This is a genomic window from Acidovorax sp. 94 (genome assembly GCF_003634645.1).
In the GTDB taxonomy this organism is placed as follows: Bacteria; Pseudomonadota; Gammaproteobacteria; order Burkholderiales; family Burkholderiaceae_C; genus Acidovorax; species Acidovorax facilis.
Map to the genome: position 1 here is coordinate 4078862 of NZ_RBJA01000001.1, position 111309 is coordinate 4190170.

Below are 111309 nucleotides of genomic sequence, written 5' to 3' on the forward strand. Positions count from 1 at the left end.
CGCCTGCCGCCAAGAACTGAAACCGAACATGTCCCATTTTCAAGGAGCCTCTGGCATGAGAACCCGTTTTGCCCTTGCCGCCGCCGCACCCGCCGTTGCGTGCGCGGTCCTCGCGATGACCCTGGCCACCGCTGCCCGCGCCCAGCTGCACGACCCGGCCACCCCGCTGGCCGTGGCGTCCAAGGTCGCCCTGCGTGGCGAAGCCAACAGCATCGCCGTGCGCGAGATGCGCATCGTGCGCAAGAACGACATCCTGGTGGTGCAGGCCGACATGGCCAACATGGGCCGCACCGACCGTACCGTGTTCTACCGCTTCAAGTGGCTGGACAACGTGGGCAACCAGGTGGGCGATGGCGAGTCCTGGAAGCAGATGAGCGTGCTGGGCCTGGGCCAGCAGACCGTCAAGAGCGTGGCGCCCACCAGCGCTGCCGTGGACCTGCGCCTGGAAATGAATGTGGAGCCGCGCTGATCGCGCCGCGCCAATCCCTGTTTGAGTGAGGAGTAAACCAACATGAACACCAAGAACCGCATCCAGCGCAGCGCGCTGGTCCTGGCCTTTGCGGCCAGCACCCTGGCCCTGTCGGCCTGCCAGAACCTGTCGTCGCCCACCGTGCGTTTTGACCGCCAGGTCAACTACGGCGATGCCAAGGCCGTCGAGCTGGTGACCAACGAATTCGGCTCCACCGACCTGCAGATGATTGCCGAGAAGATGACCGGCGGTTTGCTCGAAACCGGTATCTTCCAGGGCCGCCCCACGGTGACGATCTCCACCGTGAAGAACAAGACCAGCGAATACATCGACACCACCAACGTGATGAACTCGATCCAGACCTCGCTGGTCAAGTCGGGCAAGGTGCGTTTCGTGCGCTCCATCAACGAGATGCAGGCCGGTGTGGACGAGCTGCAGCGCCAGAACCAGAGCGGCCTGTACAAGCAAGGCACCACCGCCAAGGTCGGCCAGATGACGGCCGCCAAGTACAGCATGGAAGGCGAGCTGACCAGCATCGTCAAGCAGAACAACAACACCAAGGACGTGTACTACAAGTTCACGCTCAAGCTGTTTGATGTGCAGGAAGGCACGATCGAGTGGCAGGACGAAAAGGAAATCCGAAAGACGAGTAAGAGGTAACCCCCTGAGCGGCTGCGCCGCTTCCCCCTTTCTCTCGCGCTGCGCGCGGGAAGGGGGACGCCGCCAGCGCGGCGGGGCGGCCCTAGCGCGGCGGCCGCTGGCCTGGGCCGCGCCAGTTTCGAAGGATGTGAGCGCTAAGGCCACATCGCTCGATGGATTCATGAATTCCCGTTAGCTCACAAGGAGCACACCATGCAACGCAGAACCACTTTGCACACGGCCCTGGCCGTGATCGCCGCCACCACCCTGGCCTGGGGCACTGCCGCCCAGGCGCAGCAGCCGGGCGCGGCGCCCAAGATCGCCGTGACCGACCTGGCCTACGCCCAGCGTGTGTCCGAATACTTTGTGGCCGGTACCTACCAGCGCAGCAGCCAGATGAGCGCAGGCGGCAGCCACAGCGGTGGCTACAGCCACGGCCCCTATGGCGGTGGCGGCTCGCACTCGGGCAGCCACTCGATGCAGGCGTCCGAGCAGGCCAGCGGCACCTACGTGGCCGGGCGCTACAGCTACATCGAGCAGCGCGAGCTGGGCGGCTACACCAACGACATCAAGGGCGCCATCCTGCAGGGCACGTACTTCCGCCTGATCCAGGGCAAGGGCTTTGACGCAGGCAAGCCCCAGCCGAGCAAGGCCGAGCAGGTGCTCAACCAGGTGCAGGGCGGCAAGATGGCCACGCCGCAGGTTCAGCCCCAGGTCAACGACGTGATCAGCCGCATCAAGAAGGGCGAGTTCAACGGCGCCGACTACGTGCTGTTCGGCGTGGTCTCCAGCATCGACTTCACCGACGCGCTCTCGCCCCTGCAAGGCACCACCAGCGCCACGCGCCAGTACGGCCTGCAGCTTCTGGCCGACTTCTCGCTCATCAACACCAAGACCTACGAGATCAAGGCCGCGTTCTCTGCCCAGGGCGAAGGCAACGACACCAAGATTTTGTCGATCCGTGGCGACATCGCCCCCCCCAACCGCGCCAAGGTGATGCGCGAAACCTCGCTGTCGCTGGCGCAGGACGTGTACCAGCAGCTCGCCATGCAGCTGGGCTACACCGACGCCAACCTGTCGCGCGGCGTGCGCCCGCCCGTGGTCTACCAACAGGGCGGCCAGCCCATGCCCATGCCGCAGCCCCAGCAGCCTGAGCAGGTCATCATCTTGAAGTAGCAGGGGTGGCAACCCCGTGAGGCGCTGCCACTGGGTGCCGACCGCCGGGGGCTGCAGCCCCTTGCTCGGCATCTCGCGCTGGGCGGCCACCCGTAGCAGGTGCAGCGCCCGGGGTGGTCGCAGTCATGCCAGACTGTGGCCTGTGCTCAACGTAAAACACCTTTCTGCTTCTACTGCACCTTTGCGGCCCCTGGCCAGCCCGGTGCTGGCGTTTTTCGTCGCCACGGCCATTGCCGTGGTGCTCGGTGGCTGCGCCTCGCCCCCGCCGTTCTATGCGGCGGCAGCGTCTGAATCGCTGGTGAATGTGTACGGGCCAGAGGCTTCCACAGAGACGCCCGCGGCGCCTGCACAGGCCAATGCACAGGAGGCTCCTGCAGCCACCCAGACGCCACCCCCTGCGGAGCGCTTTGTACTGCGGCCCTTGCCAGGCGCTGATGGCGCTACGCTCCTGGCCCTTACGCGCAGCGAGCGCACCGCCTCGCTGCGCTACCGCGTGATCGTCATCCCCGGCTCCGGCTGCGCGGGCATGGGGCCGATTGCCGACCGCTACTTTGCCGGCCTGCTCCATGCCCAGGTGCTGGTGTTGCACAAGCCCGGCGTGGACCCGCAGGCGCGCACGGCGCCCGCAGACTGCGCACGCGATTTCGTGCAGCAAGACCGCCTCTCCAGCTGGCTGGCCCACGCCCGCGCGGCGTTGGTGGCAGATGCGCAGCAACGCGCGCGCGAAGGCGCACCCGCGCTGCCGCAACTGCTGGTGGGCATCTCCGAAGGCGCCGAACTGCTGCCCGCCCTGGCACCCGAGGTTCCGCAACTCGCGGGCCTGGTGGTGCTGGCGTCCAGTGGCCTTGATCCGCAGGAGGCGGGAGCCCTGCAAGCCCAGCGCCTGGGGGCGCAAGCCGACTGGGAGGAACTGGGCCGCATGGTGGCTGGACGCCGCCCCGACAGCGCCGTAGCGCAGGGCCGCAGCGTGGGCTACTGGCGCGACCTGTGGAACTGGTCATTGACCCTGCCGCTGGTGCGAAGCCCCTGGCCGTTGCTGCAGGTGTGGGGTGGCGACGATGCGCTGGTGCCCCTTGCGGCCTACGAGCGTTTTGCAGAGCTGGCCTCCTTGCGCACCGTGCCCTATTGCGCGCGCCGCCTGGACGGCGCCAACCACGGCTTGCAGCGCGGTGCGGGGCCGCTCACAGACGGCGTGCAGCTGGTCTGGGCCTGGATCGAGCAATGGGCACGCAACCCGGCCTCAGGGCTGTGCGCGCCGTTGCTGGACCGGCCCCTGATGCTGTTGCCATCAGTGGGCGTTCCCTGAGCCAGGATCGCACCGCAGCCAGCTCCGCTGCTGCCGATGCGGTAAAAAAAAGGACCCTCAGCCCGACGGTGGCCCTTGCGGCCCGGGAGGGACGGGATTGGCAAGGGCCTGCGCCTGCAGCCAGGCACAGAACACATCCAGCCGGGGCAGGGGGCCGCTGGTGCGGCGGCGCACCACGTAGTCATAGCCGGAGGCCACAAAACCCAGCGGGGCCACCAGCCGCCCCGCCAACACGTCGTCCATCACCAGATGCCAGGGGGCGACGGCAATGCCCAGCCCGCGCACGGCGGCCTCCAGCGTGAAGTAGTAGTGCTCGAACTCGGGCCCTGCCTGCATAGGCGCGGGTAGCGGCACGGTAGCGCCCGCCGCAGCCCCCCACATGGCCCAGGCGTTGCGCCGCGTGCGGGTGTGCAGGCGCAAGGGAGCGAGGGCCGGGTCGGCCAGATCGGCGGACTGGTGCAGCGCCACTCGTTGCGCCAGTTCGGGGCTCAACACCGGGCCCAGGTGTTCGGGGAACAACCGTTGTTCCTTGCTGGTATCCCACGCCCCGGTGGCCTCTTCGGCAGTGATGGCCAGGTCGCCGTGCATGCGGCCCGCACCGGTGCCTGCGTCGGTGGTGCGCAGGCGCACCTCGATGCCCGGGTGCTGCGCCTGGAAGTCGAACAACCGGGGGATCAGCCACTTCACGGTGAAGGTGCTGAAGCAGGCCACGTCCAGCGGCCCCCGGCTGGGGTCGCTGACCTCACGCACCGCATCGGCGATGTGGGCAAAGGCGGTGGTCAGCACCGGCTGCAGCACATGCGCTGCCGGGGTGAGGGTAGGGCGGGCCTTGGTGCCGTCAAACAGGGCCACGCCCAGGTGCTGCTCCAGCTGGCGCACCTGGCGGCTGATGGCGCCGGGCGTGACTGCCAACTCGTCCGCGGCCGCCGTCATGCGGCCCAGCCGGGCGGCGGCCTCGAACGCGCGCAGGGCACTCAGTGGGGGCAGGCGGTGGCTCATCTATGTGATTTTAGAGCACATAAATTCAGCCAAATCATCGCTTTTCAATCAAGAAATTGATAGCAAAAATAGATGGAATTTCAAGCGATAGCTGCTTGAAATGCTTGCAAATTGGCAAGCGCTGGTTTGAATGTCTTTATTTGATTTGAATGAACATAGGAAAACCCATGCCCTTTATCCGCACCAACGTCCCGCACGACACCCCAGCCGCTATGCGCAATGCCATCGTTCAAGGCATCCACCAAGCGCTGGTAGACGCCATCGGCATGCCGCCGGACGAGCTGTTCAACCTGGTGGCCGGCTACGCCCCCGGCGAATTCGCCTGCAGCCCCACCTTCAACGGCGTGGCGCGCTCCGACCGCGTGGTGGTGATCGAGATCACGCTGCGGCGCGGGCGCAGCGATGCGATGAAGCGCGCCCTCTATGCCGCCATTGCGCGCAACCTGCAGACCATGGCGGGCGTGGCCCCGGCCGACGTGTTCATCTTCATGCACGAAAACGACTATTCCGACTGGTCCGTGGGCCACGGGCGGTTTGCGATGGACCTGGTGCAAAACAACGCGGCAGCCTGAACCGTGGCACCCGCTACCGGGGCCGGAACATCCTGAACAACTGCTCCGGCCCCACCGTGAAGTAATCGGCCGGGCCCCCGCCGCGCAGGATGTGGCCTGCGTTCGCCGTGTCGTACACCCCGTCCTTGAGCAGCGCCTTGTCGATGTGCACGGCCACCACCTCGCCCAGCACCAGCCAGGTGTCCACCGGGACGCCGTCCACGCCCTGCAGCTGCAGGATCTGCGTGCTGCGGCATTCAAAGGTGACCGGACTTTCGGCCACGCGCGGCGGTGCGACCAAAGTGGAGGGCAGGGGGGTGAGGCCCGTCAGCGCGAACTCGCTGACCTCGGGCGGCACAGCGGCGCAGCTTTGGTTCATCACCTCGGCCAAATCGCGCGTGGCCAGGTTCCACACGAATTCGCCCGTCTCCTGCACGTTGCGCACCGTGTCTTTGAAGCCGATGCTGGCAAAGCCCACGATGGGCGGCACGTAGTTGAAGGCGTTGAAAAAGCTGTAGGGCGCCAGGTTGGTGGCGCCCTGCGCGTTCTGCGTGGAGATCCAGCCAATGGGGCGCGGCCCCACGATGGCATTGAACGGGTCGTGCGGCAGGCCGTGGCCCAGGCGGGGCTCGTAGCTGTGGATGTCATCGCGGCGGGGTGGGGCGGTGGTCATGGGGGTGCGGCGCGGGGGATGTGCCGCCACCTTAGCGGTACCGGGCGGGCGCTGCAGGCAGCTAGGCATCAGATTGCTATTATTTTTGCAGCATTTTACCCAGGACTGTTAAGCGCTGGACCCCAATTTTTCTCAAATTTCACGAGACAGCGCACCAGGCGGTCGTGGGGTGTGTGGCATTGACACCCATGGCATTCTTCTTTGGCATCTTACGCAATGCTGCGCCCCGGTTGATGCTGGCCCATCAACTTGCGCACCATAGCGTTGGCGCCGTTCCCTCCGAAAACGAACGCCAGGACGAGATGAAAAAGTTACATTTCTTTCCTGGTGGCACACCCGCGCTGCGACACCACCTGTCGGGGCGTGTGTCTACATTCGTCCAGTCGCAACCAACCCGCCACCGTCTATGAACACCTGTGCACCCCGCCAGGCCAGCGCCAAAGCAGAAAAGCTGGCGCAACGTTTGTCCCACATCTTGGCGCAGTTGCATCAGGGGGGCGCTATCGACAAGCATCGGCTGGCACAAGATTTTCAGGTGAATGTGCGAACCATCGAGCGCGACCTTGGCGAACGCCTATACGGAATTGCCGAGCGCACCGTCGAAGGACGGTGGCAATTGGCTCTGGCTGCACGCGCTACGATCCCGGCGCGCTATCTTGGCGCTTATGCTCGGCTTGTAGGCACCGAGTACTTGTTCCCTGACAGCAGCGTGCGCTATCTGCTGGAGCAATTGGAGGCGCAGCAGCCAGCCCAGCACGCTTTGCGGGTCCAGTCCATGCCGAATGAAGATCTGCAGGGGCATGGGCCGCAGTTTGCCCAGCTGCAAAGGGCCATTGAGCAGCAGTACGAATGTTGTTTTACCTACAAGGACAAACATTGTCACGTCCAGCCATATCGGCTGATTCACAAGAACGGTGTGTGGTATGTGGCCGCAGTGGAAGGGCTGCAGCTCAAGAACTTCAGCGTGGCGCTGATTCAGTCACTGCAACCGTACGAGGCCCGCCATTTCACCCCTGACCCGCAGCACCACGACTACATCAATCGCAAGGACGATGTGTGGTTCACCGCCAGCACCACCGAGGTGCTGCTGCGCGTTGATTCTGAGATAGCGCACTACTTTGTGCGCCGCGCCATCCTCCCTGAGCAGCAGCATAGGAAGGATGAGGATGGTTCATTGCTCCTCACTACCCATGTCAGTCATCTGAGCCAGCTATTCCCTGTGGTGCGCTACTGGTTGCCGCATGCTCGCATTCTGCAGCCTTTGGCGTGGCACCAGACCCTGGTGCAGGGCTTGGAGCAAGCGCTGGCGAGATGGGATCCGGGCTCGCAAAGAGCGCTAAAAACAGCGCCCCTGTGATTTTCCGTCTGTTGCCACGCTCGCTCGACAGCATTCAGAGCCGTGGTTCAGAACTGTTTTTATGCGGAGGAACGCAATGCGTGCCCTGTCGAAATCCAAGCTGATCGCCTTCAGGCAATGCCCCAAACGCCTCTGGCTGGAAGTCCACCAACCTGATGCGCGGGAAGACTCCCGCACCACACAAGCCGTTTTCCAGACAGGCCATGAGGTCGGAGCCGTGGCGCAGCAAATTTATGACCCGGCGGGTGACGGCGCAACCATCGATTTGCAGGCCGAGGGCGTGGCTGGGGCGGTGGGGAGCACCCGCATGCTTCTCCAGACTCGCAAGCCACTGTTTGAAGCAGGTTTTGCGGCTGCAGGTGGACTCGCGTTCGCCGACGTGATGCTGCCGATCACTGTGTGCGAAACGCCTGCCTGGAAGATAGTGGAGGTCAAATCATCGACGTCTGTCAAAGCCTACCAGGAAGAAGACGCAGCCATTCAAAGCTATATCGCTCGGGCTGCTGGCGTTGATGTTCGCAGTGTGTCCATCGCGCACATCGACGCGGCGTGGATTTACCCGGGTGGTGGCAACTACAAGGGTCTGCTCGTCGAGAAAGACGTGACCGAAGCCGCCTTAGCGCGCGGCGCGGAAGTGGCGGCGTGGATTGCCTGCGCGCAGCAAGTGGCCGCGCAGGCCGTGCCTCCATATGTGCAGACGGGGGCACAGTGCGAAACCCCCTTTCCCTGCGGGTTTCAGAAGCATTGCCGAAAGAACGAGCCCTCAGCGGAATTTCCCATCGCCTGGCTTCCGCGCATCTCGTCCAAAGCGCTCAAGGATTTTCTGATTCAAAGCGGTGTGCAAGACATGAGGGATGTCCCCGATGCATTGCTGACGTCTCTACAACGCCGTGTGCGTGATGCAACCCTTTTGGGGCAAGCGTACTTTGATGCGGAAGGGGCCAAGAAAGACTTGCTCAAATACCCATTGCCTGCGTACTTCCTGGATTTCGAAACTATCCAGTTCGGTGTACCTCGGTGGGCAGGGACCCGGCCATTTCAGATGCTGCCTTTTCAGTTCAGCCTGCACAGGATGGATGCGCAGGGGCAACTGAGTCATCAGGATTTTCTAGACCTTTCCGGCAATGATCCTTCAGAGGCGTTTGCTGTGCAGCTGGCCCGCGCCTGCGCAGAGCCGATCCCCGTCTTCGTCTATCACGCTGGATTCGAGGGCAGCCGTTTGAAGGAACTCGCCCAGCGCTTTCCTGCTGTCTGTGTCCAAATGGAGGAGATTCGCGGCCGACTGGTGGATTTGCTGTCGATCGCACGGGCACGGTATTACGACCCACGCCAGCACGGAAGCTGGAGCATCAAGAAAGTGCTGCCCACCATCACACCCGACCTGGGATATGACGCACTGCCTGGTGCCCAGGACGGAGGCATGGCAATGGCGGCCTACCTCGAAGCCACTGCTCCGGCCACATCGCCACAGCGCAAGGCCTTGATTCGGGATGAGCTCTTGGCCTATTGCGCGCTGGACACCCGGGCGATGGTGGAGATCTGGAGAAAAATTTCGCAAAACCTTTTGATACCCCAACCCACAGGCAATACCCAAGGAGAAAAAGACATGTTGATGCAATCCCCGGCGCACTCCGAAACCGCAAGCGGTACCCCCTTCTTCACGGCCCTTATGCAGCACCTGATGCAAGGCACGATGATTCCAAAGGTGCAGGTGGAGCGCTCCATCGGCCCGATCATCGGGTTCTTCCTGGCCGATGTTTTCGCGACTAAGCTAGACACTAAAGTAGTGATGCTGTGCCCGGAGTTTCCTATCCAGAAAGCTGGCAACAATCAGTCCACCAATATCGACTGGCTGATGCTCAACCGTGCAACGCAAGAACTGCTGTTGGTGGAGCTGAAGACCACGGACACTACCTTCCGCCCAGAGCAGGCCGCGATCTACCGAGAGCTCCAGAGCAAGATTGCCCGCGAGGGGTCGGCGGCATTCCTTCTGGATGATCTGGACGCCATCGGAGCCGCCTCCCAGGAGCGGGGCAAATACCAAAACGTTCGCAACCTGCTGGCACAAGGGTTTGGTGCCGCTGACGGCAATGAACTGCGCGAGGCGCTGGGCCACTGCAAGTGCGCCAGGGTCATCTATCTGGCCCCGCAGGTGAGCAAGCCCGTGGATTGGCCGACCAGCGAAGAAGGTTGGACGTGGATGTCGTTCGCGGACCTGCCGGAGTCGCTCGATGCGCGCGGCTATGCCGACCAGTGGCCCGCCGTGCGAAGCAGCCTGCTGTCGCTGGATGCGCTCACGCGCCGGTTGCGCAATGGCGATGCGCCCTCGGCCTCCGGGGCCAGGAACTACCGGGACATGCTCGATTTCGATGCGCTCTTGGCTCGGTGCCGCACGGAGGGTGGCTCTTGGGTTGTGGGTCTGAAGAACTGGCGCTCAGTGCTCCCGTCCATGACCCTTGAACAACTGCGCGCTAAGGCCTACAAGTGTGATCTTGCAGAAGGTGGCGTGGGCAATAAACTTGGTAGCAACTGGATTGCGGGTGACCAGTTCCTGGCGCACGTCGAGAAGTTGCGCAACGGCGGATAACTCAGCTCCGTTGGAGCAAAGCCTGTGTAGGTTCCTGTTTGATGCGAAGGTTGATTTGGAGGCTATCCACATTGATGACGTGCATGCAAATTCCCAAAGAGGCATTGATCGTTGGCCGCTGGTACGTAGGGCGGGGGCGCAATGCAAATATCGGGATGTGGACTGGTGAGGACTTTCTTGTCCTCGCAGAAAGTGGTCGGAAAGTCGGCCCAGGCTCCCGCGACTGGGTACGGGATTGGGGCGTAAAAAGGGAACTCTATTTTCAGTCCGATGGTGGGTGTTTTCAGCCGTTCAAGATGGTGGACATGGGCACCGTCTGCGTGGAGCTGGGGGAGAGGGACTACGCTTTGGAGATGTCGTTTGACTGCTCGCCCGAAAGCCGCCCGGATGGTACGAAGGCGTAGTGGATGTGCGGCACTTTGTGTGCCGCTGCGCCAATCTGAATACATATATTGACTGCCTGACCCCATCACTGAAACTGAACAGGCCGCCACTCGCAGCACCATCCCGCTGTGCCTCAGTCCAGCTTGGTATCGCTGGGTCAAGCGTGTGCCACACCTTGAGCCACAGCGATATCGATTTGGGAAGCCTACCGGCTACCGACAGTTTCCCATCGAGATACCGGCTGCATCTTATTTCTGGAACAGCACCAGCTGAGCCTCTGTCGGGGCCATGCCGCCCCTTTCGGCGTTCATCGTCACTTCGTAGCGTGTGCCGGGTAGCGGTATTTGCGATGTGAAGCTGAACGAGAAGTCACCGTTGCCATCTGCCTGCACACGCTGCGACAGCAATTCCTGGTTCAGGCCAAACGCACCGACGAGCGTGCCGACCGCATTCACCTTGACATCCACCACCGCGCCAGGCACGGTGCGGCCGCGCACGACCACGGCGCCTCTGTCCACTGTGGCATGGTTGGCGTGGCTGGTCACCTGCAGCTGCACCGTGGTGGGCGCGGCGTTCACTTGCGAAGCGATGTTGAAGGTCCAGTTCTGGCGCATGCCGTTGCCCACCAGGTCCCGGGCGGTCACTTCGACCGGATACCGGCCGGTGGGCAGGTCAGCGCGGTAGGTGAAAAACTGCGGCGTGACCTGCGAGGCGGACGTGACATCGCGACCCGCGATAACGATGCGAACGCTCTTGGGGTCTACACCCACACCACCGACGTCATCAAACGTGCCGGACACCGAAGTGGCCGCACTGCGCGGGACTGTTTCCCCGTCGCGCGGCGACACGTGGCGAATCACCGGCGGCTTGGCATCGGCGATCAAAGGCTGGGTCAGGGTTGACGAAACCGTGCGGTCCCCGACACGCAAGGTGGCGACCGTGGGCCGCGATGGCGCCAAGTTGTCCATGCGGCGGATGGTGTACGCGCCCTCATACACGCCGGGCGATACCTCGCGCATCGGCACGTTGTCGATGACACCGGGAATGTCGAAATCCGCCCGGCCTCCGGGCGCGCCGTTCAGCGTAAAGCGCAATTCGGCGCCGGGCTCCATCTTGTCAATGGGGGCTACCGAGAAACGGTCGATCTTCAGTCCCGGTGGCGGTGCGGCCACACCGTTCCGGTCACCAATGTTGGCCGGAAGCGAGTAATTGCTGGTGATGGTGCGGTTGCGCACCTTCAGCGTGGCGCGCACAGAGCTGCCTTCGTTGAGCCGGTCCTGGCGGCGGACTGTGTAGCTGCCCGTGTATACGCCCCGTTCGGTTTCCTGCAGCACGATGGCGCGGGGCACGCCAGCCACACGGAGCTGAACCGTGCCCCGCGGTGTGCCTTCTACCGTGAACTGCAGGTCGGCGCCGGCCCGCAGACCGTCGTCTGTCGCTACCTGCAGTGATCGCAATTCAGGGGCGGCGGGCTGCGCCATGACCGTACCTGGAACGACCATCAGTGCGCTGGCGATGGGAAGAAGCAGGAAAAGGGCTGCCACATGGTGGCGAATCTGTTTTGTCATGGGGTTCAAACCTGGTGCTAGGGATGAACTCACTGTGGGCGCAACACATGTTTCCAAACGTAGGCGGGCAGCGACAAGTTCGAAGGACAAGACGCCGTTGGCGCGTCAGGAGCGCGCCGTTTTGAGCCCTTTCACGCGCGTAGGCCGGTGGTGCAGCCTTGCACAGCCTCTATTGCTCAGGCGCCGGGTGTTGCTGCCCCAGAAACCGCCCCGGTGGCTGCCCCACCGACTTGCGCACCATCGCGCTGAACGCGCTGGGGCTGTAGCCCAGCTCAGCGGCGATCTGGCCCATGGGCATGCGCCCGGCAGCCAGCGACACGGCCTTGGCCAGGATGACCTGCTGGCGCCACTGGGTGAAGGTGCTGCCCAGTTCGGAGCGGAACAGCCGTGCCACGGTGCGCGGGCTGGCGCCGGTGTCCTGCGCCCAGTCGGCCAGTGTTTCATGGCGCGTGGGGTCGGCCAGCACGGCCTCGCACAGGTGGCGCAGGCGCTTGTCCTGGGGCAGGTCCACGCCCAGCTTCACGGCGGCGGCGCGGGCCAGTTCATCGCGGATGAGGGCGCTCAGGTGCTGCTCGCGCAGCCGCTGGGCGGGCGTGAGAGCGGGGCCGCCGTCGGGCGTGGTGGGCATCTCGCGCACCAGCGAGCGCAGCAGGTCGGACACCTCCAGCACGCGGCACTGGCGCCAGGCGGCCGAATCGTCTTCGCCGCGATGACTGGGGCCGGCGCCATCGCCGCCGAGGGCGCCCGGGCCGCACCGGCCGCGCGGCTGGTGGAAGTACAGCGTGCGCAGGTCGGCGTCTTCCACCATGGTCACGGCATGTTCCACGCCGGGTGGAATCCAGAGCGCGCGCGACGGCGGAACGATGTAGGTGCCGTGGTTCACCGTGAGCCGGATCACGCCCGTGGTGGAGATCGCCACCTGCGCCCAGGGGTGGCTGTGGGGCATCACCTGGGTGTCGGCGGCCAGCCAGCGCAGCTTGGCGCGCACCGGGCGGGCGGGGGTGGGCACAAACAGCTCGGGCGTGAGCGAGCCCACGTACGACATCCCGCGCCCCGCTCCGCGCGAGCTTCCGGCTTTTGGACGGGGTACGACCTGGGCGGCAAAGTGCTCAACCACCGGCTCGGGGGGTGTTCGGGGTGCGGCGGCGGGGTTTGGCATGTTTGCGACAAAAGTTGGCCGCCTATCGTAAACCTGCCGAAGCCTGCCTGCCTAAGATCAAGCCCATGACCGCTTCATCCTCTGGCGCCACCGCCAACCCCGTGCCCTTGCGGCAGGACGCCCGCACCATCGGCCTCGTCGGCCTGGCCCATGGCAGCTCGCACTTCTTCCACATGCTGCTGCCGCCGCTGTTCCCGTGGCTGATCGGCGAGTTTGGCTTCAGCTATTCCGAGCTCGGCCTGCTGGTGTCGGTGTTTTTTGTGATCTCGGGCGTGGGCCAGGCGCTGTCGGGCTTCATCGTGGACCGCGTGGGCGCGCGGCCGGTGATGTTTTTTGCGTTGTCGAGTTTTGCGGCGGCGGGCCTGGCGGCGGGCACGGCGCAGGGCTACTGGGGCCTGTTGCTGGCGGCCGCGCTGGCCGGGCTGGGCAATGCGCCGTTCCACCCGGTGGACTTCACCATCCTCAATAAGCGCGTGTCGCCCCAGCGCCTGGGGCATGGCTTTTCGGTGCACGGCATCAGCGGTAACCTGGGCTGGGCCACGGCGCCGGTGTTCATGGCGGGCATTGCCACGGCCACGGGCTCGTGGCGCACGGCCTGCCTGTGCGGGGGCCTGTTCGCCCTGGTGGTGCTGGCCATCATGGTCTGGAACCGCGATGCGCTCGACGACCGCCAGGGCGCCTGGGCGCACCAGGCCAAGGGCGGGGCAGGGGCTGCCAAGCCCGAGCACCCCATGGCCTTCCTCAAGCTGCCCTCGGTGTGGCTGTGTTTCTCGTTCTTCTTCTGGAGCACCTGCGCCCTGAGCGCCATCCAGAGCTTTGCCAGCCCGGCGCTGCAGTCCATGTATGGCCTGCCGCTGAGTATCACGGCCATGGTGGTTACCGGCTACATGCTGTGTGGCGCGGTGGGCATGTTGATCGGCGGCTTCCTGGTGGGGCGTGTGCAGCGGCTGGAGAAGATCATCTCGGTGTGCCTGCTCGGCTCGGCCGCGCTGCTGGTGGTGGTGGGCCTGGGGCTCCTGCCCGCCATGGCTGCCGTGGTGGTGGCTTCGGTGGCTGGCCTTGGCACAGGCCTGGCCGGCCCTTCGCGCGACATGCTGATCAAGCGCGCTGCGCCCCCGGGCGCCACGGGCCGTGTGTACGGTACCGTGTATTCGGGTCTGGACCTGGGCTTTTGCCTGGCCGCCCCGGTGTTTGGCGCCATGCTGGACCACGGCATGACCTCAGGCATCTTCTACGGCTCGGCCTTTACGCTGGCGCTGAGTGTGGTGTCAGCGGCGCTGGTGGGGGTGGGGGTTGCGGCACGGGCTGCCAGGCCCCTGGCGACGGCGGTCTGAAGGACGCCGGACGTTTGACGGGCACGCCCGCCGGGTTGGCCTGTCTCCTGCATACTCGGACCATGCCATTTCCCCTTGAAGAACGCCGCGCCTTGCTCAACGTGAAGGGCGTGGGGCCGACCGTCGTCGCCCGGCTTGAACAGATGGGCTTTGAATCGCTGGCGCATCTGGGCAAGGCCAATGCCCTGGACATTGTTTCCACGGCCTCGGCCATGGTGGGCTCCACCTGCTGGAAGAACAGCCCCCAGGCCCGCGCAGCGATCCAGGCGGCCATTGCACTGGCCCAGTCGCGGCCTGCTGCTTGACCTTTCAGCTGCAAGCCTGGGTGGGGTGTGTTGCAATGCGGCCCGGCGATGGGGCATCAAGTGGCCCCTGCTGCTGCCTCACACCATTTCCAGGACACCCCATGACCCACCCCATCTACAACGCCAGCATCCCCGTCTTTCGCCAGATGCTGGGCTCCCTGAAAGACGTGCTGGCCAAGACCGAGGCCCATGCCACGGCGCGCAAGATCGAGCCGGATGCCCTGCTGCAGGCCCGGCTGTTCCCCGACATGTTCCCCATGGCGCGCCAGGTGCTGATTGCCTGCGACTTTGCCAAGGGCGTGGCGGCGCGCCTGGCCGGGGTGGAGGTGCCGTCCTTCCCCGACGCCGAGCGTCCCGGTTTTGCCGACCTGAATGAACGCATCGACACCGTGCTCACGTTTGTCGAAGGCCTGCCAGAGGCTGCGTTTGCCGATGCCGCCACACGCCAGATCACCATCCAGCCCGGCACCCCGCGCGAAAAACAGTTCGTCGGCGAGCATTACCTGCTGCACTACGGTCTGCCTCAGTTCTTCTTCCACGTGAACGCGACCTATGCCATTGCGCGGCACAACGGCGTGGAGCTGGGCAAACGCGACTACATGGGCAAGTACTGATCAGTGCCTGTGCGCAGACGGTCACCTCGGTGGCCGCTACTGCGCATAGTTCAGCGGCAGCGCCGTGGTGAACTTGATTTCTTCCATCGCAAAGCTCGAACTCACGTCTGACAGCGCCACGGCCTGCGTGAGCCGCTTGTAGACCGAATCGTAGGCGCGGATGTCGGGCACCACCACGCGCAACAGGTAGTCCACATCCCCGCTCATGCGGTAGAACTCGACGATCTCAGGGATGCCCATCACGGCATCCCGCAGGGTGTCAAACCATTGCTGGTGGTGCTGGTTGGTCTTCACGGCCACGAACACCGTCACACCCACATTCACCTTGCGCGGGTCCACCAGGGCGACATGGCGGGTGATGTAGCCCTTCTCGCGCAACCACTGAATGCGCCGCCAGCAGGGCGTGTTGGACAGGTGCACGGCCTCGGCCAGCTCGGCCAGTGGCGTCTCGGCGTTGTGTTGCAGCATCGCCAGCAGCTGGCGGTCAATGGAATCCAGATTCTGTTTCAAGGGATATGTGAGAAATCGTTTCCCTTATTGGGCGTTAATCAGGGCATAAAAGCAAAGTTTTTTCAGGGCTGTCGTTACATACTGTCAAGGCATCGTTGGCACGGAATCTGCGTCAAGTCCCCGTAATTTCGCACCGTGCATCCACCCGGTGCGTGGTGCGCTGTCTCCCCATGGCACGCCGTTCCTGGCCCCTCCCGTCGCCCTTTTTTCAAGGATCTCATCCATGTCGCTTTCTGTTTTTCGACGCAACCCCTACGCCCTGGGACTGAGCATTGCCGCATTGGCCGTGCTGGCCGCCTGTGGCGGCAGTGACGGCCCCACCACCCCGGTGGCCACGCCTGAGCCCGCCGAGCAGTACGTGCCGCCCGAGCCGCCCTCGGGCTACACGCCCAAAACCATCAGCTATGCCAACAAGGACATGGTGGCGGCGGCCAACCCGCTGGCGGTAAAGGCAGGTGTCGACATCCTGGCCAAGGGCGGCACGGCCACAGATGCCGCCATTGCGGTGCAGATGGTGCTGAACTTAGTGGAACCGCAGTCGTCGGGCATTGGTGGCGGCGCCTTCATGCTGCACTACGACAAGGGCGCCAACAAGCTGCTGGCCTACGACGGCCGCGAGACCGCGCCCAAGGCCGCCACGCCCAACCTCTTCATCGGCGCCGATGGCAAGCCGCTGGCGTTTCTGGCGGCGGTGGACGGCGGCCTGTCGGTGGGCACGCCGGGCGTGCTGCGCATGCTCGAAGCCGCGCACAAGGCCCACGGCAAGCTGCCCTGGAAGGACCTGTTCGAGCCCGCCATCAAGCTCAGCGAAGACGGCTTTGCGATCTCGCAGCGCATGAGTGTGTCCATTGCCGGATCGGCCGCGCGCATCAAGGCCCAGGGCGAGCCCGGATCCAGCTATTTCCTCAACGCCGACGGCACGGCAAAGGCGGCTGGCACGCTGCTCAAGAACCCTGAATTTGCAGCCACGCTCAAGGCCATTGCAGCGGGCGGTGCCGATGCGTTCTACAAGGGGGACATCGCCAAGGACATCGTGGCCAAGGTGGTCAGCCATCCCACCAACCCCGGCAAGCTCGCGCTCGATGACCTGAGCGATTACACCCACAAGGTGCGCGAGCCCGTGTGCGGCGTCTACCGTGTGCAGTACCGCGTGTGTGGCATGCCCGCGCCCAGCTCGGGCGGCATCGCGGTGCTGCAGACGCTGGGCCTGCTGCAGGGCTTTGACCTGGCGGCCATGAAGCCCAACACGCTCGACTCCGTGCACGTGGTGTCCGAGGCCTACCGCCTGGCCTATGCCGACCGCGCGCTGTATGTGGCCGACCCTGACTTCGTCAACGTGCCCCAGGCCGGCCTGATCAATGCCGACTACCTCAAGGAGCGCGCCAAGCTCATCAGCCTGCAAAAGAGCATGGGCGTGCCGGTGGCTGGCATCCCGCCTGGTGTCACGGGCGCCACGGGCAAGGACAGCTCACTGGCCCTGCCATCGACCACGCACATGTCCATCATCGACAACGCAGGCAACGCGGTGTCCATGACCACCACCATCGAGAACGGCTTCGGCAGCCTGCAGATGGTGCGCGGCTTCTTGCTGAACAACCAGCTCACCGACTTCTCGTTCACGGCCACCGACGCGGCAGGCAACCCCATTGCCAACAGCGTGCAGGCTGGTAAGCGCCCCCGCAGTTCCATGGCACCCACCATCATCTTCAACGCCGCCACGGGCGACCTCGAAGGTGTGGTCGGCTCGCCAGGAGGCAGTGCCATCATCCAGTACACCGCCAAGACCATCCTGGGCATGACGGACTGGGGTCTGAACGTCCAGCAGGCCATCAACCTGCCGAACTTCGGTGCGCAGACCAACGCCACCACGTCCATCGAAAAGGGCTCGCTCATCGACACCGCTGCCATCCGCGACGGACTCAAGGCGCGTGGCCACACCGTGGCGCAGACCGACTCCTTCACCAGCGGCCTGCATGGAGCGGTGTTCAACGGTGTGCGGTCCAACGGCAATGCGGGCCTGCTGTCGCGCAACCCAGGTGCGGGCACCTATGCCGGCGGCGCCGATCCCCGCCGGGAGGGGATTGCGCTGGGCAACAACTGAGCTACGCAATGTGATCGGTGGCGGCTCCAGAGCAGGGGCTGCGCTGATACTGATGAAGGCTGCCGGGTGGACTACCGGGCAGCCTTTTTTTGTGGGTGCTCCGTGGTGACCGCCGGGTGCTTTTCGCCCGCCAGCGTCTGGAGCAAGCGGGTGAAGGTCGCTGTCGGGCCCACGTTGTCCTCGGCGCGATAGACCAGCGTCAGGGGCACATTCAGCCGCCCGCCATCCACCAACGGCCGGTAGGCAATGGCGTGGCGGTGCACGCCCTGCATCGATGAAGGCACCACGGAAATGCCCGTGCCCGCAGCCACCAGGTTGAGGTTGGTCAGCATGCGCGCCACCTCGGCCACCACGCGGGGGCGCACGCCCTGCTCGGCACACAGCGCAAGTAGGTTGGCATACAGGCCGGGCGCGCCCGGGCGGCGCACCAGGATCATGGGCTCGCCCTCCAGGTCGGCAATCTGGATGGGCAGCGGCTTGCCGCGCCGCTGGCGTTGTGCCAGCGGGTGGTCGATGGGCAGGGCCACCATGGCGGGCTCGTGCTGCAGCGTATCGAACACCAGGCCCGCAGGCCTCGCCACGGGTACGCGCAGCAGGCCGCAGTGCAGGCGGCCATCGGCCACGGCCTCGGTGATCTCGGCGGCGTTGTTCTCGCCAATCTCCAGCACCAGGCCGGGGTGGCGGGCGCGGCACTCCCGCAAGGCAAACGGGGTGAATTCATGGGCGGCGGCCGAGCTGGTGAAGGCAATCACGAGCCGGCCGGTCTTGCCCTCGGCCAGCAGCTGCATGCGGCTTTGCAGTGCGTCGAAGTCATGCACCAGGCGGGCGGCATCGGCCTGCAGTGTCTGCCCCGCCTCGGTCAGCGTGACGCCCTTGGCGTGACGCTTGAACAGCACCAGGCCCACCGTGTTTTCCAGGGCCTTGATTTGTTGGCTCAGAGGCGGCTGGGCCATGCCCAGCAGCTCGGCCGCACGGGTCATGTGCCCGGCTTCGGCCACGGCGAGAAAGTAGCGCAACTGGCGGATGTCCATGTCAGAGGTCGGGTGCAGATGGCAGGATGTTCATATGCAAATCGTATCGCCTAGGGCATTTTTGCCTATTTGACGTATTGAAAGCCGGTTTCTACGATGCAGCGGCATCCGGTTTGAAACGGCCCATAAGAATCCTCAAGGAGACACATCCACCATGACTGCCCCGCAACCCCATTTGCCTCTGCCCCGCCTGGCCCTGCTGGGCCTGGCGTGCCTTGCGGTGGCCGCCTGTGCGCCCATGGCACCCAGCAGTGCACCAGCGGCCAGCGCGGTCTCTGCCAAGGCCGAGGCCGCCCCCGTGGCTGTGGCCTGCCCCAAGGATCTGGCACCCATCGCCCGCTGCCTGTCGGGCCAGGATTCGGCGGGTGCGTATTACCTGATCGCCATGCCGCAGCAATGGAACGGCCGCCTTGTGCTGCATGCCCACGGGGGCCCCGCGCTGGGTGCGCCCAGGATGGAGCGGTCGGTCGAAGACCTCACGCGCTGGTCCATCATGGTCCGTGCGGGCTACGCCTGGGCGGGCAGCACCTTCCGCCAGGGCGGCGTGGAGGTGCGCGCAGCGGCCGAGGACACCGAGCGCCTGCGGCAGATCTTTGTGCAGCACGTAGCGCAGCCGCAGCGCACGGTGCTGCACGGCCAGTCCTGGGGCGCCAGCGTGGCAGCCAAGGGGGCTGAGATGTTCCAGACCACCGCCAATGGCAAGCGCCCTTACGACGCCGTGCTGCTCACCAGCGGCGTGCTGGCAGGCGGCACGCGGTCCTACGACTTCCGCACCGACCTGCGCGTGGTCTACCAGTACCTGTGCAACAACCACCCCCGGCCCACCGAGGTGCAGTATCCGCTGAACATCGGCCTGCCTGCCGATGCGGCGATGACCCAGGCGGACCTGGCCGCACGCGTGAACGAATGCCTGGCGCTGAACAAGCCGGTGGCCGAGCGCACGCCCGAGCAGCAGCGAAAAGTCAAAACCATCGTGGATGTGATCCGCATCCCGGCCAGCTCCATCCAGGGCCACATGAACTGGGCCACCTTCCACTTCCGCGACGTGGTGCAGCACCGCACGGGCGGCGCCAGTCCGTTTGGCAACCAGGGGGTGTTGTACCGGGGCTCGCCCGACGATGCCGCCCTGAACGCGGCCGTGCTGCGCTACCGCGCCGACCCTGCGGCCGTGGCCCGCTTCGCGCAGGACACGGACCTGACCGGCCGCATTCCCGTGCCTGTGCTCACCGTGAAAGGCGTGGACGACCCCACCGCCTTCGTCGAGCTGGATGCAGCCTTCAAGGCCACCATGGCGCAGGGCGGCAGCGCGGCGCGCCTGGTGCAGACCTTCACCCAGCACAACACCCACAGCTACCTGAGCGACTCGACCTACCCCACGCTTTTGGCGGCGCTGCTGCGCTGGGTGGACACGGGCGACAAGCCCACGCCCGAGGGCATTGCGCGGCAGTGCGCAGGCATGGAGCCCCCATTTGGCAAGGGCTGCGCCTTCCTGCCCGGCTATGTGCCTGCGCCGCTGGTCAGCCGGGTGGCAGAGCGCGAGCGGCCGTAAACCAGCCGCCAGCGCAAAAAACAAAGGCCCCGCTGGAACAGAGGGGCCTTGTGTCAAGGTGCTACAAAATTCATAGCTGATTGCGCTTTCTAGATAAGCGCCAGGTGCCAATATCTCCAAAAAAACACAGTCAGAGCACCTGTCTTCTCACACCGGGTGCAGCCCCGGCCGGGGCCGCCCCGCCGCCTCTGCTTACTTGACGGAGGCAAGCGCCTTGTTCAGCGTGGCGCTCGGGCGCATCACGGCGTCCAGCTTGGCCACGTCGGGCAGGTAGTAGCCGCCGATGTCGGCAGGTGCGCCCTGCACGGCCGCCAGCTCGGCCACGATGGTCTGCTCGTTGTCGGTCAACTGCTTGGCCAGGGGCGCAAACTTGGCGGCCAGCTCGGCGTCTTCGGTCTGTGCGGCCAGTTCCTGCGCCCAGTACAGCGCCAGGTAGAACTGGCTGCCGCGGTTGTCCAGCTGGCCCGTCTTGGGGCTGGGGTTCTTGTTGTTGTCCAGCAGCTTGCCCGTGGCAGCGTCCAGCGTCTGGGCCAGCACCTTGGCCTTGCCGTTGCCGGTCTTCAGGCCCAGGTCTTCCAGTGACACGGCCAGCGCCAGGAACTCACCCAGCGAATCCCAGCGCAGGTGGTTTTCTTCCACCAGCTGCTGCACGTGCTTGGGGGCCGAGCCGCCCGCGCCCGTTTCGTACATGCCGCCACCGGCCATCAGCGGAACGATGGACAGCATCTTGGCCGAGGTGCCCAGTTCCATGATGGGGAACAGGTCGGTCAGGTAGTCGCGCAGGATGTTGCCGGTGGCGCTGATGGTGTCCAGGCCACGGATCACGCGCTCCAGCGTGTAGCGCATCGCACGCACCTGGCTCATGATCTGGATATCGAGGCCGACGGTGTTGTGCTCGTGCAGGTACATCTTCACCTTGGTGATGAGTTCCTTTTCGTGCGGGCGGTACGAGTCGAGCCAGAACACCACGGGCATGCCGGAGTTGCGGGCGCGGTTGACGGCCAGCTTCACCCAGTCGCGGATCGCGGCGTCCTTGACCTGGCACATGCGCCAGATGTCGCCAGCTTCCACGTTCTGGCTCAGCAGCACTTCGCCCGTGGCCAGGTCGGTGATGTTGGCCACGCCGTCTTCAGCGATCTCGAAGGTCTTGTCGTGGCTGCCGTATTCCTCGGCCTGCTGGGCCATCAGGCCCACGTTGGGCACGGTGCCCATGGTCTTGGGGTCGAACGCGCCGTGCCACTTGCAGAAGTTGATGATCTCCTGGTAGATGCGGGCGAAGGTCGATTCGGGCATCACGGCCTTCACGTCCTTCAGGCGGCCGTTGGCGTCCCACATCTTGCCGCCGTTGCGGATCATCGCGGGCATGGAGGCGTCCACGATGATGTCGTTGGGCGAGTGGAAGTTGGTGATGCCCTTGGCCGAATCCACCATGGCCAGCTCGGGGCGGTGCTCGTGGCAGGCATGCAGGTCGCGCTTGATCTCGTCGCGCTGGCTTTGTGGCAGCGTCTCGATCTTGGTGTACAGATCGACCATGCCGTTGTTCACGTTCACGCCGAGTTCTTCAAAGGTCTTGGCGTGTTTCTCGAACGCATCCTTGTAGAAGATCTTCACGCAGTGGCCGAACACGATGGGGTGCGACACCTTCATCATCGTGGCCTTCACGTGCAGCGAGAACATCACGCCGGTCTTGCGCGCGTCTTCGATTTCCTTTTCGTAGAACTCCAGCAGCGCCTTCTTGCTCATGAACATGCTGTCGATCACTTCGCGGTCGAGCAGGCTGACCTTGGGCTTGAGGATGATGGCCTTGCCGCTCTTGGTGATCAGCTCCATCTTCACGTCACGGGCGCGGTCCAGCGTCATGGACTTTTCGCCGTGGTAGAAGTCGCCAGCGTGCATGTGCGACACGTGCGAACGCGAGGCCTGACTCCACTCGGCCATGCTGTGCGGGTTCTTGCGTGCGTATTCCTTCACGGCCTTGGGCGCGCGGCGGTCAGAGTTGCCTTCGCGCAGCACGGGGTTCACGGCCGAGCCGATGCACTTGCCGTAGCGGGCCTTGATCTCTTTTTCCTTGTCGTCCTTGGGCTGGTCCGGGTAGTCGGGCAGGGCGTAGCCCTTGGCCTGCAGCTCGGCGATGGCGGCCTTGAGCTGCGAGACGGACGCACTGATGTTGGGCAGCTTGATGATGTTGGCGTCGGGCTGCAGCGTTTTCTTGCCCAGCTCGGCCAGGGTGTTGGGAGCGCGCTGGTCTTCCTTCAAAAACTCGGGAAACTCGCCCAGCACGCGGGCGGCCACGGAGATGTCGCTCTCCGTCACATTGATGCCTGCGGGCGCCGCGAACGTGCGGACGATGGGCAGGAAGGAGGCCGTGGCCAGACGGGGTGCTTCGTCGGTCAGGGTGTAGATGATGGTCGGTTGCTGGGTCGTCATGGCTTGTCTCACGAAACAGAGTAGGTAGGTGCCCCCGGCTGCGTCGCAGCGGGGCCAAACGCGGATGCTCTCTGATTCTCCTTGCTCGGGGCTGTCACAGCCCGCTGTTTTTGCAATCGAATCTCACAATGCAAAATTATCATAAGCCCAGGGCACTTTTTTTCACCAAATAGGTGGTAATCACCCTGCGGCGCTCTGCAGTTTGACCGCGTTGGCGGCAGCGCGCCACCCCCTGTACACCCTACGAAAGGCCCCCTGGAACAGCCACCACGCGGCCAGGCAGGACGGCAAACTGCGCCCAGTGCGCGGGCAGGGCTTCGGGCGCCGTGCCGGTGAAAGCCCCGAAGGCGGGCAGGATCAACTGTCCATCGCCCCACCCAAAGCACGGCGCCCGCAGCGCATCCCGCGCCGGGCCGCGCAGCCGCAGCGTGGGGTGCAGGTGCCCGGCAATCACCGTGTGGCCCGCAACGGCCTGCGGGTGGTGGCAGCCCAGCACCGGCACATCGGCGCGAGGCAACCAGGGCTCGTTGACCAGCGCCAGAGCCAGCGTGGCCGGTGGGTCGCCCGCATGCAGGTCGTGGTTGCCGCGCACCAGGGTCATCGCCACACGGGCATGGCGCTGGCGCCAGGGCAGCAACTGCTGCCACAGCGAATCGGCCGCGCCGCTGCGTGCGTGCAGAAAGTCGCCCAGAAACACCAGGTGGTCGGCGCCGGTGGCAGCGAGCACCGCATCCAGCCGCGCCAGGTTGTCGGCCGTGGTGCCATGCGGCACCGGCTGGCCCGCGCGGCGGAAGGTGGCTGCCTTGCCGAAATGCACATCCGCCACCAGCACCATGCGGGCAGCGGGCCACCACAGGGCGCGCTGGGGCAGCAGCTGCAGCGCGGTGCCGCAGGGCAGGGTGATGGCGTGCGCACCGATGGTGGGCGTGGGGATAGCCAGCGAGGTCATGGAGCTCAGAATCCGTGGCGTCTGCGGGCGCGACGAGGGCTGTCCCCGGCCGGGTCGCGGCGCGTGCGCCGTGCCGAGGTCGCGGAGCCTTCAGGGAGGTCCCACGCCATGTCCGTGGATTGCACCGGGTGCTGCGCCAGGTGGGTGCCCGTGGTGGCGTCGGCCGCCTGCTCCAGCGCCTGCACCATGCGCGCCAGCCGGTCGGTCAGGGTCTCGGTGCTCAGGCGCTCGCGAAAGCGCTCCACCATCAGCGGCAGGGCAAACGGGGTGGGGCGCGTGAGGGCATGGATGGACAGGGTCTGCGCCTGCATGCCGCGCAGCGTGCGGGCCAGTCGCTCCATGTCCAGCTCGTTCGCTAGCAGCTCGGCACGGGCCTGGGCCAGCAGCAGGTTGTCGGGGTCGTACTGGGCAAACACGTCGTAATAGAGCGACGACGAGGCCTGCAGCTGGCGGCTGCTGCGCTCCTCGCCGGGGTGGCTCTGGAAGATCAGGCCCGCAATGCGCGCGATCTCGCGAAAGCGCCTGCGCGCCATTTCGGTGGCGTTCAGGCTGGCCAGCACTTCATCTTCGAGCCCGCTACAGATGGTGGTGTGCGTGCCTTCGCCGATCAGGCGCGGCAGTAGCGCGGGCCAGTCCACGGGCTTGGCCGACAGCAGTTCCAGCCCGTAGTCATTGACCGCGATGGAGAAGGTGTTGGGCACATGCTGCGACGCGCGCCAGCCCAGCAGCCCGGCCAGGCCCAGGTGCACCAGGCGGCCTGCCAGTGGGTACAGGTACAGGTGCCAGCCCTCGCGCGTGTGCAGGGTCTCGGCCACCAGGCGACTGGGTGTGGGCAGGGCCGACCAGGCCTGCTGCAGCTCCAGCAGTGGCTGGGCGCAGCACATCTCGGGCGTGGTGAACTTGCCGCGCTCGGCCTGCGCCAGCTGTTCCAGCATCGCATCGGCCAGCGTGTTCGACAGCGGCATGCGTCCTCCGCTCCAGCGCGGTAGCGCAGCGCTGCCCTTGGGGGCGATGCGCACATAGGCCGTCATCTGCTGAGTGCGCACCAGCTCCAGCAGGCGGCCCGCGAACATGAACACATCGCCCTTGCGCAACCGGGCGATGAAGCTCTCTTCCACCGACCCCAGGCGCCCGCCGCTCACAAACTGCACCTGCATGCTGGCATCACTCACGATGGTGCCGATGTTGCTGCGGTGGCGGCGCGCCAGGCGCGCATCGGGCACGCGCCACACACCTTCGTCGTCGGGCACCACGCGGTGAAAATCCGGGTAGGTGGCCAGCGATGCGCCGCCCTGGCGCACGAACTGCAGCGCCCACTGCCAGTCGTTGTCGGCCAATGCAGCATAGGCCGGTGCGCGCCGCACTTCGGCCAGCAGCGCATCGGGCACAAAGCCGCCGCCGAGCGCCACGGTGACCAGGTGCTGCACCAGCACGTCAAGCGGCGCACGCGGCGTGTGCCGGTCTTCAATGCGGCCCTGCGCCAGTGCGTGGCGCGCAGCGGCTGCCTCCACCAGCTCCAGGCTGTGCGTGGGCACCAGCGTGATGCTGGAGCTGCGCCCCGGCGCATGGCCTGAGCGGCCTGCACGCTGCACCAGCCGCGCCACGCCCTTGGCCGAACCGATCTGCAGCACCTGCTCCACCGGCAAAAAGTCCACGCCCAGGTCCAGGCTCGATGTGCACACCACGGCCTTGAGCTGCCCGGCCTTCAGGCCTCGCTCCACCCAGTCGCGCACCTCATGCCCCAGCGACCCATGGTGCAGTGCGATGGTGCCGGCCCAGTCGGGCCGTGCCTCCAGCAGCGCCTGGTACCAGCGCTCCGCCTGAGACCGGGTGTTGGTGAACACCAAGGTGGACGCCGCCGCTTCGATCGACTGCACCACCTGCGGCAGCAGGCTCAGCCCCATGTGGCCCGCCCACGCAAAGCGGTCGGCCCGCGCGGGCAGCATCACCTGCACCTCCAGCCGCTTGTCGATGCGGCCCTGCACCAGCACGGCGGGCGGTGGATGTGGCGCTTCCGCCGTTCTGGGCAAGGGCTGGGGCAGCAAGGTGTGCAGGGCCTCCTCCAGGTTGCCCAGCGTGGCCGACATGCCCCACACCTGCAGCGCCGGGTTCCAGCCCGACAGGCGCGCCAGCGCCAGCTGCACCTGCACGCCGCGTTTGTTGCCCACCAGCTCGTGCCACTCGTCCACCACCACCAGCCGCACGCTGGCCAGGCGCTCACGCGCATCGGCGCGCGCCAGCAGCAGCGACACGCTTTCGGGCGTCGTTACCAGCAGCGTGGGCAGGCGGCGGTCTTGCGCAGCGCGTTCGCCGCTGGCGGTGTCGCCGGTGCGCAGGCCGCTGGTCCAGGTGGGGGCCAGTTCGGGCAGCGGTGCCTGCAGGGCGCGCAGCGAATCGGCAGCGAGTGCACGCATGGGCGTGATCCACAGCACGGTGAGCGGTGGTGCCGCAGCGCGGCGCGTGCGCAGCGCGGTGCGGGCGTTGGGGGCTTCTTCGGGCGCTGGTGCTGCATCGGCCCGCGCCAGATGCTGCAGCGCGCCCAGCCACACCGCATAGGTCTTGCCCGCGCCCGTGGTGGCGTGCAGCAGGCCCGAGCGGTCCTCGCCCATCGCGCGCCACACGTCTTGCTGGAAGCCGAAGGGCTGCCACCCGCGCGCCGCCATCCAGGCGGCTGCGGCACTCGGTGCCACCGGGGGCAGGGGCTTGCGCGGGCGGCGTGTCGTGCTCATATGGCCGCGTCCTGCCCCGGCAGCAGTGCCATCAGCGTTTGCAAGGTATCGGCCTCGGCCACGGGTTTGTCTTGCCGCCAGCGCAGCATGCGCGGAAAGCGCACCGCAATGCCGCTCTTGTGGCGCGGGCTGCGCGCAATGCCTTCGAAGCCCAGCTCAAACACCAGCGTCGCGTCCACGCTGCGCACGGGCCCAAAGCTCTCGCGCGTGGTCTTGCGGATGATGGCGTCCACCTGCGCAATCTCGGCATCCGTCAGGCCCGAATAGGCCTTGGCAAAAGGCACCAGTTGCCGGTCCGGGTCGTCCTGCGGCCCGGTCCATACGGCAAAGGTGTAGTCGGTGTAGAGGCTTGCGCGGCGGCCGTGGCCGCGCTGGGCGTAGATGAGCACCGCGTCCACGCTCATGGGGTCGATCTTCCACTTCCACCACACGCCCACATCCTTGGTGCGGCCCACGCCATAGTGGGCGCTGCGGTGCTTGAGCATGAAACCCTCGGTGCCCATGCTGCGCGCGGCCTCGCGCTGGCGTGCCAGGTCTTGCCAGTCGGCGCCATGCAGCAACTCGCTCAGGCGCAGGGCCGGGTGCGGTGCGGGTGCGATGGTGGTGTCATCACGCTGTTGCAGCGTGGCCTCCAGCAGCGTACGGCGGGCCTGCTGCGGCTCTTGGCGCAGGTCCTGCCCGGCGTGTTCGAGCAGGTCGTAGGCCACCAGCACCACGGGCAGCTCGCGCAGCAGCTTGGGGGTCAGCGTCTTGCGGCCCAGGCGTTTTTGCAGGTCGGCAAAGGGGCGGGGCTGGGGCTCATCGGGCAGCCACACCAAGATCTCGCCATCGATCGCCGAGCCATTGGGCAGCTGCGCCATCGCAGCCTCGGCCAGTTCAGGGAAGCGGTCGGTCACCAGCTCCTCCCCGCGCGACCAGATCCACACCGCGCCGCCCCGGCACACGATCTGCGCGCGGATGCCGTCCCACTTCCATTCCACCAGCCAGTCGTCGGGCGTGCCCAGCAGTGCGGGCATCTCAGCCACGGGCTGGTTGAACGGGTGGGCCAGGAAGAACGGGTAGGGCTGGCCCGCATCGGCAGCATCCTGAGCACTTTCATCGTCGTCCACCGGCGCGATCAGCGCCTGGTAGTCGCTGGCCTGCGGCTGCCGGCCGATCTGCGTGTAGCCCATCAGCCGGTGGGCGATGCGTTTGGGGTCCAGCGCGCTCACCGTGGCCAGCGCTTGCGTCACCTGCAGGCGCGACACTCCTACGCGGAAGTTGCCGGTGATGAGCTTGAAGTACACAAAGCGCTGCTCGGGCGCCAGCATGTCCCATTGCGTGCGCAGACGGGTATCGGCGTCACCCTGCGGCAGGGCGCGCAGGGGCAGCAGCTGGGCCATCCATTCGGCCAGTGTCAGTTCGGTGGGCTGGGTGGGCAGCGGCAGCAGCAGCGCCAGCGTTTCGGCCAGGTCGCCCACGGCCTGGTAGCTTTCTTCAAACAGCCACTCGGGCAGGCCCGCAGCCTCCTGCGCCAGCGTTTTCAGGCGCTTGGTGGGCACCATCTGGCGGGGTTTGCCGCCTGCGAGAAAGTACGTGGCCCAGGCTGCATCGGCGGGCGGTGCCACGCGCAGGTAAGCCACCAGTGCCGCGAGTTTGGCCGACTGCGCGGTGGTGGCGTCGAGCGCCTGGAAAAGCTGGGCAAAGGCCTTCATGCGGCTGCCTCAGGTGTGGGTGTGCTGCCTGGCACCTCAAGCGCCGCCCCTGCATCGTCCTCGTTGTCATCGGCGCCGTATTCGGTGGCGAACACCTGGGCGTCCAGCCCCTGCTCGCGCAGCCAGCGCACCATCACGGCCGTGCTGCCGTGCGTCACGATGACGCGCTCCGCGCCCGTGGCGCCAATGGCTTTTTGCAAGCTGGGCCAGTCGGCGTGGTCGCTCATCACAAAGCCCCGGTCCACGCCCCGGCGTCGGCGTGCGCCGCGCACCAGCATCCAGCCGCTGGCAAACGCGTCGGAAAACTCCCCAAAGCGCTTGAGCCAGGGGGTGCCGGCGGCCGAGGGCGGCGCCAGCACCAGCGCGCGTTTCAGGTCGGCCTTGGTGAGGCCAGGGTCCGTCACGCGCAGCGTGGGCGGCAGGTCCACGCCCGCCGCGCGATACACGGCGTTGAGCGGCTCCACCGCCCCATGCACCACGATGGGCCCGATGCTGGCGTCCACCCCATGCAGCAGCCGCTGCGCTTTGCCGAAGGCGTAGGCGTACAGCACGCTGGCCTTGCCCGCCGCAGCATTGGCAGCCCACCAGGCATTGATGTCGGCAAACAGCGCGGGCTGCGACGGCCAGCGGTAGATGGGCAGGCCAAAGGTGGATTCGGTGATGAAGGTGTGACAGCGCACCGGCTCGAAGGGCGCGCAGGTGCCGTCTTCTTCGAGCTTGTAGTCGCCCGAGGCCACCCACACCTGGCCGCTTTGTTCGACGCGCACCTGGGCCGAGCCCAGCACATGCCCCGCAGGGTGCAGCGACACGCGCACGCCATGGTGGTCGATGACCTCGCCATAGGCCAGCGTCTGCAGGTCGATGTTCGCACCCAGCCGATTGCGCAGCGTGCCTTCGCTGTCCGTGTGCGCCAGGTAGTGCGCCGAGCCCATGCGTGCGTGGTCTGAATGGGCATGCGTGATCACGGCCCGCTCCACCGGCCGCCAGGGGTCGATGTAGAAATTGCCCTGCGGGCAATACAGGCCTTCGGAGCGGTGGACGATCAGGTCGCTTGCGTGCATGGTCAGGACATCGTAGGCGGCGGGCCAAAGCCGGGGCGCGGGCTGGGGATTGCGTGACGACGCTTCATGACTAAAATTTGAATAAAAATGGCTGCTAGCGCTTATATGATGAGTGCTGGCAGCTATAAATATGTGAGCAATTGCGCTGGGCGTGATTCATTCCGTCAGCGCTGTCAACGCCTCGTCCCATCATCTTGTGCAGCTTCTCCCTGTCTGCAGGCCAACACCGCTTTTGTATGCGCACCGAAATCGCCCGCCCGTCAGACGCCGTTGCCATTGCTGCCGTGTTGCGCGAGGCCGCGCAGTGGTTGGTCGATCAAAAAATTCCGCTCTGGCTCGTGTCTGATTTCACAGATGACAGCGTGCAGCGTGCAGCGTGCAGCGTGATGTGGATGGCGGGTTGTATGTGGTCGCCAAAGCGAGCGAAGCGGTAGTGGGTGTGGTGCGCTTCCAGCGCGAAGACCCAGTCTTCTGGCCGGACGCTGAACCGGGCACCTCCGCGTTCTTGCACAAGCTGGCCGTGCGGCGTGCTTGGGCGGGGCAGGGGGTATCTACGGCACTGCTGGCATTTGGGTGCCAGCACGCACGCAGCCTGGGCCTGCGCTATCTGCGGCTGGACTGCGTGGCCGACCGGCAACCGCTGCGAAGGCTGTATGAGGGCTTTGGTTTTACCCTGAACGACTGTGTGCGCAAAGGCAGCAGAGAGTTTGCGCGGTACCAGATCGTGCTGTAGCCGCGCTGTGACCATCTTCAGGAAGGAACGATTCATGCGCCGTGTTTGTGTGTTCCGCCGGTTCGTCATGGCGTTGTTGGTGGCCGTCGCCATGGCCCCCTTCCTGACCACTGCCCAGGTGGCTGGCAATGCCGCCCCGCGAACCAACGCCTTCAACGACCCGTTCGTGCAGGTCACCAGCGCTCTCCCGCACTGCCCCGTGCCCGAAGGCCCGCTCTACACCGAGGCCGAGGTGCGCGAGCTGGCGCATGTGCGATCGCAACACGGCGGCAGCTGCCACCGCGTGGGGCGCTGCCGCCTGCCCAACTCGTACCTGTACGACGCCGAGATCATTCCGCGCGTGCAGCGCTACATCCAGCAGGATGGCCGTTTTGACGACACCAGCGTGTGGGTGCTGGGCGAGCGGCGGCTGGTGACACTGATGGGTTGTGTGCGGTCGCAGGCGCAGGCCGAGGCGCTGGAGAAAGCCGTGTGGCTGGTGGACGACGTGATGGGGGTGATCAACCTGCTGCAGGTGGGCGTTGAGCGCGATGGCGTGCGCTACCCGGTGCGGTCAGTGCCGTAGCCGGTGCACCGGCCTGCCGCGGCCCTTTTATCCCAGCCGCACCCGGCGCGCAATCGGTCCCGACACGGGGCTTGCATCGCCGGTGCCACACATGGCGCGTGGGGGCTTGGGCTGGCCTGTTTCCTGCTGCATATTGCCGTTTCTCCTATTTCATCAAGGAAATTTCGCCATGCAATTCAAGCGTTCCCTGCTTGCGGCCGCTACCCTGGCCCTGGCAACCGTTGCTCCCACCGCGTCGGCAAAACCGTTCAAGTGGGCAGGCTCCAGCGACATCCAGACCATGGACATCCATTCGCAAAACAGCGCCCTGGGCAATGGCATCCATGCGGCTGTGTATGAGTCGCTGGTGATGTTCAACAGCCGCACGCTCAAGGTCGAGCCGCTGCTGGCCACCTCGTGGCAGCAGGTCAGCCCCACGCAGCTGCGCGTGAAGCTGCGACAGGGGGTGAAGTTCAGCGACGGCTCGGCCATGACGGCCGATGACGTGGTTTATTCGCTGCAGCGCGCGATGAGCAAGACCTCCACGTACTCCATCTACACCCAGGGCATGGACCGCATCGCCAAGGTAGACGGCGAGACCATTGACATCTTCCTGAAGAACCCCAACCCGGTGATCCTGAACCAGCTCACCGAGCTGCGTGTGATGAGCAAGGCCTGGGCCGAGAAGAACAACTCGGTCGAGCCCAAGGACATCAAGGCCAAGGACGAAACCTATTCGCACCGCAATGCCATGGGCACCGGCCCCTTCGTGCTCAAGGAATGGGTGCCCGACCAGAAGATCGTGTTCGCGGCCAACCCCCACTGGTGGAATTCAGGCAAGGCCGAGGGCAACGTCACGGAGATCACCTACACCCCCATCAAGTCTGAAGCCACGCGCATCGCCGCGCTGCTGTCGGGCGAGGTGGACATGGTGCGCGACACCAGCATTCAGGATCTCGCACGCATCAAGGCCAACCCCGCCCTCAAGGTCATGGAGATGGTGGAGAACCGCACCGTGTACCTCGCCATGGACCAGTTCCGCGAAGAGCTGGTGGGCAGCAACATCAAGGGCAAGAACCCACTCAAGGACCTGCGCGTGCGCAAGGCGCTCTACCAGGCCATCGACAGCGCCACGCTGCAGCGCGTGACCATGCGCGGCATGTCCAAGCCCACCGGGGCCATCGTGCCGCCCCAGGTCAACGGCTGGACCGAAGGCGTGGACAAGCGCCTGCCCTATGACGCCGCCGCCGCCAAGGCCCTGCTGGCCGAGGCCGGCTACAAGGACGGTTTCGAGGTGGACTTCGCCTGCAGCAACAACGCCATCATCCAGGATGAGGAGCTGTGCCAGGCCATCACCTCCATGTGGTCGCGCATCGGCGTCAAGGCCAAGCTGCGCACGATGCCCGCCGTGAGCTACTACCCCATGGCCCAGCGCCACGAGGCCAGCATCGCGCTGCTGAGCTGGGGCGTGCCCACGTTTGACGCGCTGTACACGCTGCAGTCGCTCACGCGCACCAAGACCATGGGCGCCGACGGCAACTACAACCTGGGCCGCTACAGCAACGAACGCATGGACTACATCGTCGACCGCGTGAAGACCGAGACCGACCTGCCCGTGCGCAACCGCTTGCTCACCGAGGCGCTGCAGCTGCAGAACGACACCATCGCCCACATTCCCCTGCACAACCAGATGCTGGCCTGGGCGATGAAGAAAAACGTGGAGCTGGTGCAGCGGCCGGACAACCGGATCGACTGGCGGCTGATCAAGGTGAATTGACGGGCAGGGACACGAAAGGCCCTCCAGCCACGGACGGCCTTCGTGGCACCTTCAAGCCGGCAGATTCAGCCGCAGCACGCTGTTCTCGCTGCCCACGTAGAGGCTGTTGGCGTCCGGGCCGGGGCTGATGAACTTCACCAGGTTCAGGCTCGCGGGCAGCGCACCCAGGCGCACGCCGACCGGTGTGGGCTGGTTTTGCCCTGCCAGCAATTCCAGGCCTTTGGCCACGGTAAAGCGGTAGACGCCGCATGCGCTGGACAGGAAGACCTCGCCAGGGCGGCTGGGCAGCACGCACAACTGCAGGTAGTGCAGAGAGAACGCATGGGTGACATTTGCAGATGGCAGCGTAAAGGACTGGCGTGTGCCGCCTTCCAGCCGCACCAGCTCAGGTACGTAACGCACCAGCTTGCCTTCTGCGGTGGCCACGGTGCGGTTGCACAACACCCACGAGACAGGTGAGCTGCCGCCTTCGAACGCGAGATCCGTCACGTCCATGTACCACGGGCGCTGCTCCAGCGGTGGGTAGTTGGCGGCGGAATGAACCAGCTGCGGATCGCCAGCGACCACCTGAACCTGCCCGGTGGCGCTGATGGTGCCGATCACGGAGACGCCCGAGGCCGGAGGTAGTTCGGCAATGCCGGAGAGCGGCACCACCCGCGTCGCAAACCACAGCAGGCCCGTGGTGTCGGTGCGAAGAACCTGCGGGCCGGACGTCGGTAGGGGAGAGCGTGGTACGGGTGGGAAGTGATGGAAATAGGTACTCTGGACCCAGGGTTCCCAGGCATTGCTGGCGCCGCCTTTGGGCGAACGCAGAACCGTGTCGGTAGCGGGGTCGTAGGTCAGAAAGTAGCCGTATGCTTCTGCCAGGTGTCGGTAGGCTGGTGGGCGTTTGAGCAATAGCGAGGCCACTTGCCCGGTAGGGCTTACGGTACGGATGGGCGCGGGCGCACCGTACCCGGTTGCTTCGGCCGTGACCAGATACAAGAGCCCCGAGGTATCCGTACACGCATCAACACCGCTTTCGAAGTCGAAACGGGCTGAATCGCCAGTGCCGTCGCTATGCCCACGGTGGTCCTCCAGGCCCACCCACAGCTCAGGTACGGATTTGAGGAACTTGACAAGGTCCAGGCGGTAGAGCGCATCACCGTATGCACTGTTCACGCTCGAAACGCTGACGATCAGGTTGCCGTTGAGGGGGTGGGCTATGGCTGTTTTCACGCGCCCTGGCAATTGCCATTCCAGTTGGCGTGTTCCGTCCAGCGCGTAATGTGCCGCTGTGCCGGACGTAGCGTTCACCCCCCAGTACCTGTTGCTGTCATTCTTGACCGGAGCAACGGGCGTGACATTGGCTGGCCAGCTGTGGGGCAGGATGTTCCATGTGTATTCCCCCGAGGGCGACCTGGCAAGTTCCGCCCATTCCACGAAGTTGCTCGGTGATTCGGTCGTGAACCGCCGAATGGCCCCGGCGTGGGAGACGACCAAAAGGCTGTTTCGGGGCGTGGATAGTAGTGAGGTAACAGTTCCATCGGGGGCCAGGGTACGCAGGGTGTCCATCCCGTTCGGATCAGATACCACCCTGTCCAGGAAGTACACCAGGCCATCACCCGCGAGCACGGGACTTCCGAAAGAAGCGATCCGGGCGGCCGAGCCCTTGCCGTCCTGCGGCACGGTGGCGCCGAATCCACCGGCCAGGGGCACTGGTGTTCCGTCTTGCAGGAACGAGACCACGTATCCGCTGTCACCAGAGCGGAACTGCGCAACGAGGTAGCGGTCCTGCGCGTCAAAGACCCCTGAGCTAGCCGCAAGTGCGAGGGGAAAGTACGACAGGGTGCCCTGCGCGGACACCCGCCCCACCATATTTCCTGCGTCAGGTTCGTTGCCGGAATACCCAGTGAACCAAAGTTCCCCCTGGCTATTGAACGAATGCCCTGCTGCCGTTACTGGCAAGCGGGCGTCGGTGGAGGTTCCCGCCATTGATCCCGCCCCACCCAACGCGCCCGCCACAAGGCTGAGTGAAGCAGGGCCTGGCGCCGGAGGGGGCGGTGCAGGGGGTGGGGCGGGTACTTCGCTGCCCCCGCCACCGCCGCAGGCGGTAAGCCCGGAAGCAGTCATCCACAAGGCAAAGTGACGTCGTGTGAGAGCGGAAGCGGCTGTCTCGTCAGGTGGGTTCATGAAGAATCTCCGAAGTGTGAACAGGGGGTGCGGTCAGTCAGCGGCGGATGCGCGCGCATGCCGTCTCAACCGGGAAGACCCAATCGCAGTACGCTGTTTTCGCTGCCTACGTACAGGCTGTTGGCATCGGGGCCGGGGCTGATGAACTTCACCACGTTCAGGCTGGTGGGCAGGGCGCCCAGGCGCACGCCAGCTGGCGTGGGTTGGTTCTGCCCAGCCAGCAACTCCAGGCCCTTGGCTACCGTCCATCGGTACACGCCGCATGCGCTGCACAGGAAGACCTCCCCCGGGCGGCCGGATACAACGCACAGCTGGTTGTAGTGCATGGAGGCGTAGTCGGTCTCGTTCGCGGAGGGCAGGGCGAAGGACTGGCGCGTGGCACCTTCGAGGCGCACCAGCTCTGGTGCATAGCCCAAGAGTTTCCTGTCGGTGCTCAAGATGGCCCGGTTGCACAGCACCCAGGAGATTGGGGAGCTTCCTCCTTCGAACGCCATATCTGTCACATCCATGTACCAGGGGCGCTGATCCAGCGGGGGATAGTTGGCGGCAGTATGGACGAGCTGTGGATCGCCTACCACCACCTGCACTTGCCCCGTGGCGGATATCGTGCCGATCAGGGAAGTTCCTGAACCGGGAGGTAGCCAATCCAGGGTGATGGGCAGCGTCCGTGTCGCAAACCATAGCAGGCCTGTGGTGTCGGCGCGCAGAGCGCACATGCCTGAGAACCCCGGGTTTGCGCCAAAGTATTCGCTCCTTACCCATGGCTCCCAGGCAGTGCTCCCCGCCTTGGGTGCGCGCAGCAGGGTTTGGTTTTCCTTGTCGTAGGCCAAGAGGTAGCCGTACGCGCTGGACAGCAGCTGGTATCCCCATGGGTATGTGACAGGCATCGAAGTCACCTGGCCTGCCGGTGTGACGGTACGCAGCGGCGTAGGGACCGACTGCGGCGGCGTACCGGGCAGTGGGATCTGAGCCCCCACTGCCACATACAGCGGGCCCGATGCTTCCGAGGTGGCGCGAGCACCGCGTTCAAAATCAAACCGTGCTGCATCGCCCTGGCCGTCCGTGTGCCCGCGCTGATCGGCCAGGCCGACCCAGGGCTGCGGCACAGCGGTCGGAGTTTTCACCCTGTCCAGCACCAAGAGTACGCCGGGGCTCTCGAGGGAGGATTGGTCCAGAGGGCCCCGCCACGCATGCGCCACCAAGTGTCCGGTGAGGGGGTTGGACACCGCCGCATCCACCCGCCCTGGCAGCTGCCAGACGTCCGTACGCTTGCCATCCAGCGCGTAGTGGGCCATCGTGTTGAACGCAGCGTCAAAGCCCCAGTACATGTCGATGCTGCCTTTGACGGGCGCGAAGGGTTCGGCGTGGGCCACACTTCGCCAGTTGTTCGGCAGGACTTCCCAGAAGTATTGCCCTGACGAGGCCCTCGCCAGTTCCGCCCATTGCACGCGGTTGTTCTGAAAATCATCGGTAAACCTGCGCACTGCCCCAGTGGGGGAGGCGATCAAGCGGCTGTTATTGGGCACCGGCAGCAAGGAAACCACGGTTCCATCGGGGGCCAAAGTTCGCAGCGTGTAGTTGGTGGCGCCAGCATCGCGGTCCAGAAAGTACACCAGCCCATCGCCCGCCAGCAGCGGGTTCCCGAACCAGAGGATCTGCGCCGCAGGGCCTTTGCCATCCTGCATGGTGGTGGCGTTGGGTTGGCCTGCCAGCGTCACAAGCGTTTCATTGTCGAAGAACGAAACCACAGTGCTGGAATCGCCCACCGCAGCATGGGCGATCACGTACCGGTCTTGCGCATCAAAGACCCCGAGATTCACGGGCACCTGTTGGTTGAACGCAAAGTACGACAGCGTACCTTCCGGGGTGATCCTTCCGACTTTTTGTTCACGGCCGTACCTGCCAACGAACCAAAGATCGCCCTTGCTGTTGAAGGCATGCCCCGCCATCACTGGGGGCAAACGTGCATCGGTCAACGCGCCAGACAGAAAACCTGAGCCGCCCAATGCGCCCGCCATCAAACTGAGCGAGGCTGGTCCCGGCGCGGGTCCGGGCGGTGGGGCTGGCGCGGGGGCGCCCTCTCCCCCGCCACCGCCGCAGGCCGACAAACCAGAGGCCGTCATCCACAGGGCAAAGTGGCGGCGAGTGAGGGCAGAGGACACCTTCTCGGTCGAAGTGCGCATGGACAGTCTTGTGAAAGTTGAGAAATGACTGCTTATAAAACACCCCGGTTGCAAATGTGGAGGTTGTTACCAGGAGTTGCAGTGACGCGCGTGCCAGCTGTGAGCGCCGAGCACTGCGGGCACGCAGAGTGCGCGGGCGTTAGCGCGCGGGCTGCAGCATGATGATCGCCATGCCCGCCAGCGCCACCAGTACGCCCGCCGCATCCCAGGCGGTGGGCCGAATGCCATCGACTATCCACAGCCAGGCCAGCGCCGCGCCGATATAGACCCCGCCATAGGCCGCATACACGCGACCCGCGCCTGCGGTGTCATGCAGAGTGAGCAGCCACGCGAACAGGGCGAGGCTCAGCGCTGCAGGGAGCAGCAGCCACATCGGCTTGCCCTGTTTGAGCCACAGCCAGGGCAGGTAGCAACCCACGATTTCAGCCAGGGCGGTGGCGATGAAGAGCAGCAAGGTCTTCATCATTGTTCGGGGCCGCGAAGGGCGGTGGATGGTGGTGCCTCTGGGCTGGTTGCCAGCCACTGGCGCAGCGCCAGTTCGCCCTTGGCGGTGAAGTGCACGACGCGCGAGCCCTGCGCCCGGTGCGCCCATCCGCCGTCGAACAGGCGCTGCAGCAGCGCAGCGCCCAGCGCGCCGCCCAGGTGGTGGCGGCGCTCGCTCCAGTCCAGGCAAGGGCGGCACAGCATGCGCCGCTGTTGCGCCAGTGCCGTGGTGTCAATGCCCACCTGTGCAAACCACTGCGCGCCTGCGGGCGTCACCGCTGCACCCTGGGGCGTGGCGTGCAGCAGCCCCTGGCGCACCAGGGCTTCGTAGAACTGCACGCCCACTTCGCCGGCCAGGTGGTCGTAGCACATGCGCGCGCGGCGCAACGCGGGCTCCCGGGGGCTTGCGCGCAGGCGCACGGCACCGGCGCGGAAGGCCACGTTCATGAGCGATTCCAGCAGGTGCGCCACATCGCGATCAGCCAGCCGGTAGTAGCGGTGGCGGCCCTGGTGCTCGACGGTCAGCAGGCCCGCATCGAGCAGCTTGGCCAGGTGGGCACTGATGGTCTGCTTGGTCACGCCTGCCACCGCCGCCAGTTCGGTGGCCGTGAGTGCGCGGTCGGCCATCAGGGCCGTGAGGACTTCGGCGCGCGCGCTGTCGCCAATGAGCGCGGCAATGCGCGCGATGTGGGGGCCATCTTTCATGGTTCGATCTTGGGCGAACCATCGAAGGACGTCAACCGCCTATCGTGAAGCCCTGTCCACCAACGACTTCTGAACACCATGATCACCTGCTTTATCCGCTACGACATCGACCCCTTCCAGCGCGAGCTGTTTGCCGAATACGCGCGCCGCTGGGGCCAGATCATCCCGCGCTGCGGGGGCCACCTGATCGGCTATTTTCTGCCGCACGAGGGCAGCAACTACGAGGCCTGGGGGCTCATCGGCTTTGAGTCGCTGGCTGCCTACGAGGCCTACCGCGCCCGCCTGCGCTCCGACCCCGAAGGCCGTGCCAACTTCGCCATGGCGCAGGAAAAGCGGTTCATCCTGCGCGAGGAGCGCACGTTCACGCAGGGCGTGGAAGGCACGCTGGACCTGCCCGCACACCCACTGGAGATCAGCGCATGATGGCCGTCATTTTCGAGGTACAGCCCGCTCCGGGCCAGCAGGACGCTTATCTGGGCGCTGCCGCTGCGTTGCGGCCTTTGCTGGAGCAGATCGACGGGTTTATCTCCATCGAACGGTTCGAGAGCCTCAGTGCTCCCGGCAAACTGCTGTCGCTTTCGTTCTGGCGTGACGAGGAAGCGGTGGCGCAATGGCGCCAGATGGAAGCCCACCGCGCTACGCAGAAAGCAGGCCGCGAGCGGATCTTCGACAACTACCGCCTGCGCGTCGCCGCCGTGGTGCGCGACTACGGCATGCACGACCGCAATCAGGCTCCCGCAGATTCACGATCAGTGCACACCTGACGGGAGCCTGCGCTCCCGGCTACGACGGCCGTGCTGCCGGGCAAGCCTCGCCATGGCCGCGTTTCGAACTGTGGTGGTCTGCACCAGCGCAGGAGAAAGGGGGTTGCCACCCAGATTTGCTGCCGGGTCAGCGCCCACCGGCGGCGGATGCGGAGACGGGAGAGATCCGCAGGAGGGGCAGGCCTTCAGCAAGGTGACACAGCGCCGCTCACGCTGCCCTGGCACAGGTGCAGGCTGACCCGCGCCCGGTTCAATAGCAGATCGCACAGCCACGCGTACACCAGCGCGATGTATGCCAGTTGCGCCCAGCCCACGTAGCTGCCGAACACGACGGTGTGCAGCCAGTTCTGGCCCCAAAGGTAGATGGCGCTGCTTGCCAGCGTGGCCAGAAGGAGGGTGGCGGTGGCCGGCACCAGCGATACCCCACCGGCGCCGTGGGGTCGCCGCCATGCGGCCAGGCCCAGCAGGGCGAATGCCAGGGCATTGGCGCCGCTGAAGATGCGCAATTCGCGCAACAGCTTTTCGGCCGTGTCCATGTAGGCGCTGCGGATCAGCGCATCGAGCTGGGCCTGCATCTGCTGCGCGGTGCCAATCTGCAGTTCCAGCCGTTGTTGCCGCCGTTTGCGGCACTCGCACGCCGGAATCCCCATCTCGGCCGCAATGGCCGCGACCCGGGCGGGCAGGCCCGCAGACAGCGCCTTGCGAGCGGCGTCGATCTCCTGTTCCTTGCCGCGCAAGAAGACCCGCGCCTGGGCGCTCAGAAAGCGTTCGTCCAGGGCCCGGAGCTTTTCGCCCGTCTTGTGCTCGATCTGCTGGCGGATCAGCTCGCGCGCACCGTGTTCAATCCAGGTAGGTTGCAGCAGCGATACCAGCAGCAACCCGCCGAAGGCGGCGCTGCCCAGCAGGGACAGCAGGAGTACGAAAGAGCGAAACAAGGTGGAGATCTCCGATGTTCGGTGCAGCTTAGCTCTGCGCAGACCGCACGTCGGCACATCCACTTTCGAGTACCAGCCGGCCCAGTGCGGGCTCCGTGAGCCGGTAGCTCAGCCGTTCGGCCACGCGCTCGGCACCCAGGCTTTCGTAGAACAGGATCCCCCGGGCGTTTGAAGCCTTCACAGGCCAGTCGATGCGGCGGCAGCCGTGTTCCATGGCATATCGGGCGAGCCCGTGCATGAGCGCCCGGCCCGCGCCCTGGCTTCTTGCGGCCGAACTTACATACAACTCTTTGAGCTGGCAGTGTCTGCGCTGGTCCTCTGCAAATTCGACCAACGAATACACCAGCGAGAAGGCCGCCAGGCCCACCACAACGCCATCGCTGCGCGAAGCCACCAGCAAACGCTGGGCGGAGCCGGGCGCCAAGAGGTTCTGGCGAAGATGCTCCATCACCACCTGCCGAGGGGGTGTGGCGCCTTGGTTGTAGAAGGCGTGCAGTTCGCACAGCAGGTCGACCAGTGATGCATGCTGGTGTTCGGCGACCAGCTCAATACGAAAGCGGTGTTTTGTGGGATGGGGGGCCTGCATATGGTTTTCTCACCAGGAAGCGTCTGCAACAGGACGAGCCGCGCATTCTGGCCCCTCCTGCGTGTCCAATGGCCATCGCATCACAGTCGGTACACGCCCTGCGGCGTGCTTCGCGCAGGGGATAGTTGGTCAGGACTTCCGTGGGCCATGCCGACCGTGGGCGTGCGTTGTGTGTACCGGCTGCCTAGGCTTTCACCGCAATCACTTCCATACAGACGCGGTACCGCTGGCTGATGCCATAGCGCACGGGCTTGAAGCCACATTCGGCCAGCAATGCATACAGGCGGTCGCGGTCGAAGTTGTGATAGTGCTCGATTTCACCCCAGTACGGGTTCGCATTGCCGGCATCCAGTGCCTTCCAGACCATGGAGCCCGAGTTGGGCATGGAGATCAGCAGCACGCCCCCCGGTTGCAACAGTCGGTGGGCGGCATGCAGGCCTACCTTGGGATACGGCATGTGCTCCAGCACATCTGCCATGCTGATCACACTGGCGGGGCGAGACAGCTCGAACCCTTTGACATCCTGGCAATGGGCTGCCACGCCCCATCGGCGCAACTCTTCCACCGATTGCGGACGCAGGTCCAGGCCCACAGGCTCGAAGCCGTACTCGTGCGCCGTGAACAGAAGCGATGCATTGCCAAACCCCACGTCCAGCCACGTGCCGCCGGTCTGGTAGGGCAGCACTTTCTCAATCATCTGCGCAGACACATAACGCTGCCGCTCCAGGTCATAGCCCACCACCTGGGATTCGTTGGTGCCACGGAAAACGATATTCAGCGCTGCTTCGGTGTAGTAGCCGCTGCGAAAAACATGCTGGCACGCCGCGCATTGGCTCCAATGCATGGTGCGAGAGAGTTCTTGGCTGTAGCGAGGGTGGTGGGAACAGTCCGCACTGCGCAGCGGACGAAAGGCTTTGCTCTCGCACAACGGGCATGCCTGGTAGTCGATCAACTCATTGGCCAGGACTGCGGGGGTGTTTGCTGGAGGCCTGTAAGTCACCGGCGCAGCTGGGAAGGAGTACTTGATCATTGCCTCATTCTAGGAGCCTGTGATCTGCGCATGAGGAGCGCCCTGGCGTCACGCCGAATTGCAAACGCCGCAAGCGCAAAGAGCACGGCCCACGAGACGGAAGCTCCGGTCAGTACGTGCAGGAGGTAGGCCGGGGCCCCGCCCTCGGGCACGAGCCAGTACACCACCGCAGTGGGAGTGATGTGCACAAGGAGTTCAGCCGTTTGGATGCCGGGCCACAGGCAGGCGGTCGAAGCCCATCCAGGCGGCAGGACCCCCCAGTGCCAACGCGCCGACAGCCGCCGAGAAACCAATACCGACCAGCACAGCGGCGCGCAAGCCCTTCATGCGGCCAACCAACGCTGCACGGTTCCAGCGTGCCGCTTCCAGCAGCCGATGGAAGCGGGGCGGAGCGCTGGGACAGATCGAGCGGCGTGAAAGCGAGCCGAGCACCACAAATGCTATAAAAACAATAGCTTTTCGCGCTTGTCAGACAAGCGCCAGGTGCCAAAAAAACCTCCAATCCGAGCCGCGCCAGTCAGCGAGCCCGTTCACGCGGCGGCCTACTCACAGCGCAAAAATTTTCCCCGGATTCAGGATGTTCTTCGGGTCCAGCGCCCGCTTGATGGCGCGCATCATGTCCACCGCGCCCGTGCCGGTCTCGTCCAGCAAAAAGCCCATCTTGTGGATGCCCACGCCATGCTCACCGGTGCAGGTGCCGCCCATGCTGAGGGCGCGGGCCACCAGCGTGTGGTTCATGGCTTCGGCCTTGGTGCGTTCTTCGGCGCTGTTGGGGTCGATGAGGTAGCCGAAATGGAAGTTGCCGTCGCCCACGTGGCCGACGAGGAAGTAGGGGATGCCGCTGGCTTCGACTTCGTCCACGGATTCGAGCAGGCAGTCGGCCAGGCGGCTGATGGGCACGCAGGTGTCGGTGCTGATGGCGCGGCAGCCGGGGCGGCTTTGCACGGCGGCAAAGTAGGCGTTGTGCCGGGCCGTCCACAGGCGGGTGCGCTCTTCGGGTGTGCTGGCCCATTCAAAGGCCTGGCCGCCGAATTCGCTGGCGATGTCTTGCACCATCTCGGCCTGTTCCTTCACGCTGGCGGGCGAGCCGTGGAACTCCATGAGCAGCATGGGTTCTTCGCGCAGATTGAGCTTGCTGTGCGCGTTCACCATGCGCACGGTGTGGTGGTCGATCAGTTCCACGCGGGCGATGGGCACACCCAGCTGGATGGTCTGGATGGTGGTGCGCACGGCGGCCTCGATGCTCGGGAACGAGCAGATGGCCGCGCTCACGGCCTCGGGCAGGGGGTACAGGCGCACGGTGATCTGCGTCATGATGCCCAGCGTGCCTTCGCTGCCCACCAGTAGGCGCGTGAGGTCGTAGCCCGCGCTGCTCTTTTTGGCGCGCGTGCCGGTGTGGATGACCTCGCCGCTGGCGGTCACTACCTCCAGCGCCAGCACGTTCTCGCGCATGGTGCCGTAGCGCACGGCGTTGGTGCCGCTGGCGCGGGTGGCGGCCATGCCGCCAATGCTGGCGTCGGCGCCGGGGTCGATGGGGAAAAACAGGCCGGTGTCCTTGATCGCATCGTTCAGTGCTTTGCGCGTGATGCCGGGCTGCACGGTCACCGTGAGGTCTTCGGCATTGATGCTCAGCACCTGGTTCATGCGGCTCACGTCGATGCTGATGCCGCCCTGCACGGCCAGCAGGTGGCCTTCAAGCGACGAGCCCGCGCCGTAAGGGATGACGGGCACTTCGTACTGGCTGGCCAGCTTCACCGCGTCGGCCACATCCTGCGTGCTTTCGGCAAACACCACGGCGCTGGGCGGCGGGGCCTGCAGCGAGCCCTCGTCGCGCCCGTGCTGCTCGCGCACGGCCTGGGCCAGCGAGCATTGCGCGGCAAAGCGGGCCTGCAGCGCATCGATGAGGGCCTGGGGCACGTCGCGCAGCTTGATTTCGGGCAGCAGGTGTGCGGCAGCGGTGGGGGCGTTCATGGTGTGTGTCTCCGGTGGGTGCGGTCAGTGAGAAGCATTCTAGGTTCGGCCCCGTGCAAGGGCTCTGGGTGATCCAACTTGGGCCTGTGCAGGGATGCGGGTATTCACGGGCTTGCTGGTCCACGGCAGCATAAATACATTACGTTCGAAATGTATATTGTCAAAACGCCATGACCCACCGTGTTTCCCCCAAGGCCGGGGTGCGCCGCACCCATGCCGAGCGCAGCGCCGCCACGCGCCAGCACCTGATCGCCACGGCCATCGATGTGATCCAGCACCGCAGCCTGGAGGAGATGTCTATCCACGAGCTGGCCAAGTCGGCGGGCATGACCTCGGGTGCGGTGCAGCACCACTTCGAGTCGAAGGCGGTGCTGATGATGAATGTGCTGAGCGAGCTGATCGAGTCCACCGTGCGCTCGGGCGAACTCTGGCCCAGCCCCGCGCTGCCCGCGCGCGAACGGGCCGCGAAGTTTGTGCAGGCGGTGTGGAGTCTGGTCTATGCGCAGCCGCGCTTCATCGTGGCCTGGAACATCTACCTGGGCTGCCGCAACCAGCCCGAGGTGCTGGGCCACATCGCCGAGCTGCGCCAGAGTGTGCAGGCGCGCATGCACGAAGGCTTCTTCACGGCCTTCCCCGAGCTGGCGGCAGAACCCGACCGCGATGGCCTGTTGGGCCTGGTGCTGTCGTCGTTGCGCGGGCTGGGGATGCTGCAACTGTTTGCGCCAGCACAGCCATCAGCGCCCGATGCCGTCCAGCAGGCGCAGCTGGCCTGCCTGGCCGACTGGATCGCCACCCGGTGCGAGGCCGCAGCAGCCTCTGCGGCCACGCCCGCGAAGGTGCGCACGCGCCGTCGCTGACCCGTCTTTGCCTGCACGCCGCGCCGATCAGGCATCCCTCGCTTAAAAAATCACCAGGAGACACACCATGACTTCGGCTTCCACGCGCGCTCCGCGCCTCCTCGCGCTCGCCGCACTCGCTTGCCTGGCCGGTGGCGCCCTGGCGCAGCAGCCGGGTGGCTATCCGACCAAGCCCATCCAGCTCATCGCTCAGCAGCCGCCCGGCAGTGGCTCGGACGCGATGACGCGCGTGTGGGCCGACTGCGCTGCGCGCGAGCTGGGCCAGCCCGTGGTGGTGCAGAACAAGCCCGGGGCCAATGGCATCCTGGCCATCAACTACCTCAAGTCCCAGCCGGCCGACGGCTACAGCCTGCTGAGCATCGGCATGTCGCAGATGACGATCACGCCCTATGTCTACAAGCAGCCGCCGTATGACCCGCAACACGACTTTGACGGTGTGGCCGTGCTGGGCACATCGCCCCTGGTGCTGGCCGTTCCGCCCGGCATGGGCATCGCCAGCCTGGCTGACCTGCAGAAGCTGGCGCGGTCCACGCCCGGCGGCATCAACTTTGGCTCACCGGGCAAAGGCAGCCCTGCGCACCTGCTCACCTCGGCGCTGGTGGACAAGCTGGGCGTGCCCGGCACCCATGTGCCCTTTGTGGGTGAGGGCGCGGGCCTGACTGCGCTCATGGGCCAGCAGATCCACGCGATGACGTTGGTGATTGGCACGGCGGCGGCGCAGGTCAAGGCGGGCAAGCTGGTGCCGCTGGCGCTGTTCGGTGCCCAGCGCTCGGCGCTGCTGCCCGATGTGCCCACCATCGCTGAGGCCCTGCCCGCCGCCAGCGACTTGGCGCGGCCTGCGTGGATTGCGGTGGTGGCCAAGGCAGGCACCTCGCCCGAGCTGCTGAACCGGCTCAATGCCGTCACCGAAAGATGCCGTGGTGGTGATGCGCAGTACAAGTCCCGCCTGGAAGCCATGAACGTCACACTGACCACTTCCACACCCGGCGATGCCCGCACCTGGGCGGCCCGCGATGCGGCAGTGTGGCGCCCGCTGATCGACAAGCTGGGCCTGGCCACGGAATGAGTGCGAGCACAGCGGCGCCGCTGGTCACGTTGTCCCATGGCGGGCAGCTGCGCGGCCTGTGGGAGCAGGGTGTGCGTGTGTTCCGGGGTGTGCCATATGCGCAGGCGCCGAGCGGCACTTTGCGCTTTGCGACGCCGGTGCCAGCGCTACCGTGGCCTGGCGTGCGCGATGCCACCGAGTTTGCGCCGATGGCACCGCAGCTGCCCCGCACGGCGCGTGCGGATGCGCCGATACTGGGGGGCGAGGACTGCCTGGCCGTGAACGTATGGGCCCCGCCTGCCGAGCCCGGCGCCCGCCTGCCCGTGATGGTGTGGGTGCATGGCGGCGGGTTCTTTCGCGGGGCGGCCAGCGAGCCGCTGTACGACGGCGCTTCATTTGCCCGGCAGGGCTTGGTGTTTGTGTCGCTGCAGTACCGCTTGGGCATCGACGGTTTCCTGCATTTCGAGGACGAGGCTGGTTCGCGGGGCGGCGCAGCGCCCGCCAATCGCGGCCTGCTGGACTTGTTGGCCGCGCTGCAGTGGGTGCGCGAGCACATCTCCGCCTGGGGCGGCGACCCGGCGCAGGTCACGGTGTTCGGCCAGTCGGCCGGTGCGGGCGCACTGGCCTGTGTGCTGGGCATGCCCGCATCGCGCGGGCTCTTGCAGCGCGCCATCTTGCAGAGCCCGAGCGTGGCCTGCCAGACGCTGCAAGAGGCCGCAGCTGCACGCCGCGCTGTGGCTGCACTGGTGGGGGTGGCGCCCTCTCTGGCTGCGCTGGGTGCGGCAGCCCGGCCTGCCGTGCTGCACGCGGTGCACCGCCTCGCGGCAGACCCGGCCCTGCGGCAGCAGCACGGCCTGGGCATCCGCAACTTCTTTCCCCTGCGGCCCGTGGTGGACGGGCAGGTGCTTGTTGCGTCGCCGCTGCAGGCGCTGGCGCAGCAGTGGGCAGCGCACCCGCCAGACTTGCAGGTGCTGGTGGGTTGCAATGCCGAGGAGATGCGCCTGTACCACGTGCCGGGCGGCGCGATGGACCGCGTGACCGAGGCGCAGGTGCTGGCTTTTGCGCAGGAGGTGGGTTTGGGCGCGGATGCGGTGCAGGCCCTGCGCGCCACATTGCCGCCCACACACCCAACGCCCGGCGAGCTGCTGTGTGCCCTGCAGTCCGACTTTTACTACCGCGTGCCCGCCCAGCGCATTGCAGCGCTGGCCAGCCGCTGGGCCCGCAGTGCCCATGCCTACGAATTCGCCTGGCCTTCGCCGCAGTGGCGGGGGCGCCTGGGGGCGGCGCATGGGGTAGAGCTGCCGTTTGTTTTCGGCAACCTCCACACCACCACGGGGCAGGAACTGACAGGGCCCAGGCCACCCACCGCGCTGGCTGCGACCATGCACCAGGGCTGGGTGGCGTTTGCACAAAGGGGCGACCCCGGATGGGCGCCGTACGCGGGCGTGCAACCGCTGGTTCAGCGGTTCGGTGTGGCATCGCCTGCGTATGCGCCCCATCCGGAGCCTGTGCGGCTCTCGCTGTGGGACGGTCTTCTCTGACAAAGTAGCCGCCGAGGTAGCTGCAGAGGTAGATGCCGGAGCGGTGGCTCGCTACACTGGTCCGGCGTCTTGTTGACTACTTCAAACAGAGGGGGTTGCCATGGCTTCAGCCAATGTGGGGGATTGCCTGTCGGGTGCCTGGGGCATCTTCAAGAACAACGCCATCACCCATGTGGTGTGCACCTTGCTGGTGATGGTGGTGGCCAGCATCAGCGCGGGCCTGCTGGCCGGGCCCATGGTGGTGGGCTACATGCGCATGATCGAGCGCGAGGCGCGCGGTGAGGCGGTGCAGATCGGCGACATCTTCCGGGGCTTTGACGACTTTGTGCCCGCGTTTGTGGCCGGGCTCATCAGCTCGCTGGTGGTGTCGCTGGGCTTCATGCTGTGTTTCATCCCCGGTCTGCTGGTCATGGCGCTGCCCCCGGTGGCGCTGTTCCTCGTGGCGCGCGGCGAGCGCGATGGTGTGGCCGCCTTCAACCAGGCCTGGAGCATCGTGACGAAGAACCTGGGCTCGGCGTTTTTCTGTTCGCTGGTGCTGGGCATCGTGGGTTCGCTGGGCTTTTTGCTCTGCGGGGTGGGCGCGCTGCTGACGCTGCCGCTGTCCACCATCGGCTCTTACTACATGGCGCGCCAGCTGGTGGGCGATGAACCGGTGGCACTCCCTCCCCTCTGACCCCGGGCCTGTGGTGGTGCCGGTGACCAGATCGCCCGCCTGGCAGCCGCTGGACGGGAACGCTCGGCGGCTGCGGCTGGCGTTCGGCCTGGGCTGGCCGCTGGCCATGGCCGCCACGCCCTGGTGGCTGGGGCAGGGCGGGCTGGGCCTGGGCTGCGGGTTTCGCGCGCTGACGGGCATGCCCTGCCCGCTGTGTGGCGGCACACATGCGTGTGCGGCGCTGGTGCAGGGCGATTGGGCGGCCGCCTGGGCCGCCAACCCGGGCGCGGTGCTGTTGCTGGCGTGGCTGGTGCTGCTGGCGGGCCAGGCGGTGGTGGAAGGCACGCTGGGCCACCGCCGCACGGTGCGCTGGCCGTGGTGGCATCCGGCAGTGCCGGTGGCTGTGGGCGGCGGATTGCTGCTGCCCTGGCTGCTGCGCCTTGCGGGGCTGGCGTAGCTGGGTGCCCAGCCTTCTTTCTCGTTCTTCTCTCTCTCCCTATTCCCTTCCAACTTTTCGGGCACGCGCGTGCACCGCTTGTGATGTGCGCGCACCACTTGCATGCAAAGTGGCGTGTCCGTGGTGCCAGGGAACCGCCCGGTGCACAGCATCCGTGCGCCAGACTGGTGCTTTCGGCTTGTATACCAGTTGGCACGGAATCTGCGTAACCGCAGGCAATGACCACCGCCACCGAGATCAGCAACCGCATCATCGAAGCCGTGATGGCGCAGAAACTCGCGCCCGGCTCCCGCCTGGGCGAGCAGCAACTGGCCATGCTGTTCGACTGCAGCCGCACCATCGTGCGCGAGGCGCTCACGCGGCTGGCCACGCGGGGCATCGTCACCGTGAGCGCCCGGCGCGGCTGGTACGTGATCGAGCCTTCGCAAGACGAAGCGCGCGAGGCCTTCGAGGCGCGCCGCGTGATCGAACTGGGCTTGCTGCACCAGCTCAAGGTGGTGGACAAAGCCGCGTTGCGCCAGCTCAAAAGCCATCTGCAGCGCGAAAAGGCCGCGCTGGCGGGCACCGATGTGGGCATGCGCAGCTTTCTGCTGGGCGACTTCCATGTGTGCCTGGCCGAGTGCCTGGGCAACAGCCTGCTGGCCGACACGCTGCGCGACTTCACGGCGCGCACCACGCTCATCGCCATGCTCTACCAGTCGTCGCACGATGCGGCGCAGAGCTGCGCCGACCACGTGCGCATCGTCGAGGCGCTGGAGGCAGGCGACATTGCCCGCGCCGAAGCGCTGATGTCCGAGCACATCGGCACGGTGCAGTCGGCCCTGCGCCTGCAGGCCAGCAGCGACCCGCTGGCCGGGCTGCGCGATGCGCTGGCACCGGTGAGCAAGAGCCCCGCACAAGCCACCCCACCGGCTCGCGCGCGCAAGCCCCGCGCCACCCCCAAGAGTTCCACCCCCCCAGCGTCTGACCCAGACGCGCCTGCCGACGCATCCACCTACCTAGGAGCCCTGCTATGACCACCGTCCGCACCGTCACCTCGTCCACCCGCCGCCTGACCCTGGGCGTGCTTACCGCCACCGGCCTCGCAGCTGCCCTGATGGCGCCTGCCGCCTACGCGCAGAACGCGCTGGACAACATCCTCAAGGCCAAGGAAATCAAGATCGCCATCCCCACCGACTACCCGCCCTACGGCTTTGTCGGCACGGACCTCAAGCCCCAGGGCCTGGATGTCGAGATGGCCAATTACATCGCCACCAAGCTGGGCGTGAAGGTCGAGCTGATCCCCGTGACCAGCGCCAACCGTATCCCCTACCTGCAGACGCAGAAGGCCGACCTCGTCATCTCCACGCTGGGCAAGAACCCCGAGCGCGAAAAGGTGGTCGACTTCACTGCGGCCTATGCGCCGTTCTTCCAGGCCGTGTTTGCCAGCAAGAGCCTGAACATCAAGAGTTTTGCCGACCTCACGGGCAAGAGCGTGGCCGTGACGCGTGGCGCCATGGAAGACCAGGAACTGGCCAAGGTCGCCCCCCCCGGCGTGGACGTGAAACGCTTTGAAGACCACGCGGCCAGCATCTCGGCTTTCGTGTCGGGCCAGACGCAGGCGATTGCCACCAGCGCCTCCACGGCGGGCACCATCATGGTCAAGAACCCCAATCTGCAGACCGAATACAAGCTGCTGCTGAAAGACAGCCCCAACTTCATCGGCGTGGCCAAGGGCGAGGACAAGCTGCGCCTGCGTGTGAACGAAATCATTGCCGAGGCGCGCAAATCCGGCGACATCGACAAGATGTCCAGCAAGTGGCTGGGCCGCCCTGCGGGCGATCTGCCCCTGTAATCGCTGTTGTCGCCCCTGCTGAAAGAACCGAACAGGACCGTGGCGTGACAAGCGCCACAGGGCATTCGCACCATGCTGATTGCGCTTGACTTTTCTGCCGTGCTGTCCTCGTGGCCGTTGCTGGTGCGCGGCGTGCTCTGGACCATTGGCCTGACCATCGTGGGCACCGTGCTGGGCCTGCTGCTGGGCACCGCCTGTGCCTGGGCACGCGCCCGCAACCTCGGGCCGCGTGCACTGCCACTGCGCTGGGCGGTGGCCAGCTATGTGGAGCTAGTGCGCAACACGCCTTTCATCGTGCAGCTGTTCTTCCTGTTCTTCGGGCTGCCCGCGCTGGGGCTCAAGCTCTCGCCCGAGTTTGCATCGGTGCTGGCCATGGTGATCAACCTGGGCGCGTATTCCGCCGAAATCATCCGCGCAGGCATCGAGGCCACGCCACGCGGCCAGATCGAAGCCGCGCACAGTCTGGCGCTGACGCCGGGCCAGACCTTCCGGCGCGTGGTGCTGCCGCCCGCGCTGCAAAAGGTGTGGCCCGCCATGGTCAGCCAGATCATCATCGTGATGCTGGGATCGGCCGTGTGCGGGCAGATCTCCACACCCGAGCTGAGCTACGCCGCCAACCTCATCTCCAGCAACACCTTCCGCGCTTTCGAGGCCTTCATCCTGGCCACTGCCGTGTACCTGGTGCTGTCCATGCTCACCCGCCGCCTGCTGATGTGGGCGGGTGCACGTTTCCTGGTCGGGAGGTAAGCCGCCATGGTCGAGTTCTCTCTGTGGGACATCCTGCGCAACCTGCTGCTGGCAGCGCGCTGGACGGTATCCCTGTCTCTCATCGCCTTCATCGGTGGTGGCCTGGTAGGCCTGGTGCTGCTGGTGCTGCGCCTGTCCAAGGTGCGTGGCGTGGAACGGGCAGTGGGCGCCTATGTGCAGGTGTTCCAGGGCACGCCGCTGCTCATGCAGCTGTTCCTGGCGTACTTCGGCATTGCGCTGTTTGGCATCAAGACATCGCCCTGGACGGCCGCTGCGGTGGCCCTCACGCTCTACACCAGTGCCTACCTCACCGAGATCTGGCGAGGCTGCGTGGCCTCCATCCCCAAGGGGCAGTGGGAGGCGGCGCAAAGCCTGGCACTCAACTTTGTCGAGCAGCTGCGCCATGTGGTGCTGCCGCAGGCGCTGCGCATTGCGGTGCCGCCCACGGTGGGTTTTCTGGTGCAGGTGATCAAGGGTACGGCGCTGGCTTCGGTGATTGGTTTTGTCGAGCTGACTAAGGCGGGCAGCATGATCTCCAACGCCACCTACCAGCCCTTCCTCGTCTACGCCTGTGTCGCCCTGCTGTATTTTGTTTTGTGCTTTCCGGTAAGCCTGGTGGCGCAATCGCTTGAAAGGAAACTCCATGGCAACCGCCGCTGAAGCCACCACGGCTACCCCCACTCCCGCCCACGACGGCATCGTGGTGGGCGAGCCACCCATCGTGGACATCACCGCCTTGCGCAAGTCCTATGGCACGAACGAAGTGCTCAAAGGCATCGACCTCAAAGTGCAAAAGGGCGAGGTGATTGCCATCATCGGAAAAAGTGGCTCGGGCAAGAGCACGCTGCTGCGCTGCGTGAACGGGCTGGAGGTTTTTCAGGAAGGCGCTCTGAGCGTCAACGGCAAGAAGCTCATGCACGACAGCCCCACTGCGATGCGGGAGTTGCGCCAGCAGGTGGGCATGATCTTTCAGAGCTTCAACTTGTTCCCGCACCTGAGCGTGGGCCGCAACATCATGCTGGCCCCCACGCTGGTGAAGGCGCGTGATGCCAAGACGGCAGAAGCGCAGGCGCGCAAGCTGCTCGAACGTGTGGGTCTGGCCGAAAAGTTTGACGCCATGCCCGATCAGCTCTCGGGCGGGCAGCAGCAGCGCGTGGCCATTGCGCGCGCGCTGGCCATGGAGCCGCAGGTGCTGCTGTGCGACGAGATCACCTCGGCGCTGGATCCAGAGCTGGTGGGCGAGGTGCTGCGCGTGGTGGAGTCGCTGGCACTTGAAGGCATGACACTGATGATGGTCACACACGAGATGGCGTTTGCCCGCAAGGTGAGTGACCGCGTGATCTTCATGCACCAGGGCCGTGTGCATGAAACAGGTGCGCCCGCCGAGCTGTTTGGCAACCCGCAGACGCCGGAGCTGCAGCAGTTCCTGTCGTCGCTGCACGACTGACCCAAAACAAAGCCCGCCTGCGGTCTGGAGAGTTCCAGTGCAGGCGGGTCCGCAGGCCCCAATGGCCCGCTACATCCCAGAGGCCACCCGGAGGCTGGTACCGTGCCAGGTCCAGGCGCCTTACAAAAAAATCAGGACAGAAGGCCCTTCTCGAATTCTGAGGGTGACAGTGCGCCGCTCTGGTCCTTGTCCAGTTCCTTGAAGCGCTGGCTGATGGCCGGCAGCTGGGTCGCTTCCTTCTCGGTCAGCTGGCCGTCCTTGTCGAGGTCTGCGCGGTTGAATGCCGTGGTGGCCGCCCTGGACGGGTTGCCGGTGCCGGGGCCATACGAATATTTGGAGTCCGCCTGGGGTGCCGTTTTACTGGCTGGGGCGGGCTGGGGGGATGCCGAAGTGGTCTGTGCTTGCAATGCGCCCGCGCCGCCCAGGGAGATGGCGGCGAAAAGCATCACGCTGCGCGTGTCGAACGAATAGGTGCGTCGTTGCAGTGCTTTCATGGAAGCTAAGCTCCTTCGAAGTTGAACAGGGTTGCATTGCACCGCAGCACGGTGGTGAAGGCCAGCACTCTTGCCTGCTGTTGCCCAGGTCAACATTTCCCAGCGTGGTGTAACCCGGCAGTACCGGCACATGTAGTTTTTGCGGGTGGATGTAGCCAGAAGTAGCTCGCAGGTTGCCTGCAGCCCTGGCATCGGTGAGAGAGGCTTGGGGCGGCATGCCCACGGTGGCGCTTGTGCGCAGGATGACCGGCAGGCCCGTGTACGTCCTACAAGCGACGGACGTGCGCGCCAAAACAATGAATCCAAGCAATTCGCTTGTTCTGGTGTTTTATCGAAGGAGCCTTTCATGCAAAAGCAAACCATCCTCGCCGCCCTGGCCACACTGGCGTGCACCGCCGCCTTGGCACAAGCCCCCGCCAATGTCACCGCGCGTCCGCCTGCAGAAGTCAACCCCACCGCATCGGGCGGCGCTGCGGCTGCCAATGCCCAGAACAAGGTGGACATGCGCAGCAGCCAGAGCAGCGCAGCACCCGCCAACCCCACCGCGGGTGACGGCCGTGCCGCCCCTGTGGCCGAAATCAACCCGAGTGCAGCAGGCGGCAAGGCCGCAGCCACCGCACAGACGCGTGTCAATGCACGCTTGATGGACAGCAATGGCGACGGGATGGTGTCGCGCAAGGAGTGGGACACCTACCATGCGAACGCCTGGAACACCCTGCAGCCCACGAACACGGGCGTATCCACCGCCGACATTGACAAGCTCAACCGCACCCCCATGACCCACTGATCGGGCCGTGCGTAGCCAACGGGTTCGAACCAACGCCCCTGCATGTGATGGCAGGGGCGTTGGTCTGTCTGGGCAGCGCGGAGCACGGTGAAGCCATATCGTAATGTGGCTTCTTGTGCGGAGAGCAGGGTGATAGGCCCCCTCTCACCCCAGTAGGCCTGGGTGGCGGAGAATCTGCGAATTCTTCCACCGCATGCGGCGCCCCTGCCACCTGCGCTACACCTTACCGAGGCACCCCATGGGCAACCGACTCACACAGATCGCCACACGCACCGGCGACGCCGGTACCACCGGACTGGGCAACAACCAACGCGTTTCCAAAAACAGCCTGCGCATCCATGCTCTGGGCGACGTGGACGAACTCAACTCCCACATCGGCCTGCTGCTGTGCGAGCGCGTTCCCGCCGATGTGCGCGAGCTGCTTGTCGAGGTACAGCACCAGCTGTTCAACCTGGGGGGCGAGTTGTCGATTCCCGGCTACGAACTGCTCAAGGCCGAGGCGGTGCTGGCGCTCGACGAGGCGCTGGCCCACCACAACGCGGCGCTGCCCCGGCTGCAGGAGTTCATCCTTCCCGCAGGCACCCGCGCCGCCGCGCAAGCCCATGTCTGCCGCACAGTGGCGCGCCGCGCGGAGCGTGTGGTGGTGGCGCTGGGCAACGAAGAGGCCATCAACGACGCACCCCGGCAGTACCTCAACCGCCTGTCCGACCTGATGTTCGTGCTCGCCCGCGTGCTCAACCGCATGGACGGTGGCGATGACGTGTACTGGAAAAGCGAGCGCCTGGCGCAGCAGAATGCTACTGAATAGATAGCTATCAGCGCTTTTATATCAAGCGCTGGAGGCTTATTTCGGCTCTCTTCCATTTCGGGTGGAACGCCACATTCCCCACCAGAGCCATGGTCAGGCCCTTGCTTTTCGCAAAGGACTGCCTGGCAGGTGAGTGAGCTTGCCAGCAATCAAGAACGCCATGGCGATGAAGTGATCGGTGGTGCCATAGCCACGCGCCTTGGCCTTAGCTGCTTGCAACAGTGAGTTCACCGCCTCCACATAGCCGGTGTGCAGATGAGAAGCATCAAACGCCTGGAGTATTCCCGCCCAGTGTTGCTGGATGGTCTTGGCCAAGTCCTTGAAGGGCTGCAAGCGGCTGCGTTGCGCCCAGTGCAGCCATTTCTTGAGTGCCTGTGCACTGCTGGCGGCATCCGCGTCTGAGTTCCTGTAAACATCGCGCAGCGCCTCCTTCATCCGCCACGCCCTGGCGGTCTTCAATCGGGTGCGAGGCAGCCAATCCATCTTTGCCTGCTCTTTGTCCGTCCACTTGGCTTTGTCCTTGAGCCAGCACCAACGGGTCTTCTTGAGCCAGCGCTCGCCCCGGGCCTCTTCCCGCCGCACTGCGTCCACTGCCCGGTTGGCCATCTGCACCACATGAAAGCCATCAAAGGCAATGGCCGCCTGGGGCAAGTGCTGGCCTGCTCCTGCGATAAAGGCCTTGGACATGTCCATGCACACCACCTGGATGGCTTCGGGCCTGCCTTGGTGGCTCTTGAGGTCCGCCGCAAAGCGCTGCACGGTGCTGGCATCCTTGCCGGGTGTGGCGTAGATCAGTCGCGCCCGCTCAAGATCGTGCACCAGGGTGATGTAGCTGTGGCCTTTGGCGCAGCTGGTCTCATCGATACCGATGACCGCCACACCCGCGTAGCTCTCCTTGGCGCGCGCCAAGCTGACATGGGCATCGATCTGGCGCCACAAGGCGTTGTCCGCACAGCGCAGGATGCGTGCACACGCGGCCACCGGCATCTCACGGGCCAGCGTCAGAGCCAGAGCCTCGAACATGAGCGTGAAGCGGCTGCCCTCTCGCGCCCAGGGAACACTCAGCTGGGTCGTAGAGCTGCAGGCGCTGCATGACACGCGAGGCAGCGCGCAGTGCACGTAGGCTTCGAACTGAAAGAAATCAAGATGCCGCCAGCTGCGCTGGCGGTGGTCATGCAGTTTCTGCTCAGCTGCGGCGCAAACGGGGCAGGCGGCACTGCCCGATTGCCAGACCACGTACAGGTCGATGCGGCTGCGCTCGACATCCAGTGCAACACGCTCCACAGCCCAGGGCGCGGCCAGCCCCAACGCTTGGCAGAACAACGCTTCTTGCATCGGGAGGGCTCCTGTTCAGGGGGTGTCAATGGATTTATTTGAACTGTAGTGTTCCACCCGAAACGGAAGAGAGCCTTATTTCTCTCAAATTCCCGCCATTTCAGAAACTGGCGTGCCCCCGGCCAGGACCGCCGCGCAAGGGCCGCCCCGCCGCGCTGGCGGTGTTCCCCTTCCCGAATCGCGTAAGCGATTCGAGAGAAGGGGGAAGGCGCGCAGCGCCTCAGGGGGATGAACCCTACCGGGGTGCCAGGATCGCCATCGTCAGCCGCGACACGCAGGTCAGCTCACCCGCTTCGTTGTGCATATCGATGTGCCACACATGCGTGGTGCGGCCAATGTGCACGGGCCGTGCCGTCCCGGTCACCCAGCCGCTGGTGGCAGAGCGCAGGTGGTTGGCGTTGATGTCCAGGCCCACGGCGCGGTAGCCCTCGGGCAGGGTGTAGTAGGCGCCGGTGGAGCCCAGCGACTCGGCCAGCACCACGCTGACCCCGCCGTGCAGCAGGCGAAAGGGTTGCACGGTGCGGTGGTCCACGGGCACCCGTGCACGCAGAAAATCGTCACCCACCTCGACAAATTCAATGCCCAGGTGCTCTACGGCGGTGTTGCGGTTGGCGGCCTCCAGCAGGGCCAGGTCGATGGGTTTTTTCCAGATGGGCATGGTGTTCAACGGGCGTCAGAGCCGGGTCAGTACGAGCCGCGATTGTGCCTATGGCCCGCGGTGAGCAGGTGGAGCTTCCTATGTACGCTCTCAGCTTTGCTGTATGCCCTCTGTCAGTGCGCTCACTACGCAAGCGGCTTTACCAGGGGCGGCCGATGACAAAACGCACGGGTTGGCGCACGGTCTCCATGTCTTCGTACAGCTCGGCCTGCAGTTCGCCGCGGGTAAAGGCTGTGTCGATATTCCACGTTTGCTGGTGTTCGTTGTTCATACGCGCCCACGCGCCGCGCTCGGCTTGCACCACTTGGCCGGAGGAGAGCTTGAAGGACAGCGTCTTGATGCGCAACAGCGTGTCATTGCCCTGGAACTGGACGCTCTTTCCATCCACCTTGAACTGCTTGATGTCTGCCCCGCCCAGCTTGATGGGGCCTGGGCGTTCCGGGTCGAAAGCCTGGGCCGCTTTTGTGGTCCGCTTGGCCACGCTGAGGGGGACCGTCCCTTCGAAGATCAGTCCGGTCACCGCCTTGTCGGGCAGCCGGTTGAGGGTCAGTGCGAAGCTGCGTGAGCGAGCGTCGGTTGAAAATTTCGGAAAGCTGGCGATGTCCGCCTGACCCAGGCTCTGGGTGGTTTTGTCGGGGAACACCGCCGTCACTCGCACGTCGCCTTTGTCAAAGAACGAGTTCGTCCACTGGGTGAAAAGACCGGAGCGCGTGGTGGCAATAGCGTTGACCTCCACCTTTTCCATGTCGCCGGTGGCAGCAAACGGAACCAGATTTTTGTCTCTGCCAGGAGGGGCCTCGATAAAAGTCACGCCCAGGATTTTTACGTCAATGGGAGTCTGCGCATACACCTGAAAGCTGCACGCCACCAGGGCGGCCCCAATCATCCGAGGCAAGGTCAACAATGCGAGATTTTTCATGCAATCGATCACTGAAGATGGTCGTGGCCTCGGCGGTGACACACCACAGAGGCTTGTGTGGAGCCGAAGTTTCTCCCTCTCTTCGGCCGGGGCATTGTGCAGTATGCGCAGCGGATAGATGCTGTGCATGCAGAAGCAATTGCCAGACAACAACCCTCTATAGTCGGTCCAAGGAAAGGGCGTTACAGACGCCTAGCACAGCTGACACGGCATGGTTCGGACGATCAATCCTCAGCCCACAAACTTGCCGTTGGCGCCCATCACCCCCAGGTCCAGAAAGCGCGAGCCCACATACGGCGCGCCGCCGGCGTAGTCGATGGACAGGCCGCCCAGGTCGCTGCTGCGGATACCGGCCAGTGCGCTGCGCAATTTGGCGCGGGTGAGCTCACGTCCGGCGCGTTCCAGGCCTTCGGTGAGCACGCGGGCATTCACATAGCCTTCAAAGCTGCGGGCCGAAAACTCCTGGTAGCCCAGCGCGCGCATGGCTTTCTGGTAGTCGCGCACCACGGCCACGCTGGTGCGGGCCGCGTCAGGCAGCACCATCGACAGCGCAATGCCCGAGGCCTTGCCGCCCAGCTGGCGCAGGTTGTCGCCCGACAGCGCCACGCTGGTGGCGGCCAGCGGCGTGCTGGACGACACTTTCTTGAACTCGTTGATCAGTGTGGCGGTAACGTCACCTGCGGTTCCGAGAAGCACAGCGGCGGCCTTGGCGGCCACGGCCTTACCCACCACATCGGGCACCTGCGTGCCCTGTGCATCCAGCTTGAAAGCCTTGGGTGCTGGTTGCTTGGCGGCTGCCATGGCCTTGTTCACGTCCGCCAGAAACTCGCGGCCAAACGCCGTGTCTTGGTACACGATGGCCAGGTCGTTCATGCCCATGGACACCAGCTTTTGCGTCAGGCGCTGGGCTTCGTCGGCGTAGCTGGCGCGCACGTGGAACACCGAGCGGTACTCGGCCTTGCGCAGCGACGTGGCACCGCTCTGTGGGGCCACATAGGGGATCTGCGCCTCGTCCACCAGCGGCAGGATGCGCTGGTTGTTGGCCGTGCCCATGCAGGAGATCAGCGAGACCACGTTGGCGTCGGCAATCAGCTTTCGCACGTTGTCTTCGGAGCGCGCGGCGTCGTAGCCGTCGTCCAGTGCCAGCAGCTTGATCTCGCGGCCATGGATGCCCTTGGCGTTGGCCTGTGCAATGCCCGCATCCAGCCCTTGCTTCAATTCCTTGCCCAGGCTGGCCAGTGCGCCGGTCATGCCGATGGAGCAGCCAATGGTCACGCTCTTGGCGTCCATGGGGTCCTGCACGCCCACGGCGCGCGAAGAGGTGGCAAGCAGCAGGCCGGTGCTGGCGGCCACAAGGGATTGGGTGAACTGACGGCGTTGCATGGTCAAAAAAACTCGCAGGCAAAAAAGCCACCAGCCCCGGATGGGGGCTGGTGGAGGGTGGACTGGGGGAGGTCGATAGACCTAGGGTTAACCCTGATTTTATCTGCCCAGGCTGGCAATTGGCTGTCAAAGGCCTGGCAGGCCTGGGGGTGTCCTCTTTACACAGTGCTGCCAGGGCCCGCTGGCGCGCGCATGCTGCCCGTCTCCACATACCGCTGGTGCCACGACAGCGCCTCGTTCAGCAGGTGCGGTGTGTGCTGGCCCACGGCGCCCCGCTTGGCGCGGGCTACGTAGTCGTGCAGCGCAGGGCGGAAGTCGGGGTGCGCGCAGCGGTCGATGATGATCTGCGCCCGTTGCGAGGGCGAGTGCCCACGCAGGTCGGCCAAACCCTGCTCGGTCACAAGGATCTGCACATCGTGCTCGGTGTGGTCCACATGCGAGGCCATGGGCACGATGCAGGAGATGCGGCCGTTCTTGGCCAGCGACGGCGTCATGAAGATCGACAGGTAGGCATTGCGCGCAAAGTCGCCCGAGCCGCCGATGCCGTTCATGATGGCCGAGCCCATGATGTGGGTCGAGTTCACGTTGCCGTAGATGTCGGCCTCGATCATGCCGTTCATGGCAATCAGGCCCATGCGGCGGATCAGCTCGGGGTGGTTGCTGATCTCCTGCGGGCGCAGCACGATGCGCTGCTTGTAATAGTCGATGCGCTCGTTGAAGTCCTGCATGGCCGCCGGGCTCAGCGACAGGGCGGTGGCCGAGGCGCTCGCCAGCGTGCCCGAGCGCAGCATGTCCAGCATGCCGTCCTGCAGCACCTCGGTGTACGCCGTGAGGTTCTCGAACGGCCCGTTGTTCAGCCCCGCCAGCACCGCGTTGGCGATGTTGCCCACGCCCGACTGCAGCGGCAGCAGGTCTTTGGGCAGGCGGCCCTTTTTCACCTCGTGCTGCAAAAACTCAATGATGTGGCCTGCGATGCGGTTGGAGGTGTCGTCCGGCGCGGCATACACACTGTTGCGGTCGGGCTGGTTGGTCATCACCACGGCGATCACCTTGCTCGGGTCGCAGCGCAGATAGGGCTCGCCGATGCGCTCGTCGGGCCGTGTCATCGGGATCGGCTTGCGGTGCGGCGGCACATCGGTGCCGTAGTAGATGTCGTGCATGCCTTCGAGCCCCGGGTGGTGCCATGCGTTCACCTCCAGGATGATTTTGTCGGCCTGGTCCAGCCAGGTCTTGTTGTTGCCCACCGAAGACGAGGGGATCAGCCGCCCGTCGGGCAACACGCCCGCCACCTCGACCACGGCCACGTCGAGCTTGCCCAGAAAGCCAAACCACACAAACTGCGCCACGTGCGACAGGTGGATGTCCACATACTGCATTTGCCCCGCATTGATCTGGCGGCGCACCGTCGGGTCGGACTGGTAGGGCAGGCGCATCTCGATGCCGTCCACCTGGGCCAGCGCGCCGTCCAGCTCAGGCGCGGTGCTGGCCCCCGTCCACAGACCGATCTTGAAGCCATGGCCCTGCGCGTTCAGGCTTTCGATGCGGCGGGCCAGCGCGCCCGGCACAGCCTTGGGGTAGCCCGCGCCGGTGAATCCGCTCATGCCCACATGGGCGCCGGCAGGGATCAGGGCGGCCGCTTCATCGGCGGACATGGTGCGGGAGAGAAAGTCGGGGTACAGCACCCGATCGGCCAGGGACATGAACAAACTCCGCAAAAAGAAAAAGGCCACCCGCCCGGTGAGCGGATGGCCCTGTGGACAAAACCCAGGATGCTAGCCTTCGTTCCTTACAAATTAAGGGTTAACCCTTACAAATGCGGTCCGGCGTCCCCATACCCGCAGATTACGCCGCTTTGCGGTTGAGCAGCGCGTACAGCAGGATCGCCCCGAACGTGGCGGTGCCGATGCCGCCCAGCGCAAACTGGCCGAACTTGAGCGTGAAGTCGCCCGTGCCCAGGATGAGGGTGATGGCCGCCACGATGAGGTTCTTGTTCTTCGAAAAGTCCACCTTGTTGTCCACCCAGATCTTGGCTCCCGCCACCGCGATCAGGCCAAACACCACGATGGACACACCACCCATCACCGGCAGCGGAATGGTCTGGATCAGCGCGCCGAACTTGGGGGAAAAGCCCAGCACCAGCGCAAACACGCCCGCCAGCAAGAACACGGCGGTGGAATAGATCTTGGTGGCGGCCATCACACCAATGTTTTCGGCGTAGGTGGTCACGCCTGTGCCGCCAGCAGCGCCGCTCACCATGGTGGCCACGCCGTCGCCAATGAACGCGCGGCCCATGTAGCGGTCCAGGTCGTGGCCCGTCATGGCCGTCACGGCCTTGATGTGGCCCAGGTTCTCGGCCACCAGGATGATGGCCACGGGCGCAATCAGCAGCATGGCATTGGCTTCGAACACCGGCGCAGCAAAGTTGGGCAAACCAAACCATGCGGCGTTGGCCAGTGCGGACAGGTCCATGGGCTTGCCCAGCCCCAGGCCATTGGTCAGCACCGCGTAGATGATGCTCGCCACGATCAAGCCCACCAGAATCAGCAGGCGCTGCACCATGCCGCGCGTGAGCACGGCCACCAGGCCCACGCTCACAAAGGTCACCACCTGCATCCAGCTGTCAAAGTTGCTGGCCGCCATGTTCTTGATGGGAATGCCCGCGAGGTTCAGCCCGATCACCGCCACCACCGAGCCCGTGACCACGGGCGGCATGAAGCGCTCGATCCAGCCCGTGCCAATGGCCTGCACCAGCGCGCCGATGAGCGTGTAGACCAGGCCACACGCAATGATGCCGCCCAGCGCCACGGCAATGTTGGCGTTGGCACCTTTGCCCGCGTAGCCCGTGGCCGCAATCACCACGCCAATGAACGCAAAGCTCGACCCCAGGTAGCTGGGCACTTTGCCGCCCGTGACCAGGAAGAAGATCAGCGTGCCCACGCCGCTCATCAAAATCGCCACGTTCGGGTCAAAGCCCATCAGGATGGGCGCCAGCACCGTGGCCCCAAACATCGCAATCACGTGCTGCACCCCCATCACCGCCGTCTGCGGCCAGGGCAGCCGCTCATCGGGCCCAATCACCCCACCTTGTTGCAGCACCTCAGCGCTTTTTGTGCGCCAGTTCATGAATCCCATCTTGTCGGTTCCTTGTTGTTGAGGCGCGAATGCTAGTGGATGGGTGAGGCAATGCCGCGAAGCTGCAACTCTTTCGCCGGGCGTCAGCCGTGCCCCGGGTTAGCATTTGGGCCTACCCCGCTCTGCCCCTTGTGGGCACCGCCGCCATGCACTCTCAGCCGTCCTGCCCCAACTGCCGCCAGCCCATGCAGGCCCACCGGTTCACCAGCAACCAGGGGCACTCGCTGGAACTGGACATCTGTTTTGCCTGCCAGGGCCTGTGGTTTGACCGGCACGAAAACCTCAAGCTCGCGCCCCAGTCGGTGGTCGAGCTGTTCCGCCTGCTGCACGAACACCGTACCGACCAGCACCAGCCCCTGGCAGAACGCATGGCCTGCCCGCGCTGCAACACAAGCCTGGCCAAAGGCTTCGACGTGGTGCGCAGCGGCCGCTACATGATCTACCGCTGCGCCCGCCTGCATGGCCGCTTCAGCACCTTCTCGTCCTTCATGGTCGAAAAAGGCTTTGTGCGCCACATGACGCGCCCCGAGATCGACGACCTGGCCAAACGCGTGGGCGCCATCTACTGCACCAGCTGCGGCGCCCCCGTGGACATCCGCAAGGACCACGCCTGCCCCTACTGCCGCGCTGCGTTCTCCCTCATCGACCCCGACGCCGTGGTGCGCGCCATGGAAGGCTACGCCAAGGCCAGCAGCGAGCGCACCACCCACGCCACCCCCTCGGTGGACATCGGCGACGCCCTGGTGGCCCTGGAGCGCGACCGCAGCCGCGCCGAACGCGAGCGGCAAAAGCGCGCGTTCACCAGCGCCAGTGATGCGAGCGACAGCTCATTCACGGGCGATCTGCTGACGGTCGGGGTGGAATTGGTGTGGGCCTTGATCAACACCAGAAGCCATCACTGAGGGCTTCCGAGGTGGAGCATGACAACGCCTCCCACCACGCACACCAGACCCACTACTTTGATGACACCCACTGGCTCGCCAAACAGCGCCATCCCCACCACGGCTGCGGCCGCCGTGCCGCTGGCCGCCCAGACTGCATAGGTGAGGCCCATGTCGAGCTGGCGCATGGCCACGGCCATGAGCCAGATGGCGAGTGCGTAGCAAGCAGCTGCCATACCGGACGGGAGGAGTCTGGAGAAGCCATCGGAGTACTTGAGCGCGACGGTTCCGGCAACTTCTGCAATGACGCTGGCTGCGACGAGCAGCCAGGCCGATAGGTTTGGATTCATGGGGCACCTTGGCCGAACATGCCCGTTTGTCACTTGTACCGAGTGACACGGGCAGTACGATGAAGCGGTACCCAGATGGTGAAGGGCCGCAGTGTAGCCACGCCCTTGCGATCCATCAAGAACACCCCACGCAGGCTCTGGCGGCCACTTGCGTTTGCGCGGATCATGGAGCGTTGACACAGCGGCAGCGCCGGATGGAGGGCGTGATGGTGTCCCTTCACGCACCCAGCCCATCCCCCGCACCACACTCCAACCCGTTCACAATGGCGCAGGCCTGTGTTCTGGTGGGCCCCGTCGCAAACAACCAACCAGCCGTGGCACCCGGTGGCCACAGGAGGAGAGGACCTTGCAGCCGCATCCGCCCCCAACCCGACGCCGTGCCCGCACCACCGCCGCCCCGGCGCAGCGCAACCCTGAGAACGCGGGGGATGGCGCCGCCGCCTCCGACTCCGCTACCCCCTGCCTGCTGCAGCGCGCCCACCTGCGGGCCGTGCCCAGCACCCTCCTGATCCCGCTGGCCGCGCGCGCGCGCGGGAGCCGTTACTTTCCCTGGCTGGCCTGCAACGACGTGGTGGCCACCAGCCTGGTGGAGCGCCTGGGTGCCGATGTGGAACCGTGCCTGGACGACTTGCCCACGGTGCTCAACGTACTGTGGCGCACGCGCGCCATCAAGGACGCGGGCCGCAGTTTCTTCCTTGCGCACCCGAAGGCTGGCGGCGTGAGCCTGGGCTGTGGCCTGTCGCACCACTTTCAGTGGCTCGATACGGGCGCCAACCAGTGGCTCGATGCTGATCTGCCCGAGGTCATGGACCTGCGCCGCGAGCTGCTGCCGGTGCGCTGCCCGCGCACGCGCCATGCCACGGTGGACATCACGCAGCCTGGCTGGTGGCAGCGGCTGGGGCTGCCAAAGGAGGAAGGGGAGGGCGATGGCGCGGGCGTGCAGCCGGTGTTCATCGTCTGCGAAGGAGTGCTCATGTACCTGCAGCCCGCGCAGGTGCAGGCCGTGCTGCGCGAGTTTGCCCAGTGCGCGCCGGAAGGCTCTCGCCTGGTGATTGATGTCATGACGCACCGTGCCGTGGGCCGCGCGGCGCAGCACGCCAGCGTGGGCCCCACGGGGGCGGAGTTCCACTGGGGCGTGGGCAGCATGGACGAGCTGGCCGCCGCACACCCGCGCCTGGCGCTGCTGCGCCAGCAGAGCGTGTCGGAGTGTTATGGCTGGCCGGGTGTGGTGCTGGAAACGTTGTGGTGGCCGTGGCTGGGGGCGCCGCTGTATGGCATGGCGACTCTCGGCGTGGACGGCGCGTAAAGCTGCTCGCCGGTGGCTGCTTGGCAGCACGCTCCTAGGAGCGCGCCAGCTGCGCCCACACCGGCGCCTTGCCCGTCAGCTGCCCCACGATGGCGGCCTGCAGCGGCGGCAGCCGCCGCGCGCCCTGCAGCACCAGCTGCCGCAGCAGGCGCGGCACGGGGCGCGTGTCGGTATACAGCCGCACGATGGCATTGGTGCCCTCGTACATCGGCCATGCGTGGCGGTGGTGCGCCCGCGCATAGGTGGCCAGGGCTTCGCCATTGCCGATGTCGTGGCCCTGGCTGCGGGCCGCCACCACGGCGGCTGTCAGGCGTTCCACACCGGCCAGACCCAGGTTGTAGCCATGCGCCGTCACGGGGTGCATGCCCACGGCGGCATCGCCCAGCAGCGCGCAGCGGTGGTCTGCAAAACGCTGCGCATACACAGCCACCAGCGGGTAGGCGTGGCGTTCGCCCTCCAGCTGCAAAGGCCCCAGGCGGTCGCCCAGCTGGGCCTGCACCGTAGCGGCGAAGGCCTGCGGGCTCTGGGCCATCAGCGCACCTGCGTCGGCAGTGCCCGCCGTGACCACCACCGAGCACAGCGCATGCCCCTCTTGGGGGTCATTGGGCAAGGGCAGCACCGCCAGCGTGCGTTCATAGCCAAAACACTCGTGCGCCACGCCGCCATGGGGTTGGGCATGGCGCATGCGGCAAACGATCACGGTGCGGCCAAAGTCCGTCATGCGTGCGCCAATGCCCAGCTGCCGCCGCGTGGCCGAGAAGCGACTGTCCGCCGCCACCAGCAGCGGGGCCTGCAGGCGCTGTGGCGGTGCCGCAGCGCCATCGGCGGAAGGCTGCGGCAGGTACTCCAGCTCGGCATGGGCGGCTTGCGTGGCCACGCGCACCACCTGGGCGCCGGTCACGATGCGGACACCCGGTGTGCGTGCCGCCACGGCATAGGCCGTGCGGCGCAGTGCGTGGTTGGGCACGATGAAGCCCAGAGCCTCCAGCCCCGTACCCTGGGTGCCCAGCTGCAGGGCGCTGCGCTGGCCCAGCGGGCCGTCGTGCACCTGCGCTTCGCGGATGGTGCCCACCTCGTGTGGCGCCAGGCCGGCCCAGGTGCCTAGCCGCTGTAGCGTGGCCACGCTGGGGTGGGTGAGCGCGATCTCGCGGCCATCGGGCGCGGGGTGGGCCAACGTGGCCTCAGACTGCTGTTCGACCACGGTGGTGGTGAACCCGGCCTGCGCCAGGGAAATGGCCAGCGACAGGCCCGCAGGGCCCGCGCCGACGATGAGAACGTCGCTGTGTGAGGAGGAGGTCATGGCAAGAAGACCGGGCGAAGCAGCTCGGCATCCACCCTGCAACCGTGGGGTGGGGCTTGCCATTGTGGGCGGGCACTCCGCGCGGCGGTTTGCCCTGCATCAAGGCAGTGTGCCTGAATGCTATAAATTAAATAGCTAAAAAATGATACGGGATGAGCGCTAGGGCCTTAAAGCATCAAAAATTATGGTGCGTTACGAGCGTGCCGGTTTGCGCGCGCCCTTGGCGGGCTTCTTACGGGCGCCACCCGCTGGCTTGCCGCGCAGGTGCAGCCCCCAGGTGACCAGCACCCACAGGTACGCCGCCAGCACGCTGTAGGCCGCCATGGCGGCCAGCGACAGCGGTGGTGCGGCGATGGAGCGCGGGCTGGCCATGGTCTCCAGCAGCTGGCGTGTGCCCGTGCCCAGCACCGGCATGGCCGCGCTGCCCGAACGTGCCATGCGTGCCGCCATGAAGATGAAGAACTCCATCAGCAACGCACCGATGACCCAGCAGGCCAGCAGGGCCAGGAGCTGCGCAAACGCCCTGCGGTCGCCCTTGGCCAGGAAGTAGATGGCCGACACCAGCACCAGGGCGGGCAGCAGCAGGGCCAGGGCAGGCCAGGCGGACATGAGGAGATGCATCGGAAGAATGTGGGGGCGGATCGGAGAGTGTGTCGGGCAGCGCCAGGGCTGCGGACTGCGAATGATAGAGGAGGCTCCCGGCACCCAGCGCGGCCCCAGGGCAGGGTCTGCCCGTACGGTGGCTATGGGTGCGTGTCGCCGTGCTGTCCCTGGCGGAAGGTGTTCGGTGTGCAGCCCAGCAGCGTGCGGAACGAGGCGATGTACGCGGCGGGGCTCTCGAACTGCAGGGCGTGTGCGATGCCCTTGACCGGGCGGCCCGAGGCCAGCAGATCGAGCGAGGCAATGATGCGCGCACGCTGGCGCCAGGCGCGAAAGCTCAGGCCCGCTTCCGCCGTGAAGCGCCGGGTGAAGGTGCGGTCGGACATCGCGGCCTCGGCCGCGAGTTCGTGCAGCGAGAGCTGCCACTGGTGGGCCTGCAGCAACAGCGCGAGCGCGCGCCGCAGCCCTTCGCTGGCAGGCATCGGCAGGTGGGTGGGCAGGCAGGGCGTGTGCTGCAGCGTATGCAGCAGCAGGGACACCATCAACTGCCGCGTGGGGTGGTCGAACCCGCCGTTGAAGAGCCCCAGCACCAGCTGCTGGATCAGCGGCGACGCGACCACCGCGTGCACCTCGTCCCGGCGGGCAAACGATGCGCACTGCGCCACCAGCGCCGGCTGGCAGTACACCGTGCGCAGGTCGGTGGCGGAGAGGATTTCGATCGCATGGGCGTGGTGCGGGGGCACCCACAGCGCCCGCTGCGGCGGCACGGTCCAGCGCGCGTGGGGTGTCTCCACCAGCATCACGCCCCGCGTGGCAAACACCAGCTGGCCGCTGCGGTGCTGGTGCGCTGGCAAAAGTGTGCCGGCCGCGTGCGTTTTTGCGAGCGTGGCCCACAGGCCGGCGTCTTGGCGCCCTGGCGATGTTTGTTGGCGTTCTGGTGCTGACATGCCGTCCTATTATGAAACCACCTCCTCCCCACTCCTTCCCCGAAACCCGCCCCCAGCCCATGCACACCACCACCTTCCTTGTCCATTCGGGCCGCCAGACGGCCCGCGCCGCCCAGGCCATCAACCCGCCGCTGGTGCGGGCCTCGACCGTCGTGTTCGACACCCTGGCTGCCTACAAACACGCGCACCACCAGACCGTGTTCGACTCGCCGCGCTACGGCCGCTCGGGCACCTCCACCACGTTTGAGCTGCAGCGCTGCATGGCCGCGTTGTCGGGCGCAGAAACCTGCCTGGCCACAGCCAGCGGACTGGCGGCCATCGTGGCCGTGCTCAGTGCCCATGCGGGGCCGGGCCGCCACCTGCTGCTGAACCAGGGTGTGTACGGGCCCACGCGCATCTTCTGCGACCAGGAACTGGTGCCGCAGGGCACCACCGTCGAGTACTTTCCGGAAGGCGCCGACATCGCGCCCTACCTGCGGGACAACACCAGCCTGGTCTACATCGAGACCCCCGCGTCGCTGACCATGGAGATGCTGGACGTGCGCGCCGTGTGCGCGGCGGCACGCCAGCGCCACATCCCGGTGGCGGTGGATGCCACCTGGGGCACTCCAGTGTTTTTTGACGCCCACGCCCTGGGTGTGCACATCGCCATCCATTCGGCCACCAAATACATCAACGGGCACTCCGACCTCATGCTGGGGCTCATCACGGGTTCGCACGCAGACCTGGCCAGCACCCGGCGCTTTTGCGACCGCAGCGGCGCCCACGCGGCGCCCGATGTGTGCTGGCTCGCGCTGCGCGGCCTGCGCACCCTGGCGGTGCGGCTCGAACGGCACCAGCAGACCGCGCTGGCGACGGCCCAGTGGCTGCAAGAGCAGCCGCAGGTCCGGCGCGTGCTGTTCCCGGCGCTCCCCTCCGACCCGGGCCACGCGCTCTGGCGCGCGCAGTTTTCGGGCGCCGCGGGGCCGTTCACCTTTGAGCTGGCGCCCTGCGGTGAAGCCGCATTTGCGGCTTTCATCGACGCGCTTGCGCTCTTTAGCCTGGGCACCAGCTGGGGCGGGTACGAAAGCCTGGTGCTGCCCGCCGTGCCCTATGACCAGCGCCACCTGGCAACGCTGCCGGACGAGGGGCGCCTTGTCCGCCTGCATGTGGGGCTGGAAGACGCCCGCGACCTGCGCGCGGACCTGGCACAGGCGTTCAGCAGTCTGGGCTGACCGGCGCCAAGTGTCCCGAGTTGGAAGTTCGTTGATGAAATAAGGATGTCGAAATCGTCGTCAGGCAAGGCGCAAACCACAGCGATAGCCGGTGCTATCGCGAGGATTTGCAACGCAGCATGGCGGCGATTCTCGACGTCTTTATGAAACGAATTTCCAATTCGGGACACTAGCTCGCCACGAAGTCCACCACCGACTGCAGCACCTCTGCCTGCTGCAGGATCTTGCGGTGCCCCAGCCCCTCGGTGGCCAGCAGCGTGGCGCCCGGGATGTGGTCGCGGTAGGCCTCGCCGTCGGCAAAGCGGTTGATGCGGTCGCCCCGGTCGTGCACCACCAGCGTGGGCAGCGCGATGCGTGGGCCCACAGCCGGGGGCTCGAACTGGCGCATCAGGATGCCTTCTCGGGCTTCGATGCGCCGCTGCAGGGCGGCACGCGTGCGCTCCGACAGGCCGAACACCTGCGCAAACAGGCGCGTGTATTCGTGCGGCGACGCGGGCGGTGCCAGCAACACCAGCCGCTGGGTGGCCAGGCCCCGGCTGGCCGCGTGCGCCGCTGCGTTGGCAGCCAGCGAATGGGCCACCACGGCATGGGGCGCCGAGTCCTGCACGTGCAGGCGGGCGGTGGCGTATTCGATGGCGCGGGCGAACTGGGGCAGGTTGCTCACGCGGCCCCGGCTGCCACCGTGCGCAGGCAGGTCCACCAGCACCGGGCGCAGGCCGCGGGCAGTCAGGGCGTTGGCCAGCGGCAGCATCTGGCGCGCATGCCCGCCCCAGCCGTGCAGCAGGAGCACCGCGGGGCCGTGCGGCTGGGCCTGGGGCAGGTACAGCGTGATCTCGGCGTCTTCAAACGGCCAGCGCTCTGTGCGCCAGTGGCCGGGCGGCACGGCTTGGCGGCCGGGTTTGCGCAGGGGCTGGGGCGTGCCAAACAGGCGCGCAGCCACGCGCACGGCCAGTGCGGGCCACAGTCGCTCGGTGGCGCCCAGCGCCAGGCGCAGTAGGCGCATGCCGGGGTGCTCGCCGTAGAAGCTGGACGTGGCCCGCAGGGCGGTGGATGAAGAGGATGTGTTCATGGTGGGGTTCCTGAAGGGATGGAGTGGGGCGCGCGGCGCGCGCCTCAGAAAAAGACCCAGTCCCGGTTGCTGCGCGGGAGGCTGGTGAGGGTGCTGCGCAGCGACCGGATGGCGCCCACTGCGGCCGCAATGGCGGCAATGCCCAGGATGATCAACATGGTGGTTCCTTTCTTCGCACGGTTGTGCGAAATTGGGGCATAAAAAAACAAGAGGTCTCCCTGGCACACCACCGCGTCTCAGGCGGGGGAAGGGAGGTAGCTCTTGACGAGGCGCGCCCAGGACGCCTCGGTGCGTGACACTGCCTGCGGATCGCGCAGGAAGCGGACGTCGTGCAACAAGCCCATGATCATGGAATAGATCTCGCCCACCAGCTGGTCGGGCGGGGTGTCGGCGGGCAGGTGGCCGGCCTCGATGGACTGGATCACCGTGCGGCGCAGTGCCGCGCGCCAGCGTGTGATCTCTGAATGCAGCAGGTCGCGCAGCTCGCCTTCGCGGTCGTCCAGCTCGAAGGCCCCTGCGGTGTAGATGCAGCCGGTGAAAGCCTCCACATCGCGCGTGCGGGCAATCCAGCGGCGCACGATTTCTTGGAGGCGCGGCAGGCCCTTGGGGTGCTGCATGGCGGGCACAAACACATCGGCCAGGAAGCGGCGGCCAAACTCCTCGATCACCGCCTTCTGCAGCGCCTCGCGCGAGCCGGCGCGCGAGAACACGCCGCTCTTGGACAGACCCACGCGGTCGGCCACGGCCTGCAGCGTGATCGACTCCAGCCCTTCGGCCGCAGCCAGGTCCAGCGCTGCGCCCACAATGGCCGCGCGGGTGAGTTCTGATTTCTGGGTCTTGGCATCCATGGGGCGAAATTTAGCACAACTGTGCGAAATAAATCTACCCGTGTTGCCAGCAGTGTTTTGAAAGCCGGTATCGGGCACAGCCCCGGTGTGCCGCCGGGGCTGTGCAGCGCGTCACTGGGCCAGGGCCGTGATCTGCACGGAAGTCAGCGCCCCACTGTAGAGGCGGAAATCCTGCATGCGGCCCGCAAAGTACGGGTCGGCCCCGTACTGCGCGCGGCCCAGCCAGTTCTGCGTGGTGGCGCCCAGCTGGTGGGGCGCAAAGGGCGCGTCGGCCAAGGTGCCGGTGGCCTGCCCGTCCACAAACAGGGTCACGGTGTTGCCCCGGCGGGTCACCGCCAGGTGCACCCACCGGCCTGTGCCCAGCGCCACCGAAGACGTGACGTTTTCCTCGCCGAAATAGGTGGTGCCGGTGGAGGCAAAGCGCAGCGTACTGGTGTTGGCCAGCAGGGCCAGGTAGGCGATGTCGCTGGAGCCGATGTCAAACACGCGGGCGTTCCCGGCGCTGGCGCTTTGCCGGTAGACCCAGACTGCGATCGTGAAGTCGGCCAAGTCTTTCATGATGCCCGTGGGCAGGGCCACGTGGCCGCTGGCGCCGTCGAGTGCTACGGCGCCGCTGCCCGCCGTGCGGCCAGCGCCCCAGGACGTGCCGCCCACCAGTCGGCCATGCAGCGCATTGCCGCTCTGGTCGGTGGCCGACGTTCCGCTGCCCTCGTTCAAGGGCAGATGCAACCTCAGCTGCGGCGTGGTGGCAACACTGCGGACCTCGGCGCCCGTGAGCCGGCCCGTTGGGGTGACTGCCACGATGCGGTAGTGCCAGGTGCCCGTGCCGGGTGTGTCGGTATGGGTGCGTTCCTCGCCCACGGTGGTGAGTGTGGTGAACGGGCCCGACGCTGCGGGTGCGCGCTGCACCTCATAGGCCGTGGCGTAGGCGCTGCCCCACCACGACAGCAGCACCTGACCGTTGACGAGGTAGGCCGTGAGGCCGCTGGGCGCGGCCCCGGCTGCAATCGGCGCGCGCGAGAAGGTCAAGGTGCCCATGCCGGGGTCGTCCCCGGTGCCGCGCTGCTCGGGCCGCAGTTTGGCCGCCATGGCCGTTGTGTAGGGCGCAGAGAGCCCCTTGCGGTTGACGTAGTGGTTGTACAGCAGCTCCCAGCACTGGCGCAGGTGTGGCCGCCCCGCAGGAGAGACGCCGGTGAAGATGCCCTGGCGGTTGGCATAGCGTGAGAACGGCAGCGCCGGATACGCGCCGCCCGCATCGGCCAGGTTGCTGGCCGCCACGTATTCGGCGGCTGAGAGCAGCCGGTTGTTCCAGTAGCCGTACAGATCGTCGCCCTGCGACCAGGCCATTTCGCACAGCGCGCCGCACAGCGACATGCCCAGCGTGGCATGCCCCTGGTCGCGCCCGCTCTCCTGCCATTGCCCCAGGTGCCCGGGGTGGATGGCGTAGACGTTGTGCGCGGCTGCGCCGTTGCCCCGGCCGTTCTTGTAATAACTGATCGCCTCGTTGTACAGGTCGCGCCGGTCACAGCAGATGCCGATGGCCATGATGGCGTTGATGTTGCACAGGTCCCAGTTGGCCCAGTAGTTGGTGATGTTGGCGCCGTTGTGTTCCTCTAGAAAGCGGTGGCTCAGCGGGTAAAACACTTCCAGCAGCAGTTTCTGGAACCGGGCCAGGCCCTCGGGCGACCAGCCGGGGTAGCTGCGCAGGAGTTCCACCGTATTGGCCCACTGGTAGCCGTAGATGCCAGCAGCAAGGTAGCGGTCCGCATTGCCGGTGAGCGTGGTCATGGTGCTCGACCACGCATCCAGGAACGCCACGGCACGGTCGGCATAGGCGTTGTCCTGGGACACCTTCCAGCGCAGCGCCAGCTGGTAGGCCCGCTGCATGTCCTTGATCATGGTGCCAAAGTTCTGCCCATCGCCGCCACGGATCACCACGGTGAGCGGGTGGGGCCACATATCGCTGTTCAGTGAGGAATGCCCCGAAAACTGAAGCGCGTTCCAGCCGCTCACCCAAGGCGCTGCGTTCTCGGCAATTTTGGTACGCATGCGCGCAAAGTCAGCGTCCGTGTGCAGCCCGCCAGGGTGCACAAAGGCGCTGGGGGCCGGTGGTGGAGGTGGAGGAGGAGGAGGAGGAGGAGGAGGAGGAGGAGGAGGAGGAGGAGGAGGAGGAGGAGGAGGAGGAGGAGGAGGAGGAGGAGGGGGAGGGGGTGGTGGTGGTGGTGGTGGTGGCGCTGCGGGGGGAGGCGGTGGCGCTGCAGGGGGAGGGGGGGCCGAAGGCGGAGGCGGGGTGCCAGGCGGTGTGGAGGGAGGCGTCGCGGGGGAAGGCGGCACGGTGGGGGGCACTGCCGGCGTCGGTGGTGCTGTGGGGGGCGTGGTATCTGGCGGTGGCGCGGGGGGCGGGGTGTCCCCGCCAATAGGCGCGGAGGTGGTGGGCGGTGTGTTGGTGGCGTCGGCCGGGTTGCCACCACAGGCCACCAGCGTGCCGGCCAGCGGCATGGCGGCCATTCCCTTGAGTACCCGGCGCCGGGCCGTGAAATTCGTGCCGTTGTTCAGTTCTTGGTCCATTGCTTTGGGGGATTGGGGTGGGCGGAGTGCCGTGCCTTTTGGTCGTTCCATCGGCGATTCCAGGCAATCGTTGTGCCAGGCAGGGCGCCCTGCGAAAAATGGGCGGTGTGCCGGGTTCTATGCCCAGAGCTCACAGGCAAGAACGGGGAAATGAACAATTTGGTTAGTCCAATATTGTCATTAAAGTAATTAATAGCGCGCAGCTTGCTTGCCCTGGGCTGGGATCGAACGCCTTTGCGCCGTTGACTGCAAGTGTCAAGCCGGGGACGGATACGGCTGGTCCGCGCCCGGATGCGCTGCTACGCTGCGTCGCCATGGAGACAAATACCAAATCCCCGCCCTACGTTCCCCAGATCCGCCTGTACCAGAACTGGCTGCGCGACCAGCGCGGCCTGCAGTTCGACAGCTACGACGCGCTGTGGCGCTGGTCCACCACCGAGCTGGATGCGTTCTGGCAAAGCGTGTGGGACTATTTCCGGATCGAATCGCCCACCCCCCACACCGCCGTGCTGGGCAAAAACACCATGCCCGGCGCTCAGTGGTTTCCTGGCGCTCAGGTCAACTACGCGCGCCAGGCGCTGCGCCATGTCGATGCGGCGCACGCCGCAGGTCTGCCCGCCATCATCAGCCGCAACGAAAAAGGCCAGCACCGCGAGCTGAGCTGGCCCGAGCTGCGCCGCCAGGTCGCGTCGCTGGCGCTGCACCTCAAGGTCCAGGGCATCCAGCCCGGCGACCGCGTGGCCGCCTACTTGCCCAACGTGCCCGAGGCCATGATCGCCTTTCTGGCCACGGTGAGCATTGGCGGCGTGTGGAGCATCTGCGCGCCCGACATGGGCACGCACGCAGTGCTCGACCGCTTCCGCCAGATCGAGCCCAAGGTGCTGATCAGCGTGGACGGCGTGACCTACGGCGGCCGCGACCACGACCGCACCGGCGTGCTGGCCGAGCTGCGCGCGGCCCTGCCCAGCGTGCAGCATGTGGTGCTGCTGGGCAATCTGAATGCTTCTGTTTCGATAGCTGGTTGCGCAGGCTGGACAAGCGCTACGGCACAAAATGATGCGGAAACCGCAGCGTTTGAACCGATGTGGCTGCCGTTTGACCACCCGCTATGGATCGTCTATTCCAGCGGCACCACGGGGCTCCCGAAGCCCATCGTGCATGGCCACGGCGGCACGGTGCTGGTGGCGTTGCAGCTCAAGGTGCTGCACAACGACATCGGCTGCAGCTACGAGCCCAACAGCTTTGGCGAGCGCTACCACTGGTACAGCTCCACGGGCTGGGTGATGTGGAATGCGCAGCTCAGCGGCCTGCTGTCGGGCACCACCTGCGTGATCTACGACGGCAACCCCGGTGGCAGCAAGGACCACCCCGACTGGGGCGTGCTGTGGCGCTTTGCGGCCGAGACGGGCGTGACTTTCTTCGGTGCGGGCGCGGCGTTTTTTGCCAACTGCATGAAGGCGGGCATTACGCTCGCGGACTATGGCGACTTGACGCGTATCCGCGCTTTGGGCACGACCGGTTCGCCGCTGTCGCCTGAGGTGCAGGAGTGGGGCACGGCGCAGTTCGAGACGCTGGGCACGCACGATATCTGGTGGAACAACATCTCGGGCGGTACGGATTTTTGCGGCGCCTTCATCGGTGGCAACCGCGAGATGCCCCAGGTGCCCGGCGAGATGCAATGCCGCATGCTGGGCGCGGCCGTGGAGTCTTGGGACGCCGAGGGCCGACCCGTGCAGGACGCGGTGGGCGAGCTGGTCTGCGCGCAGCCGATTCCGTCGATGCCTTTGTTTCTGTGGGGCGACAAGGACGGCAGCCGCTACCTGTCAAGCTACTTCGACATGTACCCCGCAGGCCACGGCCGCCAGCCCGGCGGTGGCGATGGCCCCGCGAGCATGGGCGCGGTGTGGCGGCATGGCGACTGGCTCAAGATCGGCGCCAACGGCGGTTGCGTGATCTATGGCCGCTCTGACGCCACCATCAACCGCCACGGCCTGCGCATGGGCACGAGCGAGATCTACAGCGCGGTCGAATCGCTGCCCGAGGTGCTCGACAGCCTGGTGGTGGACCTGGAGTACCTGGGCTGCGAGAGCTACATGCCGCTGTTTGTGGTGCTGCGCCCCGGCTACGCGCTGGACGATGCCCTGCGCGCGCGCATCAATGGCGCGGTGCGCACGGCGCTGAGCCCGCGTTTTGTGCCCGACGACATCTTTGCCGTGGCCGAGGTGCCGCGCACGCTGAGCGGCAAGAAGCAGGAGCTGCCCATCAAGAAACTGCTGCTGGGCCAGCCCATCGAAAAGGTGGTCAACAAGGACGCGATGGCCAACCCGGGGTGTCTGGACTGGTATGTGGCGTTTGCGGCGCAGCGGGCGAGTACGCTCCAAAAATAATAGCTACTAGCGCTTATTGAATAGCGCTAGCGCCTTGTTTGGATGCAAGGATTCGTGCGGCACCGAGGCGCGCTGCGCCCCAGTGGGTCAGTCCAGCTTCGCGCCCGATGCCTTGATCAGCCGTTCCCACACCGGCCGCTCCTTGTTCATGGCTGCAGTGAACAAAGCCGGTGAGCTCTTTTGCACGTCAAAGCCCATGGCCGTGATGCGCTGGGCCACATCGGGATGCTCGGTGGCTTTGCGCACCTCGGCCGCAACGCGCTCCAGGATGGCGGGCGGTGTGCCTGCGGGGGCTCCAAACGCCAGCCAGCCCGCCACGCGGTAGGCCTCGTCGTTCAGGCCCTGTTCGCCCAGCGTGGGCACGTTGGGCAGCGTGCCCATGCGGCGCTCGCCGCTCACGCCAATGGCCTTGAGCTTGCCGGCGTCGATGTGCGCCTTGACTTGCAGTGCACTCGCAAAAGCAATCTGGATCTGCCCGCCCAGCAGGTCCTGCACCATGGGCGCCTCACCCCGGTAGGCCACGTGGCTCATGTCGGCGTTCTGCGACTGGCTCATGTACGCGCCGGCCAGGTGCGGGTAGGCACCCGTGCCGTACGAACCATAGGCCACCTTGCCTTTGTTGGCGGCGATGTATTTCAGCAGCTCAGGCCCCGTGGCCACCGGCACGCTGGGGTGGGCCACCAGCACCAGGGGCGCGATGGCGATCTGGTAGATGGGCGCGATGTCCTTCTCGGGGCTGTAGGGCAGCTTGGTGTACAGGAACTGGTTGGTGAGCATCGAATTGCTCAGCGCCAGCAGCAGGGTGTAGCCGTCCGGTGCGGCCTTGGCCACCGCGTCGGTGCCGATGATGCCTGCCGCGCCGGGCTTGTTGTCGATGACCATGGGCTGGCCCAGGCCCACGGCCATCTTCTCGGCCAGCACGCGCGCCAGCACGTCGGTGGCGCCGCCGGGAGCAAAGGGCACCACCACCTTGATGGGCTTGTTGGGGTAGGCGGCCTGCGCCCAGGCGGCGGTGCCGGTGCAGGCGGTGGCAGTGGCCAGCGCGGCAGCGCCGAGCCAGGAACGGCGGGTCAGGGCGTGGAAGGGCATGGGTTTGTCTCCTGTCATGGTTATAAAAATCACTCAGCGGGCTCCGCGATGCATGGTGGCGGGCCGGGGCCTGGCTGTCACGCCATGGGCTTATGCGGTCTGGGGGCTCCCTGGGGCGGGGCCGGTGGTGACGTGCACGGTGAGGGGCAGGGGCGCGAGCACTTCGCGCAGGCGGGCCTGCAGCGCGTCGGTGTCTGGGCCCGGGGCCACGGTCACGCGCACGGCGTTGTCGCCCTCGGGCTGTACCTGGGGGCAGGGGCTGCCTGGGGCTTGTCCGCACACCCCATCGACCAGCGCCTGCACCGTGTGGCAGGCCGCGCGCTGGCGCAGATCGGGCTTGTAGATCTTGCCCACGTTGGTCACGGGCATGGTCTGCAGCACCTGCACCCAGCGCGGGCGGGCCACGGCCTCGTCCACGCGGTCGGCGGTGAAGGCCAGCAGTTCGGCCTCGGTCACAGCCGGTGCACCGGGCACCAGCGTGGCGTAGACCACGGGCAGCTCGCCCGCATAAGCATCGGGCGCGCCCACGGCGGCGCACAGCTGCACGGCGGGGTGGGCGCCCAGCGCGTCTTCGATCACCTTGGGGTCGATGTTGTGGCCGCTGCGGATGATGAGGTCCTTGGAGCGACCACTCAGGTGCAGGCGGCCCTGCTCATCCACAAAGCCCAGGTCACCCGTGGCCAGCCAGCCATCGGGCGTGAAGGCCTTGGCCGTGTCGGCTGCGTCGAGAAAGCCGGAGAACAGGTTGGGCGACTGGAACAGCACCATGCCCGGCTGGCCGGGCGGCAGGTCCTGGTCGGACGCATTGCCCTGCGCATCCAGCGCCACCACGCGCAGCTGGGTGTACGGCAGCCGCCAGCCCACGCAGCCTGCGGGCGCGTTGACCCCGGGCGGGGTGATGGTGGAGATGCCCGCCATCTCAGTCATGCCCAGGCTTTCGTGGATGTGCAGGCCAAACAGGCGCTCAAACCGCGCCGCCAGCTCGGGCGCCAGGATGGCCGCGCCGGTGCGGCAGTAGCGCAGCGTGGCAATGTCGGCCCCGTCCAGCGGCACGTTGGCCAGCGCCGCCAGCACTGTGGGCACGGCCGAGAGGTAGGTGCAGCGGTAGCGCTCTACCAGCCGCCAGTAGTTCGCAATCACCTCGCGGTTGCGGAACAGGCCGGTGGTGGGGATGATGGTCTCCACCCCTGCCGACAGCGCCGCCAGCGAGCCGGGCAGCACTCCCGCCACATGGAACAGCGGGTAGCCGTTGATGCCCACGTCCTCGGGCCGTATGCCCTGCATCTGCACGCTGCCCCAGGCGGTGAATACCTGCGCGCCGTGGCTGTGGCGGGCCAGCTTGGGCGCGCCGGTGGTGCCGCCGGTGTGGAAGTACGCGGCGATGTCGCTGGCCACAATGCGGCGGCCGCTCACCAGGTGGTCGCCCGGGTGCTGGTGGCGCGCGGCCAGGTCGAGCATGCCTGGGGGCAGGGCGGTTGTTGCGCCCGCTGCCTCGTCGTGCGGGGCTACGCGCAGCACTGTGGTCAGGGTGGGTACCAGGGCGCGCAGGCGCAGGGCCTTGCTCCAGTAGCCCAGGTCGCCCTCGCCGCCGTAGGCAATCAGCACCTTGGCCCGGGCCAAGGTCATCATGGCCGCGATCTTCTCGTCGGTGAGCATGGGATTGAGCGGCTGCACGATGCCCGCCGCCTCGCCACCCCACAGGGCCAGGTGGTATTCCAGGCAGCCGGGCAGCAGCACGGCCACGGCGTCCTGCGGGCCCACGCCCAGGTGGTGCAGCAGGTTGGCTGTCTGGTGGATGCCGGTGAGCAGCTGCGCATACGACCAGCGGATGGGTTCGGCAGCCGGGTCGGCGGCGGGCAAAAAGGCCAGCGCCGTCTTGTCGCCAAACGCCGCCGCCGAATTCACAAAAATTTCGTAGGTGCTTTGCACCGGTAGCGCCTCGGCCAGGGGGCGGGCTTCGAGCCGTTCCACATCCTGCAGGCTGCGCACCGGGGCACCTGGGGCAAAAGGACTGTGCAGTGGGGGCAACGAGGGGTGGCGCATGGGGTTGTCTCGGGTCTTGTGGGGAATCAGGTCGGTCACCGACGGTGCACATATGCGGCGTCGTCCTACCTGGCGGCGACCGCCGCTTGCCCACAGTCTGTCCGTGTGCCAGCGCAAAAGCAGTCACGCAGATGTCAGGGCAGGTTTTCAGGGCATACAGGCGATCCGCTGCGCGATGGACACCAGGCGTCTTGACGCGCCGGTGGCGCTGCAGCACACCCATAATGGACCTTGTTGATTGCCACTGCGCGCCCCGCTGCGCGCCTTTACTTCATGAACACACCGCAGCCGCCCAAACGTTTTTCGATGATCCGTGAGTTCCACTTGGCCGACTGGTTCACGCTGGGCAACGCGGTCTGCGGCGTGGGCGCGCTGTTCTCGGTCATGTCGTACCTGGAGACCAGCAATGTGGTGCATGTGTACTTCGCATGTGCCCTGGTGCTGGCCGCGCTGATCTTTGATGTGCTGGACGGCCGCATCGCCCGCTGGCGCCAGAAAAGCTCGGCCATGGGCCGCGAGCTGGACTCGCTGGCCGACGTGATCTCGTTTGGCGTGGCCCCGGCCATCATTGCCTATGGCTGCGGCATGCAGGGCCTGTACGACCGCATCGTGCTGGCCTACTTTGTGGCCTGCGGCGTGTCGCGCCTGGCGCGCTACAACGTCACGGCCGAAACGCTGTCGGGCGACGACGGCAAGGTCAAATACTTCGAGGGCACCCCCATCCCTACCTCCATCGTGCTGGTGGGCCTGCTGGCCCTGGCCGCCTGGCTGGGCGCAGTGCGCGAGAACCTGTGGTTTGGCAAGCTGCTGATCGGCGGCTTCACGCTGCACCCGCTGGTGCTGCTGTTTGCGGTGTCGGGGTCGCTGATGATCAGCCGGATTCGCATTCCGAAGCTCTGAGCCGCTGGCTAGCGCGTCCTTTCTTTGTGGATGTTGAACACCATGGCACTCCAAAAAATCGCAGCGTTCTCCGACGGCCCCCAGGGCGGCAACCCCGCCGGTGTATGGATCGGTGACGCGCTGCCCAGCCCCGCAGACATGCAGCGCATCGCCGCTGAGGTCGGTTTTTCTGAAACTGCGTTTGCCGCCCCGCTGGGCGATGGCCGCTGGCGGGTGCGCTATTTTTCGCCCGAGAGCGAGGTGCCCTTCTGTGGCCACGCCACGATTGCCCTGGGCGCCGCGCTCGCGCAGCGCAAGGGCGACGGCGTGTTTGCGCTGTCGCTGAGCCAGGCCGAGATCACGGTCGAAGGCCGTCGCGCGGGCGATCTGGTGCAGGCGGCGCTGCAGTCGCCCCCCACGCGCAGCGGGCCTGTGCCAGCGGCGCTGCTGGCCGATGCGCTGGCCCTGTTTGGCCTCAGCGCGGTCGATCTGGACCCGCGCATTCCGCCCGCGCTCATCCACGGCGGTGCGGACCACCTGGTGCTGGCGCTGCGCAGTCGCGAGGCTCTGGCGGCCATGCACTACGCGCTGGACGTTGGCCGCACGCTGATGGTGAACGCCAAGCTGGTCACCATTGTGCTGGTGTGGGTGGAGTCCGACCGGCTGCTGCACACCCGAAATGCCTTTGCGTCGGGCGGCGTGCTGGAAGACCCGGCCACAGGTGCCGCCACGGCCGCGCTGGCGGGCTACCTGCGCGACCTGGGCTGGCCGCACGGCGGTGCCATTGACGTGGTGCAGGGCGAAGACATGGGCATTCGCTCGCGCCTGCGGGCCGAGATCGGGCCGGTGGCTGGCGGCTCCATCCGCGTGTCGGGAACGGCACGATGGATGGGCGATGGCGAATGATTTTTGCTATTGAAAATATAGCTGCTGGCGCATGATTCACTAGCGCTACCGCCCGATTTGTGCAAAAAGCGGGCAAGCCGAGCACGCGGGGCTCTGTGCGCCCTGCCCGGTCTTCCGCTCAGGCGCTGATCTCGTCCTGGAGCCACTGCACAAAACGCAGCGTCTCCGGTGACGGGTCCGGCGCCATGCCCAGGTAGTGCCGCGTGAGCGGCAGCCGCAAGGTGGGCAGGGGCGACACCAGCCGCCCCGAGGCCAAGTCGTGGGTGATCAACGACACCGGGGCCACCGCAAAACCCAGCCCATCCACGGCGGCCTGCAGCACAAAGTGCAGGTGGTCAAACTGCAGACAGCTGGCGGGCTGGAGCCTTGGCGCGTTCACCAGCTTCTTCCAGCTTTCCCAGTCCTTGCTGCGCGATTTGGACAGCAGCAGCACGTGGGACGACAACGCCTCGGGCTGCGCCACCGAGCGCTGGACGAACAGGGCGGGTGCCCCCACCACCAGCGCCTCGTCTTCCAGAAACGGGTGGACCTGCATGCCCGGCGGCCACCCGCGTGGGCCGCGTCGCAGGGCCAGGTCGAAAGCCTCGGCCGCGTGGTCGGGTGCCAGCGTGCTGGTGATGACCTGGGGTTCGATGTCCGGGTGCTGGGCCACAAAACCCGGCAGCCGGGGGATCAGCCACCGCACCGCAAAGCTGGGCCGCACATTGATCTTCACGCTGCGCAGCCCGGCATCGCCCCGCAGCGACTGGGCGGCAGCGCCGATCTGCGCGAGCGCCGGCCCGACCTGTGCTTGGAACTGGTGGCCCGCCGCCGTGAGCAGCACCTGCCGCGTCTTGCGCTCGAACAGCTCCACACCCAGGTGCTCCTCCAGCGCCTTGATCTGGCGGCTGATGGCGCTGTGGGTGACGTGCAGCTCCAGCGCGGCGCGGGTAAAGCTCTGGTGGCGCGCCGCCGCTGCAAAGGCGCGGACGGCATTCAGCGGGGGCAGGCGGGGTGACATGCGTGCAATTTTGTCACGCATGGCGCGCAGCAATATCGTTTGTCGCGCCGGGCACCGCCGCGCACCATGCGGGCCATGCCACAGCCTTCAGCCAACCCCTCTGCCTCAGACCTCCACTCGCGCCGCGCCGCCTTGGCGCTGGGCCTGTCACTCCCCGGGGACACGGTGCTCTACCTGCTGCTGCCGATGTTTGCCCCGGCGTTTGGCGTCACCCTGTTTGAAGCGGGCATTCTGCTGGCCGCAAATCGCCTCGTGCGCATTGCGGGCTACGGGGCGGTGGCGCGGTTCTATGCCCGCCATGGCGAGCGTCTCACCTGCTCGCTGGCCGTGCTGGCCGCCGCTGCGTGTGCGCTGGGGTACGCCACCCTCAGCGGCTTCATCGCCTTGTTGGGCCTGCGGCTGCTGTGGGGCCTGGCGTTTGCGGCGCTGAACCTCGCCACGCAGGCGCTGGCCACGGCCGAGTCTGCGGGCGCAGCGCGCCGCGCCGGGCAGTCGCGCGCCTTTGCAGCGTTGGGGCCCATGCTGGCCCTGCCTGCCGGGGGTGTCTGCGCGCTGTGGTGGGAGCCCCGGGCCATCTTCTTTGTGTTTGCGGCTGTTGCGTTGTGCGCCTTGCTGGCCACGCGGCACTTGCCCGCCCAGCCGCATGCCCTGCCGCCACCGCCCAAGCGCTGGGGCAAGTTGCCGGGCCGCCTGGACCGTTTTTCATTCGTCGAGGGGCTGGTGCTGGACGGCCTGTTCATCATCGGCCTGTCCTACCTCGGCCGCGATGTGCTGCCGGGCCATCCGGTAGTCGTGGCGGGGCTGTTGCTGTCGGTGCGCTACCTCGCCGAGATCGTGCTGAGTGCGGTGGGTGGCGGCCTGGCCGAGCGCTATGGCGCCGAAGTGCTGCTCGTAGGTTTCGCCGTGCTCACGTCGGTGGCCCTGGTGGGTTTTGGCCTAGGGTGGCTGTGGACCAGCGCACTGGCCATCGTGGTTTTGCGGGCCCTGTTGCTGCCACTGTTGCCGCCGCTGGTCGCGCGCCGCACACCGGGGCCGGGGCGCATCCAGGCCCTGGCAACGCGGTCGGTCTGGCGGGACCTGGGCGCCGGTGCGGGCCCGGTGCTGGCGGGTGTGCTGCTGCCCATTGCGCCGTCCGCCTGGGTGTATGGCGTCGCAGCCTTGCTGCTGTCGGCCACGGCCATCGCCTGCTGGGTGCCCCGCGGCGATGGATAAGGCACGCAGCGGCCACCGCCCCCTTTTCACAAACCTCTGCTTTGGAGAATTGCCCTTGAACATTCACACCACCCTGATCCGCTGTGCCGGTGGCACGGTCGACCTCCCCGCGCGGCCCATGAACCACCGCGGCGATGGCGGGCATGTGCTGGTCCACCCGCCGCGTCCCGTCTGGGAACGCAGCGAGCTGACGCCCGAAGAGCTGGCGCATTGGTCGTGCCTGGTGGCCGCAACGGGCCGGGCCATGCTCGACACCTTGCCGCAGCTTGCCGGTGGCTGCCTGAACTACTGGGAGGCGGGCAACAACGCGCTGAACCCACTGGCCCATCCCCAGGGGCCGAAAACCCCCGCGCTGCACCGCAAGATGCACCTGCATGTGTTTGGACGAAGCCCCAGGGCCACGCACCCGGACTGGCTGTGGGGCGAACCACCCCGGTTCCCGAATTTTGCGCAGTCTGAGGCTTGGACCCAGCAGTTCACACGGCTGGAGGACGATGAAGGCGCCGCGCTGGGTGCGCGCATTCAGGTGTTGCTGGATACGCGGTATGCACTGAGTCTGGTGGGCTGACGACACCCGCCTGCAAAAGAATTGCTATAAAAATAGTAGCTCTAAGTGCTTGTTAATAAAGCGCTAGGCCGTATTTTTATGCAAACCCTTTTGTCACGGGTACTACGCCACCGCAGGCCGCCGGTTCACCAGCACGATGCCCGCCGCCACCAACACCAGTGCCGCCACCAGCCCCGGCGTTACCGGCTCACCCAGCCACAGCGCGCCAAATAGCAGCGCAAACACCGGCGTGAGGAACACAAACACCGAGATCTTGGTGGCAGGGTAGTGCGCCAGCATCCACATCCAGGCGAGGTAGCTCACAAACGCACCCACCAGCGCCTGCACCAGTAGCGAACCCCAGGCAAAGCCGCTGAACTGCCATACCCAGGCCTCACCCAGGCCCAGCGATAGCACTGGCAATACCGCCGTGCTCACCGCCACTTGATAGAAAAGCTGCTTGGCAGGCGCCACGCGTGCCAGCGGTGTGGTGCGGATGACCACCGTGGTCAGCGCCCACGTGTTGGCGCTGTGGGTGACCCGCAGTTCCAGTGTGGCGCGGGCAAAGCTCCGCTGCCGCGCCGCCACCACAATGGCGCGGACCGCGTTCAGCGAGGGGCACGCTGGGTGGCATGCTGGCGATTTTCAAACGCGTGGGACGTCGCGAAATCGTCTGGCGTGAAACGGTCGTTTGGCAAGTCGTTTGTCAGAGGCTGCATGCTGCGCCTTTAGGTTCCGTTGTCGGCAATCCCCGGAATCTGATTCTGAGGCGGTGAACCCGGCCAACGGGCTGTATAGGCCGGGTGCACAGGGGTCAGGGGCAGGCCCAGACCCCGTTGCGGCGGTTGAAAAGCTCGCCGTAAAAAAGAGCATTGCCATTGTTGGCTAGTGCCCATGAGGCGGCAGTCTCACGTGCAATGACAGCCTGCCGCTGCCATGCTGCGCCGTCGCGCGCAAACAGGGCGATGTGCCACCCCGGTGCTGTGCTTCCGGTGCCCGGGCTTGCGCACGTGAGGTCTGCGGCCGTGATGTGGTATTCCGCCGGTAGCGCGTTGGGCGCGTTCCGGGCTTCCACCGCCATGGTGTTGCCGTCGTGGGAGAGCGTCATGGCGCTGTACCGCGATGCGGCAATGTCCAGGAAATTCACGATGCCCACAGGCAGCCGCGCTTGTTCGGTCCATCCATCGACCCCGTTCTGCGCGTAGATATGCACGTGCGGTGGCGTGAAGTTCACGCCGCGGGTGATGGCGCCGCTGTTCAGTGCCAGCGTACTGCCGTCGCCCGACAGGGCGAGGGCTGTGCCCACGATGCTGTCGCCTGGCGCGAAATGGCTTTGCGCGGCCCACGTGGTGCCCGTGCGCACATAGGTGAAAACGGCGTTGGAGTCGTTGGTTGCCGCCCCAAAGCGCCCCGTGACCGCCAGCAGGTTGCCGTTGGCCGACAGTGCCAGCCGGTCGGGGACTATCTGGCAGGGCTGGGGGCAGGCAGCGGGCGTCTGGGTCGAGGCAATCGTGGTTGGCTGGCTCCAGGTGCCGCTGCTGCGCTGGTAAATCTGTACCTTGGACTCTTCGCTGGCGGCCAGCGTGTTGCCGTCCGCTGAAAGCGCGATCCAGTACGCACTGGTGGGGATTTCCGCCTGCTGCTGCCATGGCTGGCCAGCGGCCGTGCGCGCGAACACCAACAAGGTGCTCGTCGAGCCGTTGTAGCTGCGAAGGACCAGGGTCAGGCCGTCTTGGGATATGGGGTCGAAATTGCTTGATGAGGATTTGAGGGGGGCACGTCCCGAGGAGAATTCGTAGCTGATGCGGCTGGGAAGGTCCAGCGCCTTTGCTGCGGTGAAGGCTCCACATCCATCGCTGTTACAAGCCCGCAGGCGGAAGGTTGCGTTGATGAAATCAGGGATTCGGGCGAGATTCAGGTGGCCGAACTGTCGTTGCGTCGTGGAGTAGAAACTGAGGCCTTGCGCCGCGCCCATCTGTACTTCCGTCTGAGGCCCTGGGCCATCCATGTCGGCAAAGAGCTCATAGCGCGTGGCGCCCGGTGTGGCGCTCCACGCAAAACTCAGGGCCCCGCTGTTCTCAAAGTTCTCGGGGGCGGGCAGCGTGCTGGTGACGGGGGGCTGGCCAGGCTCTGCGGAGCCTGAGCCGCCGCCGCAGCCTGCCAAGGCCAGTGCGGCACAGCCCAGGGCCAGCGTGGCTCGCAAGGTCGGCAAGGCCCGGGGGGCCCACTGGTGAACGGCTTCGGGTGCAAAGGTCAGTGTGACGTGACGCATGGATACCTTTTTGAAGAAAGCGTGAAATGGTGCCCAGGTACCGGTGGCGGTACTTCGCAGCGGTGATTCAGACCGTCCCAGTGTGTTCTTCCCACACACCTGGACCAGGAATCTTCGACAGCGAGTGTCATGAAAATGATAGCTGCCATCACTACGCAGGTAGCCCTATGGCACCATTTGATACAAATGCTCAACCCGCCCGTCGGTTCACCAGCACAATCCCCGCCGCCACCAGCACCAGTGCCGCCACCAGCCCCGGCGTGACCGGTTCGCCCAGCCACAGCGCGCCAAACAGCAGCGCAAACACGGGCGTGAGGAACACAAACACCGAAATCTTGGTCGCCGGGTAGTGCGCCAGCATCCACATCCAGGCCAGGTAGCTCACAAATGCGCCCACCAGGGCCTGCACCAGCAGCGAGCCCCAGGCAAACGCGCTGAACTGCCAGACCCAGGACTCGCCCAGATCCAGCGACAGCACCGCCGTGCTCACGCCCATCTAGTACACAACTGCTTGGCAGGGGCCACGCTCGCCAGAGGCGTCGTGCGGATGACCACTCTGGTCAGCGCCCACACGAGGGCGATGTGGCTGGATGTGCAGCTCCAGCGCGGCGTGGGTCAAGCTCTGGTGCCATAGCGTCGCAACAAAGGCCCGGACCGCGTCCAGCAGGGGCGGGTGCTACAACATGCGGGTGAGGTTCACACGCATGCGACGCCGTCAAAATCGTCCGGCGAGAAATGATTGCTAGACAAGCCGCCCGTCAGCGGTTACACACCTCGCCTCCTGGCGCCGCTGTTTGCGATCTCGGGGCGTTGACTATCAGTCGGATCAAGCTACCGGAGCTGTGATGGTTCGTGCAATGCGTTAGTTTCAGGCATGTCTGCACGCGTGCCCGTTTGGGGTGGCTGCGGGGTGACGTTCAACCGCAAGATTCCCACAGCCACCGTGTCAATTACTCGCCTTTGCTAGGTCAGTTACAGGCCCATATGCCATTGCTTCGTGTGAACAGCGTGTTTCCATAGATCAACGCACTCCCGTCGTTGGCAAAGGCCCACGGGGTCAGCGGCTGAGCAGCGCTCACGGCCTGCCCTTGAAGAGTCCATGTGTCACTGCTGCGTGAATAAAGTGCAATGCGCTGCGTCTCGCCAGAGTAGGTCGCCGGGGCGCCGCATGCCGCCTGTCCGGGCACTTTGGCGGTATTCACGGCGAGGGTATTGCCGTCGCTTGAGAACACCATGGAGCCGTACGCCCTTCCGCCAGAGAGCGGAGGCGTGTAGGTGTAGAGCGTGGCTGGAATCCGACTTTGCTGGGACCAAGCACCGTTGCCATCGTGCGCGAAGACGATGACTACAGGAGTGGTGGCTGTCTGCAACAGATCACGGTCGGTCACGGCCAAGGTGCTGCCGTCGGCCGACAGGGCCATGCTCGCGATGAAGGTGCCTTCGGTATTCAACGAGGTCTGGGGTGCCCAGGAGGTTCCAGTGCGGGTGTATGTGAAAACGGCGCTGGAGGATGTGGTGCCCGAGGAGATGACAGCAGAAACAGTCAGCAGGTTGCCGTCCGCTGAAAGCGCCATGTGATCGGCGATCTCAGCTTGGCAGGGTTGGGCGCAAGTTGACGGTGCGGTGCTGGTGTCTAGCCGGGCCTGCTCGTTCCATGTGCTGCCGTTGCGCCGGTACATATACACCGCGTCTGTCACGACGCGGGTGCCTGTGCTGGTCGAGATTTGTTTCATGGATCGCACTGCCAAGGTATTCCCGTCGGCCGACAGCACGGCCCCACCGACGTAGTAGGCACCCGATTGCAGTGACGCTTGCTGCAGCCACGGCTGATTTTTGCCGCTGCGTGCGAAAACGAGCATTGTGGTATTCGAGCCATAGCTTGCTGCGGTGAGCACTAGAGTGAGAGCATCCTTGGACAGCATGCCCGTGGAGAGATATGCACTTGCATATTGGACGAGGGGAACAGAGCCCGAAGGAAATTCGTGGCTTATGCCCTTCGTGATGTCGAATGCCTTGGTGTCCGAGAAGCTCCCGCAACCGGCCGCATTGCATGCTCGCAGGCGGTAGCTGGCGTTGAGGGCTTCAGGAAAATTGACATAGGCGCCGAACGAACCGGTGACTCGACTGCCGTCGGAAGCGAGTGAGTAGCTGAACCTTTGGGGATCACGCTGTGTTTCCGCAAGAGGGCCCGAGCCGTCCGGGTCTACGAAAAGCTCGTAACGTGTCGCAGTCGCAGTAGGTGTCCAGGAGAAATCAAGGGACGAACCGACGGTGAAGTTTTCGGGTGCTGCAGGCGCGGAGGGAGTTGGTGCGGGAGGTGTTGATTCAGAGTCAGAACCCCCTCCGCAGCCCGTGAGGACCAGCGCCGCGACTCCCAAGACCAGCGCGTGGCGCCAGCCTTGTTGTGATTCAATTGGAGAGCGTTGAAGGGAGGGGCGGAAGAAAACGTTGTCAGTCATGCATGCTCTTTCTTAAGGTCATAAAAAGAACGCGGGATTTGTGGCCGCATGCCGCGTACTCTAGCGAGATAGAGAGAAATCACCACCAGCGCAATGTCTTGTTACTTTCCGCCTTTGCGTTGCTCTATCTCAGAGACTTGATAGCGCTCTACCACGCCTTGGTGCTGGCTACTATGGAAAATGCAGCTGACAACGTTTTGATCATTGACTAGGACTCAATTGCTCTATGCGTCAATGTTGCACCCCTATGCCTGACGCAGGCCGCCGGTTCACCAGCACAATGCCCGCCGCCACCAGCACCAGTGCCGCCACCAGCCCGGGCGTCACGGGCTCACCCAGCCACAGCGCGCCAAATAGCAGCGCAAACACCGGCGTGAGGAACACAAACACCGAGATCTTGGTGGCAGGGTAGTGCGCCAGCATCCACATCCAGGCGAGGTAGCTCACAAACGCACCCACCAGCGCCTGCACCAGTAGCGAACCCCAGGCAAAGCCGCTGAACTGCCATACCCAGGCCTCACCCAGGCCCAGCGATAGCACTGGCAATACCGCCGTGCTCACCGCCACTTGATAGAAAAGCTGCTTGGCAGGCGCCACGCGTGCCAGGGGCGTGGTGCGGATAACTACCGTGGTCAGCGCCCACATCAGGCCTGCGGCTAGTCCTAGCAAATCTCCCAGCCAGCCTTTGGGCAGCGCCGTGCTGGCATGGCCCAGCAGCCCGTCGCCCAGCGCCAGCCCCACGCCCACAAACGCAGCCGCCAGGCCCAGCCACTGCCAGCCTTGCAGGCGCTCACCGGGGATGAAACGCGGCAGCAGCAATGCCACCCAGAAGGGCGACGCATACAAAAACACCGTGAGCCGCGAGGCGGTGGTGTACTGCAGGCCCAGATAGATGCACGCGAACTCGCCTGCAAACAGCGCCCCCGCCAACAGCCCGGCACGCGTGGCCCCGGCGGGCTCGCCCGCGCCGGAAAGGCCTACACCACGCCACAAGCACCAGGCCGCTACCGCGACCGTGGCCAGCGCAAAGCGCACAAAGGCCTGGAACACGGGCGCCACCTCAGCCACCGTGGCCTTGACCAGCACCTGCTGGAAGCCCCAGAACATGCAGCACGCGAGCAGCAGGGAGATGGCGAGGGAGTCGATATGGGTTTTGCGGGCAGACAGGGACATCGGTCGATTATGAAAGGCAAGCCTTGCGCTTCAGGTCGCCTGTGTGCCGTGACCTTCTGGCCCTGCGCAGCGCCGCGGCGACGACAGGCAACGCTAAGCGTGGGTAGTTGGTCCTACAGCGGTTGCGCTTTTGGCGGACGCTGCCAGGCGGGTGATCTGGTTAGTGTGTGGCTTTCGGGTACGCACCAACTCTGCACCACCCTGCGGCGAAAGCCCTTGCCTTTGCCCTTCAAAGATCCAACATGAACGTATCCCACACAGATCCGGACCGCGCCGAGCCAAGGAGCGAAGGGCAAAGGCATGGACGGCACAAGGACCGGCTGCTGTCCGGCGCTGCACTGCTGGTTTTGGTTGTCCTGCTGCTGGGGTTTATGCGGCTGTGGCCAGCGATGCAGCAGCCATCGCAGACCACAGGAGCGCTGTTCTTGGGCGTCGGCTTGGCGAACTCTGTAGACACATCACCCGCGAAGGTCGCGTCGCCAGCGCCGCAGCCAACCCAGGTACCGCGCAGGGCACAGTTCGGTAAGGAGCCCGCCTCGGCCGAAGCCCGCCAGATCGCGGCGTGGGCCTTGCACTCGGGTGACAACCAGAACCGCGCGGTCGTGGTGGTCGACAAAATGCACGCAAAGGTCTATGTGTTTGACCGCGACGGTGCGCTCCAGGGCGCGGCCCCGGCGTTGATGGGGTCGGCCATCGGCGATCACACCGTTCCCGGCGTGGGGCACAAGCCCGTCGGCCAGGTACTGCCCGAAGAGCGCACCACCCCCGCAGGCCGGTTCGTTGCCGAAACCGGTTTGAACGCCAATGGCGAAGACGTGGTTTGGGTGGACTACGACGCGGCGGTGTCCATGCACCGAGTGCGGGCCAACGTCAAAGCCGAGCGTCGGTTGGAGCGGCTGGCCTCCAGCACCGCCGCAGACAACCGTATCTCCTTCGGTTGCATCAACCTTCCCGTCTCTTTCTACGAAAAAGTGCTGAGCCCCCTGGTGCGTGGCACGGGCGCTGTGGTGTACGTGCTGCCCGAGACACAACCGGCCGCCGCACTTTTTGGCGCCTATGACCTGCCTGCGCAGTGATGCCCATTGACCCACGGTGTGTGCGGGCTTGTAGAACAGGGTGTTTTCGGAGTGCGATGGCAAGACCCACACCGTGCAGGCCCGTCCCTGTCCGACACGCGCTCCGGTCTCCAGCTGACGTGGCGCCAGCCGCAAACAACTAGCCTGGGTACAGCTGGCGATGTTGCTGGCGATTTCCAAATTCACCACACACCAAGGAGTCTCCACATGACTGCATCGAACACGCTCAAGACATTGCTCGCGGGCCTGGCTACCGTCGCCGTTGTTGGCACCGCTATGGCGCAGGGCACGCCACCCACCACCGCAAGCCCCAACGCTGCCACGGGCGCCGGCCAGCAAAGCTCGCAAGGCACGCCGATGGGCACCACGGGCGTTGGCGGTGGGGGCGCCGCGACGGCGACCACGCAAGCCGCTCCAGCACCTGCCGCTGCAGCCCCCGTAACCACAGACAGGACCATGTCGGGCTCCGGCGGTGCGACAACCCGCCCCATGCGCGCTGACCGCAACTAAGCCGGGGAACCCTGGCAATAGCAAGAATGCCGGGTACGCCCGGCTTTTTTGTGGGTGAGGGCGCGCGAACAGTGCAAACACGCCGTGAACAAGCGCTTACGTGGCCCCACGGTACACTTTGCGCCTTCTGAAACGGTTCCCGCGCTCCTTTCCACACCCCATTCATGGCCCTTACGACGGCGGCGCAGTCCCGCACCAGCTTTGACCTCAAGAGCGCCTCGCTGCCCGTGGTGGCCGTGGTGCTCAAGACCACCGACGCCGCGCAGTTCGCCGCCGACCTGGCCGAGCGCGTGGCCGACGCCCCGGGCTTTTTTGACAACGACCCCGTGCTGATCGACCTGGCCGCCGTGCGCGAGGCCGAGGCACCCATCGACTTTGCTGCCATCGTGGCCGAGCTGCGCAGCCGCAGCACCCTGCCCGTGGCCGTGCGCGGCGGCAACCCCGCCCAGATGGACGCTGCGCGCGCCGCAGGGCTGGCGGTAGCGCCCGATGCACCGCCTGCCCGTGCGGAGCCCCCCGCCCCCGAGGTGCGCGAGGTCATCCGCGAAGTCGTGCGCGAGGTGGAGGTCGTTCGCGAAGTGCCCATGCCAGGCCCCGGCACCGTGGTGGTGGACAAGCCCCTGCGCTCCGGCCAGCAGGTGTATGCGCGCGGCGCCGACCTGGTGGTGATGGCCGTGGTGAGTTTTGGCGCCGAGGTGATTGCCGACGGCAACATCCACGTCTATGCCCCGCTGCGCGGCCGTGCGATTGCCGGCGCGCGGGGCAACACCGAAGCACGTATTTTTTCGACCTGCCTGGAGCCGCAGCTGGTCTCCATCGCGGGCATCTACCGCACCACCGAGACCGAGTTGCCCGCCGATGTGCGTGGCAAGCCCGCCCAGGTGCGGCTCGACGGCGAGAAGCTCATCATCGAGCCGCTGGCCTGAGTTCCCATTTCATTCGTACCAACCCCACAGAGAATCAGCAACACATGGCCAAAATCGTCGTCGTGACCTCCGGCAAGGGTGGCGTGGGCAAGACCACCACCAGTGCCAGCTTTGCCACCGGCCTCGCCCTGCGCGGCCACAAGACCGCTGTGATCGACTTTGACGTCGGCCTGCGCAACCTCGACCTCATCATGGGCTGCGAACGCCGCGTGGTGTATGACCTCATCAACGTGATCCACGGTGAGGCCAACCTGAACCAGGCGCTCATCAAGGACAAGCAGTGCGACAACCTGTTCGTGCTGGCCGCCAGCCAGACCCGCGACAAGGATGCGCTCACGCAAGACGGCGTGGAAAAGGTGCTCAAGGACCTGGCCGAGATGGGCTTTGAGTACATCGTCTGCGATTCGCCTGCCGGCATCGAAAGCGGCGCGCTCATGGCCATGCACTTTGCCGACGAGGCGCTGCTGGTGACCAACCCCGAAGTCTCGTCGGTGCGCGACTCTGACCGCATCCTGGGCATGCTGGGCAGCAAGACCAAGCGTGCGATTGAAGGCGGTGAGCCCATCAAGGAGCACCTGCTCATCACGCGCTACAACCCCAGCCGCGTGCAGGACGGCCAGATGCTGAGCCTGGAAGACATCCAGGACATCCTGCGCATCAAGCTGATCGGCGTGATCCCCGAGTCGGAAGTGGTGCTGCAGTCGTCCAACCAGGGCACGCCCGCCATCCATGCCCAGGGCACTGATGTGTCCGAGGCCTACAAGGATGTGATCGACCGCTTCCTGGGTGCCACCGACAAGCCGCTGCGTTTCATCGATGCGGAAAAGCCAGGCTTCTTCAAACGCCTGTTCGGGAGCAAATAAGCCATGGCTTCTTTCCTGTCCTTCCTGCTCGGCGAGAAGAAGAAAACCGCCAGCGTCGCCAAAGAGCGCCTGCAGATCATCCTGGCGCACGAGCGCAACGGCCGCAACGCCGCCGAGCCCGACTACCTGCCTGCGCTGCAGCGCGAGCTGGTGGCCGTGATCTCCAAGTACGTCAAGATCAACCCCGAAGACCTCAAGGTGCACCTGGAGCGCCAGGACAACCTGGAAGTCCTGGAAGTCAAGATCGAGCTGCCCGATACGGTGCGTTGAAGGCTCGGTTTCGAGCCAAATTGGGCTCTGGCGCTTATCTGGTAAGCGCCAGTAGCTATCAAAATTGATGAATCCAGTGGGGCCTGGCTAGCGCGCGTGTTTTGCCCACTTGCCCGCCAGCGCCTGGGCGATGCTCAGCCCGCGCTGCCCGGGCACCAGCGTGGCGGTCTCTCCGGCGGCGATGGTGCCGGGCTGGTCCACCGCAAGGTAGTAGCCGCAGCATCCGGCCAGGGCCATGGTGCGGCCCGCCTGCGCAAAACCCATGACGGCGTTGAACTTGAAGCATGGCTCGCGCGGTGCACTCACCCGCAGCACGCAGTGGGGGAAATGCCATTCATCGCCCACAAACACATCCGCTTCCAGCGGCCCGTCGATCGTGAGGTTCTCGCCCATGAAACCCGGCGGCAGCGTTTCATCGAACAGGCTCACGCCCCGTTCGCGGCGTTGGGCCTGCCAGAACGCGTAGTGGGCGGCGGGGTAGGCGTATACGGCCTTGCCCAGGCCGCCATGCACGCTCGGGTCGGCCTGCTCGTCGCCTGCCAGCCCTAGCGGGCCCACAGCCACGGGGCCGGTGACGGGGGCCTTGCCGATGGCAGTGAGCACCGAGCGCTCGCCCACCTTCAGGCGCCGGGCCAGGCCGATGTTCACGTGGCGCACGACCACGGTGGGGGTCGTCACAGCGGGTGCTCGGTGTAGAACTTGCCGCCGTGGTACAGCAGGGGCGAGATGCCTTCGCGATGCTCGCAGCGCTCGACCTCGCCCACAAAGATGGTGTGGTCGCCCTCCTTGTACTGGCTGCGGTTGAAGCACTCGAACGTGGCGGCTGCCCCGGCTAGCAGCGGGGCGCCGCTGATGCCGGGCCGGTGTTCCAGGCCTGCCCAGCGGTCGATGCCGCGCGTTGCAAAACGCTCGGCCAGCGCCTTCTGGTCTGCGGCCAGCACGTGGATGGCGTAGTGCGAGCCATCGGCAAAGGTGGGCAAGGTGCTGGCGCCGTGCGACAGGCTCCACAGCACCAGCGGGGGTGCCAGCGACACCGAATTGAAGGAACTGGCCGTGAGCCCCACCAGGTCGCCCGCAGCCGTGCGGGCCGTGACGATGGTCACGCCCGTGGCAAACATGCCCAGCGCATCGCGAAACTCGCGCGTGGAGAAGCTCGGTGGCAGGGCGAGGGTGGGGCGGGGGAGCGAAGGGTTCACAAAAGCGGTGCCAGCGGTGGCAGCATGGGGGAGCAACTATTATCAGGCGCCACCCACCACCGCGCTGTTGCGGGGTTTACTGGTTTTTCCACCGCATGGCCGTCCTACCTACCTTCACCACCCTGGGCTCCGGCCCCACCGTGCTCCTGCTGCACGACGCCGATGGCGACCACCTCACCTTTGCCCCCCAGGTGGAAACGCTGGCCACGGCCGGTTACCGCGCCGTGGCCTGGAACATGCCGGGCTATGGCCGCAGCGCGCCCGTGGAGCCGTACACCTTCAAGGCGCTGGCGCAGAGCTGCCTGGCCTTGATCGATGCCCTGCAGGGAGGCCCCATGACCCTGGTGGGGCATGGCATGGGCGCCATGGTGGCGCTGGAGGCCGCCGTGCGCAGCCCGTCGCAGGTGCGCCGCCTGCTGCTCTGCGCAGGTGGGCCAGCGCTGGATGCGCAGGCCATGGATGACTGGGTGGCGCCCCGCTTGGGTGCCCTGAAGGCGCTGGACGCCGGTGGCAGCATGGAGCAGCTGGCGCAGACGCTGGTGCCCCAGTTCATCGGCACCGGTGCGTTGCCCGAAGGCGTGCGGCTGGCCAGCCACGCGCTGGGCCAGGTGTATCCAGGGGCCTACCGGCGCGCGCTGGAGGCCTTGTCCACGTTTGATCGCGGAGCCTCTGCCTTGGCGCAGCTGGCCATACCCGCGCTGCTGGTGGGGGGCGAGCTCGACCGCTGCACACCGCCGGCTGCCCTGGAGGCCCTGGCCCAGGTGATGCCCGATGCGCAGACGGTGTTGTTGCCCCACATCGGGCACTGGCCGCAACTGGAGGACCCGGAGGGTTTCGATGCCGCGCTGCTGGACTTTCTGGCGCAGCGGCGGGTGCTGCACTGAGTTTGCCCCACCCGGCGTAGCCGATTTTTCGGCCCTTCAAACGATTCTTTTTCCCTGCCATGCCCTGGCGCCACCGGGCGGGTTCGCGCGGGTCTGATTGCTCCTCTTGTTTTATGTGGTTTGCCCTGAAAAAAATACTGTCTGCGCTGCTGCTGCCCCCGGTGTCCAGCATCTTGCTGGCGCTGGTGGGGCTGTGGATCGCGCGCTACCACCGCCGCACGGGCATCACGGTGGTGGTGCTGTCATTGCTGTCGGTGCTGGTGCTGTCCTGGCCGCCGGTGTCGGACGCGCTGGTGCGCAGCCTGGAGCGCTATCCGGCGGTCGTCCCCAAGGACTTGCCTTCGTCAAAGGTGCAGGCCATCGTCGTGCTGGGCGGCGGCGCCGACACGGTGGCGCCTGAATACGGCGTGGACGTGCTCAGCCGGGGCGCGCGTGAGCGGGTGCGCTACGCCGTGTACCTGCAGCAGCAGACCGGGCTTCCCATCCTGGCCACGGGGGGCTCCACCGGCGGAACGCGGGCCGAAGCGCTGGTGATGAAAGATGTGGTGGAGCGTGAGTTCAGGGGCCGGGTGCGGTGGACCGAGGTGGAATCCCTTGACACCCGCAGCAACGCCGAAAGATCTGCCGTGTTGCTCAAGGCCGCTGGCATCGAGCGCATTGCGCTCGTCACCCACGGCTGGCACATGGTGCGCGCGGCCAAGACCTTCGAGCGCGCCGGTCTGCAGGTGCTGCCCGCGCCCATGGGCTTCAAGGGCGGCCAGGCGCGCAAGCTGTACCGGGTGTTGCCGCGCGCCTCCGCGCTGGCCGACAGCAGCCTGGCGCTGCACGAATGGCTGGGCATCCTGGCCCAGCACGGGTCGCTGGATCGCTAAGCCGTCAATCTGCGGCCGGTGTCAGCAGAAAACGGCTGGCTGCCTCCATCGCCTGCGCATCGGCCTGCACCGCTCCGGGCGGCCCGCCTTTGCCCCACAGGGCGCCGCCCCAGGTCATCGACAGGAACTGTGCGCACAGCGCCACCGAGTCGATCATCGGCTGGGCCTTGGTGCGGTCGCCGCTGGTGGTGACAAGCGCCAGCGTCTTGGAGGCCATCGGCTCCTTGAAGGCCAGGCCGGGGACGCGCATCCACGCGCTCCAGTGGTCCAGGTAGGTCTTGAGCGGCGAGGGAATGCTGTACCAGTAAACCGGCGCCACAAAGACGATGTGCGTGGCTGCCAGCGTGGCGTCGAGCAAGGTCTTCATGTCGCCTTCGGGCGGTGCATAGGTACCCGAGGTGTGGCGCTGGTCCACGAAGGGCGGCAGGTTCATGCGGGCCAGGTGGTGCCAGGTTTGCGCAGTACCGGCAGGGAGTGCGGCGGCGGCCTGGCGCGCCAGCCATTCGGTATTGCCGGTGTGGCCTGGTTCGCGGGTGGAGGTGGTGAGGAAGAGGTAGTGCGGTGCGGTGGGCGTGGTCATGGTGCCATCGTAGCGCCGCCCCCCAGACCTGCGCCGGGTGCCAGGGTTGCGATGCACAGCTCCACCAGCGCCTGCTCGAATTCGGGGCTGTCCAGCAGGGGCGACTGTTCCAGCGATGCCGCCCGCACCGCGCCCATGAAGGCGCGGGTGAGCACAAACAGCTGGGTTGCCGAGGGTGCGGGCATCTGCTGCTCTTGCGCCACACGCTGCAGGTGCAGGGCCAGCCGCTCGCTGGCGCCGCGCACCGAGATCAGCACGGACGCGCGGTAGTCGAGCTTCCACGACAGGCGGGCAAGTGCGCGCCCTTCCTGGGGGCCGCCGCCAAAGGCCAGCAGGTAGTGGCGCACTTACCCGCGCACCTGCTGCTCGGGCGTCCAGCCTTCGGTGCGGGCCTGGGCGAGCAGGGCGTCCAGCTCCAGCATCACCCGGTCGCAGTGCTGGTCGAGCATGGCCAGGAGGATGGCTTCCTTGCTGGGAAAGTACTGGTAGAGCGAGCCCACGGAAACACCCGCAACATCGGCGATGCGGTTGGTTGTGAGCGCGTCCTCGCCCTGGGTGGCCACGATGCGTGCGACGGCTTCGAAGATGGCATCGACTGTGAACTGCGAGCGTTCCTGGCGGGGCGAACGGCGGGGGGCGGAGGAGACAGGGGGCATGGAAAACCTGAGCGCAATGCGAGTAGGCGGAGATGGCGCTGCTGCCTATTCTGCCGCCAGTCCCTTGCAACATCCGGAGAAAACCTTCATGCACGAAACCAGCCAACTCGCCCTGGGAGCCGCCGCCGTCGGCCTGGCTGGCACCTGGGCATGGCGCCAGCGCCTTGCACTGCGGCCCGTGCACCGCGCCAGTGCCATCGCGCTGGCATTGTTCCTGGCGGCCCACTTGCTGGGTCACCTGGCGGGGCTGGCCGGAGCGGCAGCGCACCAATCCTTGCTGGAAGCCCTGCGCCTGGTCTATCGCCAGCCGTTGGTCGAAGGCGTGCTGCTTGGCTGTCTGCTGTTCCAGATGGGCAGCGGCCTCACCTTGCTGTGGCGCGGGCGGGGCCGGCGCCGTGGGGGCGTGGCGTGGATGCAGGCCATCTCGGGGGGCTATCTGGCGCTGTTCCTGTTGATCCATGTGACGGCCGTCTTGGCGGGCCGGTTTCAGGGCGTGGACACGAACCTGCAGTTTGCAGCGGCGGGCATGCACACACCGCCCTGGCAGTGGTTCTTTGGCCCGTACTACTTTTTCGCCGTGTTCGCGCTGGGCACGCACGTGGGTTGCGCTTTGTACTGGAACCTGCCAGAGCCTCTGCGGGCGCGAGCGTTGGTGGGGGCCATGCTGGCGGGCTGGATGCTGGCTGTTTGTTTGGTGGTGCTGCTGGCGGGCGGATTCCATGCGCTGGAGATTCCGGCTCGTTACCTGGCCCCCCTGGCCGGGCCCGCAGGTCGGGGTTGAAGGGGGCCAGAGCATCCGCGCTGCCTGCGGTCTTTGCGGTTTATGCGCCGGCCTGGCTTCGCAGCCAAGCCCTCACGCCCGCAACGACCTCCGGTGCGCGTTGCTTGCGCGGAGCCACCAGGTAGTAGCCAGCGCCCGTGTGCGCTTCTTCCTCAAACACCTTGGCCAGCCGACCGGCGGACAGGTCCTGCGCCACAAAATCTTTCTGCACCAGCGCGAGTCCCTGGCCGGTCAGGGCCGCGTCGATCGCGAGTGTCGTCTGGTTGAACCAGATGGCCTGCGGTGTGGGATCTGAAGCCCCGGGAGCGGGCGGCGTGTGCTGCGCAAGGTAGTCGGCCCACGGAGACTGGGAGTCGTGCAGGAGCACGTAGCGGCCGATGTCACCCGCGGTGTCGGGTGGCCCGGAGCGGTGCAGCAACAGCGGGCTGCCCACCGCCACCAGGCACTCTTCGAACAGGAGATCGGCCGTGAGCCCCGGGCCGAATGGGGGGCGGCCGTACCGCACCGCCAGGTCCACGGCCTCGGTCTGAAAGTGCGAAAGGTGCTCGGTCGCCAGGATCCGCAGATCAACCCCAGGGTGAAGGCGCGTGTAGTCCGCCAGCCGTGGGATGAGCCACTTGGTGGCGAAGGTCGGGGTGACGCTGACCGTCACATGCAGGGGCTCGGGCCGCAGGCCCTGTGTGGCATCGGCGAGCATCTCGAACGCGCGCCGCACGCTGGTGGCATAGCGCTGGCCGTTGTGGGTCAACACGAGGGTGCGCGGGTGCCGCTCGAACAGCTTGAGGCCCAGCTCCGCCTCCAGCGCACGAATCTGCTGCGCCACGGCGCCCTGGGTCACGCCGAGCTCCAGCCCGGCCAGCCGAAAGTTGAGATGGCGGCTGGCGGCTTCGAACGCTCGCAGCGCATTGAGAGAGGGCGTAGGCCCCAACGGGGAGGTCATGGGTGTAGATTTTCTACTGGATCGAAGCACGGCGGCTGCTCCGTCCGGTCGTCCAACACAAGAATGATGCGGAACAATTGCCAGATGCCGGTGTGCGGCATTCAAGGACGATCATGGCAGTAGAAAAAGTAGCGCTCATCACCGCGGGCGGCACCGGCGTTGCCGCTGCCACCGCCCGCCGGTTGGCAGAGGATGGTTTTCAGGTCGGCATTCTTTCGTCGTCGGGCAAAGGCGAGGCCATGGCCCAGGAGCTCGGAGGCGTTGGCGTCACGGGGTCCAGCCAGTGCCTGGCGGATCTGGGCCGCCTGGTGGATCTGGCGCAAGCCCGCTGGGGCCGGGTCGATGTGCTCATCAACAGCACCGGCCATGAACCGCGCGCGCCGTTGTTGTCTCTGGCGGATGAGCGGTGGCTGCAGGGGACGGACACCTATCTGCAGAGCGTGATCCGGCCCACGCGGCTGGTGGCCCCCTTGATGCAAGCGCAGCGTGGTGGCGTGATCGTGAACCTGTCGGCGGCCTGGGCGGTGGACCCGAGTGCGCTGTTTCCGACATCGGCGCTGGTGCGCGCCGGGCTGGCTTCGTTCACGAGGATCTTTGTAGACAGCCATTCGCAGCACAACATCCGCATGAACAACGTGTTGCCGGGATGGATCGACACCTTGCCCGTGTGGGAAGAGCGCCGCGCCGCAGTGCCGCTGCAGCGGTATGGGCAGGCCGCCGAAGTGGCCGCGACCATCGCGTTCCTGGCCTCGGAAGGCGCGGGCTACATCAACGGGCAGAACCTGCGGGTGGACGGCGGCCTCGCGCTGGCCACCTGAGTGCCCGCGCGCAATGAGCGGGTTGGTGTGATGGACCCGCCCAACCCGGGCAGGCTGTGTGGGTGCTCTCAGGCGGCCAGCGCCGTGGCCGATGCGCGCCGTGCAGATCCTTGGTGGCCCAGGAAGCCGAAGTTCATCGCAGGCTGTTCGCCGCTGATCAGCTCGGCCAGCGCCTTGCCTGAACCGGCACCGTGTGTCCAGCCCAGCGTGCCGTGGCCCGCATTCACCCAGAGCTTGCCCACGCGGGTCTGCCCGATGAACGGGATGTTGGTGGGGGTGGCCGGGCGCAGGCCGGTCCAGTACTGCGGGTCGCCGCCTTGTTCGGGCGTGCGGGTGTCGCACACGCCGGGCAGGATGGCTTCGATGCGGCGCGAGAGCATGTGGCAGCGTGCGCGCGCCAGGGAGCTGTCGAGCGTCAGGTCCCAGCCGTTGAGCTCGATGGTGCCCGCCACGCGCAGGTGGTTGCCCAGGCGGCTCATGGCGATCTTCTTGCCATCGTCGATGGTGGAGACCATGGGCGCGCCCTCGGGCTTGAGCAGCGGGAACGTGGCGCTGTAGCCCTTGCCAGGGTAGATCGGCAGGTCCACGCCCACGCTGCGCAGCAGCGGCGCGCTGTAGGAACCGCAGGCGACGACGACGGCGTCGGCCTTCAATATGAAGTCTTTTTTGCCGCCAGCGCTTGTCTGTTTTGGCATGACAGCTACTGAATCAATAGCATTGCCGATTTTATTCAGGCGCAGCACATCGTGGCCGTAGAGGAACTGCGCGCCGCGTGCCATGCAGCGGCGGGCCAGCTCCTGCGTGAACACGCGGGCGTCGCCGCTTTCGTCGGTGCTGGTGTAGGTGCCGCCGGTGATCTTGTCGCCGTAGGCCTTGAACGCGGGCTCAATCTTGAGCAGCTCATCGCGGCTGACCAGGCGGCGCTGCACGCCGTGCTTGCGCATGAGCTCCACGGCGTGGCCGGCGGCGTCAAAGGATTTCTGGTCGGTGTAGAAGTGGGCAATGCCGCGTTCGAGCCGGTTGTATTCAATGCCCGTGGTGCTGACCAGGTCCTTGAGCGCGGCATGGCTGTAGGCGCCCAGCGCCACGATCTGCTGCACATTGCGCTCGAACGCGGCGTCGTTGCACTGCGCCAGAAACTGCAGGCCCCAGCGCCACTGCTGCCAGTCCATCTGCGGGCGAAACAGCAGCGGGGCTTCCTTGTCGAACATCCACTTGAGCGCCTTGAGCGGCGCCTCGCGGTTGGCCCAGGGCTCGCAGTAGCTCACCGAGATCTGTGCTGCATTGGCAAAACTGGTTTCGAGCGCAGCATCGGGCTGGCGGTCGATCACGATGACCTCGTGACCGCGTTCAAGCAGGTGCCACGCCGTGCTGATGCCGATGATGCCGGCGCCGAGAACAATGGTTTTCATATGCGGAATGCCTTGTGAGCCTTTGCGTGCCACCCGCCCCAGTGCGGGACACGATGGGGCGCAGTGTGCGCGACATTGCATTCAACTAAAAGCAAAATTAAACTTACTCCAAAAACATCAGCGCACCTAATAAACGGTGCGGTAGAGACAACCCTCTTTTGTTCGAGCCCGAGACCATGAGCACCTACGATCCCGCCGCCCTGGAATGCCTTGCCGCCATCGTTGAAGAGGGCGGCTTCGAGCGCGCTGCGCAGCGCCTGAACGTCACACAGTCGGCCGTCTCACAGCGCCTGCGCGCCCTGGAGGCGCAGGTGGGCTCGGTGCTCATCGTGCGCAGCCGACCCCTGCGGCCCACGTCGGCCGGGCAGCTGCTGCTCAAGCACACCAAGCAGATGCGCCTGCTGCGCGCAGACCTGGAGCGCGACCTGCACGAGCTGGCGCCCAGCGCCCCGGGCGGCACGCGCGAGGATGAGCGCATCTCGATTGCCATCAACGCAGACAGCATCGCCACTTGGGCGATGGGCGCGCTGCACGAGTTGGTGCGCCAGCGCCTGCCGCTGGAAATCATCGTGGACGACCAGGATTTCACGCAGGAATGGCTGCGCTCTGGTCAGGTGCTGGGCTGCGTGACCACGCTCAAGCAGGCACTGCGTGGGTGCAAGATGGTGCCGCTGGGCGCCATGCACTACGTGGCCGTGGCGTCGGCCAGCTATGCGGAGCAGTACCTGCCCCAGGGGCTCACGCCGCACAACTTTCGCGAGGTGTCGTTCCTGTCGTTCAACCGCAAGGACGACATGGCTGCCGAGTTTGTGGCGCGTGCATTCGGGCTCAAGCGCGTGGCGCTCAACCACCTGTTCGTGCCGGGTTCCGAGGCGCAGATGCGCGCCGTGGCCGCAGGCTGGGCAGTGGGTGTGATGCCCGAGCTGATGGCGCGCGAGGCGCTGGCGGACGGCAGCATGGTGAATCTGGCACCAGGCCGCTCCCTGCCCATCCAGCTGTACTGGCACTGCTGGAACCTGGAATCGGCCGTGCTGGACGCCCTGACGGCGGCCCTGACCGCCACCGCCGCGCGGACGCTGGAGGCGCCTGCGGCATGATTCCTGCAGGGTAAAACGTGAACGACGTAGTTGTATTGCAACTTAGTCATTTATTTTTTTACTGCAATGTATAAAATACAAGCCATGCAAACGCCGCAACCCAAAGTTTCGTTCAAAGAGCAGATGCACCAGGCGCGCGAGGATGCCATCCTCCAGTCGACCTGCCAGCTCCTGGGCGAAAAGGCCTTCGATGCCATGACCATGGACGACGTGGCCAATGCCGTGGGCATTGCCAAAGCCAGTCTGTACAAGCACTTCTGCAGCAAGGAAGAGCTGTGCAGCGCCGCCATGGTGCAGATTCTGGGCCGTGTGCAGGCCTACCTGGCAGATCTGCCCACCGAGATGCCCCCGCTTGAAAAGCTCCATGCGCTGGTGCGCTGGTCGCTGGAGCGGCTGCTGAGCAACGAAATGCCGCTGCTGCCCAGCCGCAATTCCACGCTGCGCGCGGTGCTGATGGCCAACAAGGACTACCTCAACGGCCTCGTGGCCGTGAGCGACCAGATTGGTGAATGGATCACCCAGGCCCAGGCACAGGGCGTGATCAGCCCCACCTTGCCGCCGCTGGTGGTGCTCTACACGTTGTATGCGCGCGCCTGCGACCCGGTGGTGAGTTTTCTCAAGGAAGGCGGCCAGTATTCCGATGCGGAAATCGTGGATCTGGTGGTGCGCACCTGTTTCGACGGGCTGGCAGCGCGGTAGTCGCGTCTCCTTTCCAGCGTTTCGTACGCACCCAAAAAAGAAAGCCCGGCATGCCGGGCTTTCTTGCGTGGGGCTCACGGGGCTCACAGCCACCGGCTTACTTGGGCAGGATCACCTTGTCCACGACATGGATCACACCGTTGCTGGTGAACACGTCGGCCATGGTGATGTTGCTGGTGCGCAGGTTCTGGTCGGTGATCACGAGGCTTGCGTTCACCGTGAAGGTTTGTCCCTGGACGGTGGCAATGGCGGTATTGATAGGGACCTCGGCCTTGAGCACGCGCGCGGGTACCACGTGGTAGGTAAGCACCGTGGTCAGCAGCGCGGTGTCCGCCAGCAGGGCTTCCTTGGTCACCCCGAGCTCGGCCAGCAGCGCTGCAAACGCGGCGTTGGTCGGCGCAAACACCGTGAACGGGCCGGCTCCCTGCAAGGTGGTGGCCAAGCCGGCAGCCACCACGGCTTCCACCAGGATGCTGAAGTCCGGCAGCGCCGAGGCGGTGGCGACGATGTCCTTGTTGGCTGGCAGCAGCACGCGGTCCACCAGATGCACCACGCCGTTGCTGGCCTGGATGTCCGTGGCCGTGATGGTGGAAACGCGGTTGCGACCATCGGTGATCTTCAGGCCGTTGGCCGACTCGATCTTGAAGAAGCCGCCTGACACGGGCGTGATGGCCTTGCCCAGGGGGACGTCTGCACGCGGGACCCTGCTGCCGAGCACGTGGTAGGTCAGTACCGCTGTCAGCAGGGGCTTGTCGGCCAGCAGGGCCTCCTTGGTCACGCCCAGCTCGCTGAGCAATGCTGCAAAGGCGGCGTTGGTCGGGGCGAAAACCGTGAGCATGCCGGTGCTCAGAGTGGGCGCCAGACCAGCGGCGACCACTGCTTCGACGAGGATGCTGAGGTCAGGATTGTTCTGGGCGACTTCGACGATGTTGCGCTGGGGCTCATCGTCGCCGCCGCCACAGGCCTGCAACAAGGTGGCGCTGGCGCCCACGGCGGCGGCCAGCAAGACGGTACGGCGGTTGAATGCGGTGTTCATGGGGCTTCTCCTCGCTAGTGGATGGTGGTGGAAGGGACGAGCGGTTAGTCCGCGGGCTTACTTGGGCATCAGAACGGTGTCGATGGCGTGGATCACGCCATTGCTGGCAGCCACATCGGTCGCGATGACCTTGGACTGGTCCACCATCACGCCCATGCTGGTGGACACGGTGATCTCCTGGCCCTGCACGGTCTTGACCTTTCCGGCCTTGACGTCCTTGGCCATCACCTTGCCGGGGACCACGTGGTAGGTCAGCACCTTGGTCAGTGCGGCCTTGTCAGCCAGCAGGCCGTCCAGGGTGGCCTTGGGGATCTTGGCGAAAGCCTCGTCGGTGGGCGCAAACACCGTGAAGGGGCCGGGGCCCTTGAGGGTGTCCACCAGGCCCGCAGCCTGCACGGCCGCCACCAGGGTCTTGAAATTACCCGCCTTCACGGCGGTATCGACGATGTCCTGGGCCATCACGGTGAAGGTGGCGCCTGCGGTCAGGGCCAATGCGATCAGGGTTTTTTTCATGGGTCGTTCCTCGGTTTCGATGGAAATGACACGCCAGGATGGGCGCAGCGAGAATGTATAACTAATTGGTCGTTAAGTAAACCAATAAGTTATGTTGTAACCGATCGGTTTCATTTGGGCAAAAAAAAGCCCTGCCGGAGCAGGGCTTTGGTGGTGGGCCGGGCTGTTTGTGGTTCGGCTTAGCGAACGATCAGCAATGGCACCTTGCAATGGGCCAACACCTGTGTGGTGACCGAGCCCATGACCAGGGTGGCCAAGGCTCCATGGCCGTGGGAGCCCATCACCAGCAGGTCGAACTTGCCGCTGTCAGCCACCTTGGCGATGTTCTCACCCACGGCGCCCACCTTGACGACGCGCTTGGCGTCCACACCATGGCGCGCCAGGAATTTGCAAACGGGCGACAGGATTTTTTCTGCCTCTTCGGCGTGGTAGCTGTCCACCACTTCCTTGCCCAGAGCGGCGCGCGCGCGTGTCGGCAGCGGGGCCTGCACGGTGAGCGCGGTGTACTGGTGGTTGCCACCGAGCAGCTCCTCGTGGGTAGCCAGGTAGGCCAGCATTTTTTTGGTGTAGGCGCTGCCATCGACAGCAAGCAGGATGTTCATGGTGTTCTCCGGAATAGGGTTGGGTCAGACTACCGTGCGCGGACTTCTGTTGTCTTGACCTGGGTCATGTTTTTCTTCTGCGCTGCGGGGCGGCAGAGCCCCGTCTCTTGATCATACGGGGATGCAGCATTGCGCCTTGAAAGCCGCCTGTTCGCCTTTGCGCGCATAGCCCAGGGGGTTGGCCACCACGCGGCACTGCCAGGGGGTGCCGTCGCCGTGAAAACCTTGCACCGTGTAGTCGCTCGGGGCGTGCAGATGGCCGTGCAGCCACAGCTGCGCGTGGGGCAACAAGCTGTCCAGGGCGTTGCAGAACCCCGCAGTGCCGGGCACCAGTCCGTAGCGTGGATCGGCACTGCGCAGGCTGGGTGCAAAGTGGGTGACGGCCACCGTGGGGCCTTCAAAAGGCACCGCAAGTGCTTGCGCCAGCCACTGCTGGCAGACCAGTGCGTGGTCGCGCATGGCTTCGGCCAGAAAGGGCTCCGCGTGGCGGGTGCCGCCCGTCTTGCGCAGGTAGAAGTTCGCTGCGCGAAAGGCCTTGTCGCGCAGTTTCAGCCGCCTGCCAAGGTCGGTGCTGCCTTCATGGTCTGCGAGTGCATCGAAATCGCTCCAGAGTGTGGTGCCCACGAAGCGCACACCTTGAAGCTCGACGGTCTCGCGCTCCAGCCAGGTGATTCCCAGGCGGTCACAGGTGCGGCGCAGCCGCTCGTGGGCAGCGTCGAAATCCTGTGCATCGTATTCGTGGTTGCCGGGCACAAAAAGCACGGGGGTGGGCCAGCCTGCGCCCCCGGGCAATGGTGAAAACCGGGCCAGGCCAAAGTCTTCGTCGCCCAGCTGCGAGCCTTCCTGGTAGGAGCCCACGTCGCCAGCAAGCACCAGCACATCGGCGCCGGGAGCCGGTTCGGGGACGAAGTGGGGATGCGCCTCAAGGTGCAGATCGGACAAAAGCTGGATATTCATGCTGGGCGCAGTCTACGGGTTCAGGCTGGGCGCCTCACTCCTCGGGGAAAGTCCGGCGCGCCGAGCGCGCCAGGGCGTGCAGCAGCCAGGTCATCGCGGCCTGCTGAGGCCCGCGCCGGCGCCAGAGTGCGTCCACATGCACGGGTGGGACATCCAGCGGCAGGGCCCGCTGCACCAGCGCATCGGCAATGCCGGTCACGGGAACAAAGTGGCGGGGCAGCACCGTCAACAGGTCCGAGCCCGAGACTACCCGGCCGGCAGTGAAGAACTGGTTGACCGTGATCACCACCTTGCGCTCGCGGCCCAGGGACGCCAGGGCCTCGTCGATGAAGCCGAAGGGGCGCCCTGAGAAGCTCACGAGCATGTGGCGTGCGGCGCAATAGGTGTCCAGCGTCAGGGGCGCATCGGCCAGAGGGTGGCCTTGCCGCATCACGCACACGTATTCGCCGTCGTACAGGCGGCGGCTTTCAAAGGCCACTGCGCCCCCGGATTGCGCGCGGGCGGTCAGGTCTGCCAGCACCGCTGGGAAATAGCCCACCGCCATGTCGGCCGCCTCTTCGTCCAGCAGGCGGCGGGGGTCGCGCGTGGTCAGGGGCAATACCCGGATCGAAATACCGGGCGCCTCCCGCTCGATGATTTCGACCAAGGCCGGTACCAGGGTGGCGGCCGTGGCATCGGCCATGGCGAGCACAAAGGTGGATTCGGCCGTGGCGGGCTTAAAGTGTCCCGGCGCCAGGGATTCTTGCAGGTGGGCCAGGGCCTCGCGCACAGGGGGCCACAGGGCCAGCGCACGCGCAGTGGGCTCCACGCCCTGGCCGCTGCGCACCACCAACTCATCCCCCAGCACATCGCGCAGGCGCCGCATGGCGTTGCTCACGGCAGGCTGGGTGACGGACAGCTTGTGCGCTGCGCGTGTGAGGCTGCGCTCGGCCATGACCTCGTCAAAAACACGCAGCAGGTTCAGGTCCAAGGAGCGGAAGTTCAAGGGGGTCATGGTCAATTCATCATCAATATGAATATCAATGATTCAAAATATAAACTTGAACATGCAAAGGGTAAACCCTAATATCACCCCATCGCCCGGCAATCTCGCCACAAGCGTTAGAAAAGGGAAACCGAAATGACCAGCTTTGCACACGTTGAGTACCCCACCGAACACCCCGGCGTTGTCCGCGCCGAAAACGCCGCTGCCGCCCTCAAGAGCGTAGCCGCCAACTTTGATGGCGCCCGTGGCGCTGCCACGCTTCTGCTCGCGGCCGTGGTATCGGCCTTGCTGGTAGTGGCCAACCAGGTCATCGACACCTGGAGCGAAGGCCACCTGCTCGCGGCTTGGATGGTGCTGTGGCTGGTCGCGTTTGCGGCCCTGGCTTTGCTGACCGCCCCAGCACGCCGTGCCGGTGCTGCCCTGCGTGTGGCCGCCCTCGGCTGGGCCGAAGCCCGCCGCCGCGCTGCGGATGACGAGCGTACTTGGCAAGTGGCTGTGAAGGACCCCCGCATCATGGCCGAACTGAACCACGCCATGGGCATTGCCACCGTGGAAGACATCCGCAAGTACTACTGAGAAGATGATGCACGGTCCGCCGTGCAGTGATCGGATTTTTTGAAGCCGTGGCGAGCGTTCGCCACGGCTTTTTTCATGGCCGCGGGACGGATCGCGCTGATCCAGTATCCGCATCCACAAGCGCAAAAAAACCGCCCCTCCTTTTCAGAAGGGGCGGTTGTCAGGACTGAGAAGATCCCGGAATCAGCTTGCCAGGCGCTTTTCGAGCGCAGCCTTGGTGGCGAGCAAAGCCGGGGGCAGGTGGTAAGCCAACTGCTCAAAGTGGGCATCGTGCAGCTTGAACTCATCGGCCCAAGCGGCCTTGTCGATGCTGGTCACAGCAGCAAACTGCTGGGCATTGAAATCCAGCCCCGTCCAGTTGATTTCCGCGTACTGCGGAGCCACTCCAAACATGGTTTCCTGGCCTTGGGCCTGGCCTTCAATGCGGTCGATCATCCACTTGAGCACACGCATGTTGTCGCCATAACCGGGCCAGACGAACTTGCCGGCTTCGTCCTTTCGGAACCAGTTCACGCAGAACACCTTGGGCAGCGCCTTGCCGGTGGCGGCAATCTTGCCTTCCATGTTGAGCCAGTGCTGGAAGTAGTCGCTCATGTTGTAGCCGCAGAAGGGCAGCATGGCGAAGGGGTCGCGGCGCACCACGCCTTGGGCGCCAAAAGCGGCAGCGGTGGTTTCGGAACCCATGGTGGCAGCCATGTACACGCCTTCGGTCCAGGTGCGGGCTTCGGTCACCAGCGGGACGGTGGTGGAGCGGCGGCCGCCGAAGATGAAGGCGTCGATGGCCACACCATTGGCGTCGTCCCACTGGGGGTCGAGCGCCGGGTTGTTGGTGGCAGCCACCGTGAAGCGCGAGTTGGGGTGGGCAGCCTTGGCGCCGGTTTCCTTCGCGATCTGGGGCGTCCAGTCCTTGCCTTGCCAGTCGATCAAGTGGTCCGGCAGCTTGCCGGTGTCCTTTTCCATGCCTTCCCACCACACGTCGCCGTCGTCCGTCAGGGCCACGTTGGTGAAGATCACGTCCTTGTCCAGGCTGCGCATGCAGTTGGGGTTGGTGTGCATGTTGGTGCCGGGGGCCACGCCAAAGTAACCCGCCTCGGGGTTGATGGCGTACATCTTGCCGTCGGCATGGGGCTTGATCCAGGCGATGTCGTCACCGATGGTGGTGACCTTCCAGCCGGCAAAGCCCGCCTCGGGCGGCACCAGCATCGAGAAGTTGGTCTTGCCGCAGGCGCTGGGGAAGGCCGCTGCCACGTGGTACTTCTTGCCTTGGGGGTTGGTCACGCCCAGGATGAGCATGTGCTCAGCCAACCAGCCCTGGTCACGGCCCATGGTGGACGCGATGCGCAATGCCAGGCACTTCTTGCCCAGCAGCGCGTTGCCGCCGTAACCCGAGCCGTAGGACCAGATTTCGCGCGTTTCGGGGTAGTGGACGATGTACTTGACCTTGGGGTTGCAAGGCCAGCTCGTCGTGTCCTTCTCACCTTCGGCCAGGGGGGCACCCACGGTGTGCATGCAGGGAACGAACTCGCCTTCCACGCCCAGCACGTCGTACACGGCCTTGCCCATGCGGGTCATCAGGCGCTGGTTCACGGCCACATAGGCGCTGTCGGTCAGTTCCACGCCGATGTGGGCGATGTGGCTGCCCAGCGGGCCCATGCTGAAGGGCACCACGTACATGGTGCGGCCCTTCATGCAGCCGTCAAACAGGGGCTGCAGCGTGGCGCGCATTTCGGCGGGAGCCATCCAGTTGTTGGTGGGGCCGGCGTCTTCCTTGGCGGCCGAGCAGATGTAGGTGCGGTCTTCCACACGGGCCACGTCCGATGGATCGGACCAGGCCAAGAAGCTGCCGGGGCGCTTGGCGGGGTTGAGCTTCTTGAAGGTGCCTGCCTGGACCAGTTGCTCGCACAGGCGGTCGTACTCTTCCTTGGAGCCATCGCACCAGTAAATGGTGTCGGGTTTGCACAGGGCGGCCATGTCGGCCACCCAGGCAAGCAGCCGGGCGTTTTTGACGTAAGCGGGGGCGTTGAGGTTCAGGCCCTGCATCGTGGGTGCGTTCATCGGGGAGCTTCCTAAGTTGAAAAAACGTTTTTTCAAAGGAAGCGGACCGGGCGGGTCACGGCGAGGCCTGGCGCAGTTGCGGTGCTGAGCGCTGCCTTTGAAAAAACGGCTTTCGTGCTCAGTCGGCGGGCGGGAGCGTGTGTCAGCCCCACGGGTGGAGGCTAGTTCCACGGATTCCGCGGGTCGGCTGGGATGTCAATTTTATGAACCTGCCGCCCTTTTGTCTGTCAGACAGGGGTCAAAGCCATGCAAAAAAAACATGAGGTTATGCATGGATTTGTCCGCTCCCTCGCATCAAAGGCTGGCCGAACCGCCCTTCCACCGTTCGTAGCCGCTCCTGCGCAGCGCGCAGGCGGGGCACGTGCCACAGCCGTATCCCCAGGCATGCAGCGTGTCGCGCACACCGTGGTAGCAGGTGTGCGAGTCGTTCACGATCAGATCGACCAGCGCTTGCCCACCGAGGGTCCGGGCCAATTCCCAGGTCTCGGCCTTGTCCAGCCACATCAGCGGTGCGTCGAAGGTGAAACGCTGGCCCATGCCCAGCGACACCGCCACCTGCAGCGCCTTGAGCGTGTCGTCGCGGCAATCGGGGTAGCCCGAAAAATCGGTCTCGCACATGCCGCCCACCATGGTGTGCAGGCCACGCCGGTAGCCCACGGCAGCCGCCAACTGGAAGAACAGCAGGTTGCGCCCGGGCACAAAGGTGTTGGGCAGGCCGGCAGCGGTCATCTGGATTTCGGTGTCGCTGGTCAACGCCGTGTCACTGATGTGGCCCAGCACCGCCAGGTCGAGCATGTGGTCGTCCCCCAGCTTGGCCGCCCAGTGCGGGAACTGCGCGCGCAGCGATGACAGCACCGTCTGCCGTGCCTGCAGCTCGATGTGGTGGCGCTGGCCATAGTCAAAGCCGATGGTTTCCACGTGGGCAAAGTTCTCCAGCGCCCAGGCCAAGCAGGTCGTGGAGTCCTGACCGCCGGAAAATAAAACGAGTGCGTGTCCGGGTCTCATGCGGTTCTCCAGGTCAGACGGGGATAAGGGGGTGGTGCGGGACGAAAAAAAGCCCCGCTGTGCGGGGCTTCGGGTGACATGCCAGCGCAGGGCAATCAGGCCATTGTCACGGCAATGAATGCCAGCAAGAACATCATGATGCCGCCAACCACGGGCAGCACCACGGGCATGAGCGGCACCACGTTTTCAACGGCGTCTGCCGAGTGCGTTTCAGGGGCGTGCGAGGTGTTGTGGTCAGACATGGTGGGCTCCAGATGCTTAAAACTTGCGCAATTCTAGCTGCGACTGTCCCTTCAGGGCGCAAAACCCTGCTGTCCCTCAGATCAGATCGGCCTGCATGCCCGCCGTGCGCAACTGCGCCAGCACCTCATCCACATGGGTCTTGCCGCGGGTTTGCAGCACCAATTCGATCTCCACGTTCTGCGCGGCCAGCATGGTGAAGGCGCGCTGGTGGTGCACCTCCTCGATGTTGGCACCCGCGTCGGCCACGGTGGCGGTGATACGCGCCAGCACGCCGGGCACATCGCGTGCGCTGACCTTGATGCGCGCCAGGCGCCCCGAGCGCACCATGCCTCGCTCGATGATCGCCGCCAGCAGCAGCGGGTCGATGTTGCCACCGCACAGCACCAGGCCTACGCGCTTGCCCTTGAAGCGTTCGGGGTAGCGCACCAGCGCAGCCAGACCTGCGGCGCCTGCGCCCTCGACCAGGGTCTTTTCGATTTCCAGCAGCATCAGCACGGCCTGCTCGATGTCCCCCTCATCCACCAGCACCAGATCGTCCACCAGGCGCTTCACGATCTCCTGCGTGATCTTGCCCGGCGTGCCCACGGCAATGCCTTCGGCGATGGTGGATGTGCCCTGCGGGTGGCTTGTGCCCTTGACCGCGTTGACCATCGCAGGGAAACGGGTGGTTTGTACGCCAATGATCTCGATCCCGGGCTTGATCGCCTTGGCCGCCGTGGCCACGCCCGAGATCAGCCCGCCGCCGCCCACGGCGATCACCAGCGTGTCCAGGTCGGGCACGGCCTGCAGCATCTCCAGGCCCAGCGTGCCCTGGCCGGCGGCCACGCCTTCATCGTCATACGGATGCACAAAGGTCAAGCCCTGCGCATCGGCCAGCGCGTAGGCGTGGGCGCGTGCCTCTTCCAGGGTGTCGCCATGCAGCACCACCTCGGCGCCAAAACCGCGCGTGCGCTCCACTTTCACGCCGGGGGTAAAACGCGGCATCACGATCACGGCGCGCAGGCCCAGTCGCTGCGCGTGGTAGGCCACGCCCTGCGCATGGTTGCCCGCGCTCATGGCCACCACGCCGCGTGCGCGCTCAGCGTCGGTCAGCAGCGTGAGCCGGTTGCAGGCGCCGCGTTCCTTGAACGAGGCGGTGAATTGCAGGTTCTCGAACTTGAGAAACACCTGCGCGCCCACGATTTGCGAAAGCGTTTTGGATTCAACGCATGGAGTGTCCAGCACGTGGCCTTGTAGGCGGGTGGCGGCATCACGGATGTCTTGAAGGGTCAGCATGGGCCGATTGTGGCGCAGCGGCGTTCGCAGGGGCCCGATGATGTGTGATTTGGCATCAAATAGGCCGCTAGCGCTTATCTGTAAAGCGCTAGCAGCTATTGTTTTTGAAACTGCTTACTTGATCCCCAGCCTGCGCGCCAGCTTGTGCAGGTTGCTCGCATCCACCTCCAGCGCACGCGCGGCCTGAGCCCAGTTGCCCTGGTGACGTGCCAGGGCCTGCGTGATGGCGAGCCGCTGGCAGGCATCCACGGCATCGCGCAGCGGGCCTTCGGCGGTGGTGG

General features: G+C 65.8%; 109 protein-coding genes and 2 pseudogenes (2 of these 111 only partly in view). 52 read left to right on the forward strand and 59 right to left on the reverse strand.

All coding sequences use genetic code 11. The features are described from left to right. The 5 genes from C8C94_RS18725 to C8C94_RS18750 form a co-directional block, all read left to right on the forward strand. Nucleotides 1-20, forward strand: the final stretch of a protein-coding gene (locus tag C8C94_RS18725; protein WP_121421783.1) for a COG3014 family protein. The gene continues 1507 nt to the left of window position 1, outside the view; the window shows 20 of its 1527 coding nt (coding positions 1508-1527); its start codon lies beyond the left edge, outside the window; its stop codon occupies nt 18-20. Between the two features lie 35 nt (nt 21-55). Next, on the forward strand, nt 56-469 hold the full coding sequence (locus tag C8C94_RS18730) for a YcfL family protein (RefSeq protein WP_055395763.1): 414 nt from the start codon (nt 56-58) through the stop codon (nt 467-469). Nucleotides 470-511: 42 nt separating this feature from the next. After that, the gene (gene lpoB / locus C8C94_RS18735) at nt 512-1129 is read left to right on the forward strand and encodes a penicillin-binding protein activator LpoB (RefSeq protein WP_121421784.1); all 618 of its coding nucleotides are present in this window, start codon (nt 512-514) and stop codon (nt 1127-1129) included. A 192-nt stretch (nt 1130-1321) separates the two neighbouring features. Continuing rightward, nucleotides 1322-2284 carry a hypothetical protein gene (locus C8C94_RS18745; protein WP_121421785.1) on the forward strand — a complete coding sequence of 321 codons (963 nt, stop codon included), beginning with the start codon at nt 1322-1324 and terminating at the stop codon, nt 2282-2284. Nucleotides 2285-2465: 181 nt separating this feature from the next. Continuing rightward, the gene (locus tag C8C94_RS18750) at nt 2466-3590 is read left to right on the forward strand and encodes an alpha/beta hydrolase (protein WP_121421786.1); all 1125 of its coding nucleotides are present in this window, start codon (nt 2466-2468) and stop codon (nt 3588-3590) included. Nucleotides 3591-3647: 57 nt separating this feature from the next. Here the strand turns inward: C8C94_RS18750 and C8C94_RS18755 are convergent, their stop codons facing one another. Next, nucleotides 3648-4589 (reverse strand): LysR substrate-binding domain-containing protein, encoded by a 942-nt coding sequence (locus tag C8C94_RS18755; protein ID WP_121421787.1) that lies wholly within the window; start codon nt 4587-4589, stop codon nt 3648-3650. Nucleotides 4590-4756: 167 nt separating this feature from the next. On the opposite strand from C8C94_RS18755, the gene C8C94_RS18760 reads away from it, so the two are divergent. Then, nucleotides 4757-5161 carry a tautomerase family protein gene (locus tag C8C94_RS18760; protein WP_121421788.1) on the forward strand — a complete coding sequence of 135 codons (405 nt, stop codon included), beginning with the start codon at nt 4757-4759 and terminating at the stop codon, nt 5159-5161. 13 nt (nt 5162-5174) lie between these two features. Here C8C94_RS18760 and C8C94_RS18765 read toward each other — a convergent pair whose 3' ends face one another. Then, a complete protein-coding gene (locus C8C94_RS18765) occupies nt 5175-5813 on the reverse strand; it encodes a flavin reductase family protein (RefSeq protein ID WP_121421789.1) in 639 nt (212 codons plus the stop codon). A gap of 406 nt (nt 5814-6219) precedes the next feature. On the opposite strand from C8C94_RS18765, the gene C8C94_RS18770 reads away from it, so the two are divergent. From C8C94_RS18770 to C8C94_RS18780, 3 genes are all read left to right on the forward strand, one after another. Further along, complete coding sequence (locus tag C8C94_RS18770; RefSeq protein ID WP_121421790.1) at nt 6220-7170, forward strand: YafY family protein; 951 nt, start codon at nt 6220-6222, stop codon at nt 7168-7170. A 76-nt stretch (nt 7171-7246) separates the two neighbouring features. Then, nucleotides 7247-9757 carry a DUF2779 domain-containing protein gene (locus tag C8C94_RS18775; RefSeq protein ID WP_121421791.1) on the forward strand — a complete coding sequence of 837 codons (2511 nt, stop codon included), beginning with the start codon at nt 7247-7249 and terminating at the stop codon, nt 9755-9757. Nucleotides 9758-9840: 83 nt separating this feature from the next. Continuing rightward, nucleotides 9841-10161: a hypothetical protein gene (locus C8C94_RS18780; RefSeq protein ID WP_147433281.1), complete on the forward strand. Its 321-nt coding sequence runs from the start codon at nt 9841-9843 to the stop codon at nt 10159-10161. A gap of 228 nt (nt 10162-10389) precedes the next feature. Here the strand turns inward: C8C94_RS18780 and C8C94_RS18785 are convergent, their stop codons facing one another. Then, nucleotides 10390-11709 carry a hypothetical protein gene (locus tag C8C94_RS18785; protein WP_121421793.1) on the reverse strand — a complete coding sequence of 440 codons (1320 nt, stop codon included), beginning with the start codon at nt 11707-11709 and terminating at the stop codon, nt 10390-10392. Between the two features lie 169 nt (nt 11710-11878). Then, nucleotides 11879-12868, reverse strand: a complete 990-nt coding sequence (locus tag C8C94_RS18790) for a helix-turn-helix domain-containing protein (RefSeq protein ID WP_199731288.1) — start codon at nt 12866-12868, stop codon at nt 11879-11881. Nucleotides 12869-12933: 65 nt separating this feature from the next. Between C8C94_RS18790 and C8C94_RS18795 the strand changes: the two genes are divergently transcribed. From C8C94_RS18795 to C8C94_RS18805, 3 genes are all read left to right on the forward strand, one after another. Beyond that, a complete protein-coding gene (locus C8C94_RS18795) occupies nt 12934-14202 on the forward strand; it encodes an MFS transporter (RefSeq protein WP_121422976.1) in 1269 nt (422 codons plus the stop codon). A gap of 62 nt (nt 14203-14264) precedes the next feature. After that, the gene (locus tag C8C94_RS18800; RefSeq protein WP_121421794.1) at nt 14265-14507 is read left to right on the forward strand and encodes a helix-hairpin-helix domain-containing protein; all 243 of its coding nucleotides are present in this window, start codon (nt 14265-14267) and stop codon (nt 14505-14507) included. 101 nt (nt 14508-14608) lie between these two features. Then, nucleotides 14609-15121: a DUF1993 family protein gene (locus tag C8C94_RS18805; RefSeq protein ID WP_055395783.1), complete on the forward strand. Its 513-nt coding sequence runs from the start codon at nt 14609-14611 to the stop codon at nt 15119-15121. Between the two features lie 36 nt (nt 15122-15157). Here the strand turns inward: C8C94_RS18805 and C8C94_RS18810 are convergent, their stop codons facing one another. After that, a complete protein-coding gene (locus tag C8C94_RS18810; RefSeq protein ID WP_055395804.1) occupies nt 15158-15619 on the reverse strand; it encodes an Lrp/AsnC family transcriptional regulator in 462 nt (153 codons plus the stop codon). Between the two features lie 235 nt (nt 15620-15854). Here C8C94_RS18810 and ggt point away from each other — a divergent pair, with 235 nt between their 5' ends. Next, nucleotides 15855-17732: a gamma-glutamyltransferase gene (gene ggt / locus C8C94_RS18815; RefSeq protein ID WP_121421796.1), complete on the forward strand. Its 1878-nt coding sequence runs from the start codon at nt 15855-15857 to the stop codon at nt 17730-17732. 71 nt (nt 17733-17803) lie between these two features. On the opposite strand, the gene C8C94_RS18820 is transcribed toward ggt, so the two are convergent. Then, nucleotides 17804-18763, reverse strand: coding sequence for a LysR family transcriptional regulator (locus C8C94_RS18820; protein ID WP_121421797.1), 960 nt, complete (start codon nt 18761-18763; stop codon nt 17804-17806). A gap of 154 nt (nt 18764-18917) precedes the next feature. Between C8C94_RS18820 and C8C94_RS18825 the strand changes: the two genes are divergently transcribed. Then, nucleotides 18918-20312, forward strand: coding sequence for a hypothetical protein (locus tag C8C94_RS18825; protein ID WP_121421798.1), 1395 nt, complete (start codon nt 18918-18920; stop codon nt 20310-20312). Between the two features lie 192 nt (nt 20313-20504). On the opposite strand, the gene C8C94_RS18830 is transcribed toward C8C94_RS18825, so the two are convergent. The 5 genes from C8C94_RS18830 to C8C94_RS18850 form a co-directional block, all read right to left on the reverse strand. Continuing rightward, nucleotides 20505-22739, reverse strand: coding sequence for an NADP-dependent isocitrate dehydrogenase (locus C8C94_RS18830; protein WP_055395789.1), 2235 nt, complete (start codon nt 22737-22739; stop codon nt 20505-20507). Between the two features lie 241 nt (nt 22740-22980). Beyond that, nucleotides 22981-23688: a ligase-associated DNA damage response endonuclease PdeM gene (gene pdeM, locus C8C94_RS18835; RefSeq protein WP_121421799.1), complete on the reverse strand. Its 708-nt coding sequence runs from the start codon at nt 23686-23688 to the stop codon at nt 22981-22983. A 5-nt stretch (nt 23689-23693) separates the two neighbouring features. Continuing rightward, the gene (locus C8C94_RS18840; RefSeq protein ID WP_121421800.1) at nt 23694-26417 is read right to left on the reverse strand and encodes a ligase-associated DNA damage response DEXH box helicase; all 2724 of its coding nucleotides are present in this window, start codon (nt 26415-26417) and stop codon (nt 23694-23696) included. Beyond that, nucleotides 26414-28111 (reverse strand): ATP-dependent DNA ligase, encoded by a 1698-nt coding sequence (locus C8C94_RS18845; protein WP_121421801.1) that lies wholly within the window; start codon nt 28109-28111, stop codon nt 26414-26416. Before C8C94_RS18845 ends, C8C94_RS18840 begins: the two co-directional genes overlap by 4 nt. Further along, nucleotides 28108-29172, reverse strand: a complete 1065-nt coding sequence (locus C8C94_RS18850; protein WP_121421802.1) for a ligase-associated DNA damage response exonuclease — start codon at nt 29170-29172, stop codon at nt 28108-28110. The genes C8C94_RS18845 and C8C94_RS18850 overlap by 4 nt, the downstream gene beginning before the upstream one ends. Before the next feature lie 376 nt (nt 29173-29548). On the opposite strand from C8C94_RS18850, the gene C8C94_RS18855 reads away from it, so the two are divergent. The 3 genes from C8C94_RS18855 (at nt 29549) to C8C94_RS18865 (ending at nt 32226) form a co-directional block, all read left to right on the forward strand. Then, the gene (locus C8C94_RS18855) at nt 29549-29905 is read left to right on the forward strand and encodes a GNAT family N-acetyltransferase (RefSeq protein WP_199731289.1); all 357 of its coding nucleotides are present in this window, start codon (nt 29549-29551) and stop codon (nt 29903-29905) included. Between the two features lie 34 nt (nt 29906-29939). Further along, entirely contained in the window at nt 29940-30470 is a 531-nt protein-coding gene (locus C8C94_RS18860) for a BON domain-containing protein (protein ID WP_121421803.1), read from the forward strand. Nucleotides 30471-30639: 169 nt separating this feature from the next. After that, nucleotides 30640-32226: an ABC transporter substrate-binding protein gene (locus C8C94_RS18865; protein WP_121421804.1), complete on the forward strand. Its 1587-nt coding sequence runs from the start codon at nt 30640-30642 to the stop codon at nt 32224-32226. A gap of 51 nt (nt 32227-32277) precedes the next feature. Here C8C94_RS18865 and C8C94_RS18870 read toward each other — a convergent pair whose 3' ends face one another. The 4 genes from C8C94_RS18870 to C8C94_RS18890 all read right to left on the reverse strand — a co-directional run bounded on the left by C8C94_RS18870 (nt 32278) and on the right by C8C94_RS18890 (nt 37769). Next, nucleotides 32278-34083: a hypothetical protein gene (locus tag C8C94_RS18870; protein WP_233573610.1), complete on the reverse strand. Its 1806-nt coding sequence runs from the start codon at nt 34081-34083 to the stop codon at nt 32278-32280. Between the two features lie 380 nt (nt 34084-34463). Continuing rightward, on the reverse strand, nt 34464-36581 hold the full coding sequence (locus C8C94_RS18880) for a hypothetical protein (RefSeq protein WP_233573514.1): 2118 nt from the start codon (nt 36579-36581) through the stop codon (nt 34464-34466). A 139-nt stretch (nt 36582-36720) separates the two neighbouring features. After that, nucleotides 36721-37044: a YnfA family protein gene (locus C8C94_RS18885; RefSeq protein ID WP_121421807.1), complete on the reverse strand. Its 324-nt coding sequence runs from the start codon at nt 37042-37044 to the stop codon at nt 36721-36723. After that, entirely contained in the window at nt 37044-37769 is a 726-nt protein-coding gene (locus C8C94_RS18890) for a helix-turn-helix transcriptional regulator (protein ID WP_121421808.1), read from the reverse strand. Before C8C94_RS18890 ends, C8C94_RS18885 begins: the two co-directional genes overlap by 1 nt. A gap of 78 nt (nt 37770-37847) precedes the next feature. On the opposite strand from C8C94_RS18890, the gene C8C94_RS18895 reads away from it, so the two are divergent. Continuing rightward, nucleotides 37848-38192: an NIPSNAP family protein gene (locus C8C94_RS18895; RefSeq protein WP_010465174.1), complete on the forward strand. Its 345-nt coding sequence runs from the start codon at nt 37848-37850 to the stop codon at nt 38190-38192. After that, the gene (locus tag C8C94_RS18900) at nt 38189-38533 is read left to right on the forward strand and encodes an antibiotic biosynthesis monooxygenase (protein ID WP_055396150.1); all 345 of its coding nucleotides are present in this window, start codon (nt 38189-38191) and stop codon (nt 38531-38533) included. Before C8C94_RS18895 ends, C8C94_RS18900 begins: the two co-directional genes overlap by 4 nt. Nucleotides 38534-38718: 185 nt before the next feature. On the opposite strand, the gene C8C94_RS18905 is transcribed toward C8C94_RS18900, so the two are convergent. From C8C94_RS18905 to C8C94_RS18925, 5 genes are all read right to left on the reverse strand, one after another. Continuing rightward, a complete protein-coding gene (locus C8C94_RS18905) occupies nt 38719-39468 on the reverse strand; it encodes a hypothetical protein (protein WP_121421809.1) in 750 nt (249 codons plus the stop codon). 28 nt (nt 39469-39496) lie between these two features. Further along, complete coding sequence (locus C8C94_RS18910; protein WP_121421810.1) at nt 39497-40054, reverse strand: GNAT family N-acetyltransferase; 558 nt, start codon at nt 40052-40054, stop codon at nt 39497-39499. A gap of 184 nt (nt 40055-40238) precedes the next feature. After that, a complete protein-coding gene (locus tag C8C94_RS18915) occupies nt 40239-40898 on the reverse strand; it encodes a class I SAM-dependent methyltransferase (RefSeq protein ID WP_055396210.1) in 660 nt (219 codons plus the stop codon). Nucleotides 40899-41279: 381 nt separating this feature from the next. After that, nucleotides 41280-41411 carry a hypothetical protein gene (locus C8C94_RS26000; protein WP_255424245.1) on the reverse strand — a complete coding sequence of 44 codons (132 nt, stop codon included), beginning with the start codon at nt 41409-41411 and terminating at the stop codon, nt 41280-41282. A 219-nt stretch (nt 41412-41630) separates the two neighbouring features. After that, the gene (locus C8C94_RS18925) at nt 41631-43055 is read right to left on the reverse strand and encodes an FAD-binding oxidoreductase (protein ID WP_121421812.1); all 1425 of its coding nucleotides are present in this window, start codon (nt 43053-43055) and stop codon (nt 41631-41633) included. A gap of 170 nt (nt 43056-43225) precedes the next feature. Between C8C94_RS18925 and C8C94_RS18930 the strand changes: the two genes are divergently transcribed. From C8C94_RS18930 to C8C94_RS18975, 10 genes are all read left to right on the forward strand, one after another. Further along, on the forward strand, nt 43226-43912 hold the full coding sequence (locus C8C94_RS18930) for a TetR/AcrR family transcriptional regulator (RefSeq protein ID WP_121421813.1): 687 nt from the start codon (nt 43226-43228) through the stop codon (nt 43910-43912). Nucleotides 43913-43979: 67 nt separating this feature from the next. Next, nucleotides 43980-44978, forward strand: a complete 999-nt coding sequence (locus tag C8C94_RS18935) for a tripartite tricarboxylate transporter substrate binding protein (protein ID WP_121421814.1) — start codon at nt 43980-43982, stop codon at nt 44976-44978. Continuing rightward, complete coding sequence (locus tag C8C94_RS18940) at nt 44975-46498, forward strand: carboxylesterase/lipase family protein (RefSeq protein WP_121421815.1); 1524 nt, start codon at nt 44975-44977, stop codon at nt 46496-46498. Before C8C94_RS18935 ends, C8C94_RS18940 begins: the two co-directional genes overlap by 4 nt. A gap of 100 nt (nt 46499-46598) precedes the next feature. After that, complete coding sequence (locus C8C94_RS18945) at nt 46599-47171, forward strand: hypothetical protein (RefSeq protein ID WP_055396165.1); 573 nt, start codon at nt 46599-46601, stop codon at nt 47169-47171. A gap of 22 nt (nt 47172-47193) precedes the next feature. Further along, a complete protein-coding gene (locus tag C8C94_RS18950) occupies nt 47194-47607 on the forward strand; it encodes a DUF2752 domain-containing protein (protein ID WP_233573515.1) in 414 nt (137 codons plus the stop codon). Between the two features lie 218 nt (nt 47608-47825). Then, a complete protein-coding gene (locus C8C94_RS18955) occupies nt 47826-48623 on the forward strand; it encodes a GntR family transcriptional regulator (protein ID WP_121421816.1) in 798 nt (265 codons plus the stop codon). Beyond that, nucleotides 48620-49441, forward strand: a complete 822-nt coding sequence (locus tag C8C94_RS18960) for a transporter substrate-binding domain-containing protein (RefSeq protein WP_121421817.1) — start codon at nt 48620-48622, stop codon at nt 49439-49441. The genes C8C94_RS18955 and C8C94_RS18960 overlap by 4 nt, the downstream gene beginning before the upstream one ends. Before the next feature lie 72 nt (nt 49442-49513). Further along, on the forward strand, nt 49514-50188 hold the full coding sequence (locus C8C94_RS18965) for an amino acid ABC transporter permease (RefSeq protein WP_055396173.1): 675 nt from the start codon (nt 49514-49516) through the stop codon (nt 50186-50188). A gap of 6 nt (nt 50189-50194) precedes the next feature. Beyond that, nucleotides 50195-50848, forward strand: a complete 654-nt coding sequence (locus C8C94_RS18970; protein ID WP_121421818.1) for an amino acid ABC transporter permease — start codon at nt 50195-50197, stop codon at nt 50846-50848. After that, the gene (locus C8C94_RS18975) at nt 50832-51635 is read left to right on the forward strand and encodes an amino acid ABC transporter ATP-binding protein (protein ID WP_121421819.1); all 804 of its coding nucleotides are present in this window, start codon (nt 50832-50834) and stop codon (nt 51633-51635) included. Before C8C94_RS18970 ends, C8C94_RS18975 begins: the two co-directional genes overlap by 17 nt. Nucleotides 51636-51766: 131 nt before the next feature. Here C8C94_RS18975 and C8C94_RS18980 read toward each other — a convergent pair whose 3' ends face one another. Beyond that, nucleotides 51767-52129 (reverse strand): calcium-binding protein, encoded by a 363-nt coding sequence (locus tag C8C94_RS18980; RefSeq protein WP_055396178.1) that lies wholly within the window; start codon nt 52127-52129, stop codon nt 51767-51769. 346 nt (nt 52130-52475) lie between these two features. On the opposite strand from C8C94_RS18980, the gene C8C94_RS18985 reads away from it, so the two are divergent. Together C8C94_RS18985 and C8C94_RS18990 are read left to right on the forward strand one after the other, a co-directional pair. After that, nucleotides 52476-52916 carry a hypothetical protein gene (locus C8C94_RS18985; RefSeq protein ID WP_121421820.1) on the forward strand — a complete coding sequence of 147 codons (441 nt, stop codon included), beginning with the start codon at nt 52476-52478 and terminating at the stop codon, nt 52914-52916. Between the two features lie 238 nt (nt 52917-53154). After that, nucleotides 53155-53724: a cob(I)yrinic acid a,c-diamide adenosyltransferase gene (locus tag C8C94_RS18990; protein ID WP_121421821.1), complete on the forward strand. Its 570-nt coding sequence runs from the start codon at nt 53155-53157 to the stop codon at nt 53722-53724. Nucleotides 53725-53817: 93 nt separating this feature from the next. Here the strand turns inward: C8C94_RS18990 and C8C94_RS18995 are convergent, their stop codons facing one another. From C8C94_RS18995 to C8C94_RS19020, 6 genes are all read right to left on the reverse strand, one after another. After that, nucleotides 53818-55059: an ISL3 family transposase gene (locus C8C94_RS18995; protein WP_121419550.1), complete on the reverse strand. Its 1242-nt coding sequence runs from the start codon at nt 55057-55059 to the stop codon at nt 53818-53820. A 235-nt stretch (nt 55060-55294) separates the two neighbouring features. Next, nucleotides 55295-55717, reverse strand: coding sequence for a hotdog fold thioesterase (locus C8C94_RS19000; protein WP_055396185.1), 423 nt, complete (start codon nt 55715-55717; stop codon nt 55295-55297). Nucleotides 55718-55856: 139 nt separating this feature from the next. Next, the gene (locus tag C8C94_RS19005) at nt 55857-56765 is read right to left on the reverse strand and encodes a hypothetical protein (protein ID WP_147433282.1); all 909 of its coding nucleotides are present in this window, start codon (nt 56763-56765) and stop codon (nt 55857-55859) included. A 102-nt stretch (nt 56766-56867) separates the two neighbouring features. Further along, complete coding sequence (locus C8C94_RS19010) at nt 56868-58019, reverse strand: ABC transporter substrate-binding protein (RefSeq protein WP_121421823.1); 1152 nt, start codon at nt 58017-58019, stop codon at nt 56868-56870. 158 nt (nt 58020-58177) lie between these two features. Further along, nucleotides 58178-59719: an acetyl-CoA hydrolase/transferase family protein gene (locus C8C94_RS19015; RefSeq protein WP_121422979.1), complete on the reverse strand. Its 1542-nt coding sequence runs from the start codon at nt 59717-59719 to the stop codon at nt 58178-58180. A 142-nt stretch (nt 59720-59861) separates the two neighbouring features. Next, the gene (locus C8C94_RS19020) at nt 59862-61151 is read right to left on the reverse strand and encodes a solute carrier family 23 protein (RefSeq protein WP_121421824.1); all 1290 of its coding nucleotides are present in this window, start codon (nt 61149-61151) and stop codon (nt 59862-59864) included. 146 nt (nt 61152-61297) lie between these two features. On the opposite strand from C8C94_RS19020, the gene C8C94_RS19025 reads away from it, so the two are divergent. Continuing rightward, nucleotides 61298-62053, forward strand: a complete 756-nt coding sequence (locus C8C94_RS19025) for a zf-TFIIB domain-containing protein (protein ID WP_121422980.1) — start codon at nt 61298-61300, stop codon at nt 62051-62053. Here the strand turns inward: C8C94_RS19025 and C8C94_RS19030 are convergent. Further along, nucleotides 62047-62382, reverse strand: coding sequence for a multidrug efflux SMR transporter (locus tag C8C94_RS19030; RefSeq protein ID WP_121421825.1), 336 nt, complete (start codon nt 62380-62382; stop codon nt 62047-62049). The two genes, C8C94_RS19025 and C8C94_RS19030, sit on opposite strands and share 7 nt — an antisense overlap. 346 nt (nt 62383-62728) lie before the next feature. Here C8C94_RS19030 and C8C94_RS19035 point away from each other — a divergent pair, with 346 nt between their 5' ends. Next, nucleotides 62729-63688, forward strand: coding sequence for a class I SAM-dependent methyltransferase (locus tag C8C94_RS19035; protein ID WP_233573516.1), 960 nt, complete (start codon nt 62729-62731; stop codon nt 63686-63688). A 34-nt stretch (nt 63689-63722) separates the two neighbouring features. On the opposite strand, the gene ubiM is transcribed toward C8C94_RS19035, so the two are convergent. From ubiM to C8C94_RS19050, 3 genes are all read right to left on the reverse strand, one after another. Next, nucleotides 63723-64988 (reverse strand): 5-demethoxyubiquinol-8 5-hydroxylase UbiM, encoded by a 1266-nt coding sequence (gene ubiM / locus C8C94_RS19040; RefSeq protein WP_121421826.1) that lies wholly within the window; start codon nt 64986-64988, stop codon nt 63723-63725. Between the two features lie 192 nt (nt 64989-65180). Further along, complete coding sequence (locus C8C94_RS19045) at nt 65181-65597, reverse strand: hypothetical protein (RefSeq protein ID WP_082437353.1); 417 nt, start codon at nt 65595-65597, stop codon at nt 65181-65183. Between the two features lie 134 nt (nt 65598-65731). Further along, nucleotides 65732-66535, reverse strand: a complete 804-nt coding sequence (locus C8C94_RS19050) for a helix-turn-helix transcriptional regulator (protein ID WP_121421827.1) — start codon at nt 66533-66535, stop codon at nt 65732-65734. Nucleotides 66536-66594: 59 nt separating this feature from the next. Here C8C94_RS19050 and metC point away from each other — a divergent pair, with 59 nt between their 5' ends. After that, complete coding sequence (gene metC / locus C8C94_RS19055) at nt 66595-67749, forward strand: cystathionine beta-lyase (RefSeq protein WP_121421828.1); 1155 nt, start codon at nt 66595-66597, stop codon at nt 67747-67749. Nucleotides 67750-67918: 169 nt separating this feature from the next. Here metC and C8C94_RS19060 read toward each other — a convergent pair whose 3' ends face one another. From C8C94_RS19060 to C8C94_RS19075, 3 genes are all read right to left on the reverse strand, one after another. After that, entirely contained in the window at nt 67919-68818 is a 900-nt protein-coding gene (locus C8C94_RS19060; RefSeq protein WP_121421829.1) for an alpha/beta fold hydrolase, read from the reverse strand. Nucleotides 68819-69054: 236 nt separating this feature from the next. After that, the gene (locus C8C94_RS19070; protein ID WP_055396204.1) at nt 69055-69666 is read right to left on the reverse strand and encodes a TetR/AcrR family transcriptional regulator; all 612 of its coding nucleotides are present in this window, start codon (nt 69664-69666) and stop codon (nt 69055-69057) included. A 111-nt stretch (nt 69667-69777) separates the two neighbouring features. Then, nucleotides 69778-71715 (reverse strand): LamG-like jellyroll fold domain-containing protein, encoded by a 1938-nt coding sequence (locus C8C94_RS19075; RefSeq protein WP_233573517.1) that lies wholly within the window; start codon nt 71713-71715, stop codon nt 69778-69780. 59 nt (nt 71716-71774) lie between these two features. On the opposite strand from C8C94_RS19075, the gene C8C94_RS19080 reads away from it, so the two are divergent. Both C8C94_RS19080 and C8C94_RS19090 read left to right on the forward strand, forming a co-directional pair. Next, complete coding sequence (locus tag C8C94_RS19080) at nt 71775-72086, forward strand: hypothetical protein (protein WP_199731299.1); 312 nt, start codon at nt 71775-71777, stop codon at nt 72084-72086. Nucleotides 72087-72548: 462 nt separating this feature from the next. After that, on the forward strand, nt 72549-74621 hold the full coding sequence (locus C8C94_RS19090; protein ID WP_121421831.1) for an acetoacetate--CoA ligase: 2073 nt from the start codon (nt 72549-72551) through the stop codon (nt 74619-74621). An 87-nt stretch (nt 74622-74708) separates the two neighbouring features. On the opposite strand, the gene C8C94_RS19095 is transcribed toward C8C94_RS19090, so the two are convergent. After that, the gene (locus tag C8C94_RS19095; RefSeq protein WP_121421832.1) at nt 74709-75710 is read right to left on the reverse strand and encodes a tripartite tricarboxylate transporter substrate binding protein; all 1002 of its coding nucleotides are present in this window, start codon (nt 75708-75710) and stop codon (nt 74709-74711) included. Between the two features lie 90 nt (nt 75711-75800). Beyond that, nucleotides 75801-77753 (reverse strand): AMP-binding protein, encoded by a 1953-nt coding sequence (locus tag C8C94_RS19100; RefSeq protein WP_121421833.1) that lies wholly within the window; start codon nt 77751-77753, stop codon nt 75801-75803. A 273-nt stretch (nt 77754-78026) separates the two neighbouring features. Between C8C94_RS19100 and pssA the strand changes: the two genes are divergently transcribed. Next, nucleotides 78027-78653: a CDP-diacylglycerol--serine O-phosphatidyltransferase gene (gene pssA / locus C8C94_RS19105; protein WP_056057700.1), complete on the forward strand. Its 627-nt coding sequence runs from the start codon at nt 78027-78029 to the stop codon at nt 78651-78653. Nucleotides 78654-78695: 42 nt separating this feature from the next. Continuing rightward, nucleotides 78696-79538, forward strand: a complete 843-nt coding sequence (locus tag C8C94_RS19110) for a PhzF family phenazine biosynthesis protein (protein ID WP_121422981.1) — start codon at nt 78696-78698, stop codon at nt 79536-79538. Between the two features lie 118 nt (nt 79539-79656). On the opposite strand, the gene C8C94_RS19115 is transcribed toward C8C94_RS19110, so the two are convergent. Beyond that, nucleotides 79657-80538, reverse strand: coding sequence for a LysR substrate-binding domain-containing protein (locus C8C94_RS19115; protein ID WP_121422982.1), 882 nt, complete (start codon nt 80536-80538; stop codon nt 79657-79659). 66 nt (nt 80539-80604) lie between these two features. Here C8C94_RS19115 and C8C94_RS19120 point away from each other — a divergent pair, with 66 nt between their 5' ends. Together C8C94_RS19120 and C8C94_RS19125 are read left to right on the forward strand one after the other, a co-directional pair. Beyond that, a complete protein-coding gene (locus C8C94_RS19120; protein WP_370449750.1) occupies nt 80605-81750 on the forward strand; it encodes an MFS transporter in 1146 nt (381 codons plus the stop codon). A 55-nt stretch (nt 81751-81805) separates the two neighbouring features. After that, nucleotides 81806-82318: a hypothetical protein gene (locus tag C8C94_RS19125; protein ID WP_121421835.1), complete on the forward strand. Its 513-nt coding sequence runs from the start codon at nt 81806-81808 to the stop codon at nt 82316-82318. Nucleotides 82319-82420: 102 nt separating this feature from the next. Here C8C94_RS19125 and C8C94_RS19130 read toward each other — a convergent pair. The 5 genes and pseudogenes from C8C94_RS19130 to C8C94_RS19155 form a co-directional block, all read right to left on the reverse strand. Next, nucleotides 82421-82816, reverse strand: a pseudogene (locus tag C8C94_RS19130) (EamA family transporter); the annotation flags it as partial. Nucleotides 82817-83111: 295 nt separating this feature from the next. Then, entirely contained in the window at nt 83112-84569 is a 1458-nt protein-coding gene (locus tag C8C94_RS19135; protein WP_121421836.1) for a hypothetical protein, read from the reverse strand. 190 nt (nt 84570-84759) lie between these two features. After that, nucleotides 84760-85145, reverse strand: a pseudogene (locus C8C94_RS19140) (EamA family transporter); the annotation flags it as partial. A 392-nt stretch (nt 85146-85537) separates the two neighbouring features. Beyond that, nucleotides 85538-87028, reverse strand: a complete 1491-nt coding sequence (locus C8C94_RS25495) for a hypothetical protein (protein WP_147433283.1) — start codon at nt 87026-87028, stop codon at nt 85538-85540. 231 nt (nt 87029-87259) lie between these two features. After that, nucleotides 87260-88201, reverse strand: a complete 942-nt coding sequence (locus C8C94_RS19155) for a DMT family transporter (protein WP_121421838.1) — start codon at nt 88199-88201, stop codon at nt 87260-87262. Between the two features lie 242 nt (nt 88202-88443). Between C8C94_RS19155 and C8C94_RS19160 the strand changes: the two genes are divergently transcribed. The 5 genes from C8C94_RS19160 to minE all read left to right on the forward strand — a co-directional run bounded on the left by C8C94_RS19160 (nt 88444) and on the right by minE (nt 91846). Further along, nucleotides 88444-89277 (forward strand): hypothetical protein, encoded by an 834-nt coding sequence (locus C8C94_RS19160; RefSeq protein WP_233573518.1) that lies wholly within the window; start codon nt 88444-88446, stop codon nt 89275-89277. Between the two features lie 207 nt (nt 89278-89484). Beyond that, on the forward strand, nt 89485-89787 hold the full coding sequence (locus C8C94_RS19165) for a hypothetical protein (RefSeq protein ID WP_055397269.1): 303 nt from the start codon (nt 89485-89487) through the stop codon (nt 89785-89787). Between the two features lie 164 nt (nt 89788-89951). Next, the gene (gene minC, locus C8C94_RS19170) at nt 89952-90713 is read left to right on the forward strand and encodes a septum site-determining protein MinC (protein WP_121421839.1); all 762 of its coding nucleotides are present in this window, start codon (nt 89952-89954) and stop codon (nt 90711-90713) included. A 44-nt stretch (nt 90714-90757) separates the two neighbouring features. After that, complete coding sequence (gene minD, locus C8C94_RS19175; RefSeq protein ID WP_055397265.1) at nt 90758-91576, forward strand: septum site-determining protein MinD; 819 nt, start codon at nt 90758-90760, stop codon at nt 91574-91576. Between the two features lie 3 nt (nt 91577-91579). After that, nucleotides 91580-91846, forward strand: coding sequence for a cell division topological specificity factor MinE (minE, locus tag C8C94_RS19180; protein ID WP_010465263.1), 267 nt, complete (start codon nt 91580-91582; stop codon nt 91844-91846). Between the two features lie 87 nt (nt 91847-91933). Here the strand turns inward: minE and C8C94_RS19185 are convergent, their stop codons facing one another. Both C8C94_RS19185 and C8C94_RS19190 read right to left on the reverse strand, forming a co-directional pair. Beyond that, on the reverse strand, nt 91934-92524 hold the full coding sequence (locus C8C94_RS19185; RefSeq protein ID WP_055397263.1) for an MOSC domain-containing protein: 591 nt from the start codon (nt 92522-92524) through the stop codon (nt 91934-91936). Next, nucleotides 92521-93042 (reverse strand): flavin reductase family protein, encoded by a 522-nt coding sequence (locus tag C8C94_RS19190; RefSeq protein WP_055397294.1) that lies wholly within the window; start codon nt 93040-93042, stop codon nt 92521-92523. Before C8C94_RS19190 ends, C8C94_RS19185 begins: the two co-directional genes overlap by 4 nt. 95 nt (nt 93043-93137) lie before the next feature. Here C8C94_RS19190 and C8C94_RS19195 point away from each other — a divergent pair, with 95 nt between their 5' ends. Both C8C94_RS19195 and C8C94_RS19200 read left to right on the forward strand, forming a co-directional pair. Then, on the forward strand, nt 93138-93926 hold the full coding sequence (locus C8C94_RS19195; protein WP_121421840.1) for an alpha/beta fold hydrolase: 789 nt from the start codon (nt 93138-93140) through the stop codon (nt 93924-93926). Nucleotides 93927-94039: 113 nt separating this feature from the next. Beyond that, nucleotides 94040-94798, forward strand: coding sequence for a YdcF family protein (locus C8C94_RS19200; RefSeq protein WP_055397259.1), 759 nt, complete (start codon nt 94040-94042; stop codon nt 94796-94798). A 4-nt stretch (nt 94799-94802) separates the two neighbouring features. Here C8C94_RS19200 and C8C94_RS19205 read toward each other — a convergent pair whose 3' ends face one another. From C8C94_RS19205 to C8C94_RS25935, 3 genes are read right to left on the reverse strand one after another with little or no spacing between them, the layout of a single operon-like run. Further along, nucleotides 94803-95378 (reverse strand): flavodoxin family protein, encoded by a 576-nt coding sequence (locus tag C8C94_RS19205; protein WP_121421841.1) that lies wholly within the window; start codon nt 95376-95378, stop codon nt 94803-94805. Beyond that, nucleotides 95375-95725, reverse strand: coding sequence for a hypothetical protein (locus C8C94_RS25930; RefSeq protein ID WP_233573519.1), 351 nt, complete (start codon nt 95723-95725; stop codon nt 95375-95377). Before C8C94_RS25930 ends, C8C94_RS19205 begins: the two co-directional genes overlap by 4 nt. Next, the gene (locus tag C8C94_RS25935; protein WP_233573520.1) at nt 95726-96034 is read right to left on the reverse strand and encodes a TetR/AcrR family transcriptional regulator; all 309 of its coding nucleotides are present in this window, start codon (nt 96032-96034) and stop codon (nt 95726-95728) included. A gap of 88 nt (nt 96035-96122) precedes the next feature. On the opposite strand from C8C94_RS25935, the gene C8C94_RS19215 reads away from it, so the two are divergent. Continuing rightward, a complete protein-coding gene (locus C8C94_RS19215; RefSeq protein ID WP_121421842.1) occupies nt 96123-96815 on the forward strand; it encodes a hypothetical protein in 693 nt (230 codons plus the stop codon). Between the two features lie 40 nt (nt 96816-96855). On the opposite strand, the gene C8C94_RS19220 is transcribed toward C8C94_RS19215, so the two are convergent. Next, a complete protein-coding gene (locus C8C94_RS19220) occupies nt 96856-97755 on the reverse strand; it encodes a LysR substrate-binding domain-containing protein (RefSeq protein ID WP_121421843.1) in 900 nt (299 codons plus the stop codon). Between the two features lie 113 nt (nt 97756-97868). Here C8C94_RS19220 and C8C94_RS19225 point away from each other — a divergent pair, with 113 nt between their 5' ends. Beyond that, on the forward strand, nt 97869-98573 hold the full coding sequence (locus tag C8C94_RS19225) for an SDR family oxidoreductase (protein WP_121421844.1): 705 nt from the start codon (nt 97869-97871) through the stop codon (nt 98571-98573). Nucleotides 98574-98641: 68 nt separating this feature from the next. Here C8C94_RS19225 and C8C94_RS19230 read toward each other — a convergent pair whose 3' ends face one another. After that, nucleotides 98642-99985, reverse strand: coding sequence for a D-amino acid dehydrogenase (locus tag C8C94_RS19230; protein WP_121421845.1), 1344 nt, complete (start codon nt 99983-99985; stop codon nt 98642-98644). Between the two features lie 176 nt (nt 99986-100161). On the opposite strand from C8C94_RS19230, the gene C8C94_RS19235 reads away from it, so the two are divergent. Further along, entirely contained in the window at nt 100162-101082 is a 921-nt protein-coding gene (locus C8C94_RS19235) for a LysR family transcriptional regulator ArgP (RefSeq protein WP_055397292.1), read from the forward strand. 84 nt (nt 101083-101166) lie between these two features. Next, nucleotides 101167-101781: a TetR/AcrR family transcriptional regulator gene (locus C8C94_RS19240; RefSeq protein ID WP_055397245.1), complete on the forward strand. Its 615-nt coding sequence runs from the start codon at nt 101167-101169 to the stop codon at nt 101779-101781. A gap of 97 nt (nt 101782-101878) precedes the next feature. Here the strand turns inward: C8C94_RS19240 and C8C94_RS19245 are convergent, their stop codons facing one another. From C8C94_RS19245 to C8C94_RS19265, 5 genes are all read right to left on the reverse strand, one after another. Next, nucleotides 101879-102817 carry a fasciclin domain-containing protein gene (locus C8C94_RS19245; protein WP_121421846.1) on the reverse strand — a complete coding sequence of 313 codons (939 nt, stop codon included), beginning with the start codon at nt 102815-102817 and terminating at the stop codon, nt 101879-101881. 57 nt (nt 102818-102874) lie between these two features. Next, nucleotides 102875-103330 carry a fasciclin domain-containing protein gene (locus C8C94_RS19250; protein ID WP_121421847.1) on the reverse strand — a complete coding sequence of 152 codons (456 nt, stop codon included), beginning with the start codon at nt 103328-103330 and terminating at the stop codon, nt 102875-102877. Between the two features lie 179 nt (nt 103331-103509). Next, nucleotides 103510-103932: a universal stress protein gene (locus C8C94_RS19255; RefSeq protein WP_055397239.1), complete on the reverse strand. Its 423-nt coding sequence runs from the start codon at nt 103930-103932 to the stop codon at nt 103510-103512. 111 nt (nt 103933-104043) lie between these two features. Next, nucleotides 104044-104889 carry a metallophosphoesterase gene (locus C8C94_RS19260; protein ID WP_121421848.1) on the reverse strand — a complete coding sequence of 282 codons (846 nt, stop codon included), beginning with the start codon at nt 104887-104889 and terminating at the stop codon, nt 104044-104046. 34 nt (nt 104890-104923) lie between these two features. Then, nucleotides 104924-105883: a LysR family transcriptional regulator gene (locus C8C94_RS19265; RefSeq protein ID WP_121421849.1), complete on the reverse strand. Its 960-nt coding sequence runs from the start codon at nt 105881-105883 to the stop codon at nt 104924-104926. 126 nt (nt 105884-106009) lie between these two features. Between C8C94_RS19265 and C8C94_RS19270 the strand changes: the two genes are divergently transcribed. Beyond that, nucleotides 106010-106450 (forward strand): hypothetical protein, encoded by a 441-nt coding sequence (locus tag C8C94_RS19270; protein WP_055397233.1) that lies wholly within the window; start codon nt 106010-106012, stop codon nt 106448-106450. Between the two features lie 183 nt (nt 106451-106633). On the opposite strand, the gene C8C94_RS19275 is transcribed toward C8C94_RS19270, so the two are convergent. The 5 genes from C8C94_RS19275 to norR form a co-directional block, all read right to left on the reverse strand. Beyond that, nucleotides 106634-108505, reverse strand: coding sequence for a phosphoenolpyruvate carboxykinase (GTP) (locus C8C94_RS19275; RefSeq protein ID WP_121421850.1), 1872 nt, complete (start codon nt 108503-108505; stop codon nt 106634-106636). Between the two features lie 294 nt (nt 108506-108799). Continuing rightward, the gene (gene queC, locus C8C94_RS19280) at nt 108800-109510 is read right to left on the reverse strand and encodes a 7-cyano-7-deazaguanine synthase QueC (protein ID WP_121421851.1); all 711 of its coding nucleotides are present in this window, start codon (nt 109508-109510) and stop codon (nt 108800-108802) included. A gap of 95 nt (nt 109511-109605) precedes the next feature. Next, a complete protein-coding gene (locus C8C94_RS25760; protein WP_176887814.1) occupies nt 109606-109752 on the reverse strand; it encodes a hypothetical protein in 147 nt (48 codons plus the stop codon). 76 nt (nt 109753-109828) lie between these two features. Then, nucleotides 109829-111028: a threonine ammonia-lyase gene (locus C8C94_RS19285; protein ID WP_121421852.1), complete on the reverse strand. Its 1200-nt coding sequence runs from the start codon at nt 111026-111028 to the stop codon at nt 109829-109831. Between the two features lie 114 nt (nt 111029-111142). Then, on the reverse strand, nt 111143-111309 hold the final stretch of the coding sequence (gene norR / locus C8C94_RS19290; RefSeq protein WP_121421853.1) for a nitric oxide reductase transcriptional regulator NorR. Its footprint extends 1399 nt past the window's final position; 167 of the gene's 1566 nt are visible here — the last part of the coding sequence; the start codon falls outside the window, past its right edge; it ends in the stop codon at nt 111143-111145.

Bases quoted from the DNA above. Each gene is read 5' to 3' on its own strand.
- C8C94_RS18730 (WP_055395763.1), top strand. From the start codon at position 56: ATGAGAACCCGTTTTGCCCTTGCCGCCGCCGCACCCGCCGTTGCGTGC.
- lpoB (WP_121421784.1), top strand. From the start codon at position 512: ATGAACACCAAGAACCGCATCCAGCGCAGCGCGCTGGTCCTGGCCTTT.
- C8C94_RS18745 (WP_121421785.1), top strand. From the start codon at position 1,322: ATGCAACGCAGAACCACTTTGCACACGGCCCTGGCCGTGATCGCCGCC.
- C8C94_RS18755 (WP_121421787.1), bottom strand. From the start codon at position 4,589: ATGAGCCACCGCCTGCCCCCACTGAGTGCCCTGCGCGCGTTCGAGGCC.
- C8C94_RS18760 (WP_121421788.1), top strand. From the start codon at position 4,757: ATGCCCTTTATCCGCACCAACGTCCCGCACGACACCCCAGCCGCTATG.
- C8C94_RS18765 (WP_121421789.1), bottom strand. From the start codon at position 5,813: ATGACCACCGCCCCACCCCGCCGCGATGACATCCACAGCTACGAGCCC.
- C8C94_RS18770 (WP_121421790.1), top strand. From the start codon at position 6,220: ATGAACACCTGTGCACCCCGCCAGGCCAGCGCCAAAGCAGAAAAGCTG.
- C8C94_RS18775 (WP_121421791.1), top strand. From the start codon at position 7,247: ATGCGTGCCCTGTCGAAATCCAAGCTGATCGCCTTCAGGCAATGCCCC.
- C8C94_RS18780 (WP_147433281.1), top strand. From the start codon at position 9,841: ATGCAAATTCCCAAAGAGGCATTGATCGTTGGCCGCTGGTACGTAGGG.
- C8C94_RS18785 (WP_121421793.1), bottom strand. From the start codon at position 11,709: ATGACAAAACAGATTCGCCACCATGTGGCAGCCCTTTTCCTGCTTCTT.
- C8C94_RS18790 (WP_199731288.1), bottom strand. From the start codon at position 12,868: ATGCCAAACCCCGCCGCCGCACCCCGAACACCCCCCGAGCCGGTGGTT.
- C8C94_RS18795 (WP_121422976.1), top strand. From the start codon at position 12,934: ATGACCGCTTCATCCTCTGGCGCCACCGCCAACCCCGTGCCCTTGCGG.
- C8C94_RS18800 (WP_121421794.1), top strand. From the start codon at position 14,265: ATGCCATTTCCCCTTGAAGAACGCCGCGCCTTGCTCAACGTGAAGGGC.
- C8C94_RS18805 (WP_055395783.1), top strand. From the start codon at position 14,609: ATGACCCACCCCATCTACAACGCCAGCATCCCCGTCTTTCGCCAGATG.
- ggt (WP_121421796.1), top strand. From the start codon at position 15,855: ATGTCGCTTTCTGTTTTTCGACGCAACCCCTACGCCCTGGGACTGAGC.
- C8C94_RS18820 (WP_121421797.1), bottom strand. From the start codon at position 18,763: ATGGACATCCGCCAGTTGCGCTACTTTCTCGCCGTGGCCGAAGCCGGG.
- C8C94_RS18825 (WP_121421798.1), top strand. From the start codon at position 18,918: ATGACTGCCCCGCAACCCCATTTGCCTCTGCCCCGCCTGGCCCTGCTG.
- C8C94_RS18830 (WP_055395789.1), bottom strand. From the start codon at position 22,739: ATGACGACCCAGCAACCGACCATCATCTACACCCTGACCGACGAAGCA.
- pdeM (WP_121421799.1), bottom strand. From the start codon at position 23,688: ATGACCTCGCTGGCTATCCCCACGCCCACCATCGGTGCGCACGCCATC.
- C8C94_RS18840 (WP_121421800.1), bottom strand. From the start codon at position 26,417: ATGAGCACGACACGCCGCCCGCGCAAGCCCCTGCCCCCGGTGGCACCG.
- C8C94_RS18845 (WP_121421801.1), bottom strand. From the start codon at position 28,111: ATGAAGGCCTTTGCCCAGCTTTTCCAGGCGCTCGACGCCACCACCGCG.
- C8C94_RS18850 (WP_121421802.1), bottom strand. From the start codon at position 29,172: ATGCACGCAAGCGACCTGATCGTCCACCGCTCCGAAGGCCTGTATTGC.
- C8C94_RS18860 (WP_121421803.1), top strand. From the start codon at position 29,940: ATGCGCCGTGTTTGTGTGTTCCGCCGGTTCGTCATGGCGTTGTTGGTG.
- C8C94_RS18865 (WP_121421804.1), top strand. From the start codon at position 30,640: ATGCAATTCAAGCGTTCCCTGCTTGCGGCCGCTACCCTGGCCCTGGCA.
- C8C94_RS18870 (WP_233573610.1), bottom strand. From the start codon at position 34,083: ATGGTGGGGCGGGTGTCCGCGCAGGGCACCCTGTCGTACTTTCCCCTC.
- C8C94_RS18880 (WP_233573514.1), bottom strand. From the start codon at position 36,581: ATGCGCACTTCGACCGAGAAGGTGTCCTCTGCCCTCACTCGCCGCCAC.
- C8C94_RS18885 (WP_121421807.1), bottom strand. From the start codon at position 37,044: ATGAAGACCTTGCTGCTCTTCATCGCCACCGCCCTGGCTGAAATCGTG.
- C8C94_RS18890 (WP_121421808.1), bottom strand. From the start codon at position 37,769: ATGAAAGATGGCCCCCACATCGCGCGCATTGCCGCGCTCATTGGCGAC.
- C8C94_RS18895 (WP_010465174.1), top strand. From the start codon at position 37,848: ATGATCACCTGCTTTATCCGCTACGACATCGACCCCTTCCAGCGCGAG.
- C8C94_RS18900 (WP_055396150.1), top strand. From the start codon at position 38,189: ATGATGGCCGTCATTTTCGAGGTACAGCCCGCTCCGGGCCAGCAGGAC.
- C8C94_RS18910 (WP_121421810.1), bottom strand. From the start codon at position 40,054: ATGCAGGCCCCCCATCCCACAAAACACCGCTTTCGTATTGAGCTGGTC.
- C8C94_RS18915 (WP_055396210.1), bottom strand. From the start codon at position 40,898: ATGCATTGGAGCCAATGCGCGGCGTGCCAGCATGTTTTTCGCAGCGGC.
- C8C94_RS26000 (WP_255424245.1), bottom strand. From the start codon at position 41,411: ATGAAGGGCTTGCGCGCCGCTGTGCTGGTCGGTATTGGTTTCTCGGCG.
- C8C94_RS18925 (WP_121421812.1), bottom strand. From the start codon at position 43,055: ATGAACGCCCCCACCGCTGCCGCACACCTGCTGCCCGAAATCAAGCTG.
- C8C94_RS18930 (WP_121421813.1), top strand. From the start codon at position 43,226: ATGACCCACCGTGTTTCCCCCAAGGCCGGGGTGCGCCGCACCCATGCC.
- C8C94_RS18935 (WP_121421814.1), top strand. From the start codon at position 43,980: ATGACTTCGGCTTCCACGCGCGCTCCGCGCCTCCTCGCGCTCGCCGCA.
- C8C94_RS18940 (WP_121421815.1), top strand. From the start codon at position 44,975: ATGAGTGCGAGCACAGCGGCGCCGCTGGTCACGTTGTCCCATGGCGGG.
- C8C94_RS18945 (WP_055396165.1), top strand. From the start codon at position 46,599: ATGGCTTCAGCCAATGTGGGGGATTGCCTGTCGGGTGCCTGGGGCATC.
- C8C94_RS18955 (WP_121421816.1), top strand. From the start codon at position 47,826: ATGACCACCGCCACCGAGATCAGCAACCGCATCATCGAAGCCGTGATG.
- C8C94_RS18960 (WP_121421817.1), top strand. From the start codon at position 48,620: ATGACCACCGTCCGCACCGTCACCTCGTCCACCCGCCGCCTGACCCTG.
- C8C94_RS18965 (WP_055396173.1), top strand. From the start codon at position 49,514: ATGCTGATTGCGCTTGACTTTTCTGCCGTGCTGTCCTCGTGGCCGTTG.
- C8C94_RS18970 (WP_121421818.1), top strand. From the start codon at position 50,195: ATGGTCGAGTTCTCTCTGTGGGACATCCTGCGCAACCTGCTGCTGGCA.
- C8C94_RS18975 (WP_121421819.1), top strand. From the start codon at position 50,832: ATGGCAACCGCCGCTGAAGCCACCACGGCTACCCCCACTCCCGCCCAC.
- C8C94_RS18980 (WP_055396178.1), bottom strand. From the start codon at position 52,129: ATGAAAGCACTGCAACGACGCACCTATTCGTTCGACACGCGCAGCGTG.
- C8C94_RS18985 (WP_121421820.1), top strand. From the start codon at position 52,476: ATGCAAAAGCAAACCATCCTCGCCGCCCTGGCCACACTGGCGTGCACC.
- C8C94_RS18990 (WP_121421821.1), top strand. From the start codon at position 53,155: ATGGGCAACCGACTCACACAGATCGCCACACGCACCGGCGACGCCGGT.
- C8C94_RS18995 (WP_121419550.1), bottom strand. From the start codon at position 55,059: ATGCAAGAAGCGTTGTTCTGCCAAGCGTTGGGGCTGGCCGCGCCCTGG.
- C8C94_RS19000 (WP_055396185.1), bottom strand. From the start codon at position 55,717: ATGCCCATCTGGAAAAAACCCATCGACCTGGCCCTGCTGGAGGCCGCC.
- C8C94_RS19005 (WP_147433282.1), bottom strand. From the start codon at position 56,765: ATGCACAGCATCTATCCGCTGCGCATACTGCACAATGCCCCGGCCGAA.
- C8C94_RS19010 (WP_121421823.1), bottom strand. From the start codon at position 58,019: ATGCAACGCCGTCAGTTCACCCAATCCCTTGTGGCCGCCAGCACCGGC.
- C8C94_RS19015 (WP_121422979.1), bottom strand. From the start codon at position 59,719: ATGTCCCTGGCCGATCGGGTGCTGTACCCCGACTTTCTCTCCCGCACC.
- C8C94_RS19020 (WP_121421824.1), bottom strand. From the start codon at position 61,151: ATGGGATTCATGAACTGGCGCACAAAAAGCGCTGAGGTGCTGCAACAA.
- C8C94_RS19025 (WP_121422980.1), top strand. From the start codon at position 61,298: ATGCACTCTCAGCCGTCCTGCCCCAACTGCCGCCAGCCCATGCAGGCC.
- C8C94_RS19030 (WP_121421825.1), bottom strand. From the start codon at position 62,382: ATGAATCCAAACCTATCGGCCTGGCTGCTCGTCGCAGCCAGCGTCATT.
- ubiM (WP_121421826.1), bottom strand. From the start codon at position 64,988: ATGACCTCCTCCTCACACAGCGACGTTCTCATCGTCGGCGCGGGCCCT.
- C8C94_RS19045 (WP_082437353.1), bottom strand. From the start codon at position 65,597: ATGTCCGCCTGGCCTGCCCTGGCCCTGCTGCTGCCCGCCCTGGTGCTG.
- C8C94_RS19050 (WP_121421827.1), bottom strand. From the start codon at position 66,535: ATGTCAGCACCAGAACGCCAACAAACATCGCCAGGGCGCCAAGACGCC.
- metC (WP_121421828.1), top strand. From the start codon at position 66,595: ATGCACACCACCACCTTCCTTGTCCATTCGGGCCGCCAGACGGCCCGC.
- C8C94_RS19060 (WP_121421829.1), bottom strand. From the start codon at position 68,818: ATGAACACATCCTCTTCATCCACCGCCCTGCGGGCCACGTCCAGCTTC.
- C8C94_RS19070 (WP_055396204.1), bottom strand. From the start codon at position 69,666: ATGGATGCCAAGACCCAGAAATCAGAACTCACCCGCGCGGCCATTGTG.
- C8C94_RS19075 (WP_233573517.1), bottom strand. From the start codon at position 71,715: ATGCGTACCAAAATTGCCGAGAACGCAGCGCCTTGGGTGAGCGGCTGG.
- C8C94_RS19090 (WP_121421831.1), top strand. From the start codon at position 72,549: ATGGAGACAAATACCAAATCCCCGCCCTACGTTCCCCAGATCCGCCTG.
- C8C94_RS19095 (WP_121421832.1), bottom strand. From the start codon at position 75,710: ATGCCCTTCCACGCCCTGACCCGCCGTTCCTGGCTCGGCGCTGCCGCG.
- C8C94_RS19100 (WP_121421833.1), bottom strand. From the start codon at position 77,753: ATGCGCCACCCCTCGTTGCCCCCACTGCACAGTCCTTTTGCCCCAGGT.
- pssA (WP_056057700.1), top strand. From the start codon at position 78,027: ATGAACACACCGCAGCCGCCCAAACGTTTTTCGATGATCCGTGAGTTC.
- C8C94_RS19110 (WP_121422981.1), top strand. From the start codon at position 78,696: ATGGCACTCCAAAAAATCGCAGCGTTCTCCGACGGCCCCCAGGGCGGC.
- C8C94_RS19115 (WP_121422982.1), bottom strand. From the start codon at position 80,538: ATGTCACCCCGCCTGCCCCCGCTGAATGCCGTCCGCGCCTTTGCAGCG.
- C8C94_RS19120 (WP_370449750.1), top strand. From the start codon at position 80,605: ATGCGGGCCATGCCACAGCCTTCAGCCAACCCCTCTGCCTCAGACCTC.
- C8C94_RS19135 (WP_121421836.1), bottom strand. From the start codon at position 84,569: ATGCGTCACGTCACACTGACCTTTGCACCCGAAGCCGTTCACCAGTGG.
- C8C94_RS25495 (WP_147433283.1), bottom strand. From the start codon at position 87,028: ATGACTGACAACGTTTTCTTCCGCCCCTCCCTTCAACGCTCTCCAATT.
- C8C94_RS19155 (WP_121421838.1), bottom strand. From the start codon at position 88,201: ATGTCCCTGTCTGCCCGCAAAACCCATATCGACTCCCTCGCCATCTCC.
- C8C94_RS19160 (WP_233573518.1), top strand. From the start codon at position 88,444: ATGAACGTATCCCACACAGATCCGGACCGCGCCGAGCCAAGGAGCGAA.
- C8C94_RS19165 (WP_055397269.1), top strand. From the start codon at position 89,485: ATGACTGCATCGAACACGCTCAAGACATTGCTCGCGGGCCTGGCTACC.
- minC (WP_121421839.1), top strand. From the start codon at position 89,952: ATGGCCCTTACGACGGCGGCGCAGTCCCGCACCAGCTTTGACCTCAAG.
- minD (WP_055397265.1), top strand. From the start codon at position 90,758: ATGGCCAAAATCGTCGTCGTGACCTCCGGCAAGGGTGGCGTGGGCAAG.
- minE (WP_010465263.1), top strand. From the start codon at position 91,580: ATGGCTTCTTTCCTGTCCTTCCTGCTCGGCGAGAAGAAGAAAACCGCC.
- C8C94_RS19195 (WP_121421840.1), top strand. From the start codon at position 93,138: ATGGCCGTCCTACCTACCTTCACCACCCTGGGCTCCGGCCCCACCGTG.
- C8C94_RS19200 (WP_055397259.1), top strand. From the start codon at position 94,040: ATGTGGTTTGCCCTGAAAAAAATACTGTCTGCGCTGCTGCTGCCCCCG.
- C8C94_RS19205 (WP_121421841.1), bottom strand. From the start codon at position 95,378: ATGACCACGCCCACCGCACCGCACTACCTCTTCCTCACCACCTCCACC.
- C8C94_RS25935 (WP_233573520.1), bottom strand. From the start codon at position 96,034: ATGCCCCCTGTCTCCTCCGCCCCCCGCCGTTCGCCCCGCCAGGAACGC.
- C8C94_RS19215 (WP_121421842.1), top strand. From the start codon at position 96,123: ATGCACGAAACCAGCCAACTCGCCCTGGGAGCCGCCGCCGTCGGCCTG.
- C8C94_RS19220 (WP_121421843.1), bottom strand. From the start codon at position 97,755: ATGACCTCCCCGTTGGGGCCTACGCCCTCTCTCAATGCGCTGCGAGCG.
- C8C94_RS19225 (WP_121421844.1), top strand. From the start codon at position 97,869: ATGGCAGTAGAAAAAGTAGCGCTCATCACCGCGGGCGGCACCGGCGTT.
- C8C94_RS19230 (WP_121421845.1), bottom strand. From the start codon at position 99,985: ATGAAAACCATTGTTCTCGGCGCCGGCATCATCGGCATCAGCACGGCG.
- C8C94_RS19235 (WP_055397292.1), top strand. From the start codon at position 100,162: ATGAGCACCTACGATCCCGCCGCCCTGGAATGCCTTGCCGCCATCGTT.
- C8C94_RS19240 (WP_055397245.1), top strand. From the start codon at position 101,167: ATGCAAACGCCGCAACCCAAAGTTTCGTTCAAAGAGCAGATGCACCAG.
- C8C94_RS19245 (WP_121421846.1), bottom strand. From the start codon at position 102,817: ATGAACACCGCATTCAACCGCCGTACCGTCTTGCTGGCCGCCGCCGTG.
- C8C94_RS19250 (WP_121421847.1), bottom strand. From the start codon at position 103,330: ATGAAAAAAACCCTGATCGCATTGGCCCTGACCGCAGGCGCCACCTTC.
- C8C94_RS19255 (WP_055397239.1), bottom strand. From the start codon at position 103,932: ATGAACATCCTGCTTGCTGTCGATGGCAGCGCCTACACCAAAAAAATG.
- C8C94_RS19260 (WP_121421848.1), bottom strand. From the start codon at position 104,889: ATGAATATCCAGCTTTTGTCCGATCTGCACCTTGAGGCGCATCCCCAC.
- C8C94_RS19265 (WP_121421849.1), bottom strand. From the start codon at position 105,883: ATGACCCCCTTGAACTTCCGCTCCTTGGACCTGAACCTGCTGCGTGTT.
- C8C94_RS19270 (WP_055397233.1), top strand. From the start codon at position 106,010: ATGACCAGCTTTGCACACGTTGAGTACCCCACCGAACACCCCGGCGTT.
- C8C94_RS19275 (WP_121421850.1), bottom strand. From the start codon at position 108,505: ATGAACGCACCCACGATGCAGGGCCTGAACCTCAACGCCCCCGCTTAC.
- queC (WP_121421851.1), bottom strand. From the start codon at position 109,510: ATGAGACCCGGACACGCACTCGTTTTATTTTCCGGCGGTCAGGACTCC.
- C8C94_RS25760 (WP_176887814.1), bottom strand. From the start codon at position 109,752: ATGTCTGACCACAACACCTCGCACGCCCCTGAAACGCACTCGGCAGAC.
- C8C94_RS19285 (WP_121421852.1), bottom strand. From the start codon at position 111,028: ATGCTGACCCTTCAAGACATCCGTGATGCCGCCACCCGCCTACAAGGC.